Origin of the sequence: Paenibacillus aquistagni (genome assembly GCF_900177815.1) — a bacterium.
GTDB lineage: Bacteria > Bacillota > Bacilli > Paenibacillales > Paenibacillaceae > Paenibacillus_B > Paenibacillus_B aquistagni.
On record NZ_FXAZ01000006.1, the window covers coordinates 172,479 to 287,821 of the forward strand.

Sequence of the window (115,343 nt, forward strand, 5' to 3'; positions counted from 1 at the left end):
TGCAAGGGCTTTGGAGCGGGTCGCCCAAGGGGCCTTTTCGCCATTGCTCCAAGAGCTGTGTGAGAAGGCTTCGGAGCTGGAAGGAATGGAAGCGAAGATCCGCAGCATCTGCACACGCATTACGAATGAAAAAGGCTATTTTGCCCTCCATGCGGACGAGCTCTCGATGCTCATGTATGACATTCAATTTTGGCTGTATGAACACAAGGGTGGAAGCATAACAAGAGAACAGTATCTCGCGGATTATCCGAGCATGATCGCCTTCGGCGGCGAATTCAGCACTGGCGGCTATGCCCCATCCTTTATCACAGATTGGCTGGATCTTCGCATCAAGGAGGGCGTTGTGACTGTTAATGACCAGCAGATCCGGCTGACGGATGAGGCGCGGCAGCAGCTAATCAAGACACTGCTGGAGCATTAAACGAGCCTGCTTGCTTAACCTCATCTATGTTTATTTAGGGGAGGTTAGTGAAGAGGCTGATGTTAAGGTGACAACAGGGAACATGATGATGTCCCAAGAGGGCATTACTCCACGGGATATACCTGTGGATGGAAGTGACATTCGAAGCAAAAACACATTGAAAGAAGGGAATAGACTCGCATGAATGATATCATTGCCCAAATCATCGATCACCGCTCGGTGCGCTCATTTAAGGACCAAGAACTGACTAAGGAAGAGATTCATACGATTGTAAAGGCAGCGCAAGCCGCTTCAACGTCGAGCCTGCTGCAAGCCTACACCATCCTTGGCATCACGGACAAGGAGAAGAAGGCGAAGCTTGCAGAGCTTGCCGGCAATCAGAGCTATGTGGAGCATAATGGACATCTATTTGTCTTCTGTGCGGATGCGCATCGCCTAGAGATCGCTTCACAGATGGAGGGAGTCGATCTTGGAGACACGCTGTCCTCCACAGAGAACTTTATGATTACGGTAATCGATGCGGCTCTGGCAGCGCAGAATGCTTCCATTGCGGCTGAGTCGATGGGTCTTGGCATCTGTTATATCGGAGGCTTGCGCAACAATCTATATGAGGTCTCTAAGCTATTGAGCATTCCGAAGCATGTCATACCGCTCTTTGGATTGGTTGTTGGACACCCTGCCCAGATGGTGGACAAGAAGCCTAGACTGCCAATGGAGCTTGTCTATCATGAGAATGGCTACCAAACGAATGCGGTGGAGACTCGCAAGCAGTTGGAGCAGTATAACGCGATCATATCCGCTTACTATCAGGAACGTACGAATGGCAAGCGAGCAGACCGCTGGACGTCCCAGATTGCTCAGATGCTGACGCAGAAGAGCCGTGCTTATATGAAAGAATATGTCCAGAGCCAAGACATGGATACCCAATAAACGGCTCCTTGCGAGGTGCCGTTGTAACAGATGATACTACACAATGAATCGATAGATGGATATCACGATGAAGCCCCTTTTCTGATGAAGAGGGGCTTTTGATAGAAGCGAGCGCAGGGCTTCTTTAGAAACTCTACACGTTTATAGTAGAAGGAATTTGAATGAGGGGCAGCGAATACATGCAAATAGACAAACAACCGCAGAATCCTTCTACAGCTCTCTTGGCATGCAGTGTGATGAACAATCAGACGGGATAGACAAGGGAGCTTTGCTGTGTTAAGGGGCTGCGGACGACACTTTACGAGACGAAGGAGAGGGAATTGTGGCTCTTCTGCGCAAGCTAACCATTCGTTCACAGCTGACCCTCATTGCCCTTGCCCTGGCCTTGATTGTGCTTATTATTTTATCGGCAAGCTATCTTCAGATGGCGAAGATCATTCAATCAAACAACAACAAGGCGACGAGCGATCTTATTCTTCAAATGAAGCAAACGATCTATGCGAACAAGGATGTGCTGGAGCGGTTAATGACGAATATTGCGTTTAATGCGGATGTCCAGAGCTTTCTCCTTGAAGAGGACAAGGTTCAGCGCTTCCTGCTGAGCAAGCGCGTGGAGAGTCTGCTCGTTAATACAAGGACGCTGAAGGAAGGCATCCTCGATATTTTGCTGCTGGGCCATGAAGGGCGCTGGATGGATATCGGAGGCGGCAGGAGATTGACGACACCTTATCAAGGACGTCTCACTGATGAAGGGGCTTTTCAATATTACACGGTGCAGGATGCAGGAGATCAATACTCCACGACGAGTCTTTTCCTTATCGGGGTCAATATCAAGTACGCACAGCCTGGAGAGCGGTTCAATGCATCCATAGGCACGCTGTTTTTTGTCGTCTCTCCCAAGGCGCTGATGGGCGGGATCAGCAGCATCTCACAGGAGATGAACTCCCAAGCCTTCTTTATGGATCAGGAGGATCGGGTTATCGCTAGCGGTGACACAGCTGGCCTTGAGAAAGAGCTGGAGGAGTTGTACACACAGCGAGCCCTCACGAATCATGATGAGCAGGAGCTTCAATGGGATGGACGGACCTATATGGCGAAGGGGGAGTATCTCCCTGAGCTGAAAAGCTCGATTGTGAGCATCATTCCGAAGGATGTGCTGATGCGGGATCTGAACTTCATTCGCATTTTTTTTAGTATTATCTTCGTTCTTGGCGGCATTGTCATGCTGGTGCTGTTTGCCATTCTGACGAACAATATTTTGCTGCCGCTTAAGAAGCTGATGATGTATATGAATACGATCAAGCATGGCAATCTGGACAAGCTGAAGCATGGCATTGATCTCGATGGCTATGTAGAAATTACCGTGATGGCCAATGAATTCAATAAGATGATGAATCAGATCGATATGCTGACGAAGGAACTGCTTGATGCCAATACTGCGCTGCTTGGGGCAGAACTCGAAAGAAAGCAAGCCGAGCTGTCTTACTTGCGCAGCCAGATCAACCCGCACTTTTTATACAACACGCTGGAAATGATTAAAGGCATGGCAGCAGTGAAGGGGGCGCAGGAGATTCGCGCCTCTGCGGCAGCATTAGCAAGCATTTTTCGCTACAGCATCAAAGGAGATGGGATGGTCCCGCTGCAGACAGAGCTGTCGATTATCGAATCTTATCTTCATATCCAAAGGCTGCGCTTTGGCTCTAGATTCCATGTTGAGCTGGATGCAGAAGAGGCAGCGCTTGATTGTCTCGTACCGAAGATGATTCTCCAGCCTATTGTTGAAAATGCTGTGTATCATGGGTTGGAGCTGAAGGAGAAGCAAGGGCTGCTTCGCATTCAAGCTGTCAAGAGCACAGCAGATGATCTCATCCTCATCGTAGAGGATGATGGGGTTGGCATGGAGCCGGATCGACTGGAATGGCTGAAGTCCATGCTGCTCGAATCCCCGCAGGACCTGCTGTCAGGCAAAGGGAAGGGAAGCATCGGCTTTGCAAATGTGAATGCAAGAATCAAGCTGATGTATGGATCGAAATATGGACTTGCCGTACGCAGCGTGGCGGGCAAGGGCACTTGGGTACAGCTAACACTTTCAGCAAAAGCGGGGGTGCACCATGAAGATAAAAGTATTGCTGGTAGATGATGAGCCTTGGGTCGTTGAAAGTCTCAAGGCGAGCATTGATTGGGCAACACATGACTTCGAGGTCATCGGGACCGCGTGCAGCGGTACGGAGGCCCTGACTCTAATGGAGACGCTGCAGCCGGATGTTGTCTTCACAGATATACGCATGCCTGGCATGAGCGGGTTGGAGCTTATCAAGCGCGGCAAGGAACGATCGTTGCTTGTCGATTATGTAGTGGTTAGCGGCTATGCTGAGTTCGCTTATGCCCAGAAGGCGCTGGCCTACGGAGCGATGTCTTACTGCCTGAAGCCCTTTGACGAAGGCGAGATTGAATCGATATTAGGCAGAATTAAGATCAAGCGAGCGCCGGCGAGCTTGGCTGCTACCGATATCGAAACAAAGCTGCTTGCTTATATGGAGGACCCTAGTGACGAGCTCAAGCACGGACTGTTCCAGCAGCTTCAGGAGCTTTCTGTGATCAAGCAGGAGAGCGATGCTATTGGCATATTGGTGCTGTCTACCTCAGGTACGGCAAGACCAAGCCTTCCGGAGGCTTATCCTTATGCGAAGATTGGTAGGATGAAGCATCTTTTTTTGCTTCCTCTGGCTGACCTGGAGCCGATGCTTCATCAACTTGACCCCGACCGAGGTCCTCTGCTGCATTCGCTGATGGCGCAAGAGAATCAGCAGATCTATGGCATCGGCGTCAGCGAGCGTTCAACTGCACGCTTAGACCTGCGCAGAGCGATCAAGGAAGCCAATGAGCTTGCTGATCAGCACTTTATTCGCGGCGGATGTATGATTGCAAGAAGAGAGCCGAGCCTAACGGACACCTTCAAAGGGCTGTTGAAGCAGATGGATGAGGTCATGCGGGCAGGCGATATGGCAGGGGTGCACCGTTCCTTTGACGAGCTGTCTCAGCTCTTTGCAGGAGGGGCGTTAACGGCGCAGCACGCGCTGCAGCTGTATCATGTAGTCAATGCATTCTTGTATTGCTTCCGGTCAGACCACGAGGAGCAGCTTCTCGTGAATCGCGAACAGCTGCTGATGACCTATCCTTCGGTAACGGATATGCTGCAGGATCTTCGACAGCGTGTGGCCAGGTCGATCTTGGAGGCGCAGGACCATGACGTGATCCATACAAGCAATGAGACATTCCGCACCATCTTGATCTATGTAAATCAGCATTTTACCGAGGATATCTCTATTCAGTCGCTGTCTCAGCAGTTCTATACGAACCCGAGTTATATTAGCCAGCTGTTCAAGAAGGAGTTGGGTGAGACGTTCACAGCCTATACGGCAAGGCTTCGAATGACCTATGCCTGTGAGCTGCTGGGAAGCACGGACTTGATGGTTGGGGAGATCGCGGAGCGCTCGGGGTATATGGATTACTTTTATTTTACGAAGATGTTCAAGAAGTTGATGGGCAAGACACCCTCCCAGTTTAGAACGGAAATGCGATGAGCGGTATGTCTTATTATTAGTAACGATATGGACCATTTTTAGACGGAATGATAAACACTGGCGAATAGATCGAAGGCCCCGGCACAGGGGCTTTTTTTATGGAGAGAAATAACGATGATGGCTAAATATGCGAGAGTGGTCTTGATCTTCTACAATGAGAAGTGTTCAGTAGGAAATCGGTTACATTCGGTTGCATGATGAACGCAAATGGCAATGGGTAACGAATCAAAATGAATGATAGGGGGAACTGACATGAAGCAGAAGTGGCTTCTGAAGCTGCTGATGATCACGATGATTGTCCTGCTTGCAGCCTGTTCATCAGGAACGGCAAACGATGCAGCTAAGCCAGATGCGAAGCCAGCCGTCACGGAGAACAAGGAGACGGCAGAGGAGCCTAAGGATGAGGAGAAGAGCGATCCTAAGGCCGCGCCAGTAGACGAGAAGATTGATCTCAAGGGCAGAACGATCCGTATCGGGCAATGGTGGGGAATGGAGAACTACTTGTCTGAGGAGGAAAAGGAGCTTCAGCGCAAGGCAGAGGAGAAATTCAATGTCAAGATTGAATATGTGACCGTGCCCTTCAACGAGATTCAGTCCCGCATCATTACGACATCCGTAGCGGGTCAGCCTTTTGCCGATATCATTATGATCCCGCTTGAATGGTCGATCCCGAAGATGGTCAGCGAGGGATATATTCGCAACATCGAAGACTTGGTTGATCTGAACGATCCGAACTGGAACAATATAATGCTTACCTACGGTAAATACAACGGCAAGCAATACAGCTTCACCTATAACGACAACAACGGCAATGGATTCTACTACAACAAGACGCTGATTCAGAAGAACGGCTTGGAGGACCCCTATGAGCTGCAGGAGAAGGGGGAATGGACTTGGGATAAGTTCCTAGAACTATCCAAGGCGGTGACCAAGGATGGGGTATTCGGTGTGACGCCTTATGATACGCCGCTTTCGCTTACTCTGCCCTTTATTTATTCCAACAACGGCTATGTGACCAAGGATGACAAGATCACCTTTGACTCCCCGGAAACGATGGAAGCCATCCAATTCGTGTCAGACCTCTACAACGTGCATAAGGTCGTAGGGGGAGCCTTCTCGGAAGGAACATCGCTCTTCTATCCAGGCTATCGCTGGGCTGCTTATGATTTCAACGGCGGCATGGCCGATGATTGGGGTTATGTGTTCTACCCGAAAGGACCGAAGGGCGACAAATATGTGGTGCCGACCACGGTCAATATGTGGCACTTGATGAGCGATGTCGAGAATCCGAAGGAGGTCATGGCGGTATGGATGGAGCTCTATGAGCGCGATCAAGAGAAAGGCTTTGATCAGGTCATTCGCGGCGAGGAAGCCAACTTCAGGAATCAAGAAGGCTTGAATTCGCTTCGAAAAATGCTCGGCAACGGCACCGTGATGCAGTTCTATGCCTACGAGGGCTTTGAGAACTATTTTAGCGAGGCTGTCGACAATATTATGAATGGCAAAGGCACACCTGCCAGTGAGCTGGCTCGAATCAAGCCATTAGCGCAAGCGGCCATTGATGTGACCCTGAAGAAATAATTACAGAGCCATAGCGGGACACCCCAGCAGCGCCGATGTCGCATGGGGTGTCTCTCTTAGATGGGAGGAGGATGGCAGTGGCCTCTGTTCACAGCAGTTCGACCGTTAAAGGGCGTTGGATGAAGCTTGTGCTGGCGATGACGATAGCAGCGGGATGCATTGTTCCGGGTGTGTTCTACTCCTCGCGATCGACACAGGCAGATGCGGAGGAAGCTTCTGCGGCCGGCACCGTTGAAGCAATATCCGCTCCATATCAAGAGGGCAGCTACGATCAATACCTGTCCCTGCACGAGCAAGCGCCAAGACCTGATGCCGCGATCGTGATTGAAGGAGAGAGCTATTCGAGTGCGGAGGGGATGAGTCCTCGCATCGTTGAGGGCCTTCCTGGCTTAGCCGGGCAAGCCGTGGAGACGGATGAGGAAGGAAGCATCACATGGACTTTTGATGTTAAGCAGGAAGGCTTGTACCAGATGGCGATTCGCTATTATCAGCTAGAGGGCAAAGGAGCGGATATGGACCGCGAGCTGCGCATTGATGGAGAGCTTCCCTTTGCAGAGAGCAAAAATCTGATGTTTCGGCGGATATGGACCAGTGAAGGCGATATGCTGCGGGATACGCGCGGCAACGATCTGTATCAGAAGCAGGTGGAGAAGCCAATCTGGCAGGACATGTTTGTCCAAAGCGCAGACGGGCGCCATACAGAGCCGTATCAGTTCTATTTTTCAAAAGGTCAGCACACGCTTACGCTCGTCTCTGCCAAGGAGAAGATGCTGATCGATACCATTGTCTTGAAGCAGCCGGAAGAAGCACAGCCTTATGCGGAGATAGCTGCTGATTATGATAAGCAAGGATACACAGAAGCTTCGGATGTCTTCATTAAGATTCAAGGTGAAGCGGCAGCGCTGAAGTCGAGCCAAGTGCTGTATCCGATGATGGACCGCAGCAGCCCCGCGACCGAGCCGTATCATATCTCCCAGATTCGCCTGAACACGATTGGCGGCTACAATTGGTCCAATGCCGGGCAATGGATGACTTGGGAAATCGAGGTCCCGAAGGACGGGCTCTATCATATCGGCATCAAGGCGCAGCAAAGCTTCCAGCGAGGCATGACCTCTTATCGCAAGCTGTACATCGATGGGAAGCTTCCTTTTGCAGAAATGGGCAGTGTTAGCTTTCCTTTCTCTACGGGATGGGAGATGAAGAAGCTGGGTCAAGCACAGGGCTCCTCGACTAAGACTGAGCCGTACTTGTTCTACCTTAGCGAAGGCAAGCATGAGATCAAGCTGGAGGTTACCTTAGGCGAGATGGCGATGCTGCTTCGCACGGTGGAATCAAGCGTGCTTGAGCTCAATCGCATCTATCGGCGCATCATTATGATTACGGGGGCGGTTCCAGATGAGTACCGGGATTATCAGCTGGAGAAAAAGATTCCTGAGCTGGTTGCGGTGATGGCTGAACAGGCCGATGTGCTGGAAGCGGTGGTTAAGCAGGCCGAGCGCCTCTCTGGAGGCGGAGATCGAACGGCTGCGCTGACTCGGCTTATGGTGCAGCTCCGTGATATGGCCGAGCATCCAGAGACGATTGCAAGGCGGCTCGAAACGTTCAAGTCCAATACGAGCTCGCTTGGAGACTGGATCTATTCGATAAACTATATGCCGCTGTCGATTGACTATCTGGTCATTGCTTCGCCGGATCAAGGACTGCCATCCGCCTCAGCCGGCTTCTGGAGCAAGGTTAAGCACAGCACCGGCACCTTCATGCTGTCGTTCTTTACGGACTTCAATGTGCTCGGCGCGGCTGATGGAAGCGATAAGAAGATTACGCTGTGGATGACTCAAGGGATGGACCAAGCAAAGATCGCGAAGCGTCTCATTGACGAATCCTTCACGAGCGAGACGGGCATCGCCGTCGACATTCAAGTCGTAAGCGAAGGCGTGCTGCTGCAAGCCATGCTTGCCGGGCGCGGACCGGATGTTGCGTTCTCGCTGCCGGATGACAAGCCGGTCAACTATGCGCTTCGCCATGCGGTGGAGGATTTGTCCAAATATCCTGGCTTTGATGAGGTGAAGCAGCAGTTCCATGAGAGTGCGATGGTGCCTTATCGGTTCAATGGAGGCATCTATGGCCTGCCTATTGATCAATCGTTCTCTGTGCTCTATTACCGCAAGGATATTTTACAGGAAATGAACATGGAAGTGCCTGACACCTGGGAGGACGTATTTGCCATGATCCCAGAACTGCAAAAGCACAATCTGCTGTTTGGCTTCCCGATTCAGGTGCTCGTGCGCTTGGGTTCGAATGTGCAGGACAGCTCTTCCTTGCCGGTCAATGCCACCTTCGGCACGATGCTGTACCAGAATGGCGGCGAGCTGTACAAGAATGACGGCAAAGAAAGTGCGCTTGATACTGAGCTTGCGATTAAGACGTTCATGGATTGGACGGATCTCTATACGACGTATAAGCTGCCGCTCACGACAGACTTTGTTAATCGCTTCCGCAGCGGGGAGATGCCGATCGCGATAGCCGATTATACCCGGTTCAATGTGATCAGCGCCACGGCTCCAGAGCTGAAGGGACTGTGGGACTTTACCGTAGTGCCGGGGACGAAGCAGCCGGATGGCACGATTCGCCGCGATGTGCCGACAAGCGGCACGGCAGCCGTGATGCTGGCCGAAAGCGAGCACAAGGATGAAGCGTGGAGCTTCTTGAAGTGGTGGACCAGCACGGAGACACAAGCCAAATACAGCCTGGAGCTTGAAGGCGTCTTTGGGCCTTCCGGCCGCAATGCGACTGCCAATCTGGAGGCAGTGGCCCGCATACCTTGGCAGGTGCAGCATTATAAGACGCTGATGGAGCAGTGGAAGTGGGCAAAGGGCATTCCAGAGGTGGCAGGCGGATATTTCACGGGACGTCATCTCGACAATGCGTTCCGCAGCGTCGTGATCTCTAACGAGGACCCGCGGGAGGCAATCGACCTCTATACACGCTACATCAATGATGAGATTAAGAAAAAGCGCAAAGAGTTCGGATTGCCATATTAGAGAAAGGAGGCGAGTTCTCATATGTCCCTATCCAATCAAGGCGTGCAGGAGCACAAGGCGGATTCGGGTGTGTATCTAGGCGGGCCCGAGAAGGGGAGAGTGGCTCAGGTGCTGCGGGAAATAAAGCTGAAGCGGCATGGATACATGCTGCTTGCGCCTTACTTCGTTCTCTTCTTTGTCTTCACAGCCTTTCCCGTGCTGATGGCCTTTGGACTCAGCTTCACGAATTTCAACATTCTGGAGCCTCCAAGCTTTGTCGGCTGGGAAAATTACGCGAACTTATTTATTAAGGATGAAGTGTTTTTAATTGCGCTCAAAAATACGCTTCTGTTCGCTGCAGTGACAGGACCACTCAGCTATATTGCCTGCTTCTTTCTAGCGTGGCTCATTAATGAGCTGTCGCCGGGCATACGCTCGGTCATAACCTTATTGTTCTATGCTCCTTCCATATCAGGCAACGTCTATTTGATCTGGCAGGTGGCATTCTCGGGCGATTCCTTTGGATACATTAATGCGTTCTTGATGAAATGGGGCTTTATTCTGGAGCCGATTCAGTGGCTGCAGGACCCGAAGTATATGCTGATCATTATTATGCTGGTTCAGCTGTGGCTTAGCTTGGGCACCGCGTTCTTGGCCTTCATCGCAGGCCTGCAAGGAATGGATATGTCCCTTATTGAAGCGGGAGCGATCGATGGCATACGCAATCGCTGGCAGGAGCTGTGGTTTATTACGCTGCCATCGCTGCGTCCGATGCTTATGTTCGGTGCGGTCATGCAGATTACGTCCTCCTTTGCCGTCGCTGATGTCGCCACGAATATGGTCGGCTTCCCGAGTCCGCAATACGCGGGACATACAATTGTGACGCATCTGAACGACTATGGCTCCATTCGCTTTGAGATGGGATACGCAAGCGCCATTGCCGCGGTGCTGTTCATCATGATGCTTGGCTCGAACCTTATCGTTCAGAAGCTCTTGAAGAAGGTAGGTGACTAGATCAGATGAAGTGGACGATTCAATGGCGCTGGCGCAGGCAGAAGAAGCTGAACCGCTCCTTCTCGATGGATCTTGTGCTGTTCTTCATCTTAGCTGGAGCAGGGCTCTTTATGGCCGTGCCCTTTGTCTTCATGATCAGCACCGCCCTGAAGCCGCTTGACGAGCTGTTTTTATTTCCACCGACCTTTTTTGTCCGTTCTCCTACCTTAGACAACTTCTATGATCTTGGACTCATCTTCTCCAACACCTGGGTGCCGCTATCACGATATATGTTCAATACGATCTTTGTTGCGCTGACAGGAACGGTCGGACACGTCATCTTAGCTTCGATGGCCGCCTATCCGCTTGCCAAGCTGAGGCTGCCGGGCGGCAATGTGCTGTTCATGATCGTGGTGCTCTCGCTGATGTTTGCACCGCAAGTAACGGCCATTCCCAACTATTTGACAGTGTCGTGGCTTGGGCTGCTGGACTCCTATTGGGCTTTGATCTTCCCAGCCATCGCGACATCCCTAGGCTTGTTTTTGATGAAGCAATTCATGGAGCAGATTCCAGATGCCTTGATTGAAGCGGCGAAGATTGATGGCGCGAGCGAATTCCGCATCTTCTGGAGCATTGTGATGCCGATGGTAAAGCCAGCGTGGCTGACCTTAATTATATTTTCGTTCAAGGGACTGTGGGGAACCGGCAGCGGCGGCCAAGGCGCGTCATTTGTTTACAGCGAGCAGCTGAAGACGATGGACTATGCGTTCAGCCAGATCCTGGCGGGCGGATTCTATCGCTCAGGGCCGATGGCTGCGGCAGCGCTTATTATGATGCTTGTTCCGGTGCTGATCTTTATTTTGACACAGAGCAGCGTCATTCAGACGATGTCGACCTCAGGACTCAAAGACTAATGCAGAAAGGAGGAGCTTATATTGGCTTTGATCCGAAGCTTGACCTCCGTTCTTATTCTGATCAGCCTGGTGCTTGGCCTTGCGCCTTCTGCCTATGCACTGCCTGATTACGGCTACAATTATTCCTATTGGGGCGAAGCGGAGCCTGCACCCTACCCGTATCTTGCGGAAAAGCATATTTACGGAACCGATCTCGGCATTGGGGAGATGAATGCGCCACAGGATGTATTTGTAGCCGATGATCATCGCATGTACATCGTGGATACCGGCAACAACCGGATTGTGGTGCTGGATGAGCAAGGAAAGCTCATTCGAACGGTGGAAGCCTTTATGCGCGACGGAAGAGAGGATGGCTTCAACAAGCCTTATGGCTTGTATGTCGATCATCAACGGAATCTCTATGTCGCAGATACCCACAATCAGCGAATCGTGAAGCTCAATGAGCAGGGGAAGCTGCTTCAAATCATCGAATCGCCAGAGTCGAGTGTTCTGCCAGAAGGCTTTCAATTTTTCCCGAACAAGATCTATGTGGATCAGGCGAACCGCATTTATGTTATTGCGCAGGGAGCTTATGAAGGAATGATGGAATTCGATGCTGCTGGGGGCTTCAAGGGCTACGTTGGAACGAACAAAGTTAGATTCAGTCCCGTGGACCTGCTCTGGAAGCGGCTGTCTACGAAGGAGCAGTCCAAGCAGATGGAGCTGTTTTTACCTGTAGAGTTCAGCAATCTTGATGTTGATGAGCGGGGATTCATCTATGCGGTATCCTCAGAAATTAACTCGAAGACGCCGATCAAGCGCTTTAATCCAAGCGGGGAGGATATTCTGCGGCGCGAAGGCTACTTCAATCCGATGGGCGACATCTCTGTCATCCAGATTGAGGCTTCAGAAAGCGCCACTGCGAATCTGCAGAATGCCGGCAGCTCTAGATTCATCGATGTCGTCTCTGATGTCAGCGGGATGTACAGCGGACTCGATTCTGCGCGCAACCGCATCTTCACTTACGACCGAGACGGCAACCTGTTGTATCAGTTTGGCGGCATCGGCACGCGCTGGGATAACTTCCAGAAGCCGATTGCCTTAGCGCTGCTCGGAGAGAAGATGGTCGTGCTTGATCAGGAGATGAATCGCTTGAGCATCTTCGCTCCGACGCGATACGGCGCCCTTATTCGCGAAGCGGTCAAGGCGCACTATGATGGGAGAGCGGATGAAGCGGCTGAGGCGTGGAAGGAAGTGCTTCAGCTGAATGCGAACTTCGACATCGCTTATATTGGCATCGGCAAAGCATTGATGAAGAAGGATCAGAATCAGCTCGCCATGGAGTACTTCAAGAACGGCAACAATCGCAAATATTATTCGGAAGCGTTCAAGCGGTATCGCAAGGAAGTGCTGTGGAACCATTTTGGAACCATTATGACAAGCCTGCTTGCGGCTGCAGCTTTGGCAGTAGCCGGCCGTGTGCTGTGGGTTCGACATCGGGCCAAGGCCTATTATGTGGATACGGGCGTCATTACCGCGCCTTTCTATACGATTTTTCTTCCCTTCAACGGATTCTGGGAGATGAAGTATGAGCAGAAGGGGCGAATGCAGATTGCCATGCTCATCTTGCTGATGCTGATGCTGACGATGATCATGAAGCGCCAGTATGCCGGCTTTATCGTCAACTTCAACAAGCTGTCAGAGCTGAACAGCATCGATGAGCTGAGCTACATTGTACTGCCATTTCTGCTGTTCTGTATTGCGAATTGGTCTTTGACGACGCTAATGGATGGTGAAGGCAAGTTCCGCGATATTGTCATGGCTGTTGGCTATGCCTTGCTTCCGCTCGTTATCGTCTATCTTCCGCAGATTGCGTTCAGCAATATGATGACCCAGGAAGAGGCTCCTTTTTATTATCTGATGGAGACGATTGCTGTCATTTGGTTCTTATGGCTGCTCTTTGTCGGCATGATGACAGTCCATCAATACAGCATTGGCAAGACGCTGATCACGCTGTTTCTGACCGTGGTTGTCATGCTCTTCATTGTGTTTTTGGGCATTCTTTGCTTCAGCATGCTGCAGCAAATGATTGCATTTGTCCAGTCGATCTTTACCGAAATCAGAGCAAGGGTGTAAGGAGGGGCGAGATATGCGTAAGAGAACAAAATACATGATTCTGCTCGCTACGAGCCTAATCCTTGCAGCAGGGATCGGCGGCGGATGGGCAGGAGGACTCATGATGGGGGGGACAGCTCCGCTCTTGGATTCTTCCGGTGGCGAAGAGGGCGTAGCAGGGAATAGGTCCACGATGTCCACGCTTGCCAAGGAAGCTGCTCCTTCGGATGAATGGCCAGCGGAGGGAGTGCTCCCAGATGCTGCTTCTGCTGACGAGGGAAGCGAAAGGAAAGCGGCTTTGCCTAGTGGCAAGAAGGCTTCAGCGGTCACGACAGCTGCTGCTGCAGAAGTACCCATGGGCACCGCTCTTATCACGGAAAATGCTTATTTGCAGCTCTATTTGAATAAAAAAACGACCGAGGTTGTTGTTCGGGATAAGCGTACAGCCGAGCTGTGGAGCACGAACCCAGCAGATCGTGATCAGGATAAGATTGCCAAGGCAATGAATCGCAGCGATCTCGATTCCCAGCTGATTCTGTCCTATTTTAATGATAAAGGCTATGAATCGCTGATCAACAATGCCTCGGAAAGCATTGAAAAAGGGCAATTTGAGATCGAGGAGCTGGCGCATGGCGTCAAGATCATCTATGAGATCGGAAGCTCAGAGAAAGGGCTTGGCGCTATCCCGCAGGTGATCAGCAAGGAACGCTTTGAGGAGCGGATCTTGAATCAGATCGAAGATGAGCAGGCGCGTTCTCGGCTTCGCAATCGTTTTTTCTTCAATGAGGCGAAGCAGCAGTATGAGCGCAAGGAGATGCAGGATTACATTGTAAAGGATGTCGTCGCGATTCTGGAATCGATCGGCTATACAGCAGATGAGGCGAAGCAGGACAGTGCGTCGGCGGATGAAGAGTCTTCGATCAAGGAGAGCGCTGCGCCCCGCTTTATCATTCCGATTGTGTATGAGCTCAATGAGGATCAGCTGCTTGCACGCATCGATACCGCAGGGGTGCAGGATACAGAAGCATTCCCGCTGCATAAGATTACGCTGCTGCCTTTCTTTGGCGCAGCGGGCCTTGATGATGAAGGCTATATGTTCGTTCCAGATGGATCGGGCGCCTTGATTGACCTGAATCAGAATCATGCGGGGGCACGAGCATACGAGCTTCCGCTCTATGGTGAGGATGCAACACTGAAGAGCAATGAATCGCTTCAGCCGCAGTATGCCGAGCGTTCACGCTTGCCGGTATTCGGCATGAAGCGCGGGAATCAAGCGATGCTGGCCATCATTGAAGAGGGAGATGCCCAGGCTTCCATCTTCGCAGAGCCAAGCGGCCGCTTGAACAGCTACAACCGGATCAGCGCGAGCTTTGGGATGAGGAATATGGAGTCGGTTCAATTCCGTGCAGGTTCGGTAGCGCGGCAGATTCCGAAGTATTCTTCAATGTATAGTCAAGGCATCGCGGTTCGGTACAGCTTCTTAAGCGGAGAGCAGGCGGATTACGTGGGAATGGCGGAGCAGTACCGCCAATATCTGATTGAGCGCCACGGCATGAAGCGCATCCAAGAAAACGGCGAGCTTCCTTTTGTGCTGGAGCTAGTTGGCGGTATTCCGGTTCGCAAGACGTTCTTAGGGATTCCCTATGAATCGGTTGAGCCCGTCACGACCTTCGATGAAGCGATTGACATCTTAAAGCAGCTTCAGCAAAAAGGAATCAAGCGCATTCAGCTCAAGTATTCAGGCTGGTTTAATGAAGGCTATTATCATACGCTTCCGTCTCGGATCAAGCCAGATCGCGTCCTGGGGGGGACAGAGGGGCTCCAGAAGCTGATTCAATATGCGAAGGAGCATCAGATCGAATGGTTCATGGATACAGCTTTCCAGCGTGTATATGAGAAGGGTAAGGGATTCAAGGCAGATCGAGACGGGGCAAGATTCTTAAACCGCAAGGCCGCATCGAAGAAAAATGTCGACCTTGTCACCACCAATCAAGGCGAGCGGCTCTACTATGTACTGGCTCCTGATAAGCTGCTTAGCGTCGTTGATCACTTTATTCAGAGCGTTATGCCTTATCAAGTCCGCTCGATCTCGCTTCGTGATCTGGGTGAGGATCTGAACAGCAGTGTCAGCGATAAAAAGACAACGACAAGACAGGAGACCCTGTCGATCGTAACAGACAGCCTGCAGAGATTGAAGGAGCAGATGGACCATCTCATGATTAGCGGCGGCAATGCCTACAGCATTCCGTATGCAAGCACGATCGTCGATGCGCCATTAACGAGCAGCCGCTTCAATATCGAGAGCGAGGAGATTCCTTTTTACTCGATCGTGGTGCACGGTTACGTCGATCATGCGGGCAAGCCGCTCAATCTAGAGCGCGATCAGGACCCTCGCACCTCGATGCTGCGCATGCTGGAGACAGGTTCTCTTCCAGCCTATCAATGGTTCTACGAGGACCCTTCGGTTATTCGCGATACGAAGCTCAATGATCTGTATTCCGCCTCCTATGTGAACTGGATGGATGAGGCTTCCGCAATCTATCAGGAAGTGAGCGCAGTGCTTCAAGCGGTGCAAAACGAGCCGATCATTCACCATCGCAAGTTGCAGGAGCAGGTATATGAAACGACATTTGCAAACGAGCTTCGCATCCTTGTTAACTATAATCGTGAAGCGGTAACGATTGACGGAATAACCATTGAGGCACTCGGATATCGTACCGATGGAGGTGGAGCATGAACAAAATAGTTGCTTGGAGAAGGCGGGATAAGGAAAGTGGGGCACACTCGGGCAAGCGCTCGAAGTTTACCTTGCAGGAGAAAAAGGCTGGACTTGGCCTGTTGTTTGTCACGCCATGGCTGCTAGGCTTTATCTTCTTGTTCCTTGTGCCGCTGTACCAATCGTTTGTCTACAGTCTCAACAAGCTAACCCTTGGCAAAGGCGGCTTTGACACCCGCTATGTCGGCTTTCAATTCTATCAAGAGCTGTTTACGAGCCATCCCACCTTTAACCGCACGCTGGTTGAGGCGATCATGGACATTGTCATCAGCGTTCCTTCGATTACGATTTTCAGCCTGTTTGTCGCTACGCTGATCAATCAGAAGTTCAAGGGCAGGGTGTTTGCGAGAGCGATATTTTTCCTTCCCGTATTGCTCGCCGCACCGGTGCTGTCCTTGGAGAACAGCTCGCAGATGACGTCAATTGCAGCCTCGGTAACAGGTGGAGCTGAGGATGGCGGCTTCGCCTTCACGAGCTTTGAGCTTAAGCGCATGCTGCTTGAGTCTGGCGTAGGAAGCGGCATCGTGTCCTATATTACAGGATCGGTGGATCGCATCTATGAAGTGATCAGCTCCTCCGGAGTGCAGATTCTTATCTTTCTAGCGGCGCTGCAGTCGATCTCGCCATCGCTGTATGAGGCGGCAAAGATTGAAGGAACAACAGGGTATGAGGCCTTCTGGAAGATAACCTTTCCGATGATCAGTCCGATTATGCTGACGAACGTCGTCTATACGGTCATTGATTCCTACAGTCGCAATCAGCTGAGCCAGATGATCAAGGATACAGCCTTCCAATCGCTGAACTTCAGCTTGAGCGCAGCCATGGCGTGGGTATACTTCCTGATTGTATCGATCATTCTGCTTGCCACGACGACCCTCATCTCGCGCAAGGTGTTCTATTATGATTAACGAACGCAATGAACTAGAACAAGGAGGGATCTGGAATGAAGATACAGGCTGAGGCAAGAGCGGCAGCTTGGAGAGCGAAGCGAGGCTTGCGAACCTTATCGCCGCTGCAGCGCGTCAAGCACTGGAGCTGGGTCATGGTCAGAACCGTGCTGATTGCAGGCTTCTGCTTTGTCATTTTGTATCCTCTCTTCTTTAAGCTGTCCGTGTCCTTTAAGGATCGCTTAGACGTGTATGATACTACCGTCTTATGGATACCGAAGCACTTTACGCTGGATACGATTCGGATCGCCTTCGAAGCGCTCAATTATCCAAAGACCGCGCTCAACTCTTTGCTGATTGCAAGCGTGTCTACGATTCTGCAGGTCATCTCTTGTGCGCTTGCGGCCTTTGCCTTTGCAAGGCTTCGCTTCAAGGGCAGCGGCGTGCTGTTTGCTGGCGTGATCTTTACCATTATCGTGCCGGTTCAGACCTTGATGGTAACGACCTATTTGAATTATCGCTATTTTGATATTTTTGGCTTAATTGAATGGATAACTGGTGAAAAAGGCGTCAATTTGCTGGATAGCTACTGGCCCTTTATTCTTCAGTCGATTACGGGCATGGGGATCAAGAGCGGGCTATTCATCTTCATCTTCCGCCAGTTCTTTCGCGGCATTCCGGTCGAGCTTGAGGAGGCGTCTTACATTGACGGCTGCTCCGTGCTTCAATCCTTCACCAGGATCATGCTGCCCAATGCGATTCCCGCCATCGTGACGGTGGTGCTGTTCTCCTTCGTGTGGCAGTGGAATGACAACTATTATGTATCCTTGTTCCTCACCTCGACCGACGTCTTGTCAACGAAGCTGCCCGTCATGTGGGCGTCATTCTCGTTGAACGATCCGCTGTATGCTTATCTGGTGAAAAATGCTGGGGAATTGCTGTTCATCGCACCCATCATCATTCTATACATCTTCGCTCAGCGATACTTCGTGGAGAGTGTGGAGCGAAGCGGATTAATCGGTTAATCCGCTCAGCTTGCGCCATTCTAGCGAACAGATGCAGCCCTTAGCCGCGAGCGGGATTCATGCGTGCTGTCGCAATAAAGCCTCGTTCTTCTACGCTCAGCTCTTACACGCTGAGCTGGAAAGGACGAGGCTTGTTGTCGATTCACAAGAAAGGGTGTGTTCTGGGCTAGGCGGCTATCGCTGCTGCAGCCTTTCATTAACCTCCTGTATGGCCTTATTGAGACCGAGCGCCTCATAGCGCTCAACCGTCCGATGCCACATGGCTACAGGGTCCTCATTGCTTATGGTGACCTTTATTAGATCCTCCAGCGGATTAATGAGTGTGCCGAGCTTGTCTTTGGCTGGAGTGGACAGCGAATTAATCTTGTGATAGGTCGGGGTTGCTGTCGCATGATTCAGCTGCCATTCCATCTCATCCAAGCTTTTTTGAATGTTGTGATCACCGTAATTAATGCGGTTTGTCTGGTCGAAGCGAAAGTTGCGATCCTTCCCCCAGGATGCAAGTGAACGAAAGATGGATATTGAAGGATAGGTTCGCTCCAGATCAACAAGCCTTCTTTTCTGTTCATCGTAGGGTCTTGTGATGATAATGCGATCATTTTCTTTATAATAATCGACGCCTTCAAGTCCATAGCTGGTGAGCATCTGCCCTTCTGGGGACAAGAGATAATCGTATAAGCGAAGAATCCGTTCCATCTTCTCATCGCTGACCTTGGCGTTGAAGAAGGTTTCCGACCAATAGGTCTGAGCCGCATAAAAATAGCGATGTCCATCCTCTGTTGGCCACAGATGGAGAATATCGACAGCATCGTAGAAGCTCACATCAGGGTGAAGCTCATTCCAGCGCTCCTCAAGCTTGCTTAGGCTGTCTGGCGTTGCTTTATAGACGAGTGCGCCGGCTTCTTCATTTACAAACTTGTGAATCGCATCTTCTTCCTTCATATAATAAAAATCCTGATCCAGCGTGCCGTTTGCGTAGAGCTCTCGAAGCTGGACGACCACCTCATCCATCTTCTTTGATGCGTAAAAGGGAATCCACCTTGTATTCTCGAACACCCACTGCTCTGTGGCGAATTGCGGGAAGGTGGAACTGAATGCCCATGACAGCATGTTCATGCCTGAAGCGGTAATCCCTACGATCGATCGGGGCTCGTCCTTCGGTGATCGGTTGGAAAAGGCAGTCAGCATGTTGGAGAACTGCTCGAAGCTTGAGATATCCTTCAGCAGGAGATCGTTCATCCAATCCTGGCGCACAAACAGGACACGCTCAAGCATCCATAATCGGTTCGTCGGATAACCGATACGCGGGAGCATATAGAGCTTGTTATCTTTCTTGAGCAGCTGAATGTCCGGAATCTGTGCGATCTGATCCACATAAGGGTAGGGGGTCAGATCCTCGGGCAGGGGCTTGATTAATTGATGAGTAATCCACTCGTTATAGATTCCTGGTGAATCGCTCGCAATGGAATGAGCGAATACATCAGGGAGCTTGTCTGTTGTCGCCCACATTTGCAGCTTCTGCATGTAGTCTGAAGCGGTGATGTTCACAGGCTGAATGGATAGATTGAACTTTTGCTCGATCATCTGAAGAATTGGATCTTTGCGCTCAAAGGCGGTATCGATATCCCAGAAAGCCATCGAGATGACAAGATGGTCTTGAACAATGGAATGCTCTTTATACGCAGAAGCAGCGTCTGTTGGTTCATTGTGATTCATGGGAGCAGCTGTGTACTCCTGGGAGACAAGCACGATCGGCATAAGCAGCAAGGCAGCGAGAGTTAGTACAACAGATCGAAATGATCGAAAGGATCGAAAGGATCGAAAGGATCGAAATGATCGAAATGAAGACATGGAAAGTCCTCCTGACCAACGCAAATAGGGCTGCGCGGAGTGGCAATAGTGATGTATTTCCATTATAGAAGGAGGTGGCATGATTTGTCAGTATGATTTGGTGATGTGAGCGATTACGCTGCCAGCAAGAATCTCAAGATCAATGTAATAGGAAATGGCCAATTAAGCACCAGCCAGCTAAGCTTATGCCGTAAGCCAAGGTACATCACAGCGCAATTAGAGCTTGTTATGTACAATGGGAGGCATGTGCACGTTATAATTTTTACTAGCTAGCATGCTATAAAGGGGATATTATGCAACTACAAATCACTACAGATTATGCGGTTCGTATTATGCGTTATTTGCTGCAGCACAAGCATCAGCTGTCGACGGCAAAGGATATGTCCGTGGAGCTTGGCATTACCTATCAGTATTTTATGAAGGTGATCAGGCGCTTGCGAAAAGCGAAGCTGGTTCAATCGGTGCAGGGCTGTGATGGCGGCTATCGAGCGCATCCGGATGCCGCCCACGTGACGCTTTACCAGATCGTTGAAGTGATGGAGGGGCCGCTTCGGATCAACCGCTGTCTCGAAGATGATTGCTTCTGCAATCTGAACGCAACCGCCACCTGTGATGTTCGCCGCATCTTTGCGGGGCTGCAGAAGGATCTAATTGCGAAGCTTGATGCGATTCGAATCGCTGACATAGGCAGCTGAAGGCTAAAGCAAGTAAAAATGGGCATGGGATACAGACGATAAGGTACTAGACCTTATTGATGTGTGGTTCATTCTAGAGGAAGAATGATCAGACCCATGTATGCTGTGTATCATATCATGACCTCACCTTTACTCATACGTAAAGGTGAGGTTTTTATTTTTTATATGTAACCGGGAAGACCTCATCATACAGCCTTTAAACGCGTCATTGCGGGATGTTTGATTCAAGCTATTGAAGAAAAGCCACATATGCTATATTATGATATTGATAATCATTATCAGTTAATTCGAATCAGAACCTCTCATTTCGAACATATAATAGGGAGAAAGGCAGAATTATGATGTCTAATAAAATACTAGCGGTTATTGATAGCACGTCCTTGAGTCAGCAGGCCATCGAAATCGCGTTTCAAGTTGCTCAGAAGAAGCGGACCGCGCTGGATATTGTCTTTTGTGAGCATCATCATCGGTCTATCTTTAACTTTGGCTTTACCATGATAGCCTCGCTCTCATATTCCGGCTATGTGCCGATTGATCAATATGCAGCAGAGGATCTGCTGGTCATTCAAGCGGAGGATCAGGATAAGTTGAATCAGCTTCAGCGCGATGCTGTGCTTGCAGGCATCGATGCTTCTATATTCCGGGTGGAGGGGAGCCCATCTCCGGTCATTGCCGAGCTGACAGAACAATACAGCTATAAGCTGATTGTGATAGGAGATCGAAGGGTGCAGAGGAATCGCAAGCGATTATTCAAGCATGTCAGACGCAAAATGGAGCAATCACCGCGCTGCCCCATCCTCATTATGCAATAGTCCTCAGTGGCAGCTCAGCATGGCCCAGGACTTTAGCTTGGGTGTGAATCCGGAGACCTTCGAGATTGAGAAGGCTTTGTAGAAGCCGATGACCGATTACAAGGTGCTGTCAGCGGATCGGCTGGTGCAAGCCGCAACCTTCGGCAGCGATCCCAAGGTCATGGCCAACTTCTCCGATTACGACTTTTGCTTATGGAGTAGAGACGATTAAGGCCGGCAGCGCGCTGATCATTGATGGGGATCATAAGACCGTGGTGGCACCCGCAGACCAATAATCGCATAAGGCAAGCAAAGGCATGGACATGGGTTCCATGTCTTTTTTTTGTGTAGGAAAGGGTTGAGGTTAGATTTGTGAATTGATCAGCGATAGCGAGCACGAGAATAGGCAAGAATGCTAATGTTCATGACGGTCGGAAGCAGAGAGCAGAATCATGGCAGCGAACGGGTCTCGTGATACGCAAGACGCCGTCTTGGTTACTTATATATATAAGTGTTTACAAACTCGTATATATAAGTTATATTGTTGTTGTAAGCGGTACCACCCCTTTTATAAAAAGTTAAGTCGATCGCTTTCATGTATAAAGTCAGAGTGAGGAGATGACCACGATGAGTAAAAATTATTCAGAAGCCGCCAAGCAGATTATTGCGTATATAGGCGGCAAGGACAATATTGAGCAGGCCGCGCACTGCGTAACCCGCTTGCGGCTTGCCCTCAAGGATGAGTCAAAGATTGAGCAGGAGAAGCTGCAGGGCATTGATCTTGTCAAAGGCGCATTCATGAACGCAGGCGTGTACCAGATCGTCATCGGTCCTGTTGATGTAGAGCGCGTCTATGCCGAGATGATCGGACAGACGAAGATGCAGTCGGCTACTATAGCAGATGTGAAGGAAATGGGCTCGACGAAGCTGAATCCGATGCAGAAGCTCGTCAAGATCTTCTCCGACGTCTTCATGCCGATCCTGCCAGCGATTATAACGGCAGGTCTTCTGATGGGGATTAACAACCTAATCGGCGCTAAGGATTTGTTTTTTGAAGGCAAGAATTTGCTTGAGGTCTACCCGAATCTTGGGGGCTTGTGGGATTTAATCAATATGATGGCGAACACCGCCTTTGTCTTCTTGCCGGCGCTTGTGGGCTGGTCTGCAACGAAGCGATTTGGCGGAAGTGAGATTCTTGGTATCGTACTCGGACTATTACTTGTTCATCCTGATCTTCTGAACGCATGGAACTATGGTCAAGCCGCTGCTGGAATCGATGGCGCGAAGATCCCGTACTTTGATATTTTCGGCGTGTTTTCGATTGAAAAAGTGGGCTATCAGGGGCAAATCCTCCCGATTCTCGTTGCAGCCTATGTATTAAGCAAGGTTGAGCTTTGGTTGAAAAAAAGAGTGCCTAGCGCGATTCAATTGCTTGTTGTGCCGATTACCTCTATCGTCGTAACAGGATTCTTGGCGCTAGCCGTGATCGGTCCTGTCACTCGTCACATTGGTAACTTGCTTGCAGACGGTATCGTCTATGTGTTTGACTTTGCGCCTGTTGTCGGTGCGCTGTTGTTCGGCGCTTTGTATGCGCCGCTTGTCATCACAGGCATGCATCATATGTTTATCGCGATTGATCTGCAGCTAATCGCACAGAACGGCGGCACTTTTATCTGGCCGATGATTGCGCTATCCAACATTGCACAAGGCAGCGCAGCGCTTGCGATGTTCTGGATCGCGAAGAAGCAAAACGATAAGAGCATGGCTTCGACATCCGCGGTATCCGCGTACTTCGGCATTACCGAGCCAGCCTTGTTCGGTGTAAACCTAGCGAACAAATTCCCGTTCTACGCTGCTCTTATTGGATCAGCAACGGCGGCGATCTTTATCACACTGAATCACGTGCTGGCGCCAGCTATTGGGATCGGAGGTTTGCCTGCCTTTATCTCGATCATGCCGAATTCAATGATCAGCTTCTTCATCGGCATGGCGATTGCGGTCGTCGTTCCGGTCATCTTGACCATACTGATGTCGCGCTCGAAGCGCTTGAACAGCAAGGCCTAAGCCAAAGAGAGAAACATTTGGATAGGAGCAAGTAGAGGAGAGATTTTCATGAAGCAAGAAAGCATGCACAACCAACTGGAGCTTTTAAATAGAGAGATTACAACAAAGCAGCATTCACAGCAAGTCGAGCCTGCCAATCAACCGGAGAGAGCCGCAGCTGGCGAACAAGCTGCCAAGCAGGATTGGAGACGATCTGTCGTGTATCAGATCTATCCGAAGAGCTTTAAGAACAGCGGCAGCGGGGCAACGGGGGATCTGAAGGGCATTACGATGAAGCTCGACTATCTGCAGAAGCTCGGGGTGGACTATATCTGGATTACGCCCATCTATAAGTCGCCTCAGCACGATAACGGCTATGATGTGAGTGATTATTATGCCATTGATGAGAGCTACGGCACGATGGAGGACTTTGAACGCTTAGTGATGGAGGCAAAAGCGCGCGGGATCGGCATTATGCTGGATATCGTCGTCAATCACAGCTCGACTGAGCACGAGTGGTTCCAAGCCGCGATCAATGATCCTAAGAGTCCTTACCGCGGTTATTATATATGGCGCGACGAGCCGAATCACTGGGAATCCAAATTCGGCGGCTCCGCTTGGGAGAAGGATGAAGCCTCAGGGCAATATTACTTGCATCTTTTTGACAAGACGCAGGCGGACTTGAACTGGGAGAATGAGGAGCTTCGCCAGGAGATTTACACCATGATGCGCTTTTGGGTAGAAAAAGGGGTCAGCGGCTTCCGTTTGGATGTGATTAACCTCATCTCTAAGGATCAGCGCTTCCCGGATGAGATCCGTGAGGATGGCAGCTATGGGGATGGCCGCAAATGCTATACAGACGGTCCTCGCATTCATGACATGCTGCAGGAGATGAACCGCGAGGTGTTCCAGGGCACTGATCTGCTGACGGTAGGAGAGATGTCCTCCACCTCCATTGATTACTGTGTGAAATATTCGAATCCGGATCGTCAGGAGCTGTCGATGACGTTCAGCTTCCATCACCTGAAGGTGGATTATCCGAATGGAGAGAAGTGGGTCAAGGCGGACTTTGATTTCGAACAGCTGAAGCGCATTATGTCAGATTGGCAGATTGGCATGCATGCGGGTGGAGGCTGGAATGCTTTGTTCTGGTGCAATCATGACCAGCCGCGCATCGTGAGCCGCTTTGGCGATGATGGAGAATATCGCGAGCGCTCTGCGAAGATGCTGGCCACGTCGCTGCATATGCTGCAGGGGACGCCTTACATTTATCAGGGTGAGGAGATTGGCATGACGAACCCTCATTTTAACGAGATAGATCAGTATCGTGATGTCGAGACGCTCAATATGTACCGTTTGTATCGTGAAGAAGGGCGTACGCATGAAGAGCTGATGGATGCCATCAAGCAGAAATCGCGCGACAATTCACGAACGCTCATGCAATGGGATGATTCTATTCATGCCGGCTTCACGGAGGGAGAGCCTTGGATTGAGGTCGCTCCGAACTATAAGCATATTCATGTGAAAGAGGCGCTTAGCCGCGAGGACTCGGTGTTTTATTATTATCAGTTGCTCATTCAGCTTCGCCATGAGCTTGGCGTGGTGACTGAAGGCCGTTATGAGCGAATTGATCAGGCCGATCCGCAGGTATGGGCTTATGCACGAACAACGGAGCAGGACGCGCTGCTTGTGCTGTGCAATTATTACGGGACAGAAGCAAGCTTTGACATGCCGGAGGAGCTGAAGGCCAGATTCAAAGGCTGGAGAAGTCGCATTTTGATTCATAATTGCCAAGGAGCGAGCGAATCGTGGACCTCACGAATTCCGCTGCGGCCGTACGAATCCATCGTGTATTATTTGGAGCGATAGAGATGAATCAACGTGCTCGAATGTGATACGATAGTTCTATCGAGAACGATGGTAGGGACGAGGGATTGCATGATGAGCAAGTATGAGCAGATCATGGAAGAGATCATTGAGCATATAGAAAGAGGGAAGTGGAAGGACGGGGCGAAGATCCCGTCTGAGACGGAACTCATGGGCATGTATGAGGCAAGCCGCGGAACCGTGCGCAAGGCTGTCGATCTGCTGCAGGAGCGCGGTTATATCCAGAAGATTCACGGCAAGGGAGCCTTTGTGATTCACAAGAAAAATATCGAGCTCAGCTTTGGCGGCATCGTCAGCTTTAAGGAAGCGAACGAGCGGTTTAAACGCGGCTATACGACCTCGGTCAAGGAAATTCACAAGCTTAAAGCCGATCGAGACACAGCCAAGCTGCTTGGGGTAAAAGCGAAGACGGAGCTTGATCTGATCAAGCGTGTAAGGCGAGTGGATGGCGAGAACGTGATATTGGATGTAAATATGTTCGTATCCGATCTTGTGCCAGGACTGACGAGAGAGATTGCCGAGAACTCAATCTATGCGTACATCGAGCATACGCTGAACCTTCAGATCAGCTACGCCCGCCGTGTCATCGAGGTGCAGCCGTGCAGCGAGGATGATCGCCAGTATCTGGATTTGAACGGGACGGAATATGTGGTCGTTGTCAAAAACTTTACGTATTTGTACGATGGAACGCAGTTCGAATATACGGAATCGAGAATGCGGCTCGACAAATTCTATTTTTCCGATATCGCGCGGAGATCTTAATGTGAACTGCAAGTTGAGCAGCTTTGCTTATCAAGAAGGACTTGTTATCGCTGGTGCGAATGTATAGCTCACAGGATTTCCCCGGGACATTCGCACCAATTATTTTACAAATAATTCTAGAGTGATTACAGATTTGTAATATTTGTCGTTTGAAAATATCTGTATAAAGGCATGTATGGATTTTTATGTTATAATTAAAGGTGATTTTTCTACTTTTTAACCAAAATTCGCAGTCGCACCTTACGTAGGTGCGTGGATTGAAATGACCAACGTTGGCCGCGCCATCGGCACCATGATCTTCGTCGCACCTTACGTAGGTGCGTGGATTGAAATAACTTGATTAAAATCATGTATACCGATATTCCCCAAAGTCGCACCTTACGTAGGTGCGTGGATTGAAATCGTCCCTACTTTGGCAGTGTGGATGAATACCATTTGTCGCACCTTACGTAGGTGCGTGGATTGAAATAGTTGAACATATGCTTACTCGTATCAAAGAGAGCGTCGCACCTTACGTAGGTGCGTGGATTGAAATAGGATCTCGCTAGTACGATGGGGAATATGGCAGACCGTGTCGCACCTTACGTAGGTGCGTGGATTGAAATACTGAGCACGGTAGGACCGTTGTAGTCGATGTCAGTCGCACCTTACGTAGGTGCGTGGATTGAAATGAAAGAACGACCGCAACTTTGCTGTTGGTGACATAGTCGCACCTTACGTAGGTGCGTGGATTGAAATTCCGGATTAACTGGCGGAGGATTGCCGTCCTCTAGTCGCACCTTACGTAGGTGCGTGGATTGAAATTTTATCAAATAGCTGCTATCGTCTACCTTAATGAATAGTCGCACCTTACGTAGGTGCGTGGATTGAAATTACCTATTAGGCTTTGTTATCCGCGCCGTTTGTCTTGTCGCACCTTACGTAGGTGCGTGGATTGAAATATACGCAAATTAATGTCAAGATCCAGATACTTAAGTCGCACTTTACACAGGTGTGTGGATTGAAATCGATCATATCTAGTTGTGTCTTTACTTAGCAGCTCGTCGCACCTTACACAGGTGCATAAGCCAGCTCACAGCCTTCAACTGCAACTCAACACATAAAAAGGTGCACTCTCCGCGCAAAGGAAGAGTGCACCTTTTTACTATCACTTCTTATTCTCTATCGCTTACACGTTGCGCTACAGCGATTTTACTTCAAACAACTCCTGCGATACGCCTTGCATAAAGGCGGTCGGTTCACCCGCATGGAAGATGGTCAGCTCGTGCATGGCACGTGTGCAAGCAGTGTAGAATAGATTGCGCTCGCCTTCGTCGTTGAATTGCTCAGCGGAGGCGTTGTAGATGACTACCGCATCGAACTCAATGCCCTTCGCCAAGTAGGTTGGAATAATGACAAGCCCTTTGCTGTAGGAACTGCTTTCCTTCTCGACCAAGCGGAAGGGCAGACGATCACCAATTCGCTCCGCTGCTGCGCGCGCCTCCTGAACCGTTTTACAGATGATCGCGATGGTTTGATGTCCATCTGCCTCAAATGCCTTCACCTGCTCCACGATGGCCCCGGTAAGTGCTTCTTCGCTCTCAACCGATACCACGAGCGGCTTGCTGCCGTCACGGTTAAAGGCCTCGATCGCTTCGCCATCCGGCAGCAGCTGCTTGGTGTATTCTACGATTGGGCGAGTAGAGCGATAGCTTCGATAGAGGCGAATCGTCTCTTGCGTATCGTCTGGGAACAGCGTCGAGATATCCGTGAGCCCGCCTTCGTGAGGGAAGATGGTTTGATTGCCATCCCCAAGCATGGTCCAGCGTGCACGCGGGAACAGCTGCTTGATAAAAGCAATTTGGAACGGCGAGTAATCCTGTGCCTCATCGATAAAGACATATCTGACGAGCTTGTTGGACTTAAAGCCCTCCAGCAGCTCTTTAAAGTACAGATATGGCGTTGCATCCTCGTAAGCCATCTGCTTCTCATCCATGCGCGCCAACGCTTGCTCGCAGATCGATGGCCAGTTCTGCGGCACATCGCCTTGTGTCGCCGCCCAAGCGAGCAGCTCTTTATACATGCTCGCCACATGAATGTAGGCAAGGGATCTGACCCGGCGGAACAGCGGCTTGAAGTGCTGGCGAACGACATACTGAGCGAGCAGCTTCTGCTCACGGTCAAAGTCGTCAAACGTATCTTCACTGAACTGCTTATTGCTCATCAGCTTTTTATAAAATTTATCGTATTCCTCTTTATCGAGGAATTGAATCTCCTGCTCGACCCAGTCCTCTTGAAGCTCGCGCTTCTCAAGCTTCTTCAGCTCGCGTATGAGCCAGCTTGTGACGTCCTGCAGCCGATTCGGAATCGACTGTTTGGGACTCAAGCTATAGAAATAAGAAGAGATCGCTTCTGCATCGATCAAGACACGTCCCTTGAACTTCAAGCTGCGGAATATCATGCCTTCATATCTAAGCCGTTCTACAAATTGATCAATCGTCTGCATAAAACGCAAAGAGGATTTGTACATAATGCCGTCCATCCGTATGCGAAAAGCCTCATCCTGCCCAGCGGTCAGCAAATACTCCAACTGATCAAATGGATTCTCAAGCTTATATTTCTTGCCGATCATATGCTCGATATATTGCTGGAAGGTTGTTTGCTGCATATTCTCCTCGCCAAGCTCCGGCAGTACGTTGGCTACGTAGCTGTTGAACATTTGGTTAGGGGAGAAGAGAATAATTTGGTCAGCAGTCAACGTCTCCCGGTTCTGGTATAGCAAAAAGGCGACTCGCTGCAGGGCGGCAGAGGTCTTGCCGCTGCCTGCGGTTCCTTGCACAAGCAAGAGCTTGCTCTTCTCATTACGAATAATGAGATTCTGCTCCCGCTGAATCGTGGCCACGATGCTCTTCATCTGATCGCTGGCGTTGCGCCCAAGCACCTGCTGAAGCAGCTCGTCACCAATGGTGATGCCGGTATCGAACATGCTGCGAATCTGTCCGCTGCGTATCACAAATTGCCGCTTAAGCGCAAGCTCACCGGTGATGGTGCTGGTTGGCGCCTGATACTGAGCAGGGCCGATGGAATAGTCGTAATACAGGCTTGAGATCGGCGCGCGCCAATCATAGATCAGGAATTGCTCGCTTTCCTTGTCATAGAAGGAACCGATGCCTAGATAGACCTGCTCGGCAGCCTGATCGCCTTGCTCGACAAAGTCGATGCGGCCGAAGTAAGGATTCTCCTTCAGCTTCATCAACAGCTTGTGCTGATTGTAAGCCTGACGATGCGTCCGCTCACGCTCGGAGAGAACCTCGGCCTGCTGTCGCATGCTTGCAGCGGTCTCTATGGCTTCATCCTCGTTGTCTAAGTTCACCGTGACATCATCCCAGAAGTCCTTGCGGATCGAGACAATTTCCGTTCTGACCGATCCGACCTGCTCGCCTAGCTTCTGCTGTTCAGCTTCTACTTTCTCAATGACGGTATCCACGCGTTCTTGTTCGTTCTGAAGCTCAAGCTCCCAGTTGCTCATCCCGATCTCTCCTTTGCATGGTTGGAATAAAAAAAGCATTGACAATTATCTGAATCACAAGTACAATATAATTAAAGGAACAAAAATAATGGAATACTTGTGTTCAAAATCATAAAAATGAGCGTCCTGCTCACTTTATCATAACGTTACAGCTTCGTCAAGAATGCGATCTTTATAAGACCACCGTGGGTGGTCTTTTTCTGTTATACGGACAGTTCAGAATGTGCTTTAGCTGCCTCCAGTAATGCAGAGGTAGGCGTAATACTTTACATCAGCAGGCAATCAACGCAAGCTAGTCAACCAGCGCAAACTAACGATCAGCGCAAGCCAGCCAGCGAACTATGTTCACGAGTTGGGGCGCATCTAATAAACAGGCGGCCACAACAAAAGGCGACGATACGGATCGCCGCCAGTCTGCTGTACCAATAAACATTTGCTTCGTTTATTCGATTCTATTCATACGCGAAGCCGATTTATTTATGATAATGAAGGGCTCCAATGCCTAGTTCAAGTGCTGCTTCGTGAATGGATTCACCTGTTGTGGGATGCGCAAAAATCGTATGGATGACCTCTTCCTCTGTGATCCCGTTTTGGATGATGAGGGTAAGGGTGCTGATGAGGGCGGACGCCTCAGGACCGATGATGGACGCGCCAATGATGGTGCCAAGATCGTTATGCTTGATTAATTTAACGAAACCTTTGTCCTCTCTCATCGTCAACGCCTTCCCATTCGCTTGAAACGGAAACTTGCTGATCGTGATCGGCAGGTTCTGCTGCAGCGCCTGCTGCTCTGTTAGGCCGACCGAAGCAATCTCGGGCGAGGTGAAAATAACATTTGGCACCATATCGTAGTGGATAGCAGCTGCCTTGCCTAAGATATGATCGATGGCGCTTGTGCCTTCATGAGAAGCCACGTGAGCGAGCTGGATCCGATTTGTGACATCGCCGATGGCATAGATATGTGCGGCAGATGTCTGCAAATGCTCATTCACAGCTATGCCTTTTCCATTATCGTTAATAAGAATGCCTGCTTTGTCGATATCCAATCCTTTGAGGTTAGGCTCTCTTCCAATCGCGACCAGAACCTTTTCACTCGTCATGAACCGTTCTTGGTTCCCTTGCTCAAACACGATGACGGCATGGCCATCTTGATCTTGTTCGATTCGGGTTACCTTGGCGCCGGTATGAACATGGATGCCTCGTTCCTTCGCAATGGTGTTGATTTCCTCGGATACGTCTTCATCCACCATGGTCAGCAGTCGATCGCAATACTCGATGAGGTTGACCTTGATTCCAAAATTAGCGTATATAAAAGCAAATTCCATCCCGATGACGCCGCCGCCAATAATGGTGATGGAGGAGAAATTCTCCTTCTGCTGCAGGGCTGTCGTACTGTTCAGGACGAAATCATGCTCGATCCCCGGCAGATTCAAATTGGAAATGGTGGAGCCTGTTGCAATCAGCGTATGGCTCGCCTGGATGGTGTATTCGTCCTTCCCTTGCTTGACGAGCACCTGCTTGTCGTCGATGAAGGAGGCGCTGCCACGGATCAAGCGCACTCCGTTTTTATCGAGAAGATAGTCGATCCCTGATACAAGCGTATCTTTGATCTTATCCTTTTGCTCCGTAACTTTAGCCATATCCATCTGAATGTTCTCAATGGTAATGCCGAAGTCTGCTGCCTTTGTCGCGTTATGAAACACTTCTGATGAGCGAATCAGCGCTTTGGTGGGGATGCAGCCTACGTTGAGACAGGTACCGCCAAGCTGATCTTTTTCCACGATCACCGTCTTTAGGCCCTGCTTTGCCGCATAGATCGCGGCCACATAACCGCCAGGTCCTGCGCCAATGACGAGGACATCAGCCTCGACCTGCTCCTTTTTACCTTGAAGCAGCCCTGCAAAATAGTCCAATTTCGGTTTGACAGGTGCTGTCTCGTCGGTGTCCATGTTAAGCAATACCTGATTGATGATGACCTCATCGCCTTCTTCAACCATCAACTCCTTGATGATGCCGGCATATTTTGACTCGAAGGGGGTATTTCCCTTATTGGTTTCGAGTTGCAATAATTCTTGTCCGATCTCCACTTGATCTCCAGCAGTTACGTTAATTTTGCCGACTTTTGCCGTCTTCGCATGACCGGAGAGCTGTTCGAGCTTAATATCCAACGGAGCTGCCTCCTTTGCTCACTCAAGATGTCAATAGAGAGAACTGCTGGATCAAGCAGCTCTCTCTCGTTTTCTATGAAGCTGCTCAAGCAGCGGTTTACTTGAAGTCTTGTTCAAATTCGTCAATGGAATCCTTCAGCAGGGTGACGGAGTAGGCCATGCTTGGACCACCGCCGAACGCTACCGCTACCATCGCGGATTCGTTAATCTCCGCTCTTGTGGCTCCAGCTTCGAGCGCCTTGTATACATGGAAGACGATGCAGTATTCGCAGCGATTGTAGATGGCGACAGCAACGCTAATCAGCTCTTTCGTCTTGGTGTCGACCGCTCCCTCCGCATAGTTCGTTCCCAGCAAATTCATAAATGCGTTTACGTGCTCGCCATTGGTCTGGGATAGGGCAGACAATCCATTTGTGAAATCCTGCAGCATTTGTCTAACATCTTTTTTCATGTTTATCGCTCCTCAATAAGTAGTGAAAATAATCACAAAATAAGGGAAAGAAAAACTTTACACTGCAATAGTTGCTATGTAAAGTATTTGAGTTTAAGGTATCATATCGAATGAACGATGTCAAATTCAGTCGTTCTTTTTGGCCACGTTTTGAACCATGCTTTGGAGGACTTCTTTGAAGATAGACAGCTTTTCTTGTGAAATCTGTTGAATCGCTTCATGATGGAAGGCTTGGCCGAGGGGAAGCAATTCTTCGCGCAGCGCTTCACCTTGCGGCGTCAGGCGGACGCGAATGATTCGTCTGTCTTTTGCATCTCTTGTTCTTATGCATAGATTTTCTTTTTCCATCCGATCCATGAGTCTTGCAATAGAGGATTCTTGAACATTCATTTTGAGAGAGAGATCCTTCTGAATCATCCCATCTTCGGCGCCGATGAAGTAAAGGGCCATCCACTGCACGCGTGTCGTCCCGCTCTTCTCTAATCGATTGTTGAACGCATCGACTATTTTCTTGGAGGCCGTATTGGTGATGAAGCAGATGCAGTCGTTCAGATCAAACATAAAATTCTCCTTTCGCCGTACAGTTGGTGTCAAACATGAATTATACCATAGGAATCCCGGAAAGCATTCATGGATGATGAAGCTTGGAAGAGGAGCGGATGCTACGAGCTCCATGTTCGACAGGTTAAAGGCTCAGCTCATATGAAGAAAATGCCTGCTTTTTCCTCCAGGAATAAATTCACCTGAATCAGTTCATATCCTGCGGTATAATGAGAAGCAGATCTCCTACTCGTATCGGATATGCTTTCGCTGAGACTGACCATGGGACCGTCTCGCTGCTTGAAGCGGCCATGGCATATGCAGGAGCCACAACGGTGTATTGCCAGCTGGTCGAAGCGCTGGGGCTGAAGGTCGCATGGGATGCGGATGCGAAGCAGCGTGTAATTGCGATTCAAGGAGATTGAGCGATGGCTTTTTTTAGAACCAAGGAGATGACAGCATGTTAGACAAAAGCATACCTTATTATCGCATTCTGCTAAAGCGCAAGCCGGGAACGGACATTCCTTATGCAGCGCTGCCGGAAGGCTATACATTCGTTCGTTATGAACCGGGAGATGAAGAAGCGTGGGCAGGCATTGAGACGTCCGTGCAGGAGTTCGAGCAAGAAGAAGATGCGCTGGCTTATATAAAAGAGCATTATGCACCATTTACTGAGGAGCTTAAGCGCCGCATGCTCTTTGTGCAGGATGAATCGGGGAGCAAGGTCGCGACCTTCACGGCTTGGTGGAATTATACGGGGGAACGCAGATATCCGTTTATGCATTGGGTGGCGGTAAAGCCTGAGGCGCAGGGAAAAGGAATCGGCAAAGCGCTTATTGCGCATGGCGTACAGCATATGATCCATGTCGAAGGGGATGTGGCGATGTATATCCCCACGCAGACGTGGAGCCATAAAGCGATTCGCCTGTACCGCTGGGCTGGCTTCGACTTTGTCGTCGATGAGCCGAAGCCCGGAGGCTTTGAGAATCAGACGGAGCAAGGAATTGAGATTATACGAGGACTGCTTTAATCGTGCGGGCGGCCACATATTCAGCACAGATACGATGGTCTGTTTTGTTACATATCATATAGGCAATGTTGAACCTAAGGCTGCATATGAAGTGATCCGTATGCAGCCTTTTTCCTATAATAAAAATCGAGATATTTTTGCTATGTCGGATGAAGATTTATAGCGGTTGATCATATTCGAAGTCAACGTGATGGCTGTCAAAATAAATCAGGTCTCTATCGCTGAATTGCCAAATGGCCTGAAGATGAGTAGGCTGCTTGATGCCATTGGTTTGCTCATAATCGTCGAATCTAACCAGCCAAGGAACCTGTTGGTACTCCCCGTCTGTAGAGATGAGTGCACGATCCTCTGTTGTGAAGGAGAGCAGCTTGCCGACGGCATCAAATGCAAATACGCCACTAGCAGAGCATCCATCGTGAGTTATCGTTGCCTTTGCATGGGTATCATCGATCGACTCCCATACGATATACGGCTGCAAAGCCGCGCTCGGGATCATCAAGGACTCGGCTAGGAATGTAACCAGGGCAGCCTGATCCATCTCATCACCAGTTTGATGAAAGAGGGTAAACCCCTTTGCCAATACGCCTTTCATGCTCCCGCTGCCATGAATGTAAGTGTCTAAGCCTTGAAAAGGAATTCCGTACATGGCGGTGTCGATGAAGGCGAGTCTCACAGGCTCTTGTACGAAGTTGAATTGGGTGTAATCAATGGAGATGGCGGGTTTGTCTGGCGACAGGATAAAATCCACCTTTTTAAAGGCGGCTTTCATGTAAGACATCTTAGGCTGTCCTAAGTAGCCGCTGTAATGAAAAAAGCGACGAACAGGAGCTGGGAGCGCTTCAATATCCTCTGCCGCGAATTGGTCTTGTGAGATGGAGCTGCGATCCATCTGCGCTTGGACCGTTCGTTCGAATTCATGGCGGGTTTTAGAGTAAGGAAGCTGAAAAAAGACAGCAGCCCCCAAGACGATAACGGCAATAATGCCAAGTGTAGTCCACAATATAAGCTTACTCCTTCTCTGTTTCATGTTGTCGTGACTCCATGAGGTTGATGTTCTCCGCTAACTGCATGATTCCCTTGTATAAAGCGTCAGTACGCTCCTCGCTGAAGCCTTCGAATAAATGCTTCATAAATTGTCCCTCTTTTTCTGCTCTCGTTTGGAAGTAGACCGCGCATTTGGGAGTTAGATGAATTCGAAATATTCTTGCGTCATGCTCATCTTTCATCAACGACACAAATCCTCGTTTTTCAAGCGCGACGGCCATCTTCTTTACATTCTGGCGGGAGTAGCCAATCAATTCCGCCACCTCGCTAATGGTCGGTGATGCGTGCTCTGATTTGAATATGACAGCAATAAACAACCACTGCTTCAAGGTTATATGCTCGTCGAGCTTGTCGCCAAGAGCCTGCAATCGATTGGCCAAGGCAAGAACTCCGCCAAAGATATAAGCTTGCTTGTCCATCTGATTCAATCTTGTACACCTCCTTTGAAAAGAAAAAAGGTAACTGGTTACTTTTAATGATAGGCAACCAGTTACCTGTTGTCAATGCTCGTAAATGTTTAGTTGGATCGCAGCTATTAATACACTTCGACAACGAATTCCGCCCAGCTCGTGCTGGAAGGACCATGCTCTGTCGTAGGGATGTAATGAGGACTGTATACCGTAATTAAATAATAGCCTTTGTCTTGAATGTTTAATGTCCCTTTGAAGGCTTGGTCTTTAATTGGCACCTTCACTTGATTGATTTCATCGAAAAAGTCAAAGGAATTTGCTGCTTTTTCATTGTACTGCTGGATCGAGAATGTAAGCTGATCAAACTTATCGTTTTTGGCAAGAATTCGACCGCTTGCTTCGATTGCCTTTCCTTGAGGGATGCGAACATAACCAGTCGCAGGCTTATCGAAGGCAATATAGTTTTTGCCCTCTTCGAAGATTCGGACAGGGGTCGTGCTGTCGTCTGCGACCTTCCGGAATGCCGTTAGATACTGATCTCCAACGGAGACCGCGGTTAGCATCAGAGGGTTTGGCCCAGGGCGAAGATCAAGGGTAAACTGCATTCGATTGTAGATCCGACCATCAAGGGAAATGTCTTTTTGCACGATGCTGGCACCGTCATTGCCGCCGCTCCACGCACCGCCATCCAGAGGAGTCATAATCTGTGGCGTATACAGATCCTTTTGATAAAGCACGGTGAAGGTTGTGTTTTCTTTCTCGGTGTCCCACTTCGGCTGCAGCACCTCAATGACTTTATTGCTCCACTTCAGGCTAACCTGCTGATTGGCCGTCTCAGGTGAGATGCCGAGGTACGTCAGCGCACGGATAGGAACATAGGTTACTCCGCTAGTAATGAAAGGCTGTGGGATCTTAACATCTTGGATCGCATGGCCGTCTGCGCTGTACACCTTATCAGAGCCTACTTGAAAGATTAGCTCTTGAAAGGGAGGACGAAGTTCGCTGTCCATGACCATCTTGACCTGCTTGGAAGCGGGAATCCATGTAACAGACTTTGCAGCGCCCGTAGCCCGCAGCGTACGAAGCGGAACATAGACACGGCCTTCTTTTAGAATAGGCTTATCCAAGGACTTGGCTTGCCCATCAAGCTTGGCCTGTCCATTGTTCAAATTAACGGTAAGCTCATGGGGAACCCGATACATCTTGGCGATATCCTGATTCGTTGATGGTGTATGGGCTTCAGGAGCTGCTTGCGCAGCAAAAGCACTGGTTCCGATGCCAAAGGCCAGCAAAGACGCCATCAGCATTGCCATACTTTTCTTCATGTAATCGTCTCCTTAAAATCTAATATTTACCTACATGATAGTTAGACGTCCATTTTTTTAAATGGTTGCAGGATAGGATTTACAATTGGCTGCACTTCGTGTATGATCTATTTTAACAAATATCTAATTAGATGATTATCAAATTTATTAGGGGACAGGGTGTGAATGGGATGCAGCTGGATAAGGTCGTACTGTATCATAAGGCGCTGGCAGACCCGACTCGGATTCGACTGCTGATTCTGCTGGCAGGCGGAGAATTGCATGGGCAGGCGCTGGCAGAGAAGCTGGGCGTGACACCTGCTACGGTAACCCATCATGCGGCTAAGCTTCGAGAAGCGAGTCTGATTGCAGAGCGCAGGGATAAGAATACCGTGTATTTTTCGTTGAATGATTATTTTCTGAAGAACAATGCGCAAGCCGCGCTGAACTTAATCTATCGCCACGGACGCGAAGAAGGAGGGAACGAAGAGATGTCAGAAGAGAACAAGAAGTTCAAGGATTCGGTGATCCACAATTTCTTTACGGCAGACGGGAAGCTTAAGAGCATTCCGGCTCAGCTCAAGAAGAAGCTGGTTGTGCTGGAGCATATGGTGTCACAGCTCGCCTATGGAGAGCAATATCCAGAGAAGGAGCTTAATGCCTTTATTAAGCAGTATCACGAGGACTTTGCGACGATCAGGCGGGAATTTATTATGCACCAGTTTATGTTCCGCGAAAAAAATGTGTATGAGCTTAATCCACAGGAGATGTGGGCGAAGTGGGAAGCACTAAAGTAAGGCTGAAGCGCTGCATCAAGGCAAGCGGTGCACAGTATCGATTCAGATGAACCATCCTCCGACTGTTCTTGACTTGGGTTATCATGCGCGCAACTTGGAATAAAGGTCATGAACATGATGCATCATCAGGTGGAGAAAGTTGACATGCCAAGATTAGCTATGTTATATAAAAGGTAGTGTTAGCACTCTTGTTGATAGAGTGCTAATTGTGAAAGGCATAAGAAATGCATGTTGTTGTCGTGCAACCACGTGTTATGCGGCAGCTTAAGACCATTGATGGATTGGAAAGGGGAACAAAGCATGGCTAAGAAGCAGTTTCAAGCAGAGTCGAAGCGACTACTCGAGATGATGATCAACTCGATCTACACACAACGCGAGATCTTCTTAAGAGAACTGATCTCCAATGCAAGCGATGCGATTGACAAGCTGTACTACAAGGTGCTTGCGGATGAGCAGCAGGAGTTCCATAAAGAAAACTATTTCATTAAGATCACGGTTGATAAAGACAACCGTACGCTTACGATCTCGGATACAGGGATCGGGATGACGAAGGAAGACCTTGAGAACCATCTCGGCGTGATCGCGAAGAGCGGCTCCCTTGCCTTCAAGCAGGAGAACGAGATGAAGGAAGACCATACGATTATTGGTCAATTCGGGGTAGGGTTCTATTCCTCCTTTATGGTCGCTGATTCCGTAACGGTCATTAGTAAGGCTTATGGCAGCGATGAAGCATTCAAGTGGGAGTCCGAAGGCGCGGATGGCTACACGATCGAGCCTGCAGCGAAGGATACGGTCGGTACTGACATTATCCTGAAGATCAAAGATAACACTGAAGAGGACCAATACGACGAGTATTTGGAGCAGTACCGCTTGAAAGCGATCATTAAGAAATACTCTGACTTCATCCGCTACCCGATCAAGATGGATGTGACTGTAGAGCGTCCGAAGGAAGAAGGAAGCGAAGAGCTGGAGTCTCATATCGAAGAAGAGACTGTGAACAGCATGATCCCGATCTGGCGCAAAAATAAAAGCGAGCTGACCGATGAAGACTATACCAACTTCTACAACGAGAAGCGTTATGGCTTCGATAAGCCGCTGAAGCATATTCATATTAGCGCGGACGGCGCGGTGGTGTATCGCGCCATTCTATTTATTCCAGAGAATACGCCATTCGATTACTATACGAAGGAATACGAGAAGGGCCTTGAGCTGTATTCCAACGGCGTGCTCATTATGAATAAATGCGGCGATCTGCTGCCTGACTACTTCAGCTTTGTAAAAGGGATGGTCGACTCCGAGGACTTGTCCTTGAACATCTCCCGCGAGATGCTGCAGCATGACCGTCAGCTGAGCTTGATTGCCAAAAATATTAAGAACAAGATCAAGAGCGCCTTGCAAGGCATGCTGAAGGACGAGCGCGAGAACTATGAGAAGTTCTACCAAGCCTTTGGCAGACAGCTGAAGTTTGGGGTGTACAACGACTACGGCATGAACAAAGAGGATTTGCAGGACCTGATTCTGTTTACATCCTCGAAGGAGAAGAAGCTGGTCAGCTTGGACGAGTACGTATCCCGCATGCCAGAGGACCAAAAATACATCTATTACGCTGTCGGCGATTCCGTTGATCGCATCGAGAAGCTGCCGCAAACGGAGATGGTCTTGGATAAAGGCTACGAGATCCTCTACTTCACCGACGATGTTGATGAATTCGCGATCAAGATGCTGATGCAGTACAAGGATAAAGAGTTCAAGTCCGTATCGAGTGGAGACCTTGGCCTTGATAACGAAGAGGACAAGGAGCAAAGCGAGAAGGAAGCGGAGAACTACAAAGCAATGTTTGACTATATGCAGGAGCGTCTGCAAGGCAAGGTCAAGGCGGTTAAAGCCTCGAAGCGCCTGAAGAGCCATCCGGTCTGCTTGTCCACAGAAGGCGAGCTTTCCATCGAGATGGAGAAGATTCTGAAGGCGATGCCGAACAGCCAGGATATTCAAGCGGACAAGGTACTGGAGATCAATGTGAACCACGAGGTGTTCAAGGCGCTTGAGCAAGCGATGGAGCAGGACAAAGCGAAGCTTGACCTGTACACAAGCCTGCTGTACAACCAAGCCCTCCTAATTGAAGGCCTGCCGATTCAAGATCCGGTTGAGTTCACGAACGAGATCTGCAAGATCATGGTGTAATTCGATATTCAAAAGGCTAATAAGAAGGCTCTCCATCGTACATGGATACATGACGATGGAGAGCCTTTTTGCATTGATGCACAAGTGAAAGATTATTCTGCAAACAACGATACTTTCTCGAAGCCTGCATCAGAGATGCGGATCAAGCCCGTATCGGAAATATGCAGCGTTGGAATGACGACCAACGCGAGCAGGGACAGCGTCATGAACGCATAGTTCATCGTGCAGCCGGCATCAACAAGCGCTTGGCTGATCGCTTCGGATTGCTCGACAACGCTCTCGTATGGAGCCGTTGACATCAGCCCTGCAAGTCGAAGCGGAAGCTCGGTCAGCTCGCCGTTCGAGGCAATGGCGATCCCGCCTTGCATGCGGATGACCGCGTTGGCGGCTTCCGCCATCAAGGCATCGTCATTGCCGATGACGAGCAGATTGTGGCTGTCATGCGCAACGGTCATCGCGAGCGCTGCCGGGCGATGGAAGCCGACGTTGCCGACAAGTCCGTAGGCCTTGTTGCCGTTGCGGCCGTGGCGCTCGAAGATCGCCATTTTACAAAGCGTCGTCTCCGGTGTAATGCTGAGCTTGCCGCCCTCGACTGGCACCTCCGTGAACACTTCCTCTGTCTCGACGTGATTCTCGCGCACCTCAGCGACACGTACCTTCACGTTGCCGCTAGCGACAGGTGCTTCGATCTCAAAGTCTGCAGGTGTCAGCTCACGATTCAGCTTCACGGAGTTCACCGCGAATTCCGGATAGTCGAAAGGCTGAAGCTCGACAACCATGCGTCCATGCTCAGCAACCACATCGCCGCGTGCGATTGTCATCACCACATTCACATCTGCCAGGTTGCCGTCGAGCAGGATGATGTCAGCAATCGTACCCGGCGTTACCGAGCCGACATCACGAGCTACTCCGAAGCGTTCTGCCGTGTTCAATGTCGCCATTTGGAAGGCGGTAACCGGCTTTACGCCCTGCTGGATTGCGTGGCGAACGATGAAGTTCATATGGCCTTCCTCCATCAAGGAGTCGCAGATACGGTCGTCCGAGACGAGAATCATGCGGCGGGAATCAACGCCCATTTCGGTGTGCGCCTTGATCGTTGCCTCCACGTCATGCCAGGCCGAACCGCGGCGCATCTTCGCATAGATGCCAAGGCGCACGCGCTCCACGACATCCTCAGGCTTCACGCTCTCGTGGCAGCCGGATACGCCTGCCGCCGCATAGGCGGACAATCTCGGATCATGGACGGGCCATGTATAGTGGCCATCGACCACGCGGCCGGCCCGAAGCGTCGCTTGGATCTCACCGATCATTTTTGGATCGCCGTACACGACCCCAGGGAAGTTCATGACTTCGCCAAGCGCGATCATATCGGGTCCCCAGCTTAGCGCTTCCGCTACTTCCTCAGGGCCAAACTCAGCGCCAGACGTTTCAAACTCTGGATTGGTCGCAGGCACGCAGGATGCAACCTGCATATAGGCTGCCATTGGCGTTTGTCTCGCTTCATCGAGCATGATGCGAAGGCCGGGCAATCCGAGTACATTAGAGATCTCATGCGGATCGAAGAATCCTCCGGTAGTCCCGAGCGGCAGCACCGCATTGGCAAAGGAGGTCACGGACAGGAGGCTGCTCTCGATATGGCAGTGTCCGTCGAGCAGCCCTGGTGCGATATATTTGCCTGCCGCATCTATGACGCGAGTCGAGTCATCAATCATGCTCTCGACATGTGGTCCTACATAAGCGATGCGCGTGCCGACGACAGCGACACATGTATTCGGGATAATTTCGCCTGAGGTCACGCTGACCAGCTTCCCATTGCGAATGTAAAGCGTTGCTTTCTTCTCCCCGCGCGCAAATGCAACCATATCCGGAATGCAGTCGGCTAGGTGTGGTCTTCCATAAGCAGCTTGTTGTTGTTCAGTCATCATGCTTGTCCACCTTTCAATCTCGTTATATGTCTTATCTTACATGTGAAATCACGAACATTCCAGTAGATTTCTTCCAATATCGTTCACTTTTTGAACAAGTGTTGTTGTGGAGAGGTTATCGGTAGCCTCATTTAGACAGACAAGCGGAATAAAGGTATAGTTAGTATAGTCTTAAATTAATCATAACTTAGTGATAACAGGCTGAAGGTGTGTCCTCCGCCGCTTTAAAATGTTTCAAATTTGAAGTAGAACATTGGCTTGGATTATGCCATGATGAGAGATAGCATGCATGGACCATCACGATGAAGAGGAGTTGTTCTCAATATGCAATCATCCTACTGGTTAACTCGCGTTCGTTTGGAAAGCGGCTTTCAGCTTGAAGAGGGTCAGGTGATGGGTACAACAACGGAGCTGGCTCATATTCATATTGAACAAGGTGTCATTACAGAGATTGTGAGAGGCGGCAAGCTGCCTGAAACGATAGAACCGATGTGGGATGCAGAGGAGCTGCTGCTTTTGCCATCGCTAACGGAAAAGCATGTTCATTTGGACAAGACGCTCATGGGAACACGATGGCAAGCGGTTCGACCGGCGGCAGGAGTGCCTGGTCGCTGTGAGGTGGAGAAGCAGGTGCTGCCCTCCTTGCCGCTATCGGTAGAAGAACGAGCAGAGAAGCTGCTTCGAACGCTGCTCGGCTATGGCTCCACGAATGTGAGAACTCATGTGGATATTTATCCGGAGGCAGGGCTTAGCAATCTTGAGGGAGTAGAGCAGGTGCTGCTGGCGCACCGGAACCAGCTGTCCTATGAGATCGTCGCCTTCCCGCAGCATGGGTTGTTGAGAAGCGGAGCGGCAGGCTTGGTTAAGGATGCGATGCGCCAAGGTGCGAACCTTGTCGGCGGCGTTGATCCTGCGACCGTGGACGGCGATATGGAGCGTTCGCTTCAGGCGATGGTGGAGATTGCGGTCATGTTTGAAGCAGGCATTGACCTTCATTTGCATGATGCGGGAGAAGTTGGGGCAGGAACGATCCAGCGCCTCGCGGAATTGACGCTAGAAGCAGGATTAGTGGGCAAGGTGGCTGTGAGCCATGCCTTTAGCCTTGGTGATATAGAGCCTGCAAGGCTCAAGGAACTGTCGGCTCTGCTTCAAGAGGCGGGCATCACGATTATTACGAGTGTCCCGCTGAGGCGGGCGATGCCGCCGGTTCCAGAACTGCGCCAATACGGCGTTGATGTGGCGGTTGGCTGCGACAATATCTATGACACCTGGCAGCCCTTCGGTAATGGAGATGTGCTGGAGCGGGCAGGTCGGCTTGCCGAGCGATTCGGCTGGAGCAGCGAATTCAAGCTGTCACGTGCGCTTCAATATGTGACAGACGGCAGGCTGCCGCTTGATGATGACGGGCATCCGATATGGCCTAAGGCAGGCGATCGCGCGGATATGATGCTGGTGCAGGCAGGCTGCTCTGCTGAAGCCGTCGCGAGGCGTTCGGCGAGAAAGGCAGTGTTCTACAACGGCAAGCTCGTTGCAGGTCAGGTTCATCGCTCGTCCCAGCTATCGAGTCTTTAATATAGATAGAATGGAGAACATAGATTGAAGACGTTTAAGAAAGTATATATTGAGATTACGAGCGTATGTAATCTGGCGTGCAGCTTCTGCCCGCCTACAGAGCGCAAAGCGAAGTTTATTGCGGTCGAGGATTTCGCTCATACGCTCGATCAGATTAAGCCGCATACGAATCATATTTATTTGCATGTCAAGGGAGAGCCGCTCTTGCATCCGCGCATTCATGAGCTGCTCGATATTGCGCATGAGAAGGGCTTTCGCGTGAACATTACGACGAACGGCACCTTGATTGTGAAGAACAGCCACAAGCTGCTTGGCAAGCCGGCCCTTCGTCAGATGAATTTCTCTCTTCACAGCTTCGACGGGCATGAAGGCTCAGAGAATCGTGAGAAATATTTGATGGATATTATCCATTTTGTCCGTCAAGCGGCTGCGGAAGGCGTTATGATCTCCTTTCGATTATGGAACCTGCAGCGCGAGGATGCGACAGAGCTTGATCAGCGGCTGAATCGCGAGACACTTGCGATTTTAGAGCAGGAATTTGGGCTTGATTTCAACATTGAGGAAAGAGTAACGCCGGGCAGCGGCGTACGCATTGCAGAACGCATTTTCTTGAATCAGGATTATGAATTTGCATGGCCAAGCCTAGCCGCGCCTTGTGACGATGGAAGAGGCTTCTGTCACGCGTTGCGCAGTCACGCGGCTGTACTTGTAGACGGCACGGTCGTTCCATGCTGCTTGGACGGAGAAGGAGTCATCAATCTAGGCAATGTGCATCAGATCCCATTCTCTGAGATCGTAGATGGAGAGCGGGCAAATCGCTTGTATGAGGGATTCTCGAATCGCCAGGCGGTAGAAGAGCTGTGCAAGCGCTGCGGCTACCGTCAGCGCTTTGGCGCATCATAAGCGCCATATTCGGTGAGAGAGTAGAGAGATAGAGCTGCATAGATGGAATAGAGAAGCGGTTCCGAAAGGGCCGCTTTTCTTATACACAGAAAGTGTATAAGTCCGTATTGAAGAAAGGGACAAAGTTCTAGATGGTTCATTTTTCAATGAATCGAGAAGAAGAAGTTTAAATTTTTAATTTTAACAGATGAAACTTCATGAAAAACGATAAAATCTTGACGAAATGAAGAACAACGCAAAAAATCCCAAAAATAATGATCGAAAATATTGATAATTAAAAAACAATGTGATAGTATTCACTTGCACAAGTTAATTATTTCACAATTACTTAGGGGGCTTCACACATGAAAAAAATGCTGTCCGTTCTATTGGCTACAACATTGGCGATGTCCATGCTGGCTGCATGCGGCGACAAGGACACCAATGATGCTGCAACCACAGATAACACAGCGACAGAGCAGCAAGACAACAACAGCACATCTTCTAATGATACTCAGACAGAAGTTGCGGCTGGCGAGATCGCGAAGATCGGTCTTGGAACGATTACAAGCATCGGCAAGTCCAAGGATGCAGAAGGCGACAAAGGACCTGTGGGTCAAGTAGACACGGTTATCGTTGCAGCTGCATTCGACAAAGACGGCAAAGTTGTAAGCGTTGATATTGACAATGCACAAACAAAAATTGAATTCGATAAAGCGCTTCAAGTGACGACGGACCTTACTGGCGAATTCAAGACGAAGCAAGAGCTTGGCGACGAGTACGGCATGAAGAAGGCTTCTTCGATCGGCAAAGACTGGTATGAGCAAGCTAATGCGCTCGCGGATTGGATGAAGGGCAAGACGGTTGACGAGATCAAAGCCATGAAGACAACACAGCGCGATGAGTCTCATCCGAATGTACCAGACGAAGCAGACTTGACTTCTTCTGTAACGATCACGGTTCAAGACTATATTGCAGGTATTGAGAAAGCATACAACAATGCGGTTGATGTAAAAGCAGCTGGCGGCCAAAAGCTTGGCGTAGGCCAATCCATCTCCACTAGCAAGTCCAAAGGCTTGGAAGGCGACAAGACGCCTTCTGCACAAGTGGACACAACGATCGTTGTGGGTGCATTCGACAAGGATGGTAAAGTTGTAGGGTCCATCATCGATACGGCTCAAACGAAAGTGGACTTCGATAAAGACGGCAAGCTGACGACAGATAAAGCAGCAGAATTTAAAACGAAAAATGAGCTTGGCGACGAGTATGGCATGAAGAAAGCTTCCTCCATCGGCAAAGAGTGGAATGAGCAAGCTCAAGCTCTTGCAGATTGGATGGCTGGCAAGACCGTTGATGAGATCAAAGCGATGAAGACAGTTGACCAAGAAGGTCACCCAGGCGTGCCAGACGAAGCAGACTTGACTTCTTCGGTAACCGTTTCTGCTAAAGGCTTCATCGAAGGTATCGAAGAAGCGTTCACAAAAGCGAAATAATGAAATCATACGTTCATTGATTGATAAAATAACTCCCCCATAGCTATGGGGGAGTTTTGTCTAACTAGGGAAGGATTGGCGGCTGTCATAGGTGACAGGCTAGGAATGGTCAGACTGCTCTCCTGCCAGGCTATAATGGCAGAAGCAGTGGAAAGAGGGTGACATGCATGTATAGATGGGGAAAAGTCATACTTGTGCTGCTCTTCGCTGTTCAGCTCTTCGGCTGCTCAGCCAGCAAAGAGACGGATTACAGCGAGTATCGCAAATACAGTGATACGTTCTTTGACAGCTTCGATACGGTCACACAGGTGATGGCCTACACAAAGAGCGAGGATGAATTCAAGCGGTATTTCAATCATATTCATGATCGCTTTTTGGAGCTTCACCGTCTGTATGATATTTTCAACAGCTATGAGGGATTGAATAATCTGAAGACCATCAATGATCAAGCGGGCATGCAGCCGGTGAAGGTGGATCAGGAGATTATCGACCTTATTCAGTTCTCGAAGAAATGGTATAAGGAAGCAGGCCCCGAGACGAATATTGCAATGGGGAGCGTGCTTGATATTTGGCAGGAGTATCGGGATGAGGCGTCGGCGAATCCTGCTCTTGCGAAGCTGCCGCCAATGGCGGAGCTTCAGGCAGCAGCCAAGCATATGGATATGGACAAGGTTGTGGTGGACGAGGAAAAGGGCACCGTATTTCTAACAGATCCCGATATGAGCCTCAATGTCGGCGCCGTGGCAAAGGGCTATGCGACAGAGCTTGTGGCGCAAGAGGTGAAGGCTCTAGGACTGGAATCCGCCATTATTAGTGCCGGGGGCAATGTTCGCGCCATCGGCCATCCATATGATGGGGTGCGTCACCGCTGGGGGGTAGGCATCCAGAATCCAGATCGAATCGTGGTGACAGAGCAGGATAATCTGCTTGATACCGCCTTTATCCATGAAGCTTCTGTGGTTAGCAGCGGAGATTATCAGCGCTACTATGAGGTGAATGGCAAGCGAATTCATCATCTGATCGATCCAAAGACGCTGATGCCAGGCGATTATTATCGGGCCGCTACCGTGGTAACCGAGGATTCCGGACTTGCTGACTTCTTGTCGACCATTGTGTTCTTGACGCCTTATGAACAGAGCAGAGCTTTTGTAGACAAGCTGGAGGGCGTCGAGGCGCTGTGGGTGCTTAAAGATGGAACAATAAAGGCGACAGCAGGCATGGAGAAGATGCTAAAAAGCCATGGCGCGTCTGGGACGGACAAATAGGTCCTATAGAGGTGTGCTGGAGTTGGAAAAAAGAAAAGCTGGCATATCAGAGAGCGGGTCTATTCGATCCGCAGTCTGCCTGCCAGCTTTTGTACATCTATAGTCGGACATATCGGACATTTCACCTAACAGCGCTGTTCCTTAGCCTAGTGTAGAGAACTTAATGCACACCGGCTTCGATACGCTGAGCTCGCTTCCAGTTGCCGTCAGCTTGCCTGTTGCCTCGTCTCTTGCGAATGTGACGATGTTGTTGCCATCGCGGTTGGCAACCAGCACGAAGCGGTTGTCTGGAGAGAGACCGAAGTTGCGCGGATGTCCGCCCAAGGTAGACGCATACTCGACAACCTGCAGCTTGCCCGTTGCTTCATCAATTGCATAGACGACAATGCTGTCGTGCCCGCGATTGGAGCCATATAGGAATCGGCCGTCATTGGAAATATGGATGTCGGCTGTTCCATTCTCCCCTTCGAAGCCTTCAGGAAGCGTGGATATCGTTTGGAAATGCTCAAGCGTGCCTTGCTCTGCAGCATAATGGAAGGCCATTACGGTAGAGCCCAGCTCATTGATGACGTAGCCGTAAGGCTTGCTCGGGTGGAATGCGAAGTGGCGCGGTCCAGAGCCTGGAGCGACTTCGGTTGTCCCATGCGGAATCAAGCGATGATTCTCGGCGTCGAGCTTGTAGATGACGAGCTTGTCTGCGCCAAGATCGCATGCTGCCGCATAACGGTTGTAGGCGTCAATGAAGACAGAGTGAGCTCTTGGCTGGCTCTGAACGGGAAGCACACTGCTGCCTTCATGCTGCTTGATATCGGCAGTAGCCCCGATTCTCCCATCCTCAAGAATGGGCGATACACCCACCATGCCGCCATGATAGCTCGCCACGATGGCATTCGCATAGGTATGATCCAGCGCGATATGGCATGTCGTTGCAGGCAGGGTGATTTCCTTGTTTATGAGGCTCATTTCGCCCGTAGAAGGATTTATAGCAAAGGCTGCTGCTGCACCGCATTTGTGGCCTTCTTCGTTTACGCTTTCTGTAATGGCATACAGTCTTGCCTGCTCGCCATGCACCTCCAGGAAGGTTGGATTTTTTAGCCCCTCCACCTGATGCAGCAGCTGGAGGCTGCCTGTCTTCTCATCATAAGCACAGGAATAGATGCTTGGAGTATTTGCTTCCGCGTAGGAGCCGATGAAGGCGAACATTGGCTTTTGTTGTTCCATGTTAGTGCACCTCAGTTTCTGTTCATTGTTATGCTAGATTATCTCAAATTGCCGGCCAACTCGCAAATGAGTTTTAAGAGAACATCGCGAATCTGTCGGAATAATCTTGAGGATCTTTCTCGTAATTCAGCAAGGTATTACCAGCCTTTCGCATTCTCTTTTATCCATTGGCATATGGTATGATAGAAGCGATATCGAAGAGAGGAAGCTCTTACATGAGATATATTCGTACTGTGATTTGGTTTGTTTACTTTTGGGTTTATTTGCTCGTATTGTATCCTGAGATGAAGAAGGTAGAGCGGCTCGAACGCGAAGGAAAGACTGCTGAGCATGATGCGCTCGCGTCTAAACATGTGACGAAGTGGGCTCGGTCGTTACTGCGCCTTGCAGGTGCTAAGATTACGATTCGGGGCGAGGAACATATCCCTGAGGGAGCTGCAGTCTATATGGCTAACCATCAGGGAAACTTTGATGTGCCGATCGTCCTTGGCTATTTGGATAAGCCGAAGGCGATGATGTCGAAGATCGAGGTGAAGAAGCTCCCGTTGATTCGCTCATGGATGAAGCATCTCAACTGCATTTTTGTCGACCGCAATAATGTTCGCCAGTCCATGAACAGCTTGAATGATGCTGCTGATCTTGTGAAAAAAGGATATTCGGTCTGCATATTCCCTGAAGGCACGCGCAGCAAAGGCGGCCCGATCGGCGAATTCAAAAGTGGAGGCTTTCGGATCGCAACCAAGACAGGTGCGCCGATTGTGCCCATTCGCATCGAAGGCTCCTATAAGCTGATGGAGTCGAATGGCTATTGGATCAAGCCTGCGGAAGTGACCGTTACGATTCTCCCTCCTGTGGAGGTAAGCCACCTGTCGAAGGAAGAGACGGCACTACTGCCCGAACGTATACGCACGATGATCGAGCAGGTCATATAGCACCGCAGCCGAAGGACGACGCCACTTGGAGCGGCTCTTCTGAATAGATGATCAATATTTAGATGAAAGCAAGACAAGCATGCTGGATCGAAACGCTCCTCCCCATTGGGAAGGGGCGATTTTTATATAACGAGCTGTTCCTCACATTCCATTGCAGTCGCTTATTGCCGCTCCAATCCGGGAACGATTCGGATGAGAAATATAACAAAAACTATATATGAATAACGAATCATATATTATAGTGAAGACATGGCTGTCCATGATGGCCTTAGAGAGCCGAAAGATCGGCATAGACAGATCAAGGGGGACATAAGAAGAATGATGAGCAAGAGAGCATGGACATGCATGTTGAGCGGCCTGCTGCTTAGCGGTGCGATACTATCCGCACCTTCGACAGCGGCTGCAGCACCGAGCTATGGGTATATGGATATGAAGGAGAGTCGTACCTATGTGCCGATCCGCTATCTGAGCGAGCAGCTGAAGTACAGCGTGAATTGGGATGCCAAGCATGCACGCATTCAGATCACACAAGGCCAAACCCGTGTGGAATTGACCGTAGGCAGCTCTGTGGCCAAGGTGAACGGAGAACAGCGCACTTTGGATGCTGCTCCTTTTGCCAAGGGCGGAGTAACCTACGTCCCGATACGATTCGTGGCAGAGGCCATGAAGCTTGAGCTTACGTGGGATTCCAAGCGCTCCGCCTTGCTATTCCAAGGAGAGCAAGGTCCGCTTACGCTGCCAGTCGTTTCCACGGCAAGACAGGTGGCCTCGAATCCGATCCAATCGAGCTCACGTACGATAAAAGCCCAACAGAGAAGCTATTCGATTCAACTGGTAGAGGTGGATCTTCTGCACCCGAAGGTTAGTCTTGGAGTTGGGGTGGCGAACGGGAAGATTGGTTCCGTAGCAAGCCTGAAGCATATGGCCGAGCAGAATGGTGCCGCTGTTGCGATGAATGGAACTTTTTTTGACGCCTATACCTCGTCGGATGTGAAGGTTCCTTATGGTTATATTGTTCAAGGCGGGAAGATTGTACATAAGAGCTCTGGCGATAAGCGAAGCATGGTTGTATTTACGAAAAACAACCAAATCGAGCTGATTGACGGCAAGGACTTCCAAGCTCGCTTTGATGCGGGAGATGTGGACGGGGCGCTGCAGGCAGGACCTAGGCTTGTGCGGGATGGACAAGTTGCTGTCGATCCAGTGAGCGAAGGCTTCAAAGACCCTAAGATCTTGACGAATGGCGGAGCACGCAGCGCCATCGGCATTACGAAGGATCAAAAATTGCTGCTGGTGACGGTGCCTAGTGCCACGATTCCGCAGCTCGCACATATAATGAAGCAGGCGGGAGCGTATCAGGCGATGAACCTGGATGGAGGAGCCTCCAGCGGACTATACGTCAAGGGACGTTATGCGACGTCACCAGGGAGAGCATTGAGCAATTCGCTGCTGGTATTTCTGCAAAAATAACAGGTTCTATCGGAAGAGTCTCAGGAAATCTTGGATGACAGCACGATGGTCGACGCCGCTGCTTTTTTAGAGCCAGTCCTGCACCCTGCGCCGCACCCATCCTTGCAACCCAAGCTCGAAGGTTGTCTCAACTGCTTGCCTATCTCTACAATGGTGTAATAAAGGATAGTGGCAAGGAATATGAAAGACGGCAGGTGACCAGATGAATGAGCAAACCGTGACAAGCCCATTGGGCTTAAGCAAGACCGCTTTAGTTGTTGAGGGCGGGGGGATGCGGGGCATATTCTCCACAGGCGTGCTGGATGCTTTCATGAAGCAGTCCTTTAATCCCTTTGATTTATGTATCGGCGTATCTGCAGGGGCTAACAATACAGACGCTTATTTGGGACAGATGTATCAGCGCAATTATAAAGTGTTTACGGATTATTCCGTGCGGCCGGACTTCATCAGCTGGAAGAAGTTTGTCCGAGGCGGTCATCTTATGGATCTGGATTGGTTGTGGGAAACCACGATTCGAGAGCTTCAGATTGATCGGGCAACGCTGTTTCAAAGCCCTTCACAGTTTGTGATTGGCGTGACGGAGGTGGAGACGGGACGCTCGGTATATCTTGAACCGAATGATCATAATCTGGAGCAGCTGCTGAAGGCATCAAGCGCCATCCCGGTTATCTATCGCAGCTTCGTTGAAGTGGACGGCGTCAAGTATGTGGATGGTGGAATCACGGACTCCATTCCAGTCCTAGAGGCGTATCGGCGCGGAGCGAACAAGATCATGGTGCTTCGTTCAAGGCCACAATCCTATACCATGCATAAGAGTAAAAACAACCTGCTTACTCGCTGGGCGCTGCATGGCTATCCTCGTCTGCTGCGAGCACTTGAGAACCGTGCGCACACGTATCAAGAGGCGATTGCTTTTATGAGAAGGCCGCCAGCAGGCGTTCAGATTATCGAGGTTAATCCTCCGGAAGGATTTCGGACAGAGCGCATGACGAAGGAGTTGGAGATTCTTGCGGCTGACTATAAGCTTGGCTATGACATTGGCGAGCAATTGGTCCGGGAATGGAAGGCATAGCTGCAGCAGCGCGGTTTATTGTCTGGCAGACGGAACTGCAAATCGTGCCAGCGGCATGAAGGGGCATATGTCAGGGGAGAGGCCAAGTGGACTCTTTTAGTCTAGGAAACGTTTTTAATGCAGATGTCTTAGCAGCATCGAGAACTCGAATAGGAGCGCTAATGGAGCCGCATTCGTCATGAATGCGGCTTTTTGGTTTGCTCCATTTACTCCGCAACGCTTGATTCTTTCAATAGCGTGTAATGCTATAATAGGAATCATTATGGCAAGGGTAAGGAGTTAACACAATGACACGTGATCGATTGGATGCTCACTTTGCACAATATGATCTGGGCGGCGATGAGAAGGAGATTGCAATACCTGAGCGGAGCTCTCATCCTACGCACAATCAGAAGCTAGAGGATGCTGCTCATGTTCAGCAGATGCGACACGACAGGAATGACGCAGGGAATGAAGCTCAGTCGATCTCCTCATCGCTGAGCACTGAGCCGCAAAGCAGCAAACAGCATGGCATTGTCGTCAAGCATGACCTTTTTGATATAAATGAAGTGTTTCAAGAAACACCTGAACCTGATCGCAAGCTGAGCCTTGAGCAGCGCTTTGTCGCCTATGGACGCGAGCGGGAGTGGGATATCGGAGAGGAAGCTTCATTTGTCCCGTTTAAGAGCTATTGGCCCACCTATGAATCCATGACCCCCTCTCAACTGCGCTGGTACTTTTATTGGCGTGGCGAGGTTAGGGAGGAGCGATATCCGGATACGGATTTGTCGTATATCTTTTTATATATTTATGAACTCATTAACGGGATTGGCTGGATTCAAGCGATGGATGGATATCGTCTGCTGCTGCGGATCTGGGAGGCTTATCAGAAGCGGTATCAGAAGCTGAATGCTTATCTTCCAGAGTGGGTTACGGACTTTAAGGTCGTGCACCGCCTGGACGTCCCGTTTCAGGATATTGTAGATCGCACGCCGCGAGGGCTTGGCGGTCTATTATTGGAGATGGAGCTGATGAGCGCCTTTCGGAAGGAACCGCTAGAGGTGTCATGGCGATCACTGCGCAAGCTGTCCGATTATGATGCTGAGAAGAGCAAATTCTATCAGCAGGAGGGCAAGGCGGCCCTAGAATCCTATGCACCAAGAGCGTTAGCTTTGGTTGATCGTTATTTCTCGAAGACGCAAGGGATGCGCCTCATTGACAAGTACCGGCCGGTTACAAGGAATCGCAAGAAATTTCTGTTTCGCAGCACCGTTTACGATGAATCGATGTATGGGGACCTTACCGATATTGACGTGATGGAGATCACGAGCTGCACGAAGCTGCGCAAGTTTGTAACAGAGCTCATTCGCGGTGTGGAAAATGAGCTTCGGGAGCAGATGGGCTTCCGCGGCAGGCTGCGCAACATCAAGCTGGAACAAGAAATCGCGAGGCTTGTCCATAAGTTTGTCGAGCGCGAATATGCGGCCCAGGAAGCAGAGAACAATCGCATTGTGGTAGAGATTGATTCAACGAAGCTGAAGCAGCTTCAGCAGGATTCAGATCAGGTTCGAGAGCTGCTGACGATAGAGGAGGAGATGAATCTAGCAGAGTCCACCCCTCAGCTATCCTTTTCAATACCACACGCTAGGGTGGATACGGAGCAATTGGAACTTCGGTTTGATGAGCACGGAAGAGAAGAGCTAATGGTAGTTAGCGCAAGCTTCTCGGATACAGCTAGAGAAAGTCATTCTATCACGCAAGCAGTGGAAGAGGAGCATCCTGTGAGTGAGCTTAACGTTGCGAATACAAGGGAGCCTGTAGACCTCTTTTCGTATAAGCCAGAATCCATAGAAGAGCCGCAGCACAAGGATAAGCTTTCATCAGAATGGGAAGAACTGCTGAGCTTGCTGCAGCCAATGCATACAGAAGCTTTGCAACTGCTTGTCCAAGGGGAGAGCGTATCTGCACTCGTCCCCGTAGCGATGAAATATGGGTCAATGGCCGATTTACTTGTGGATGACCTGAACAGCCTAGCCATGGAATGCATCGGTGATTTGCTGGTAGATGGTGATCAGCTCTTAGCGGAGTATGTGGCAGATTGTCGCAAAATGTTAGGAAATTGACAGAATACAAGGGTTTATGGAAAACAATGTCTATCTATATATTCCCTGATTTGATACATTTATTGAATGTGTGTAAGTTCAATCTAGGGAGAGATAGAGATGAAGAAACGATTCATTCTTGTGTTATCGATGCTTCTCATGAGCCTCACAATTGCTGGATTTGGCACAGCATCAGAGGCATCCGCAAAGGCTGCTTCCGAGAAGCCTAAGATCGTAAATGTCCTTGACGAAAATCATTTCTTGTTGGATGACGGGACATTCTGGGGAGAATCCAGCCGTGTTCCTTGGAAGGTCTCCACTTCGTTTGTTGACATCCAAGGGCCAGCAAAAAGTAGTTTCGGAATAACAGCAGATGGTAAAGTCTACAGCTATAGATTAGGAAAAATGAATGAATTGCCTTACATGAAAAACGTGGCTCAAATTGGAAACAACGGATTCTGGTTAAAGAATGATGGAACGTTATGGCAAGATGATGAACAGTTTGATGATATTGCGAATATCAAGATGTTTGATTATCAGGATGGTTCCTTCGCTGTATTGTCTACATTTGGAGATCTAGAGGCGATTTCTAGTGCATGGAATGAAGTATCTTCGTTAGGGAAGGTATCAAATGTTCGTTCAATAGCTGTTGCGGACAGTGGAGTGGTTGTCGTTCAGGAGAATGGTCAAGCCACACACTATTCTATTGGCTACAAGGCTAACGAGCAGAAGTTGATTGCGTCAGATGTTGTGCAGGCAATGTGGCAGGATGGTCGGGTATTGTTGCTCGTCAAGTCTGATGGAACGGTCTGGAGAGGAGAACGATCCAGTAGATTTGATATGAAGCCATTTTCAGGTCTGACGAATGTGAAGAAGATCGTTGATGGATCAGGATACAGTAATTTTCTAGCACAGCTCGAAGATGGTTCTTGGGTTCATTATAGAAGTGACGGGAGAATTCAGCCTCTTGAAGTCCCGACCTTGAAAAATATGGAACTGCTTGTCTCCAAGTCGCAAGCCAAGGCTGGCGACCACTTCACCATCGAGGTTGAAGAGGAATACACGAACGGCTATAAGGCTAAGCGAGTGCCGACTCAAGAGGAGCTTAAGATTGATCAGCCGCAGCTGATTGAACGGATGGCGAACAACCAGTTCAAGATCAAGGCTGTCGGGGAAGCGATCATTACCGTTACAGTGGACGGCATATCTGAACAGGCAAAGATCTATGCAAGCGCCGATAAGCAGCTGCAATTTGCAAGCAATATCAAGGGCTTGGTGTATTTGCCGATTAAGCCAGTATTCGAAACGATCGGCGGCAAAGTTGCATATGACGCTAAGACGAAGAGCTTCACGATTCAACTGGGCGAACAGACAATAGCCATGAAGAAGGACAGCAAGATTGCTACTGTGAATGGCAAACAGATCACGATGGGCGGTGTCGTTCAAGAGCGCGGCGGGCAGATGATCTTCTCTGCTGATCTGCTGAAGAACATGCTTGGGGCCAAGATCACATGGGATGACAAGCTGAAGACTGCAACGGTCAACTTAGGCAGCGCCAAGCTGGTCGTCATTTCACAGGAGACAGAGAAGGCCATCAAGAAGCAGCAGGTAGGTAATTTGAGCAAATATGTTGGCAAGACCTACTGGGTGAATGACTTCCAGAACTGGGAACGCTTCTTGAAGATTACGGTGACCGATATTATTCCAAAGACCGATCCGTACGGGGATGTCCTGTACATCATCCAGTTTAAAAATGCTAAGGGAGCAACGCTGAAGACCTCTCAAATGGGGGCTTCATCGGTGGAGGCTCATCTGACGGCAGGGGATACGCTCCTGAATTACAATCCGTATACGCGCTATAATTGGTCCAACAAGACTTGGGATCTGATTAAGAAGCGCAAGGTGGCACTAGGCATGACGAAGGAACAGGTTCTTATGTCCTGGGGTTCGCCTGACCATAAATCTTCGATCAAAAGCAACGGTATTGTCGTAGAGTCTTGGGGATACGGCACGTATAGCTTATCAATCATTACGTTTACTAATGGAAAAGTATCAAATCTTTATCAATAGCGGACATGTTCATATTTTGGCAAGAAAAATGGAGCTGCCTGCTCATCGAAAGATGAGCAGGCAGCTCCTTGTTATAGGTACTGTAGAAGGGCATGTTCGATGACCATGCCATTGCATAAGCTTATCGGCGCAGGATGACAGCACTCATTCCTTCAATCGGTACAGGCATCTTGATGCCTGAAGCTTGATGCATTTCACCTGTAAGCACGTTGTGCCACTCTCCTGCAGCCATCGGCAGTCGAACGGAGCGGCGGCGTGTGCCATTGTTCACCACAATGACGAATTGCTCCTCTTCATCCGCGCGCTCATAAGCGATGACCTGATCCTGCTCCTTCGCATATAAGAAGCGGAAGCTGCCGGTGCGAAGCGCCGCATGCTCATGTCTTAGCTTGATCATGCGCTTGTAATAGTCGAGCAGCTCCTGATCCTGCTTCTCCTTGTCCCATTCCATGCATTTGCGGCAGCCCGGATCATTCTCACCATCCAGACCGACTTCATCGCCATAATAGATGCAAGGCGTTCCAAGGAAGGTGAGCTGGAACAGCGCCGCAAGCTTCATTCTGCGCTTGTCATTGCCGCACAGCGTCAGGAGACGCGCCGTATCGTGGCTGTCGAGCAGATTGAACATGACCTCATTTGCTTGCTGAGGGTAGCTGGCCAGCTGATGCTCGATCGCTTGTGCGAACTGTACGCCATCTATGCAGCGCTCAGCAAAGAAATCATGCATGGCATAGGTGAAGGGGTAGTTCATCACCGCATCGAACTGGTCCCCTTGCAGCCACATCATGCCTTCATGGAACATCTCGCCCAGAATATAGGCGTCCGGATTGACCGCCTTCACCGTCTGCCGGAATTCTCTCCAGAACTGGTGATCCACCTCATTCGCGACATCAAGGCGCCAGCCATCAATGCCAACCTCTTCTATCCAGTAGCGGGCGACATCCAACAAATATTGCTTTACCTCAGGGTTCTCCGTGTTCAGCTTCGGCATCATCGGTGTAAAGGCAAACGTATCGAAGGTTGGAATGCCTTCCACGACGCGAAGAGGGAATTCTCGCACATGGAACCAATCCTTATAGACCGACTGCTCGCCCTTTTCCAGCACATCCACATAAGGAGGAAACGAGTATCCGCAGTGATTGAACACGGCGTCCAGCAGCACACGAATCCCGCGCTTGTGGCAAGCTTCCACAAGTTCCTTCAGCTTCTCGTTAGTGCCAAAGTGAGGGTCCACCTTCATATAGTCCTTCGTGTCATACTTATGATTGGTTGTCGCCTCGAAGATCGGGGTGAAGTAAATCGCGTTAATTCCGAGCTCTTCCAGATGATCCGCACGGTCAATCACGCCCTGCAGATCTCCGCCGAAGTAATTGTCCGGCGCGGGCTCGCCGCCCCATGGGAGCACCTCTTCGGGATCGTTGCTCTTGTCTCCATTCGCAAAGCGCTCCGGGAAGATCTGATAGAATACCGCATCTTTAACCCAAGCAGGCGGAGTAAAGATATCCGCAGGGTTCAAGAACGGATACTCGAACCAGCTCTTCGTCGGCGTGGGCTCTTCCTTCTGGAAGCCGCGCTCGGTCATCCAGATCGTCTCCGTGCCCGATTCGAGCTTGAATACATAAGCAAGTCGACGATAAGGAGGCACTGTCTCTGCCTGCCAATAGTCAAACAGCTCATCTTGATACAAGCGAGTCATAGGCGCGGCCTCTGTCTTCTCAAGACCTTGCCAGCAATCGAATTTGTCACCGTAATACACGGTAATGCGATTGACATCATGTTTCTTGGTGCGAATGCGAACATGAATCGTGTTGCGGTCGTAGGCGTAAGCCCAGTTTTGCTTCGGACGATGGTAGATGGCTTCAAGCAGCATATGATGTCCTCTCCTTTATGTTGAAGGTGTGAGCATAACGCAATGAGATGGCAAGGCTAGACAAGCAGGCATGTCGCTACGGTGACAGCACAATCGTGCTGTATGGAGGGAGTTGGACCACACCATTGCTGATAGCGGCGCCATCTGCGGTGGCGAAGCTCAGTGTGTGCAACGAGTGGGCAGCCGCATCCTCAAGCTTCACCTGCTGTGGATGGCTGGACAGATTGTGAAGCACAAGCCTTGCTTCATCGGCTGTTGCACGGATAAATGCGGCGACTTCAGGAGCGCCAGTCACATACGACTGGATGCCGCCTTGCTGCAGTATCGCATCCGACTGCCGATACTGCAGGAGCTTCTTATAATGAGTCCATAACGAATTCGGGTCTTTCATCTGTGCTTCTACCGATATGGTGTCTGGATTGGACAGCGCCTCAACGGAGAAGGTCATCCCTTGCGAGCGGCGCTCGGTGGTCCAGATCATAGGCTCGCGTATTCGTTCGTCAGGCTTCATGCCCTGCATGCCGATTTCTTCTCCGTAGTAAATAAAAGGATTGCCAGGCAGCGTCAGCAAGAGGGAAGCTGCCATTTTTGCATGCTCGATATGGCCCTCAAGCTCGCTCATGACGCGATTCTCATCATGGTTCGTCAGGAAGGGAGCATCGACAAATTGACCATTCGACTGCTTGCTGTAGAAGCTATAGATACGGCTTATCATAGCCCCGATATCCGCATCCCGCTCATCCTTAGCCATTGAGATCAGTCGTTTGGACATGTCAAAGTTGAAGGCGGAATCCAGGCCCTGATTCAAGAAAGGTCCGATTACAGCAGGAGAGTCCCATACCTCGCCGATCAGATAAGCGCTCGCATTCCCCTCATGTACGGCGGTACGGAACTCCTGCCACCATGCTTGATTGCTGCTTACGACCTTCGGATCTTGGCTCGTATTCTGGAAGTCTTCATATACATGCTTGGCGGCATCGAGGCGGAAGCCGTCTACCCCAAGCTTCAGCCAGAATTCAGCAATTTGCTTGATCTCAGCACGCACCTCAGGCTGATCCATATGAAGATCGGGCATGCCCTCCCAGAAGATGCCGAGATAATGACGGCCTTGCAGCTCATGCCAAGCCTGCTGGCCCCATGCGCCGCGTGTCCCAGAGTCAAGGCCAAGCTCTTCTGCCCACATGTACCAATCCCGCTTCGGACTGTTCTCATCAGACATGGCCTCCTTGAACCAAGGGTGCTCGATGCTGGTATGATTGACAACCAAGTCCATGATGATCTTCATATCCCGCTTATGTGCTTCCGCAAGCAGAAGCTTGAAGTCTTCAAGTGTTCCATAGTCGGGATGGATATCATAATAATCGGTGACATCATAGCCGTGGTAGGAAGGAGAAGGGTTAATCGGCATAAGCCAAATATGCTGTATCCCAAGCTCCTCTAGATAATCAAGCTTGGCGGTGACTCCATTCAGGTCTCCGATGCCGTCGCCATTCGTATCATAGAAGGAACGGACAAAGATCTCATAGAATACACCGTCACTCTCTCCCATAGGAATGAGGGCATCTTTCAGCTTAAGAGTGGAGGCATCCGCCTCCATGGAGCTCGAATGATCGGTACTCGCATTCGCGCTCAGCGCCTGCTCCTCTGTCGGCTTTTGTGCTGGAGCAGCGGACTCACAGCCTGACGCTAGAAGCATAACCAATAATGTAAGCGTGAACATTTGAAAAAGCGATACAAGCCATCTTCTGGAGGTGAGCAATGTTTATCGCCCCTTTGCAGATTGGTTAATAAATGGATCAAACCCATGCTGTATCTCATTTTGATGCTAGCTCTGTTCTGGCGGCCTCACCGAATCTCTCCATATCAGCTGATGCGCAATAATGATGCGAGCCTGCTCGAACCCATCGCCCTTGATGTGCTGGATCAAAGCCTGCACGGTGGACTGGCCCATTTGATAGGTGCCGATATCAACAGTCGAGATCTGGGGCAGACACATTTCTGCAAGAGAGGTATTGTTGAAGCCTACGACGCTGCAATCCTCAGGCACACGGAGACCATTGTTCCATAAGGACCGAATGATGCCGAAGGCAAGGACATCGTCAATCGTGATGACAGCTGTCGGCCGATCCTCAAGCTTTACCAGCTGATCCGCGATATGGGCGGCAGATTCAGGCGTGAATGTCCCTTCAAATACATAATGATCTTGAATAGCAATGCCGGCCTCAAGCAAAGCCTTGGTATAGCCATCAAAGCGGTCCTTTGATACCGTCAGCTCCATAGGTCCGCTCACAAAGCCGATGCGGCGATGGCCAAGCTGGATCAGATGGCGGGTAATGCTGTAAGCAGCCGCAATATTGTCATTGTCGACAGAGGTAATATCGCTGTAATCCTCGCTGCGCCCAACCAGTACGAATGGGAATTTCTTCTCGCGCAGAAAAGAGATGTTTGTATCATCTTTATGCGAGGACAGCAGCACGATGCCATCCACATTGCGGCCCTGCACAAGGCGTTCTACCGCTTTTACTTCCTCCATAGGGCTTGCGCCAGTCGTCATGAGAACGTCGTAGCCGCAAGAAGCGGCCTTCGTTACAATGCCTCGAATAATCTCCGAGAAAAATTGATTCTGGAACAATTCATCAGCGGGGCGGGGAAGAACGATGCCAATATTATTCGTCGTCTTCGTCACTAAGCTCTTCGCCAAAGTATTCGGATGGTAACCAAGCTCCTCCATAACCTTGCGTACTTTGCGGCTTGTCTTCTGGCTGATCCGCGAATCATTGGAGATGACGCGCGATACGGTAGAAGGGGACACACCAGCCTTTGCGGCGACGTGTACAATGGTTACTGCCATAATCATAACCTCGCTTACTTGTTCCTATTTCTATGTTGATGAGTCAAAGTATAGAGTAAAAAAAAGTTTTATGCAAACGGTTTACAAAATATTGGGCCGTATGTATAATTCGTGTTAGACGTAATCGCTTACAAAACCTTTATTCAAGCAGTTATATTTTTTTAACCTGTTATGCAAAGGTTTGCACAAATATTGCACAATATTGCGCAGATCACGTCGAATGGCACTCCAATATGCAGCATAATGTTCCACACATCATCAACCAGAACCGAAAGGGGCAAATAAGGACATGAAGAAATGGGTAGGTCTGCTATTGTCGATTATGATGGTATTTACGTTAACCGCTTGTGGTGGAGGGAACAGCGCGGCACCTGCGGATACAGGCTCAACGACAACTAATGAGCAAGCGACAGATCATGAAGCGGCAAGTGATGAGCTTGTTCCTGAGGATGGCGCAAGCCTCGTCGTTTGGGAGAGTAAAGAAGCGCGTCCGTTCGTAGAGGCGATCGCTAAGGAATTTACTGCGAAGTACAACGTTCCTGTCAAATATGAAGAAGTGGCTGCGCCAGATCAAGTCAACAAGCTGGTGAATGACGGCCCTGCAGGAATTGCGGCTGACATAGTCGTGTTCCCTCACGATAACTTGGGCAAGGCTGTAACAGCAGGCTTGATCTTGCCTAATGACTATTTCGAAGAAAAGTCACGCGCGGAGAACTCGGAGCTCGCAGTCAATGCATCCTCCTATGAAGATGTGCTGTATGGCTATCCACGCTCGGTTGAGACGCTGATTATGTTCTATAACAAGGATCTGGTTCCTGAAGCACCTAAGACAATGGAAGAAGTTATGGAATTGTCGAAGACGATGAATGATGTGAAGAACAAAAAATATACGTACATGTGGGAAATGGGCAACTTCTATTATGACTACATGTTCTTGGCAACAACAGGCGGCTATATCTTTGGCGGCGAAGGCAGCGATAAGAACGATATCGGCCTGAATAATGAAGGCGCAATCAAGGGTGCCACATTCCTGCAGCAATTTGCGAAGCAAGTGCTCCCATTGACGACTTCTGATGCTACAGGCGACGTGAAAAAGGCGCTCTTTACAAGCGGCAAGCTTGCATTGAATATCGATGGCCCTTGGGCAATTCCTGACTTGAAGGCATCTGGCATCAACCTTGGAGCAGCGCCAATCCCTAGCATTGAAGGCCAGCCTTCCAAGACGTTCTCGGGCGTGAAGTCCTGGTACGTGAACTCTTATACGAAGTACCCGAATGCAGCGAAGCTGTTTGCAGAATTCGCATCCACGAAGGAAGCGCAGTTGAAAAACTATGAGCTGACTGGCGTTGTACCTGCGAACAAAGAAGCAGCGGCTGATTCCAAGGTGGCAAGCGATCCATTTACTGTCGCAGTGCTTGAGCAGTTCAAGAACTCCTATCCAATGCCAGCCATCCCTGAGATGGGCAGCGTATGGAGTCCGATGGCAGCTGGACTTGCTGATGTATTGAACAAAGGCAAAGATCCAAAAGCAGCGCTTGATAACGCCGTTCAACAAATCAAAGACGCGAATAAGTAATGTGCAAAAAGGGCCCGGGGGAGTGAGATCGCTCGTCCGGGCCATTCCAATCCGATCGTTCAGCCCGTAGAACGATATGGGGATCGGGTAAGGAGGAAGGGGAGAACGCTATGAGCACTCGACAACAGGCTTCATTGGATGGCAGTGCCCAACATCGCTCGCCAGAGACGGCGCCGCATAAAGAAAAAGAGAATACAGGTGTAATAGCCGCTATACTGTCAGGTGTGTTTTGGGGTTTAGGCCAATGCTTTAACCGACAATATGTCAAAGGCATATTGTTCATGCTGCTAGAAGCAATGGGATTGTTTTACTTGATTAATTATTTGCCTCGTGCCGTATGGGGGCTTTATACCCTCGGAGAGACGCCTTCTCAGATGATGAAGGTCGGCAAGCTCTACAAGATGGTCCCTGGGGATCATTCCATTCATTTGCTGATTAAAGGTCTTATTACGCTGCTTGTCCTATTCGTATTTATCTGGATTTATGTCCTGATCGTTAGAGATGCCCTGAACGTGGGACGCCAGCGTGCTAAAGGTGACAAACCGAACAATTTCGTGCAGAGCTTGGTTTTTGTGCAAGAGCATAAATTTGCTTATCTATTCTTGGCATTGCCTACAGCAGCCGTATTGTTCTTTACGATAATGCCGATTATCTTCATGATTCTGCTTGCCTTCACGAACTACTCGGCACCTGATCATATTCCACCTGCGAAGCTTGTGAATTGGGTTGGCTTCCAGAACTTCGCCGATCTCCTCCAGCTTGGCACATGGAGCGGTACCTTCTATGGCGTCCTTGCTTGGACAATCATTTGGGCGATTCTTGCAACCGTGACCTGTTATTTCGGAGGCATTCTAGTCGCTTTGCTGGTACAGCAGGCTGGAATTAAGTTCAAGACGATGTGGCGGACGATCTTCATTATTCCATATGCGATTCCGCAAATGCTGTCTTTCTTGATCATGCGCAATATGTTTAACGGCGAGTTCGGACCCATCAACCAGTATTTAAGCTACTTTGGCTTAGGCAAGCTGCCATGGCTGTCTGATCCTTTCTGGGCAAAGGTTACCGTACTCCTCGTGAATATGTGGGTCGGCATTCCTGTTACAATGGTGCTTGTTATCGGGATCTTGACGACGATCCCCCGCGATATGTATGAAGCGGCAGAGGTTGATGGAGCAACTGCATGGCACAAATTCAAGGCTATCACGATGCCGATGATCCTGTATTCAACAGCACCGATTCTAATCGGACAATTTGCAGGCAACATCAACAACTTTAACGTCATCTTCCTGATGACCAACGGCAATCCGCCTAATGGCGAATATCAATATGCGGGCAGCACGGACTTGCTCGTGACTTGGCTCTACAAGCTGACGCTTGATAACAACAAGTTCAACATTGCGGCAGCCATTGGCATCATCATCTTTATTATCGTAGCTTCCTTATCCATCTGGAGCTACCGCCGTACACGTTCGTTCCGAGAGGAGGATATGATCCAATGAGTGTAGGTGCGAAGAAAAACTCACGGGTACGTCTGATTCTAAGCTATGGGCTGCTTATTCTTATTGCGCTCAGCGTATTCTATCCAACATTTTGGATTCTGATGTCGTCCATTCGTCCAGGCACATCGATTTATAGTGAGACGCTTATTCCGACAAATCCGACGATCGAGCACTATATCAGTCTCTTTACATCGGAGCAGTATCAATATGGGCAGTGGTATCTCAACACGTTGAAGATTGCCACCTTCAATATGATTTTCGGCGTGATTCTGGTTGTGATGACGGCTTATGCCCTGTCGCGTTTCCGCTTCTATGGCAGGAAGAACCTGATGTCCGGGATGCTCGTTCTAGGCATGTTCCCAGGCTTTATGAGCATGATTGCAATTTATATCCTGCTTATGCAATTGAATCTTCTCGATACTCATCTCGCGTTGATTCTCGTCTATTCCGCAGGTGCTCCGCTTGGCGCGTTTGTGGTCAAAGGATTTTTTGATACGATTCCAAAAAGCTTGGAGGAATCCGCCCGCATCGATGGCGCGACACACTGGACCGTATTTATCCGAATCATGCTGCCGCTCTCGAAGCCAATGATTACGTATGTCGGGCTGATGACCTTTGCAGGCGCTTGGGGAGACTTTATCTTCGCCCGCCTTGTGCTGCGCACAAAGGAAAAATGGACGCTTGCGATCGGCTTGTGGGATATGGTCAACAATGCATCGACCAACTTCACGATGTTTGCCGCTGGCGCGGTGCTGATTGCAATTCCGATTGCGCTTCTGTACTTGTTCTTGCAGCGCTTCCTCGTTGAAGGGCTGACCGCAGGTGCAAGCAAAGGCTAAGGTTGTATAAAAAGCAAGGAAAAACAGAATGACGCCAATGATTAGATCAAAACAAGAGATGTTGTTTGGATATAGAGAGCAGGAGGGGTAATCATGCAAGATACAAGTGCAGCTATACATCCAGAGAATTCGAGCCAGCATGAGCAGGGCCATACTGGAGTAACGATCGGAGCGATCACGCAGATCACGGAGCAAGATCAGGCTCTGCTGCTGATCGGAACATCCTTTAATCTTGGCATCACCTCGGTAAGCGACGGGGTGGTGCGCATCAAGACCTTCCGTGGGCAGCCGAACTGGAATACGACGCCAGCGATCATATCGTCTGCATCGCGTATGGCGAAGGCGCTCGTGTGGACGGCAACTGACGAGGAAGTAGCCGTTGTCATCGACAAGACCACCATCAAGGTGAACCGCGAGTCTGGTGCGCTCAGCATCGGGAGCGCAGGACAGCCGCAAGTAGATGTGATCAGTCTGCAGCGCAATCACGAAGCTGTCGGGGACTATACGGCCTTTGTTGCCTTGAAGCAGGAGGATCATATCTACGGCCTTGGGGAGAAGACAGGCTTCCTTGATAAGCGCGGGGAGCGCTACACGATGTGGAACTCGGACGTCTATGCGCCGCATGTGCCGGAGATGGAAGCCCTGTATCAATCGATACCATTCCTGACGGTGCTGAACGAGGGGGCAAGCTACGGCTTGTTCCTGGATAATCCGGGCAAGACCGTATTCGATATGCGCACCTATGAAGACCATATGATGCTTCAATCGTGGACAGGCGAATTCGACTTGTATTGGATCGAAGGACCGTCAATGAAGGAAGTGCTCGTTCGCTATGGCGATCTGACTGGACGCATGCCGCTGCCGCCGAAGTGGGCGCTTGGCTATCATCAGTCACGCTACAGCTATATGAATGAGCAGGAAGTATTGGAGCTCGCGCATAACTTCCGGGACAAAGAGATTCCTTGTGATGTGATTCATCTGGATATTCACTATATGAATGGCTACCGCGTCTTTACCTTTGATGAGAATCGTTTCCCGAATCCGGAGAAGATGATGGAAGAGCTTCGCGGGCTTGGCTTCCATATCGTGCCGATCGTCGATCCAGGCGTGAAGAAGGACCCTATGTATGCGGTATATATGGAAGGCGTCGATGGCGACTTCTTCTGCAAGACGGCAGAGGGAGACATCTATACGGGACCCGTATGGCCGGGAGAGAGCGCCTTCCCAGACTTTACGGAATCCCGGGTTAGAGATTGGTGGCAGGAGCAGCAGCGCTTCTATACGGACTTAGGCATTGACGGCATCTGGAACGATATGAATGAGCCGGCTATCTTCAATGAAACGAAGACGATGGATGTTCATGTGATGCATGGCAATGAGGGAGAGCGCAAGACACACGGTGAAGTGCATAACCTGTACGGCATGTGCATGTCGCAAGCAAGCTACGAGGGGCTTAAGGCACTGCTCGAAGGCAAGCGCCCATTCGTGCTGACACGCGCAGGCTACAGCGGCATTCAGCGCTATGCGGCGGTGTGGACAGGCGACAACCGCAGCTTCTGGGAGCATATGTCGATGGCGATGCCAATGGTGCTGAACCTAGGAATGTCCGGCGTGCCGTTTGCAGGTCCGGATATTGGCGGCTTCGCTCACCATACGAGTGGAGAACTGCTGGCGCGCTGGACACAGATGGGCGTATTTTTCCCATATGTGCGCAATCATAGTGCGCTGGATACGCTTCGTCAGGAGCCATGGTCGTTTGGCAAGGAGATTGAAGCGATATGCCAGCAGTATATCTCGCTGCGCTATCAATGGATGCCTTACTTGTATCATTGGTTCCATGAAGCGTCGAAGACAGGATTGCCGATCATGCGTCCAATGGTGCTTGAATATCCAGCGGACCCTGAGGTGTATAACCTGTGCGACCAATTCATGATTGGCGATTCCGTGATCGTAGCACCTATCTATCGTCCGAATACGGAATGGCGTTCTGTCTACTTGCCAGAAGGCGAGTGGGTAGATTATTGGAGCGGGGAGTCCTTCACAGGCCAGCAGCATATTCATGTGCATGCGCCGCTTGCGAAGCTGCCAATCTATGTGCGCCGCGGCGCGATTCTGCTGGAAGGCCCAATTCGTCAGTATGCGGATGAGCCAATCGCTTCGGATTATGTGACAGCCTCCGTTTACCTGCAAGATAGCGGTGCAGCGGAGCTTGAATGGTATGAGGATGACGGCCTTACATTTGCTTATGAGGAAGGCCAGTGGAACAAGATGAGGATTGAAGTTGCGGAGAATGAGCAAGGGCTGAAGGTATCAGCGAAGTACGTGCAGCATGGCTATCAGCCGAAAAGAGACAGCCTGCAGTTCTGCTTGATCGGACTGCGTGCTGTGCCATCTGCCGTAAGTGGCTTAGGCGAGCGCTTAATGCGTGAAGCATGGGATCAAGCTTCAGCGGGATGGACGTATGATGAAGAGCGCCGCGAGCTGTGGGTGAAGCTTCCAGAACGCGCGGAAGGGCATGCGTTCGAGGTATCCTATCGCTGAGCAATTGCTGAGCTATCATGAAATAGTCTCTGCATCAGCACAGGCCTCTAGAGCCTGCCATGCAAGGTGTTCGTATCGGCATGTGAAAAGCAATCCGGCAGCAGGTCAAGCGTGTTACGCATTGTCGATAGATGAGAATTGGGGCATAACCATTCCTTCTAGCTGAAGATGACACGCTGCTCCGATTATTAAAGGTAAATGAATAAAAGCGATAGGGTGATGGTGGAATAGCCAGTGCCCTATCGCTTCTTGTTTTGATGAAGCAAGCTCCCCTATATCGGAATGTACCTTCCCATTAACTAGCCTTAGCTATGCGCCCCTGCAGATTCGCGCCATATGAGCTGATGCGGGATAATGATGCGCGCTTGCTCGAACCCATCTCCTTTGATGCGCTGAATCAGCGCTTGGGCGGCAGAGGTGCCCATTTGATAGATGCCGATATCCACGCTTGCAATTGGCGGCAGGCACATTTCCGAGATAAGCGTATTATTGAAGCCTGCAATGCTGCAGTCATCCGGTATGCGAAGGCCCTGGCGCCAGAAAGAGCGGATGAGGCCAAAGGCAACGAGATCGTCGATGGCAACGATGGCCGTAGGACGATCCTTGAGCTTCAGGATATCTTGTACAACCTCCTCCGAGGATTCCATCGTGAAGCTTCCCTCGAATTGATATTGGGCTTGAACCGCTATTCCGGCCTCGTAGAGGGCCTTCGTGTAGCCGTCAAGGCGGTCTTTGGATACGGTTAGATTCAGGGGGCCGCTTACAAAGGCAATCTTGCGATGGCCAGCTTGAATCAATCTTCGGGTGACATCATAAGCGGCCTGAACGTTATCATTATCCACCGAGATAAGGTCCGAATACTGCTCGCTTCTTCCTACAAGCACGAAAGGAAACTTCTTTTCACGCAAAAACGAGATGGTCCGATCCTCTTTCTTGGAAGAAAGCAAGATGATGCCATCCACGTTGCGCCCTCTTACTAGGCGTTCCACCGCCTGCTCTTCCTCAATCTCGTTCGTTCCGGTCGTCAGCAGCACATCGTAACGGCCCGAAGCCGCCTTCGTCACAATGCCGCGAATGATCTCAGAGAAGAATTGGTTTTGAAACAGCTCGTCCGCCGGTCGCGGCAGCACGATGCCGATATTGTTTGTTGTCTTGGTAACGAGACTCTTGGCAAGCATGTTGGGATGATAGCCAAGCTCCTCCATAATCTTGCGAACCTTGCGGCTTGTCTTCTGACTGATGCGTGAGTCATTCGAGATGACTCTGGATACAGTCGAAGGCGATACCCCCGCTTTGTGGGCGACATCCACGATCGTTACAGCCATAGGTTTGTCCTCGCTTTGTCAAAGATACCCCGAGTATAAGCGAAAGGGGCGCTTATGTAAACGATGACCTCTATCAACAATAAGTTCATGTTAAAAAGGCCGCTTCAACACTGTCCACTCTATCTGGCTCTACTCCCGTTCCTCTATGATTAGGCATAAGGACATTTATGTTTATAAAAGAATGGAAAGAATGCGTACTGACGTTCTTATTCTCGTGTTAGAATAGATGGATAGATACTCGTACAAAAAAGAGGAGGTCACCTCTGTGACAGATCGGACAAGACCGACAATACCGAAGCGCATGACAACAGCGCTCATACATTCATTGACGGCAGGTGTAGTGCCGCGAATTGGGCTTGAGCATATAGCCGTAGGCAGGAAGCCTGAGGTAGAGGCAATCCTTAAGGATCTTGCGAATATTGGAGAAGGAGGGGCGGCGTTTCGCATCATCACAGGACGCTATGGCAGCGGGAAGAGCTTTCTTCTGCAGATGATTCGCAATTATGCGATGGATCGCGGCTTCGTGGTGGCAGATGCGGACCTCTCACCGGAGCGCAGGCTTGTAGGGACGAAGGGACAAGGCCTCGCTACATATCGTGAGCTGATGACCCATCTGTCGATGCGCACGAAGCCCGATGGAGGGGCGCTGGAGACGATCTTGCAGCGCTGGATTGCTTCGCTTCAACAGGGAGCGATGACCGAACTTGGGCTAGCCCTTCAGGACCCGATGCTAGAGCTTGAGGTGGAGCGAAGAATCGTATCCGTAACGAATACAATGCAGAATATGGTGCATGGCTTCGACTTTGCCCGCGTCCTCTCCGTCTATTGGAGAGGGTACAAGCTAGGGGAAGAGGACATGAAGCAAGCCGCTCTGCGTTGGCTGCGCGGGGAGTACGCTACCAAGACAGAAGCGAAGCAGGCACTGTCGGTCGGCGTCATCATTGATGACGACAACTGGTATGACTACATGAAGCTGTGGGCGGAATTTGTCTCCATGATTGGCTATCAGGGCCTGCTGCTGTTCATTGATGAAGGCGTGAATTTATACAAAATAACGAATCGGATCTCGCGGACAAGCAATTATGAGAAGCTGCTGACGATGTTCAATGACACGATGCAGGGCAAGGCTTGGCATCTTGGAATATATATGGGCGGGACGCCGCAATTTGTAGAAGACGAGCGCCGCGGCTTATTCAGTTATGAAGCGCTTCGCTCCAGGCTCGTTCAGGGACGGTACGCGGTTGAAGGCTATCGGAACTATACGGGGCCAATCCTGAAGCTCGCGATGCTGTCGCATGAAGAGATTCTGATCCTGCTGCAGCGGCTTCGGGATATACATGCGATGCATGAAGGGTATGAAGCAAGTCTTACAGACGAGCAGCTCGTTGCATTCATGCAGAATGCGGTCGGCATGCTTGGCGCCGATGAATGGCTGACGCCGCGGGAAGTCATTCGCGACTTTATGGACCTGCTGCATACGCTAAGAGAACATCCAGAGACCACCTTCGAGCAGCTGCTCTCAAGCCAACCGTCTGCCCAGCGGATGGTTGAAGATGACCTCTTTACGCGGACGGATGCTCTTGATGTAGCGACCGGAGAGACAAGAGAGACAAGAGAGACAAGAGAGACAAGAGAGACAAGAGAGACAAGAGAGACAGGAGAGGCAGGAGAGGTACCAACAGCAGAGAATCTTTATGGGAACGAATCAGGAGCGAAGGGAATAGGAGAGCGTAGAACTCGGCATGAGGGAGAGAAGGAGCATTCCGAGCGCGATGATGTGGATGACTTTCTTGCGGAGTTCGAGCTATGAGCACCCATCCCTTTTATCGCTTAGCTCCGTTTATCCAAGAGTTCATCTACAAGAGAAGATGGAACTCTTTGCGCGAGGCGCAGGTGGAGGCCTGTCGGGTTCTTTTTGATACCGACCATCATTTGCTGATTGCTTCCGGAACGGCCTCGGGCAAGACAGAGGCTGCCTTCTTTCCTGCATTGACTGTGCTTGACAAGGAGCCTTCGCGATCGGTCGGCATTCTATATATTGGGCCGCTCAAGGCACTGATCAACGATCAGTTCGAGCGCTTGAAGGATCTGCTCAAGGAAGGGGGCATCCCAGTCTGGCACTGGCATGGCGATGTTCCGCAATCCGAGAAGACGAAGCTCCTGCAGAAGCCTTCTGGCGTTCTGCAGATAACACCAGAGTCGCTGGAAGGGCTGCTGATGAATAAGCCTAATGCCATTCCAGCGTTGTTTCAGGAGCTTCGTTATGTCATCGTCGATGAAGTCCATGCCTTCATGGGAGCGGACCGGGGCAGCCAGGTACTGAGCTTGCTTGCTCGAATCGAGCGCATGGCCGGCTGCAGGCCAAGAAGAATCGGCTTATCCGCCACCTTGAGCGATTATGAGACAGCATCTGGCTGGCTTGGCGCGGGAACGTCGCAGGCGGTAGAGGTTGTGGCGCCTCAAGGCAACCGCAAGCTGCGGCTCAGCATCGAACACTTCGCTATGCCAGATGCAAGAGATGAGGAGCAGGCAGAAGCGCTTGCGCTGGCGAAAGGCGCCTACACGGATTATATATACGACCATACGAACCGCAAGAAGGCGATTATCTTCACGAACAGCCGAACAGATGCGGAGCTTACGACCTTGGAGCTGCGCCGAACGGCAGCGAAGCGGCACGATCCGGATGTGTTCCATGTTCATCACGGAAGCATCTCGGCCATGCTTAGAGAAGAGACGGAAGCCGCGCTTCGCACAGGCAGCGGAGCGGCCGTCGCCTGTGCGACGGTTACACTGGAGCTTGGCATTGACCTCGGGGAGCTGGAGCGGGTGCTGCAGCTTGGTGCGCCGTACAGCTGCTCCAGCTTCGTGCAGCGGCTTGGCCGTTCTGGACGACGAGGCGATGCCGCGTCTGAGATGATGTTTGCCATCGCGGAGGAAGAAGACGAAGAGGCTCAGCTGCCAGCTCGGATGCCATGGACGCTGCTTCGCGCGATAGCTATTATCGAGCTCTATGTCAAGGAGCGCTGGGTGGAACCGCTGCAGCTTCGGAAGAAGCCGGTGGGACTCCTGTATCACCAGACGATGAGCATCCTTCATGCCATGGGCGAGCAGACGCCGATTGATCTTGCCCGAGCGGTGCTTACCCTGCCGCCCTTCAATGAGGTAACGCCTGAGGAGTATAAGATGCTGCTGAATTATATGATCCATACCGATCATATTCAGCGAACAGAAGAAGGAACGCTTATTGTCGGGCTGACAGGAGAGAAGATTACGGGGCATTATCGTTTCCTTGCTGTGTTCAAGGATGACGAGGAGCATGTCGTCTATGATGGGACGGAAGAGATCGGTTCCATCACGACGGTTCCGCCGCCGGAGTACTGCTTCTCGTTGGCGGGCAAGCTGTGGAAGGTCGTTGAGATTGATACGAAGCATAAGGCTGTCTATGTAAAAGCAGCACGAGGCAAAGCTGACACCTTATGGCTTGGCGCCGGCGGTGACGTGCATACGCGAGTCATGCAGAAGATGAGGGAAGTGTTGTCTGCTTCGACGATCTACCCTTATCTTGCCCCACGGGCTGTGAACCGATTGGAGCGAGCCAGAAGATTGGCTCGCGAGAGCGGCTTGCTGTCGCAAACGGTCATTCCAGCGGGAGGGGATTCCTGCTTCATTCTGCCTTGGATCGGCACAAAAGCGTTTCGAACGCTGGAGAGGCTGTTGAAGGTGAAGCTGTCCGAGCCGCTTAAGCTGCGCTCAGTCGTGCCGATGGAGCCGTATTATTTGGTCGTGTCGGGACGAACCGACCCTGAGACATTGTTGGCACAGATACTGATGGAATCCTCTACCTTAACGGATCTCTCGGAGCTGCTGAAGCCGGAAGAAGCGCCGTATTTAGGCAAATATGATGAATTTGTTGATCCGAATCTAGTGAGAATCGCATTTGCCGAAGATGGGCTTGAACAGTTTACGCTGCTGTAGATGGTCTAACGATAATAGATGATGGCGAAGCTAGGATGAGAAATGAAGGTGATTCAAGCATGGTTATAGAGGTTGCGGCGGCGATTATTGACAATGAAGATGGCCGCATTCTGATCGCACGCAAGCGTGAGGGGACTTCTCATGCAGGCTTATGGGAGTTTCCTGGAGGCAAGCTGGAGCCAGATGAAGCGCCAGAGGAGACGCTTAAGCGAGAACTGATGGAAGAGATGCAGATCGCAATCGAGCCCTATGCTTACTTTGGAACAACCGATCACATGCAAGGAAGCCGAATGATTCGGCTGATTGCTTGGAGAGCCACGTTTATAGAGGGCTCATGGGTGCTGACCGATCATGATGAGGTCCGATGGGTGAAGCCGCAGGAGCTTCGGCATTATGCCTTTGCGCCAGCTGATGCTGCTTTTGTGAAGCAGCTGTCCGTATGAGGGAGTCTTACACGGGTAGATGGAGATGAGGTTCAGCATGGATGCTATCTGACAACAAGCGATGAAGAATGCTCGTATTGTCATCACTCCCTTTGGCAAGTAAGAAACAATTCAACAATTGTCAGGTGGCGTTGGCGCGACGGTTGAAGAAGAAGATGAGGTGAAAAAAAGGTTCTCCCGCACAGTTGACTGGGGAGAACCTTTTTGTCTTGCTCATATTTAAGAGGCGGATGCAGAGCTTCCCGGCTTCGAGGCACGCTGTGTCCAGAAGCCGAGGCACATGGTAGCGAGCAGGAGGATACCGGTAACCCCGAATACGGTATGGATGCCCCACACACCGCTGATGGCGCCGCCCACCAAAGGGCCAAGCATCCCGCCTACTTGATTCGCCGTCTGATTCAAGCTGAAAGCGCGGCCGCGGAAGTCTGGTTCTGTGCTGCGAACAACGAGCCCGTTCAAGGCTGGGAATACGGCGCAGAAGAAGCAGCCATATAAGAAGCGAATGCCTGAGAACCAATAAATATTTTGGAATGGAATTTGCAGCAGGGTTCCGATTCCTCCGGCAAACAAGCCGATCAGCAGAATTTTTTGAAACCCAACCTTATCTGCATATTTCCCCCACCGCGGTGCAAAGAGAATGCTTGCAACCCCGACCAGCGAGAAGGCAAAGCCTGCAACCAAGGATGCATTCTTAGCATCGAAGCCAAGCTCAACGACATACAGCGAAAGCACAGGCTCGATGGTCATAACAGAAAACTGGGTAAACATCGTGAGCAGCAGCACGGCCAGCAGTGTGCGATTATGAATGGCGATGCCGAACGTCTTGATGATGGAGGTAGAGTCCTTGGAAGGGACGAATTTATCTTCCTTTACCCAGAAAATAATAAGGATCGTCGCGATGAGACACAATACGCCTGCGCTGGCAAAGGCAATCCGATTATCGAAGATCCTAGATAATACGCCTCCGAGCATCGGCCCCATAATGCCGCCTGTAGCCGTTGCCGTCGACATCATCGACAGGGCGTAGCCGACCTTCTTCTCAGGCGTATTGGTGCCGACAAGTGCAATAGCACCGGGTATAAAGCCCGAGAGCAAGCCTTGCAGAATACGAAGCACAAGCAGCTGATACTCATTCGTAACGAAGGCCATCAAGATATAAATCACAAATAGGACGATGCCCGCCCGGATGATCATCGGCTTACGGCCATACTTATCGCTGACCGCTCCCCAGAATGGAGAAGAGATCGCTCCTGCCAAGAAGGCGCTGCTGAACAGAATCCCACTCCACAGCTCAAGATGAGAGTTTACACCGAGCTGAATCAAGAAGAGAGACAGAAAGGGAATAACCATTGAGAAGCTTGAAGACACGATAAAACATCCAAACCAAAGAATCCATAAATTCTTTTTCCATGTTTCCATTGCAATCACTCCTGTCTGCATTCCATATTGAGTGATCCTCTGGTTTTTATTTCATCGAGAATCTCAAACCCATTTATAGATAAATATTTTAATGCTAAAGTATATACGTATATTAACCCATTTTACATCAAGTGACAGCAGCTGAAGCGCAACTTTATTTTCCAAAAGTAAAGGATACCATACTTTGTCCATCACTACTGTGATATAAGTGAAATGGTGAGGAAAACGGAGGAATAGAGATGAAAACCTACTGGAGCGAACCGATTGAATTGCATTCCGATCATTGTGATTCGTTAAAAAGATGCCGTCTAGCGAGTATGCTTGGCTGGATGCAGCGTGCTGCTGATGCGGATATCGCGCGGCTTGGCATTCCGATGGAGGAATTAATGGATAAAGGGATGAGGGGACTGTGCATTTCGAAGCGGAGCTGACGTTTCGGCCATGAGCGAGTGTTCTTCGCTGCAGAAGACTTAGCCTGAAGCGAACGCAGACGAAGTAACACTCAGATGAGACAATAGGAACAAACATCATATAAGTACAGGTATAAAAAAGGGAAGACAAGCTGCATGCCTGCTAAATGTACACGGACACGCCGATTCTAGCGTGTCCGTGTTGCGTTATCAATCATTTTTATGATCAAAAAAATCAATGAACGTGTACAGGGCAGCAGGGGAAGCGATGTTGATGTGGAAGTCAAAGGGGAATGTCTTCATTGCTTTATCAGAAGACATCTATGTTGTGGAATGAACGATGACCATCGGAGGTTCTTAAGAATGGTGATGCGAAACAATCAATTATGGTATGAGCAGCCGGCACAGCGCTGGGTGGAGGCGCTGCCGCTTGGCAATGGCCGCATGGGCGGCATGGTATTTGGCGGCACGAAAGAGGAGCGGATTCAGCTGAACGAGGATTCGCTGTGGGCAGGATATCCCACTCACGAGACGAATGATGAAGCGGTGAAGCATCTGGACGAGGCTCGCAGGCTGCTGGCTGAGGGACGACCAGAAGACGCACAGCAGCTTATCGAGCGGAAGATGCTAGGGGTTGCTGGCAACGGCGTTCAGCCTTATCAGCCGCTTGGCAATCTTAGGTTGACCTGTCTTGGGGAAGCTGATGAAATGGATGTGCCCGATGAAGTCGATGTACCTGATGAACCGCAATATGAACGCAGCCTGAATCTGGATACGGCGATTGCTCACAGTGCATTTGGCGCTAGGGGACAGCGCCAAGAACGCTCGGTGTTTATATCGGCGGCTGATCAGGTGATGGCTGTGCATTGGAAGACGGATAACCGAGCAGGATTCAAGGTTGTTGTAGAGATGGATTCCGAGCTTCGGCATCAGGTGCTGGCAAGCGAGCAAGGGGAACTCCTGCTAACGGGAAGGTGTCCCATTCATGTTCGGAATCACAACAATGCAATCGCGCCAGACATCATCTATGATCAAGAACTGCCGGGGAAGGGCATGAGATTTGCGGCAGCCGTTCGTGTGCTGTATGAGGACGGTGAAGTCCAGCGTCTAGGGGATGATAAGCTGCTGATCGAAGGAGCATCCTCTTTTACACTGCTGTACACCTCTGCGACAAGCTATGCGGGCTATGACCAGATACCAGGAACAAGCCCGGTTGATCCGACAGCGCAATGCCGTACTGTACTGCAGCAGACGCTGAATAAGAGCTATCAGGAACTTGTGGATGCGCACCTCACGGAATATCAATCCTGGTTCCGCCGAGTACACCTGCAGTTAGGCAGCGTGGAGGAGGATCGCACGCACCTTCCTACCGATCAGCGGTTAAGAGACATCGTGAGCGGCATCCAAGATCCGCAGATGATGAGCTTGATCTTTCAATATGGCCGGTACTTATTGATTGCGAGTTCACGTCCAGGAACCTTGGCCGCTAATCTGCAAGGCATCTGGAATGATCAGACGATGCCGCCATGGAATTGCGACTATCATTTGAATATTAACTTGGAAATGAACTATTGGCTTGCAGAGATCTGCAATTTGTCTGAGCTGCATGATCCATTGTTTCGATTAATCGAAGAGCAGGCGGTGACAGGGGCGGAGACGGCAAGAAGACATTATGGATGCCGCGGCTGGACGGCGCATACGATGTCCGACATCTGGCGCACGAATAACGTAGGCCCATCCGGACAGGCAGAGTGGGCCTTCTGGCCAATGGGCGGCGCATGGCTGTGCAGTCATCTGTGGGAGCATTATCTCTTCACGCAAGATCAGGCGTTCCTGGAGCAACGTGCTCTGCCTCTTATTCGCGGGGCTGCACAATTCCTGCTGGATTGGATGATTGAGACGGAGGATGGGGTGCTGATCACAAGTCCTTCCACGTCTCCTGAGAACAATTATTATACTGAAGCAGAGAAGGCATGCTCGGTGTCGCGAGCATCAGCCATGGATCTGCTGCTGATTCGAGAATGCCTCACAAGCGTGATTCAAGCACATGAAGTGTTAGGGATAACACACGCCGACACGCTCGTAGAAGCGTGCAAGCATGCCCTTGAGAAGCTTAAGCCGATTAGGATTGGGGCTAAAGGGCAGATCGTGGAATGGGAACAGGATGTTCCGGAGTGGGACCCGCATCACCGCCATGTCTCGCATCTATACGGCATGTATCCGGGAACACAATTCACAAGGGAGGATCAAGAGGCCTATCGTCAAGCTGCAAGGCGGTCTCTGGAGCTGCGCGGCAATGAGGGGACGGGCTGGAGCATGGGCTGGAAGGTCGCGCTATGGGCGCGATTGTATGATGGGGACCAGGCACTTTCGGTGCTGAACCATTTTCTTCATATTATTGAAGAAAGTGACCGCTTCGATTATCATCGGGGCGGCATTTATCCGAACTTGTTCTGTGCGCATCCTCCCTTCCAGATTGACGGCAACTTCGGTTCTGCTGCGGGGATCGCAGAGATGCTGCTTCAGAGCCATCAAGGAGTCATTCATCTGCTCCCTGCTTTGCCTTCCGCTTGGAGCCAAGGCGAGGTCACAGGCTTAAGGGCAAGAGGAGGCTTTACGGTCGATATGACATGGAGAGACGGCTCTCTGAAGCAGGCGGTCATAACTGCAGATCGTGCACAGAAGGTGAGGGTGCAGTACGGGGACCGTATCTTAGATATTCATTGTGAGGCGAACCAGCCTGCGCTGCTGTTCGAGGGCTCTAAGGCATAAACAAGCAGGTTATTTTGAAATGAAAAAGACCCGCATCGATGCGCAGGATCAACTCATCAGTTTGATCTCGGTTCTCGTGCGGGTCTGCTTTGCCTGTTAGCGTGATGGGCTTATAGTCAGTACGATGATCTATGCCACGCTTACATGTTGATAACCGCTATAGCTCTGAAGCGTCGTACAGCCGCTTCATATCGAATGAAGGGACGAGTCCTTCCTTGGCTGCTCGGCCAAGCAAAGCTTCAATGGCGGCGTAACCGTCCTTGCCTAGATTGCCTGTAAAGGTGTTCACGTACAGCTCGATATGAGAAGCGACCACATCAGGGTCCATCTCCTGTGCATGCTCCAGCACATAAGCCTGAGATGCCTCGGGATGTGCCCAGGCATACTGGACAGAGGCGCGCGTCCATCGTGCCAGACTCGCGATATCCATATCACGCCTTGCGATGATGGCGCCAAGGGGGATCGGAAGCCCGGTGTCGGCTTCCCACCAGCTGCCCATGTCGGCAACAAGGGCTAGCCCGTAAGAAGGATATGTGAAGCGAGCCTCATGGATCACTAATCCGGCATCAATCTTGCCGTCTCTTACGGCAGGCATAATCTCGTCAAAGGACATCACCACAATCTCGCCTACACCGCCTGGAATATGCTGAGCCGCCCAGAGTCGGAACAGGAGATAGGCGGTTGAGCGTTCGCTAGGGACCGCGATGCGCTTGCCTGACAATACAGCAGGATTTATCGCCCCAGCAGCTTCTGTGTCTTGGCTTGCCTGATCAGGCTGCATAAGCACCAGCGGACCGCAGCCCCGACCCAATGCTCCGCCGCAAGGGAGCAAGGCATAACGCTCAAGCAGCCACGGCAGTGCCGCGAAGGAAATCTTCATAACCTCAGGGCCCTGATTGTGAATCGCCCAGCCATTGGTCTTGTCGATATCAGCATAGGTTACTTCAAGCTCAGGCGCATCTGGAATGAGACCGTGCACCCATGCATGGAAGACGAAAGTGTCATTTGGACATGGTGAGAATGCAATATTCATGCGTATACCTCCTTTAATACAACGCAGGCTGCTTCAAGAGCGCGAAGCGCATCGCCAATGCGCCATGCTGAGCGATCGCGCGGTCCGATCGGATTGGAGATCGCACGGAGTTCAATAACCGGGACGTTAGCCGCTTCAGCAGCGGCAGCTACGCCAAAGCCCTCCATTGCCTCAGCAGCCGCTTCAGGAAAGCGTGCGAGCAGCTCTTCGGCAGATTCGCGTGTTCCTGTTACGGTGGACAGCGTAAGAATCGAGGCATGCACAGCGCTTAGTTGCGCCTCGCCTAGGGCCTTGGCTAAGTGTGCAGAATAAGGCTTGGCTGCAGCCGCATAAGCAGACCCGAAGCCAAGCTTGTCTATGCTAATAAAGCCTTCTTCGCTCTCTGCTCCTAGATCCGCACAGATGATCTCACTTGCCACGACAAGGGTCCCAATCTCCGCTCGACCCTTGAAGCCGCCAGCAATTCCAGCATTGATGACCAAATCATATGGCATCGGGCTTGCAAGCAAAGCCCGAGTCGTGTGGACAGCCGCCGCTGCTGAGCCTACACCAGCCAGCACAACATCGAAGTGAAGCTGCGGCAGGCTGACAGTATGGTTTGTCTCTGTGCATTCCGGCTGCGATGACACACTCTCCGCCTGCGGCTCCAGCTTAGTAGCGGCCGCATTGGTGGATGATTGGCGCAATCCGCGAAGAACCGCTTCTCGTTCACCCTCGACCGAAGTCATAATCAGCACTCGCATTGGCTGCATGGCAGTGTCTGATGAGATGGATCTTTGTACAGCTAAAGCTTCGTTGGTATCTATATGAGTCATAAGCAATGCTCCTTTTTCATGGTTGGACGGATAGCCGTTCATGACTAGCTTGTTCTAGCCGGTGTTTTTCAAGGATGAGATATGTAAAGATTGTAACATTATACGAAAAACAGCGCCATCGTCATGCCTCTTCTTACGGCACATCGATCGGCGCTGCTCTGCCTTCTTATTCGGGACAGCTTGGGTAAATGGCTTGCGCTGCCATACATTCCTGCGCATTTCAGGGTTGCGTGCATGCTCTCGCTCCAGCTTGCGGCGATCCCGCTTCGCTTTATGACTCATAAGGCCACCTCCTACTATATTATTCTCATCATAGAACAACTTTTTAGACCACACAAGGGCGATTGCCAGTCCTCCTTAAGGATAAAATGATTATATTATTTGAAATTTTAAATTTTATCCCTAAAAAAGGATATAGAGGATTATAAATGGAAACAAATCCCTTGGAAATAGCGTACTATTAATAAGACACGATTCAACTAGAGGGATGCAGCCATATTGGTCCAAGTAGTCTACATTATCGCAATACGTGTGAAGGGGAGATAGAGATGGGAGATGCAATGAAGGTGGTGCTTGCTGGGGGCACGGGCTTTCTTGGTCAAGCACTGGCCTCTTATTTGACTCAGTGCGGGTATGAGGTTTGTATCTTGACTCGGGGTCATGCACGTATACGGGATTCAATCCGTTATGTCCATTGGAACGGCCGGAGCCTTACGGGATGGGAAGACGAGCTTGAGGGCGCGTATGCAATCGTGAATTTTGCAGGGAAGAGCGTAAATTGCCTTTATACGAAGAAGAACAAGCGGGAAATTATCACTTCCCGCATTGATTCCGTACAGGTGATTGATCGCGCGGTTCTGCAGCTTAGCGTGAAGCCGAAGGTTATCGTACAAGCGGGATCTCTCGCGATATTCGGGAACACAGCTCAGGTGTGTGATGAGCATGCGGCGCATGGAGAAGGATTCTCCGTGCAGGTATGCGAGATGTGGGAGGAGGCTTTTTTCTTTAAGCCGATTCCTGAGGTTCGCAAGGTTATGCTGAGAATTGGCTTTGCGCTAGGAAGAGATGGCGGAGCGTTAGAGCCGCTTATGAAGCTGGTTCGTTACGGTGCCGGAGGCACGATCGGCTCGGGGCAGCAATACATCAGTTGGCTGCACATGGATGATCTGAACGGGATGTTTCGATACGCCATTGAAAACGACAATGCAGAAGGCATTTATAACGCTACAGGGGTGGCGCCTGTGACGAACAAGCACTTTATGGCGACACTTCGCAGCGTGATGGGACGCGGCTGGCAGCTGCCTGCGCCGTCTCCATTGGTGAGAATAGGAGCTTATGTGATTATGAGGGCGGATCCGGAGCTTGCCTTGTCAGGACGCAATTGCCTTCCCGCGCGCTTTGTGAAGGAAGGGTTCCCATTCAAGCATACAGAACTTGATCGGGCGCTGACGGATATCGTCAAGGAAAGTCGATAAGCCTATAATCTTCATATCCTTTTATGCAAAATGTACACGCACGATGCTTCTTGAGATTCTCGACCACGATTTAAGCAATCCGTCTTTCGCACATGCAATTGCTTCATTATCTCGGACTTTTCTTGAGCCTTCCTTAAGCCTTCCTTAAGCCTTCCTTGAGCTTTCCTTGTAATACTAAGCTTAGCGAATTATCGAGCTTCTCATCGATCATCGATTGAAGCTGATATAGAATAGAGGTAGGACTGCTAGAATGGGAGGCTTATAAGCAATGAAGCTCTTTATCGGAATTGATATCGGCACAACGAGCACAAAGGCAGTTGCCTTTAATCGCCATGGACAAGTCATCGAACAGACGCAAGCAGGCTACACGACACGAATTCCCTGGCCGGGAAGAGCGGAACAGGACCCGGAGGAAGTGTATCAAGCCGTGATGGAAGCGACGAAGGAACTGTTTAATAAGACAGGTGCTTCGGGCATTCAAGCCATTGGTTTTAGCTCTGCGATGCACAGCATGCTGGCTGTGGATGAGAAGGGGACACCGCTTACACCACTTATGCTGTGGAGTGACAATCGAAGCAGGGAATATGCGAAGAAGCTGAAGCAATCCTCTGGAGCACAAGCGCTGTATGAGCGCACTGGAACGCCGATGCATCCGATGACGCCTCTAACGAAGCTAATGTGGTTGCAAGAGCACGAGGCGGATTGCTTTGTCAAGGCCAGCAAGTTCTTGGGGATTAAGGATTATGTGCTATTTAAATGGACCGGTCAGTATCTTACGGACTACTCTATGGCTTCTGGAACAGGCATGTTCAATATTCATACCTTTGCTTGGGACGAAGAAGCAGTACGGCTGGCAGGAATTACGACCGAACAGCTGCCGGACGCTGTATCTCCGCTTATGCTGCTAACGAATATGAAGCAGGAAGTGCTTGCAGAGCTTGGATTGGATCAGCTGATACCGATTGCTGTAGGGGCAAGCGACGGTCCGCTCGCCAACATAGGAAGTGGTGCGGTCGAGCCGAAGCAGCTGGCGGTTACGATAGGGACAAGCGGCGCTGTAAGGAAGATAACAGAGCGGCCAGAGCTTGATGAGCGAGGACGAACATTCTGTTACGCCATAATGGAGGGCATGTGGATAGTAGGCGGGCCGACGAACAACGGTGCAGTATGTCTCCAATGGTTCAAGGAGAACGTGGAGCACTTTCAGCATGATTCACTGGAATCAAGCGCATCGGCAGATTCCCAAAGAGCCCCTCAAGGAAGTTCAGAGGCAGTTCCTTCCTCGGAAGCCATATCTCCTTATGAACAGATGTTCAACGTAATCGCGAGCGTGCCTGCAGGTGCCGAGGGACTCTTATTCCTTCCCTTTCTGTCAGGAGAACGGGCCCCGCATTGGGATGCAGATGCTCAGGGGCTATTCTTCGGCTTAGGCTTGGAACACAATCGTGGACACATGATGAGAGCGGTAGCGGAGGGCATGCTGTACGCCATATACAGTATCGCCAAGCTTCTTGGTGAACCTCCGGCTGCATATGAAGGAGTAATTGCTTCGGGAGGCTTCGCGCAATCCTCAATCGGAGTGGCGATGATGGCTGATTTGTTCGGCGTGCCGGTTCAGCTGCCTGACAGCAACGAGGCATCTGCCTTTGGTGCCGCAGTGCTGGCCATGACGGCAACAGGTGAGCTTAGCAGCATGATGGAAGGTGCAAGTCTTGTCAAGATGAGTCGAGTATTTGTGCCTGATGTGAGAATTACGGAAATCTATCGACGGATGTCGCATCTGTATGATCGGATCTATATCCATCTTGCGGAAGCAGGAGATTTTGCATATGCAGCACAGCTGAAGCATGAATTGGCGACCGCTCGTGTGTAACAATGCGCGCAAGGTACGATTCCTTGCTGCAGCGCAAATGTAAACGCAACCAATATCTGGTCTTCTTGATGATACAACCGCAAAAACTTTGCGGTAATTACGGGTATAGTAGTCGGTGAAAAATGGTTCAGAATTCGATAAGATGAAGTTGAAAAAAGGTAACAGTAACGTAAGTCTCTTCTCCAAATTTTGCAGCTCGGATCGTGCAACCTCTCCTCTTGCACGCACAGCTTAGTCGCTGTATATCCGCTGCTACGTACTGATGCTGTAAGCAGCCTCCCCCTTGCGCTTACAGCATCTTTCATTTATCTACATAGATTGGGTAGAATGCTGCTGAAGGAAGCACCTCAACAGCTTAGAGGATGATCAGATGCACAACCACAGCGGGTACCTTCTTCAGGAACAGGGGCACTTTCACACAGGAAGCACTCTGGAAGAGGGCTATGTGGGTTGTTACGGAGGTGGCTTGAAGCGATGTGGAAAAGTATTGGCGTCTATCAGTATGATGAGAAGCACGAGGCTTTGCTGCTAGACGGCATCCGTCCCGTTATTCATTCCTTGCAAGCTGAAGGAAGATTACATCGGGCTTATGTGCTGCGATCCTTTATATATGGTCCTCATCTCGCGATCTATGCGGAACTTGACCGTGAGTCTGAGTACCCAGCCTTACAGAAGACGATACAGGATCGGTTGTCCCCGTATTTAGAAGAGCACCCCTCCTTGTCAAAGCCAACTTTGCAAGAATATACAGAACGATGCAGCCAGTGGCTGGAGCCAGAAGCGATGGCGCTGCTCTCTCATGAGCTTATGGATGACCAGAGGGTCATACTGCAAGCTTCAGCAGCATGCGCGCTTACTCGCTTCAATCGCGTGCTTCAAGAATTGCTGCACAGCTTCCATGCCTTTAATTATGAGATGATCATGAAGGAGCTGGAAGCGACACGATGCGATCGCAGGCAGCGTTACATGCGAATGCTTCGACTGATGGCTTCCAATCATGCCTTTGATGCGAAGCAGAATGTATGGCAGGGTGCCAACATGCCTCGGCTGCGGATGGAGCGTTATCTGATGAGCCTTAAGGAAGGCGATCAGGTAAGATCCCATTATCGTGAGGCCGATGGACGATGGTGCAAGGCAGTAGATGATACCCTTGTAGAGTTATTGCAGCATACGCGGGAGGATGGCGTATACGTTGGACCAGATCGTATGCTGCGCAGGTGGTCTGCGTCACGCCGTGAGTTGTATAAGGCCGTACACACATTGACTGAAGAAGGACTGATCATCTCGGAGCAAGGGGAACCGTCTCGTTCATCCGATGACCGATCTCTAGCGTATTTGATGCTTCATGAGACCTCTAACGCCTTATTGCCACTGTTCCAGATCGACCGTTATCAGCGATATATGCTGGAATATATGCTGCTCCAATCGATAGATCGCAAGAATGCCAAGACTCCTTCTGTCCATATGAGCCACAGGCAGCAGAACTTTGCGGCCTATTCATCCTTCTAATTGATACGTCCGGATAGGAGGGACAACATGAAGCATCCAGATGAGAAACCCCGAGAGATGAGGCGCTCCGCAGAAGAAATCATTCAACTTCGCATGCGAACGTTATCCTCAATCTTTGAGACGATGAATAAGCAGCATTTGCCGTCTTCCACTCATAATCACCTTAAGTTCTATAATGGAAAAAGCAAACAATCTTCAAATTAATAGGAAGTGCGCTATAATAGGCAATGTCCTTGAATTTATGGTTATATGTTAATGTAATCATAAGTTTGACGGCTGTTGTCTATTTTTTCTATATTGAAGGTAGATTGAAGAGGAGGGACAGGTTTGAAGCAGATCAAAGAGGAGATCGAGCTTCATATGAGAAGCTTGAGTGATCTGTACTTCAGTTCTAAGCCAATGCGCGAGTATGCCCATCTGTTCATAGCAGAGAAACTGAAGGAGCCTATGGTGTTTGGGGCGTTAATAGTATGGCACTATCGATTGTTTGGCGGTATGGGAGATGAGATTCAACGTGTTGCAGCAGGTATTGAGCTTCTTATCCTAAGCTCGGACATTCTGGATGATCTTCAGGATCAGGATGCGCCTGCAAAGCCATGGATGCAGATTCCTGAGCCAGAGGCCATGAATGTCGTGATGGGGCTGCTGCTTATTGGACAGCAGGCTATCATTCATGGAGCGGCAGAGGCTGATATTCGACTTCAGGCGTCGGAACTTGTGCAGGAGAAGCTATTATGCTCCCTAAATGGTCAGATGACCGATATTCGAAATGAGATGCAGGACATTGAGCATTATGTGGAGATGACAAAAGAAAAATCAGCTTCGCTCTTCGTAATGTCATGCGGATTGGGAGCGCTTTATGCAAGAGGAAGAAGGCATCCAGCAGTAGAGGAATACGCGGAGTATATGGGATTATCCGCTCAGTTAAGCAATGACTGCAAGGACCTCTTCAATTGGGAAGAGAAAAATGACTTTACCGCTCGCAAACGAACGCTGCCAATGCTCTATCTGCTGGACAGTGTCGAAGGACCGGATCTATGGGTGAAAGACTATATAGAGAAGGGGACAATTCCAGCGGAAATGGAGATCAATGAGTCTTTATTCAAGGACCTATGCGATCGCTACGGAGTAGTACTATATTCACAGGTTCAGATACAGGTCTATTTTTATGAATTTATGGAACGCTTTGCTGCGGTGCCAGAAACCGCAGGGAAAAAAGAGGAGTTCTTACGTGAATTTGCGGTGCGCGTGGAGCCGGATCATGCATAATACAATCATATTTATGTAGAATAAAAACCAAACCGCAAAAGTTGTTGTGGTTATACACAATAGAGTTTGCGTTCTTATTAGCCCCCTGACTTTGGTAGTATAACAAGTAATAGGAGTTCTATTTTTCTACATACTACTTTAATTTCTGGAGGCGCTATCATGAAAGAGATGATTCAAACTTTATTAAAGGACCGCATCTTGATGGATCAATTCATGCGCAATGGTGTACAGTTTGAAGGAGTTTCAAAAGTTCAACAGCGAGCACTTCGTGCCGTTCTGTCCAATCCAAGACAACCTAAAGATAATTATTTTTTTGGTGGCTGGATTTAATATAAACTTTCGCGTTATTTAGGAGGCCTTAATGAATACTCATCTGTTAAGGAGGATAAGTAGTGCCTCCTTCTTTGTCTTTATTTTAGGAATAGTTCTTTATTTGGGCTATGTTACAGTAACCTATACGCCAGTAGGTCCTTCAGTAAGAATTGATAATAATGGTGAATATAGGATCGTAAATCTGGATTATGTGGGTTACGTAAAAAAGTTTGATGTTGTAGTCGGGGATGTTGTTGTTGAAGTAAATGGTTATCCAACGGGTGAGCATAGGAGTGTGTATAAGTACGGAACGGTAGAGAATGCCGACAATCTACTTATAAGAAAACAAAACGGTACATTATTACCTATTGATATCCCTAATAACTGGAGAAGTAATCTAGCTAGTGAAAAAGTTATTTTTGATATTTTAATACCGACTGTGTTTCTTATTATTTTTTCATTGGTTGGATTATTCCTTTACATTAAGTGTAGGCATGACCAAGCGGCTAGAATATTGAATTATTTTTTTCTAGCTATTGGTATTAGCTATTTTAGTGCACCTGCTTCTTATCGATGTGATCCAGTTGGACGCACAACGTTGTTCTTATTACTTCCAAGCATACCGTATATTTTTATGTATTTCATGCAGGTGTATTTAAAAAGATTTCAAGTCAAATTTATGAATAGTAAACTACTTCTAGTAGCATTTAGTATAAATATGTTGATACTCACTGTTCATTTCTCATATAGTACAACAGATTTAATTTCTGGAGAATATTTCAGAATATTACAAGTAACGTTTTACATTTTGTTAACTGCAGGATATGGGTTATGTGTCCATAGATTAGTTTCAGTCTATTTGCATTATCGCAATACACCTCTTCGCCCTTTATTTAAAACAATTCTTGCAGCTCAAGTTATAGCATTTACACCGTTTGTTACAATGAATCTCATTCCATTGATTCTTCTACATGTTGAATTAATATCACCAACTATTACAACGCTGTTTTTGTTAATATTACCATTTAGCTATATGTACCTCTTTACTTCAAATCGATTATTCGACATAGATTTTATTTTCACACGATTTAAGTACTACACACTATTATCAGTGATCCCGGCAATCACAATATTACTGTTCTTATATGTTGTACTTTATGTTGGTCATGAGTTTGCTAGTGTTAAATGGTTCCAAATTTTTTTAGTGATATATATTGGTTTGATTTCATTCCTTTATATGAAAGAACAAATCGACCATCGATTCCGTCCTAAGCTGTTTAAGCAAATGTACAGCTATCAGGATAGTATTGACCGCTATTCAAAGCAAATGGCAAAGGTAATGAAACGAGATGATTTAGAGAAAGTTTTGCACCAAGAAATATCTATGATGCTGCCGATGTGCCGCTATCAATTCGTAATTATTAATTCCACTAACAAGACTGCTAAGATGGAGGTCGAAACATCATCACAGGAGCAAGAAGTTGTTAATGAATTACTCGATCGTTTAGAGGTTATGCAGGTTGCAGAAGTTATAGAAATATCAAATGGCGTAGCATTGATTGTTGGAAAGCGTAAAAATGAATTTCATATATTATGGATCAGCAATAAAAGCAATCATACGCAATTTAATGTTGATGAAATGCGTTGGTTGAAGACGATATCGAATTATACCAGCATTGTATTTGAGAACTTATATCTAATCGATAGCTTAATTGACGATCTTGAGGCTGAGATGAAGAAGCAGCAGTCGACATCACCTTGGTTGCTGCGCTTGTTATTCTGTTTGTCGGAGAATGAGCGAAGACGGCTGGCGGCTGATCTCCATGATTCGGCGCTTCAGGATCAACTGCATTGGTTCCGCAAGCTGGAGTCTGTGCTGCTGGATCGTCAGATGGATAAAGCGCTGGCAGAAGATCTGGAGCAGATCAAGGAAGGCCTGCTTGATGTTATTCACCAGATCCGAGAGACATGCAATGAACTGCGGCCGCCTCTCCTGAAAGAGCTTGGTGTTGTAGAAGCAATCGAGAATCTAATCGACCATGCTAGATTGCAGATGAACTTTTCCATTCATTTTGATGCGGGCTTTCTCAGTGCGAAACTTAATGAAGAGCAGATTACAGCGATGTATCGGATTGTGCAGGAATTGCTTCGCAATACGGAGAAGCATGCGCGGGCGACGGAAGTCAACATTACTTTATCTCAACTGGAGTCTCATATTTATTTCCATTATCGAGATGATGGGCTAGGGATGGAAATTGAGCAGTTGCAGTCTTCATTTCATCATATGGGATTGTCAGGCATTCGCGAGCGTGTCATTAGCTTCGAAGGAACGATAGAGTTCAGATCGCAGCCGGGAGAGGGCTTCGAAGTAGAAATCATGATGCCGATTACGTTATCGAAGGAAGTAGAGGAAAGAGGGGCTTATATTGATTCGTATCTTATTAGTTGATGACCATCCATCAGTTGGCGAGGGGACCAAGACGATGCTGGAGCAGGACCCGCAGATTCGGGTCAATGTTGTATTGTCTGCAGTTGAGGCGCTTGATGAGGTGAAGAAGGATCAGTATGACATTATTCTCTGTGATCTGAATATGCCTACAATCAGCGGTTTGGAATTGACCAAGCGCCTAATTCAGGAGAAGCCGGATCGCAAGGTTCTAATCTATACGGGCTACGAGATTAACTCCCACTTCAATCTATTAATAGAGTCGGGCGTGTCAGGGTTTGTCTCGAAGACGGTATCCCGTGAACAGTTGTTGAATGCGATCTACTGCTGCATGAGGGATGAGGCCATTATTCCCTTGTCCTTGCTAAGGCAGCTTCGCCGCAGCGAGATCAAATTCAAGCGCGGTGATAAGACCTTTGAGGAGGCTTCAATCAATGAGCGTGAGCAGGAGATTCTTCAGGAAGTAGCAGAAGGAAGAAGCAACAAGGATATCGCTGCGAAGCTGCATATGAGTCAGCGTACGGTTGAATATAACTTAACTCGTATTTTCGAGAAGCTAGGTGTTCGTTCCCGTTCAGAGGCGATCGTGGAGGCTGCTCGTTTGGGTCTAGTGCGCAAGGAAATGTTCTAGTTCTTGAGTCTTAATTGTCTTGCTGTAAATGAGTCGAAACGGTGTAAAATTATGTTGTAAAAAGTAATTTATACCTATATAATTGAGAATGTAATCCATATATTAACAAATCGAATGGTTCGATTGAGAGGAGGAACATGATGAGTAGGAATATGGAATTAAGTTTGGCAAGACAATTAAGCTTGGTGTTTGAGGAACTTGAGTCGGAATTGCTAGGAATAACAGGCGGGACCTTGATTGTGTGTATACGCAACGATATGATTGGTAAGTTTGGTGTGAAGCATGACGCGCTGGAGAGCAAGGATGATGTTCTTGTCCCGATTCGACAAGGGCTTCAGAAGAATCATCTTACATCCTTTCGTTTAATGGCGATGGAAGCGTTGAAGCGTAAGAAGCATTGGACGCATGGAGAGATTGTATTTGACTTTACCCTGAGACAGGACACGCTTCTTGTAAGCACTTGGTTCGAATCGAATTACAACATGTCCAATTTGCTTGAGAAGTTCCAATATTCGGACTCTCCTAAGGGATTGCGCCGCTAAGCTAGGCCTTTACATAATGAATAGACAACATGGATGGAAGTATGAATAAGTTGGACCTATCTTACAATAAGCTTGATTTGATTCAAATAACTAAGCTATACCTAGAATAAGCGCTGCATTCCTTAGTCGAGCTAAGAGGGAATGGGGAAAGTACAGACTTGACGAGGATCTGACTTCCTGATATATGTATGTCGACTAACATTTAGGAGTGTAGAGAATGAAGACAATATGTGTGTATGCAGGTTCCAATCTTGGCAATCGTCCAGAGTATGCAGAGGAAGCTCGCAAGCTCGGCAGGCTTTTGGCGGAACAAGGGATTGAGCTTGTGTATGGCGGCTCTAAGGTTGGACTTATGGGTGAGGTTGCAAACAGTGCGCTCGAACATGGCGGGAGAGTCGTCGGAGTGATGCCAAAAGGGCTGTTCCGTGGCGAGGTTGTTCATGCAGGATTGACGGAATTCATCGAAGTGAAGGATATGCATGAGCGCAAGGCACTCATGGCACAACGTTCGGATGGATTTATTGCGCTTCCTGGTGGTTTCGGCACGTTCGAAGAATGGTTTGAAGCGATTAGCTGGACACAGATTGGCATACATAATAAGCCGGTTGCGCTTTTGAATGTCCTCGATTATTATACCCCTCTTCTCCGCATGGTCGATCACAGCATTGAAGCTGAATTTGCCCAAGTGTCTCATCGTCAGTTGGTCGTAGAAGCCAACACCGCAGAGGAGCTCCTAGCGAAGATGGAGCAGTACCAGCGCCCTGAGATGACGAACAAGTGGAAGCAGCTTGAGGATTAATGATTAACTTGCATGTAAGAAGTAGGATGTTCCTAAAGGGCTCGCCATTGATTTGGCGGGCTTTTTTAATTGTATGAATACGATTGTATTATCGTGGCAGAGAGAACTGCAGCGGATGCAAAATGTGAGAATACTCCTAGCACAACGATACCCATCGCCGTATGCTTGCTAGAGATTGAGATAGACTTCATCGCATGATCAGCGATCACCGAAGAGACAGGTAATGGGAGTGAGCAGAATGAACACATGTACGACGATGATAACTCGAGAAGTGCCTAGAAGTATAATGTGGAAAACCGTTTCCGAGGACTGCAATCTTGCATGCGATTACTGCTATTATAGTACGTGTGCCGGCAAGCCGGGCAAGACAATTCGAACGATTGAGGATGATTTGCTCGATCGTGTGGTCAAGCAGATGATGCAGGGGTCCAAGGGGGCAGTATCCTTCGCTTGGCAGGGAGGGGAACCGCTGCTTGCTGGGAAGGAATTCTTTCACAAGGTTGTGTCGCTTCAGGCGCATTATGCGCAGCCAAGAACCACGATCAGCAACAGCGTTCAGACGAACGGAACGCTGATTGATGCTGAATGGGCGGCATTTTTCAAAACCTATTCATTTTTGGTAGGGGTCAGTGTGGATGGTCCTGAATCGATTCATGACAAGCGCAGAAAGACAGGCTCAGGCGCAGGTTCCTATAAGCAGGTGATGCGGGGAATAGATGCTTTGCGCAAGGAGCAGGTCTCCTTCAATATTCTGATGGTTATTCATGAAGACAACGTAAGAGAAGCAAGCGCTCTGATGCAGTGGCTGAAGGATCAGCAGATCACGTTCGCTCAATTTATCCCGTGTATGGATTTCCGATCCCAGGATGTTGAGGCATCGGGGACCTATCGGATATCTCCAGAGGAATATGGACATTTTTTATGCAAGATGTTTGATCTGTGGTTAGAGGATGGCGAGCCGCAGATGTCCATCCGCATATTTGATAATTGGCTGCAGACGCTTATCGGTGATGAACCGGAGATGTGCACCTTCCGGCAGAGCTGTCCGAAGATGCTTATCTTGGAGCAGAATGGTGATGCTTATCCATGCGACTTCTATATTCATGATCAATATAAGCTGGGAAGTGCTAAAGAGGCGTCCTTGCAGCAGCTTATGGAGGCACCGCAATGGGAGCTGTTCGAAGAGCAGCAAGAGCAGGGCACAGACTCATGCAAGACTTGCTCGTATTGGCAGTATTGTCATGGCGGCTGCCCGCGCAATCGAATGACGAGAACAGGCCCGCAAGAGTCTTTGCAGGAGACTGATTATTTTTGCCAAAGTTACCGAATGCTATATGCATATGGAGAGGACCGCATGAGACAGCTCGCCAAGCGTGTCATGCAGCGCATAGGCCGCAGCTACCCAGGGCGCAATGAGCGCTGTATCTGTGGAAGCGGCAAGAAGACGAAGCAATGCTGTGGAAGCTGAGCTATTTTCCGGGAAATAAGGTACAAAGCCCTTGAAAGGAGTGCAGATCATGCAAGAGCAGTGGAGAGTATTCCTTGCTGTTCCTTTGCCGGCTGAATTGAAGTTAAAGCTCCATCACGAGCTGCAGTTGATACCATCCGTATTGGAATCCTTTAAGAAGCAAACGGATTATCGAGATTATCATATTACCGTTCAGTTTCTGGGTGACGTGGCTTCAGAGCGAATTCAAGAGATTCACAAGGCCATGAACCGAGCAGCAGCCTTGATGTCACGCTTCACCGTTGGACTTAGCGGCTGGGGGACATTTGGCCGGATGGAGACTCCACGAGTTCTTTGGTGTGATATCCAAGGGCAGTTGAATGCCCTTCATCAGTTATACGCTAAGCTTACTGCTGAGACGCGCTTGCTTGGATTCCAGCCAGAAGAACGGCCCTATCGTCCACATATCACGGTTGCGCGTCAATATCAAGGAACGGAGTCATTCTCTTTGGCGGAGCTGTCAGAGCTTGGACAAGCTTCTGATGTGAGCTATGCGTGGGAGGTTGACCGGATCGTATTGTACCGAACCCATATGGGGAAGAAGCCGATGTATGAAGCTATTGCAGAGAGCACCATTAATGGATGAATGATGCAGCAGGTCGATGGTTGGTCTTGGGTAAATCTCTTGTAACTTGTTCAATCTCCTTTGGAAGTTATACAATAGTCTTTAGGGCGGTCATCCATGGATCGCTTATATAGCAGCATTACAAAGGAGAAAGAACTCGAATGAAAAGACATCCTTGGGTATGGGCAAAACGATTTTTGCTCGCTTTGGTGGTCCTCATTATTCTAGGTTCCATCGGGCTTGCCATCTATGTGAAGCCAGAGGCTTCGATTGGATGGGCCCCTCCTGTTCATGTTTCGCTTCGCGAGCGTGTTGAGGCCATGATTGATCAGCGGGCATTTGAGATCAAGCTGACAGAAGATGAGATCAACGGGTATGCATCAGAGTGGATGCTGACAGAAGGTTTCCAGAAGCCAGAGATCAAGCGTTGGAACCTCCAAGGGCTGCAGATTGAATCACAAGATGAGGTGCTTCATCTGCGTGTAGCTGCGAAGCCGTGGCTCGGGTTAGATGTGGGCGTTAATCTGGATATGAAGCAGGAGTTTGAGGCATCAAGTGGAATTATTAAGCTGATTCCTATGAAACTATATGTCAAAGACATAGAGCTCCCATTAGGTTGGTTTGATCTGAAAACAATCGAAGTGAATCCAGCTGATTATATGTCGGAGTGGGTAAAAGTAAAATCTGTTCAGTTCGGAGATCATTATTGGAATATTCGCCTTGGTCTGAGGCTCTAACTGAGTGCAACAAGCAGGGGGAAGTTAGAAATGGAGTGGATCGATTGCCGACTAAAAATGAATTATACCAGCTGCAAATCAAATTCCGGACGATTGTGCGGCGCATCAATAAGCTGTGGATGGAGGAAATGGATCACGATGTGAATCCAACACAGTTCAGTGTTCTTGAGCAGCTAAGCCAGCAAGGCTCCTTGAAGGTAACGGAAGTTGCCAAGTCGCTTCGTCTTACGGCTGGAGCTGTAACAGGAATCACCGACAAGCTGATCGAGCTTGGGATGGTTGTTCGCCGACGTGATGATGCAGATCGACGTACGGTATATCTGGATATTACCGATGCGGGACACAAGCTAGTCGAAGAGACACAGGTTCACCGTCAAGAGTTGTTTGCCCGCTTTTTTACGAATGTATCGGAAGAGGACTTTAAAGTGTATGTAGCGGTGAGCGGACAGATTATGAATAATATCGAACAACTGATGATACCAGAAGAAGAGTAGCATAGCATTGATACTCAACATTAGAGCCTTATTCCCTTTTTATTAATCGGAGAGCGTTTCTTTACAATTAGACGACCGTCCTTGAACATGCCGAGGACGGTCGTCTTGTTATGTCTTGCTTTCTTCGTTAGGTGGTTAGGTGAAGGTGAAGAGAGCACATCGTTTAGAAACGCTCATCTAGCGTGATGATCCGCGTCTTCCTGTTATCAAGGACACGATAAAGAGAATGAGGAAGACAAAAAATAAAATTTTTGCGATAGAAGCCGCAGCCTCTACAATGCCCAAGAAGCCAAATATTCCAGCAACGATAGCAATGATTAGAAAAATAGCAGCCCATCTTAACATCATGTATCCCTCCTTTTCCAACTACTAACATTTAAGGATTCGTTGTGTCATGTCATTAACCAGAGCGTGCATGGATTAATCAGGAAAAATAATTTTGGGGAATTTTGTTTGAATATGACCGGGAAAGGGTATAGAGTTGATGAATATCTGCTTCATGTCAATGTGATCATACATCGCAGCGAGCGTATACATACCGAAAGGAGCTCCCTTATGATTATTGAAATTAGTGCCCTTATTGCAGCTATCGCTTTTGTTGTGCTTGTCATTTATTTGATTAAAACACTGGTGTCTGCAAAAACCTCATTGGATCAAGCCACGCAAACCTTAGCTGATATTCAGCAAACCATTGATGCGGTATCCACTGATGTAAAAGAAGTCGTGTCCACAGCCAATGAAATGACCTCCAACATCCACGTGCAGGTAAAGAAGCTTGAGCCTGTTGTGGATTCCGTAGAGAATGTCGGAGAGGCCTTGGAAGAGATCACTTCGGTGCTGAAGTCCGTATCCGTTGGCTTTAGCAAAGGCATTCGCAAGGCAGCGAAGCGCTTCGATGAAGCCCCTAAGAAGGAAGCGCCAGCGAAGCCTGCTGCACAAGTATCGAATACGGTTCCGTTCCCTGTTCCTGCAGCAACTCAAGAGGTGGTCCCGGCGGATGGGTCACCTGAATGGGAAGCAGGCATGGCTGAGGCGGCAGCAGCTTATGAAGCCCCTGCAGCACCTGTAGCTCCTGCGAAGAAGACGGTTAATCCCGAGCAATGGAAAGCATGGGTGGATCTCGGCGTTCAAGCCTGGCAGCTGTTCCGTAAATCATAGAATATAATATGGAAGCCCGTCTATCTATGATAGACGGGCTTTTTTGAGAGCAAATACAAAAAAGAGAAGGTCGTTCCTGAAATTACACATGATAACTTTTTCACAAAAGAGGTGCTCACGTCTTCGGATTTCGGTATAGTAGAGATAAGCTAACGAGAGGAGAATCGTATGGTGAACGTTCTGGTTGTTGATGATAATCCGACGAATATAATGTTGATTCGAGAAATATTGCGTAAAGCAGGTTATACAGGCATTCATACGGTATCATCCGCTCGCGAGATGTATGAACAGCTTGGATTGAACCGGGATGGGACGTATACCGATAAACGAGTTGAGCCTGATATGGATCTGATCCTATTGGATATGATGATGCCTGAGATTGATGGCTTGGAGGCGTGCAGGCATATTCAGCATATTCCGGAGCTGAGGGATATCCCTATTATTATGGTGACGGCGATCGGGGATTCCAAGACTTTGGCGGAAGCCTTGGATGCAGGCGCTGTCGACTATGTGACGAAGCCTGTTAATCGAATTGAGCTGCTTGCTCGCATTCGATTGGCTTTGCGACTGAAGCAGGAGAAGGACTGGCACAAGGAACGTGACCGCCATATCCGCGAGGAGCTGCGCCTTGCCGCTCGTGTACAGGCCTCGGTGCTGACGGAGCCTTATGAGGATGAGCATGTGCACATTCATGCCATTTACAAGCCTTCGGAAGAACTGGCAGGTGATTTGTATGCCTGGTTTCCTATTGGAGAAGGCAAATATGGCGTCATGATCCTGGATATGATGGGGCACGGGGTATCCTCTGCGCTATTAAGCATGTTTATCGCTTCAGAGCTCCGCAACAATGTCATGAGCGGCCGAGCTCCGCATGAAGTCCTGCAGCAGCTGAATGCTAAGTTCCAGCAGGTGCATATGAGCGGCAACTTGATGTTGTATTACATGACCGTGATCTATGCGATTATCGATGTAGAGGCCAACACGATTCAATATGCAAATGCAGGGCACCCGCCAGGCGTGATCGTGATGGAGGACGGCCGCATTGAGAACTTGGTAACGACAGGCTACCCTGTCGGCATGTTCCCAACCCTCGATATTGAGACGAAAGTTATCGAATGTACAGGCGAGTACCGGATGCTGCTCTATACCGATGGTTTAACGGAAGCCGTAGGTGAAGATCCGGACACGTCAGCTGCGCAATTAGCCTACCTGATACAACAATACCCATCATCAGATGCTAGTCCGTGGAAGGAACTGTTCGACACGCCTTATGGCAGAGAAGATGATAAATGTATGGTATGGGTTCATGTGAAGGGAACAGGAGGAGTCACAGCATGAAATTAAGGACCAAATTGGTTCTCGGTTTCGCTTCCTTTATGGTCGTCTTGGTATCGCTAGGCGTTATGTCTTATGCTCAGATGACTCAAATGCAGCAAGATATGCGAGTGTTCTATAATGACCGCTTCGTGAAGGTCAAGGCGGTATCCAACATTATGAACGATGCCAATAATATATCGGCGGAGCTGGTGAATGAGCTGTTGAATGTAGAGACAGATCGTTCCCAGTCCGTCATGGAGATTCAGCGTTATAAGAGAAGAATTGAGCAAGCCATCCAGCTGCTGCAGAATACAGCTGACAAGGTTCAAGAGAAGGGTGGGCTTGCTCAGCTTGAGCAGTCGTGGGCGAACTATATTCAGTTCGTGGAACGAGCGGGAAGTCTTGGAGAAGCAAATGAGATCGAGAAGGCCAATCAGCTTCGCAATGAAGTGGGTGTGACCTTCCAGCGGAAGCTTCTCGAAGATCTTCGCTCCCTCATCCAATATTATGAGATTCTAATGGACAACCAGCTCCAAGCCTCCCAGAGTTCTTATGAAGAGGCAATTGACTGGACGGCAAGCTTTATGATGCTTGGCTTTGCTGTCAGTATTGCTGTCTCGCTATGGGTGATTCCAGGCGTGACTAAGAACTTGAATACGATGTCGATGATGATGCGAAGCCTTGCGGCTGGCAGACTCAGGATCATACGTAAAATGAAGGTGCACACCCATGATGAGATCGGTGAGGTCATCGAGGTGTTCAAACAGATGGTCGAAGATCTGGAGGTGCGCAAGCAGACGGAAGGCAAGCTTCGCAAGCAGCAAAATGATCAGGCATGGCTGGATAACAGAGTAGCGAAGATCAGTGAGCAGCTTAATGGAGCAACGAATCTGCATCAAGTCGGTCAAACATTTGTAAATGAATTTACTCCTGTGATGAATGCGCAGTATGCGGCAATCTATATTCGAGATGAGCAGGATTCTCCAGATACTCTGCGATTGTATGGCACCTATGCATCACAGCATGCAGTCGAAGCTGTGCCATCCTTTGAGGTTGGTGTTGGTCTTGTAGGACAATGCGCGGCTGACAAGCATCCAATCGTGCTGTCAAATATGGATCATTGTACGATATCCATGCGTACAGGCTTAAGTGAAATTCGGGCGCAGCAGATTGTACTCTATCCTATTAAGTTTGAACATCGTGTTATTGGGGTAATGGAGCTTGCTTCTAAGAGTTCGTTCACAGAGCTTGAACATAAGCTGCTGGAGCAGCTTGCAGTAAGTCTAGGCATCGTGATTCATACGGTGATGGGCCGTCTGCGCGTAGAAGGGCTGCTTAGAGATTCTCAAGCGTTGACAGAGGAACTTCAATGTCAATCAGAGGAGCTAATGTCTCAACAGGAAGAGCTGAGACGCTCCAATGAGCATCTTGAGTCACAAACCGATGCGTTGAAGCGCTCTGAGGAGCTGCTGCAGCGACAGCAGGAAGAGTTGGAACATTACAATAGACAGCTTGTGTCCAAAACGAAAATGCTGGAAGATACGATGAAGACGACGCAGGAGAAGAATGAGGAACTGGAGATTGCGCGGACAGCGCTTGAGCGCCAGACGCTCCAGCTTGCGCTCGCATCAAAGTACAAGTCGGAATTTCTGGCCAATATGTCTCATGAGCTTCGCACGCCGCTTAACAGCTTGCTTGTTCTGTCCCAGTTGCTGGCAGAGAATCGAGACGGCAATCTCGTTGAGAAGCAGGTAGAGTATGCTCGAACGATTCATATGTCAGGTACCGACCTGTTGAAAATGATAGATGAGATCTTGGATTTATCCAAGATTGATGCAGGAAAGTTGAATATTAATTATGAAGTCGTGGATCTTAAGGAGCTTGCGCTGTTTATGAGAGACAGCTTTGATCCGATTGCTTCCCAGAAAAATCTGGATTTCAAGCTTGAACTGGGTGATGATTTGCCGGATACGATCATTACAGACAGTTATCGCTTGAAGCAAATTATTCGCAATTTGCTGTCCAACGCGTTCAAGTTCACGGATGAAGGATCTGTAAGTCTTAAAATAGGTATGGATGATGAGACCACATTGCTTGCTCATACGCCATTTATGGCCATTCGCGTGACGGACACGGGTATTGGCATCCCTGAGGACAAGCAGAAGCTCGTCTTTGAAGCCTTTCAGCAGCTTGATGGCAAGACGAGCCGCAAGTATGGCGGCGCGGGGCTTGGATTAAGCATCAGCCGCGAGCTGGCAGGCCTGCTTGGAGGCAACCTTCAGGTGAAGAGCACACCGGGTGAGGGAAGTGCCTTTACCTTGCTTATTCCACTTTATACGGAAGAAGATGAAGTGCTTAAGCTGGAGCAGCTAACGAAGACGCGTGCAGTGTCTCCTCTTGATGAGATCCTTGAACGGCTAACTGAACCAGGGCAGATCCGAGGAGAAGACGCAAATAAGACGGCATCATCTGAAGAAGAGCCATTAGAGAAGAAGCGTGAAAGCGGAGTTGATGTGGTGAAGCAGGCTCATGCCGAGGCAGCGCCAGCGCTGGCGTTCTCACCTTCCATGGGCGATTGCGGATGTGGTGGCATGAAGGCGGAGCCGATCTCTAGTGAGCTGGAGGAAAAGGTGAAGTGGATCTTTTGTCAGAAGCGTCTCCTGCTGGTTGGCTTAGAGGAGCAGGAGTCGCAGGAATTGATCTCAGGCTTAACCCATACGAGCATTGGAATCACCATCGTAAGCACAGGACAAGACGCGCTTGAGATAATTAGCCGTGAGCAGATTGACGGTATCGTGATGGATCTGAATATATCCGATATGCAAGCTGCCGATCTTGTCATGCGTGTCAAGGATACGCCAGAGATGAGTGAGGTTCCGATTATTATTTATACAGCTGCGCTGCAGCATGCAGATGAAGGTAAGCTGCGCACGTATGCGCATCGATGGATATGGAAGAGTGAGGCTTCGAGAGATGTGCTGCAAAATGACATTATGGGCATGCTGAAATGCGAAGAAACATCTGTTCCATCCTCTAACGTGATTGTGAACGAGCGCTTCGAATATATCAAGGATCAGAACTTGTCAGGCAAGCGGATTCTGCTCGTTGATGATGATGTGAGAAATGTGTTTGCTTTGTCGAGTGTATTTGATCAATACGACATGGTCATTGAATATGCAGAGAATGGACTTGAGGCGCTTGAACTGCTGACCGCCAAGGAGGCGCCGATCGATCTTGTGCTGATGGATATGATGATGCCGGAGATGGATGGCTATGAAGCCATGCGGCGTATTCGTCAAATGCCTGAATATGAGCAGCTGCCGATCATCGCTCTTACAGCCAAAGCGATGAAGGAAGATCGCAATAAATGTATTGAGGCAGGAGCTTCGGATTATGTCAGCAAGCCGTTCCAGACCGATCAGCTGCTGTCATTAATGAGAGTGTGGCTGCATCAATGATCGTGCGGCGATTAAGGAAGTACAGAGAAGGGGGTTGTCATGTTTGAAGAGGGGTTCGGCTTCAACCAGACTCTGGACCGAGGCCAAGATCACGAATATCGAGAGCAAGTCGAGATTGAGCTGTTGCTAGAAGGAATGTTTCGAGTATACGGCTTTGATTTTCGCGATTACGCTTTCCCTTCTCTTCGACGCCGTATATGGCACCAAGTATATAAGGAACAGCTCGGCAGCATCTCAGCACTGCAGGGGCGTCTATTATATGATCGGGAGGCAGCAGAACGGCTGGTTGAGACGCTGTCGATCCCTGTGACGGAGATGTTCCGCGACCCTACCGTGTTCAAAGCGATTAGAGAGAAGGTGCTGCCAGCTATTAGAGAGCTGCCGGCCATACGTATCTGGCATGCTGGATGCTCCACAGGCGAGGAAGTCTATTCCATGGCAATCCTGCTTGAGGAGGAGGGCTTGCTGGATCGCTCCAGACTCTATGCGACGGATATGAATCTCGCCTCGTTGAAGCAGGCGCGAGAAGGCTTGTCCTCTTTGGAGAAGATGAAGCAATATACGACGAACTATTTGCAGGCAGGGGGCAAGCGCTCCTTTTCTGAATACTATAAGGTCACGCAAGAGGGCAAGGTGGAATTCGATCCAAGGCTGCGCAGATATATGCTCTTCTCGGATCATCATCTGGCCACAGACAAGTCCTTTAATGAATTTCACGTGATCCTATGCCGCAATGTCATGATTTATTTTAATGACGTGCTTCGAGATCGTGTTCATCAATTGATCTATGACAGTCTGGCGCAAGATGGCATCCTAGTGCTTGGCTCCAAGGAGTCGATTCACTATACGGCTGTTCGCTCTCGATACGAAGAGGTGGATGCTCAGGAGAGAATTTATCGCAAGGTTCGATGAGTGATGAAGAAAGGAGAAGGTTACGGTGGAACTAATCAACATATTGCTCGTGGATGATCGTCCTGAGAATCTGCTCGCCTTGGAGGCTGTGCTGTCTGAGGAGAATTATCGATTAGTCAAAGCAACATCAGGCGAAGAAGCGCTGCGCCATCTCATGAAAGAAGAGTTCGCCGTAATATTGCTTGATGTGCAGATGCCGGGCATGGACGGCATTGAGACTGCAAAATGGATTAAAGCGCGGGAGAAAACGATGAATATCCCGATTATATTCATTTCTGCAAATTATAAAGAGACCGAGCATTTATTTGCCGGCTATTCCGCTGGCGGCATTGATTATATGGTTAAGCCATTTGTCCCCCATATCTTGAAGTCTAAGATACACAGCTTTGTCGGCATGTTTCTTGCACAGAAGCGGCTTGTGGCACAGAAGATGCTGCTAAGACAGAAGACAGAGGAGCTGGAGCGCATCAATCGCGAGCTTGCTGCTGCGAAGGAAGATGCGGAGCGGGCTGCGTTGGCGCGCACCCATTTTTTAGCGGTAATGAGTCATGAGATTCGCACCCCGATGAATGGGGTGCTGGGGATGATTGATTTGCTTCAGGACACAGAGCTGACTCCTGAACAGCGCACGTATACGGATATGATATACAACAGTGCAGATGCATTGATCAAGACCATTAGCAATGTGCTGGACTTTACAAAAATGGAATCGGGAAGGGTAGAGCTTGAGGAATATCCCTTTGAGATTCGTTCTTTGATCCAAGGTGTATTTGAATTATTTACGCCAGAGATCAGCAAGCGTCCGCTCACCTTGACAAGCCATGTGGATGAACAAGTCCCAATGTGCTTGCGCGGCGATATGATTCGTCTTCGTCAGGTATTCGTCAACTTGATTGGCAATGCGGTAAAGTTTACGGAAGAAGGCACCGTTGCAGTGCGCGTGCAGATGGAAGAATTAGATGAGGCGGGCGCCCAGTGCACGCTTCACATTGAGATAGAAGATACGGGCATTGGGATACCGGCAGAGAAGCTCAATGAGATGTTCAAACCCTTTTCACAGCTTGATTCATCCATGAATCGCAAATTTGGCGGGAGCGGGCTTGGGCTTGCAATTAGCAAGTCCATTATTCAGATGATGGAGGGCGACATCCAGGCAGTATCCTTGGATTCAGGAGCGCTCATGGAGTTTACGGTGAAGCTCCAGTTGACGCAATAGGATAATATTGCGGGTTCGAAATTGTCATCTATTGTGTTTCAATGAATAGAGATCCGGTTATAGTTTAAGGAAAGTGTGCAAATGTAACGGCTGGAAACAGGCGTTAAAATTGTTTTTCTCACGGGGAGAGGAAATGTTATGAATGGAAAGAAGTTCAATGTGGAGACAACACAAGAAGGCAATCAGCTAACGGTATTTTTGCAAGGAGAGCTTGATCTTGCTGCAGCTAGTGAGTTCAGAAGCTTTATGGAGCCTCTGGCAAACGATGGAGAGGTGTCGTTAATCCTTGATTTGTCCAAGCTTACGTACATTGACAGCACTGGCATCGGTATTCTGATTTCTATTTTGAAGGCTCGCAGCGAGATGAATGCTCCGTTGCAGGTCGTTCATATACCAGCTCAAGTGCAGAAGCTGTTTGATATGATCGGCATTTCGAAGTTTTTGGCCTCTAATTAAGAAAATGATATTTGAAAGGAATTGAATCATGGCTGATGTTAATTTACAGCAGCAGGTAAGATTGTCTATACCGGCACAAGCTGAATATGTTGATTTGGTTCGTTTAACCTTATACGGTATTGCTCATCAGATGGGTTTTTCTTTTGAGGATATCGAAGATATGAAGGTAGCTGTATCTGAGGCATGCAACAATGCAGTACTGTATGCCTACAAGCGTGATGGCGGAATAGTTGATATCGTATTCAATGTTGGCGATCAAGAGTTGGAGCTTGTCATTCGCGATGAAGGCGAGAGCTTTGATGCAGAAGAGAAGACACAAGAACCGGGTGCTTGGCATGACACTCCACTTGAGGATGTCGAGACAGGGGGCTTGGGTTTCTATCTCATGCAGGCTCTTATGGATGACCTCGAGGTTAACAGTATGGAGGGTCGCGGTACAGAAGTACGGATGAAGAAATCCATCACTTTTAGTGAGGAACACCAATGAGTCTACTCCCCAGACATCAGCCTAATGATGCGATTGATTTGATTCGCCAATACCAAGAAACCAAAGATAACGATATCGCCACGATACTGATTCAACGATTTGAACCGATGGTAAAGATGGCTGCGGGGAAAATTTCACGCAATCGTCCGGATCTCTATGAGGATTTGATGCAGGTCGGCAATATGGCATTGCTTCGTCTGCTTCAGCAGTTCGACGCTTCCTTGGGTGTTCCCTTTGAAGCCTATGCCATGAAGAGCATGATCGGCCATATGAAGAACTTCCTTCGGGACAAGTCCTGGTACATCCAGGTCCCAAGACGAATTAAGGAGAAGGGTGCACTTGTTCAGCAGACGATCGACAGGCTTACCGTTCAGCTTGAGCGCAGCCCCTCTGTTGAAGAGATTGCGAAGGAGCTTGATCTGTCGGTAGAAGAGACTGTAGAGGTCTTAGCAGGCAGGGAGTGCTATCATTATGTATCGCTTGACACTCCTCTTTCACAGGAAGAAAGCGCAGCGACGCTTGGCGAGCTTATCAGTTCGGATGCAGATGACTTTGAGGCGGTTGAACGCAAGATGGATCTGCTCGAGGCGATGAAGCAGCTTAAAGAAGAGGAAAGACGAGTGCTTGTGCTTGTCTTTGAGCAGGGCTTGTCTCAACGGGCAGCAGCCGAGAAGCTTGGAGTCTCGCAGATGAGCGTCTCCCGGATTCAGCGGCGTGCAACCGACAAGCTGAAGCAGATTATGTCATCGCAAGGGACGACATAATGGAGCAATTGTTAACATTCATCCCATACATCAAACAAGCGTGAGCTTCTTATGAAGACTCACGCTTATTTGGTATGCCTGAGCAAGCTGCGTTATTCGGTCAGATTAGGCGTGCGCCATGTGGCGGTTCAAGGCTTCCAATGCGGGCAGATAGGTGTACCCAAGATCGCGCGCGACTGCCTCGTACGTAACCTGATGACATGCGACGTTAAGACCTGCAAGCAGAGCCGTGTTGTTGCGGAGTGCGCTAAGCACGCCTTTATTCGCTAACTGAAGAGCATAAGGAATGGTTACGTTGGTTAGTGCCAGCGTCGAGGTGCGAGGAACGGCACCAGGCATGTTCGCCACTGCATAATGGACAACACCGTGCTTGACGTAGGTAGGTTGGTCATGGGTTGTGATATGATCCACTGTCTCAATAATGCCGCCTTGGTCAATGGCTACATCAACGACTACAGATCCAGGCTGCATCGACTGAATCATATCTTCTGTAACGAGCTTTGGAGCTTTTGCGCCCGGGATGAGTACTGCGCCAATAACGAGGTCCGATTCTTTTACAGCGTCTTTGAGGTTGAAGGGGTTGGAGATTAGGGTTTGGATTTGACCACGGAACATATCGTCCAGTTCGCGCAAACGATCAGGGCTTAAGTCAACAATGGTCACTTCAGCGCCTAGCCCAAGTGCAATTTTAGCAGCATTGGTTCCGACAACACCGCCGCCGATAACTGTGACTTTGCCTTTGCGCACGCCTGGTACGCCGCTTAGCAGAATGCCTTTTCCGCCATGCACCTTCTCTAGGAACTGAGCTCCGATCTGGGATGCCATGCGGCCAGCTACTTCGCTCATTGGCGTAAGGAGCGGCAGCGTGCGCCCAACTTGTACCGTTTCATAAGCAATCGCGATCACGCCTTTGTCGACAAGCGCGCGCGTCAGTTGAGGTTCATTTGCTAAATGCAGATACGTAAACAAAATGAGGCCTTCTCGGAAGTAAGGATATTCAGCTGGAAGAGGCTCTTTTACCTTTAGAATCATATCAGCTTGAGACCAGACAGAAGCTGCTTCATGGATCATGACAGCTCCCACAGAGGTATAATCTTCATTTGTGAATCCGCTGCCTGCTCCCGCCTGTGTCTCAATAAGCACGCGGTGCCCGGCCTTGACCAGCGCATCCACTCCAGCAGGTGTAATTGCTACGCGGTTCTCATTGTTTTTGATTTCTTTCGGTACCCCAATAATCATGTTCAATCCCCCTGATATGTTTCATTACTTCTTGTCATTTAGTATAGCAATGTAAGCGATATATCACTTCGTTCAGATTCATGAATGTCAATTTATTTTATTGTTGCTTATCACCAAGGGAAATAAACAAAAAACCCAGATCTATCAGCAAGGATAGATCTGGGTTAATTCATGAATGAAGGATTCGCTGTCTTGTAGTATTGATGATCAATCAATGAAAAACACTGCCTAAGCAGCAGCCAAGCCTGACGCTTCATACGAAAGGTAACCTTCGTCTTTCCTGCAAATGACACCTGTGCTGCATCGATGCGAAATTGCCCGTTTGGAAGCAACTCAGCTGGCACATGGAGCATGACGGAAGGCCGATCTTGGTCTTCCTGCTCATGCTGCCAGCTAAGGACAAACAGCTCGTGGTCTTTGCTTCGAATTCCTGTGAAACCATAGCAGCGGAATACGCCTCGCACCGCTTCAGCAGGGGCCAGAACAATACGATGCAGATTCATGGTTCAAAGCCTCTTAGTCTTCTTTTTTCAGTTCTTCTACTACACCCTCAGCAATATCGCTGGAAGCGGATTTAACTGATTGAACCGCCTGAATGGTCGCTTCTTTTACCTGATGGGCTGCACCTGTTGTAGCATCTTTGACGGAAGTCGCAATCGCGGTGGAAGCTTCTTTAACGCCTGATACAACAGTTTCCGCCTTTTCTCCAGCATTTTTAACAGCCGTAGCCGCTTTAGAGCTAAGATCAAGCGCAACCTCTTTTGTTTTGCCGGTTACATTCTGAGCGCCTTCCGCAAGATCGCAGCGCAGCTCGCGGCCTGATTTTGGTGCAAGCAATAGAGCAGCAGCAGCGCCGACCAAGCCGCCAATAATCGCTCCTTTGATGAAAGTTGAGCAGTTGCGCTCGCAAGTCGTTTCTTGTACCGCTGTTTCTTGATTCGTACTCATGTCACATCTCTCCTCTTTAGAATTACATCATTGACGTTTACAATGGAATTACACCATTTGGATGTTTTCGAAACAAGCCATTTCATTTATTTTCCGATAATGTGCTGCGATTGCACATTGTCGTCTACTGTATACACCGACATAATTGATGGAAAAGTAGCGAACGCTAATAGGAATGAGCATGAAGAGGCAGAAGGAGATAAGCACATGAGCGAACGATTAATTGAAGAAACGCGCAACGGCTGGCTGGAATGCGAGCACCTTGGCTCGATCTGTGGAGTTGATGGAAGCGGCAGGATCGTATATGCTGTGGGTGATATGGAACGACCACGATTTTTACGATCTGCAGGGAAGCCGTTGCAGGCTATTCCGGTTGTAAGGAGCGGAGCACTCGAACATTATGGACTGCATGCACGTGATCTTGCCATTATGCTTGCCTCGCATCGAGGTGAGCCTGTTCATATGGATACGCTAGCCCATATTATGCAGTCAACGGGCATTGAGCAGCAAGAGTTGATCTGTCAGGCCTCATACCCTCTTCACGATCAATCGAAGGAGGAGTGGATTCGGCACGGAGGTTATAAGGAGAAGCGCTTCCATAACTGCTCAGGCAAGCATCTTGGAGTCCTTGCCTGGTGCCAGCACGCTGGTTACGACAAAGCGCGTTACGCGGATGCGGAGCACCCGGCACAACAAGAGATTGCCGCATGCATTGCCGAGATGTCGATGACTAGGCCTGAGGAGCTTGGCACTGGGGTGGATGGCTGCGGGTTCCCCGTGTTGGCCCTGCCGCTTCCTGCCATCGCGCGAGCATACTTACATATTGCCTGTCCTGAGAAGCTTGCTGATGCCTCCATGAGAACAGCAGTTGAACGCGTTCGTGAAGCCATGATCCAATACCCGCTTCTTGTTGGCGGAACAGGCAGATTGGATTCTGTATTGATGGAAGACGATAATATTACGGCTAAGGGCGGGTTCAAAGGAATCTTTGGCTTCTCGCTCAGGGAGGAGCAGCTTGGCTTTGCTGTGAAGATCGATGACGGCAATGATGAGGAATGCGCCTATGTCGTGACCGAGATCTTGCAGCAGATCGGCTATCGCCGCAACGAAACGATTAAGCGATTAAAGGAAACGTTCCCTATCGATATTCATAATGATCAAGGCGTTGCAGTCGGGTCTCGTCGTCCCGTCTTTCGCCTGGAAAGAGGATGATATGATGCAGCAGGTAAGAAGACAGCTAGACCGTGTTCATTTGGAGGTCATCGGTACAACATTAAGTGATGTGAGAAGCGCGGAAGCAGCTGGTGCTGATCGCATTGAGCTGATCACGGCAATCCAAGAAGGCGGCCTGACACCTAGTCTTGCTCTGGTAGAACAGGCAGTAGAGACCGCAAGCATTCCAGTGCGTGTTATGGTTAGACCTCATGCACGTTCATTTGTGTATGATCAAGATGATATGAAGACGATTGTTAGAGATGTAGAGTTGATTGCGTCTGTTGGTGCTGAAGCGATCGTATTCGGCGCATTAACGGAAGATGGAAAGGTGGATGAGCGAGCTTTGGAGCAGGTGTTCAAAGCGGCTCGCAGCATGAAGATGACCTTCCATCGCGCCATAGATGAGAGCCGGAATTTGCTTGAGGCATTCAAGACGGTGCAGCAGTATGAGGGGATTACGGATATATTAACTTCTGGAGGAGCAGATCGCGCTCCAGAGGCAGTAGAACAATTCAAGGCTCTTCTTCAAGAGTCAGGTCCTCAGGGGATTCATATCATGGCTGGAGCTGGCTTGAATCTTCAGAATATTACGGACTTTGTGCGTGAGTCAGGAGTAAGCTATGTTCACTTAGGATCTGGCGTGAGACGAAGTGGGGATGCCATGCAGCCGATTGATGCAGCACGTGTGCAAGAGCTCCGCCAACTGCTTGATCAGGCCGTCTTGGTATAATACAGCCTAGGATTGGCGAACAGGTGTTAAGGAAGCAATCATGTATTACCTTATAGGGTTATATCAATCAGGAGCAATCTCCGATTATTTGACTGGAGATTGCCCCTATTCATGCAGGTAGATGTAAATTGCTGATGGCAGGTGCTCTGTTCTCAGATTAACAGGGAAGTCATAGGTGCGCTTTTACGCCATGTACATGTGCATGAAGCCAGATCCAGCTTATGCATCAATTGGCCAGCTTTATATATTCATCGGGCTTGATACCTTCGTAGCGCGCGAAGGCTCGCTTAAAGGAATATACATTTTCGTAGCCTACGCGATGAGCGATATCATCGATTTTGCAGCGGTTGGCCCGCAGCAGCTCTTTGGCCATCTCCATGCGCAAGCGGCACAGATAATCATAAAAATTAATTCCCGTGTTCTCCTTGAATATCTTCGAAACACCAGAGACAGACAGCTGGAATCTTTCGGCCAGCTGCTTCAGCGAGATGTCCATGCTGGTGTAATTCTCGTTGACATATTGAAGCAGCATGCTGCCCACTTCCATATTAGAGCCGGAGTTCGAATACTGCGTTCTTTCACAAATCAACGTGCCGACCTCGAACACATAGCTCCACATCTCACAAGAATCGGCTGCCGCTGCACGATTATCGAATTGCTTTACATAGATGCCAGTGTCGATATTAAGCTCTTGCAGCACTCTCAATAATGTTTCCATCAGCAGGGAGATCAATTTGGCGGAGCTTCCCTCAGACAGCGCTCGTTTCTCGTTTTCAAGCTTGATTTCCTGCAGAATTTGAAGAGAAGTATCCAGATTGCCGATCTTCAGGTTGTTGATCAGCTGAACTTCCCAATCGGTAGGGTAGTAGTATTGTACGGCATGCAGCACCGTTTCCTCAGAGTGCTGGGCTCTATGCTCACTAGAGAACATCACGACCTGCAAGCGCTCTTGAGCGACATAATAGGATTTGCTGATGCCTACAATGCCTCTTTCAATAGTGCCATGCAGCACATCTGGCTGATAGCCGCAGGTGATCCCAATCGTCGCTGCGAGCTCTGCCGCGATCTGCTCTAATCTCCCTTCAGTCAATTGCTCTATGCGGCTGGAGAGGATAATGGCGTAATCCGCGTTCGTAGCCTCGAACAACTCATACTCCAAATGAAGCGAGCGCATGATTTCCTCCACTCTCATCATGGTCGCCATCTCAATATTGCGCATGCGGTCAAGGTCAGAGAGCTCCTGAACGGCATGAAAGCTGACTAGGAAGGTGCAAAACACCATATTATCCGTATAAGGGATGCCAAAGTTATGAAGCCGATTCAGATGCTGCTCATCCGGAAAGTATCCCTTTAGCAAGCGAAGCAGCATATTGGATCTGGCGGCGTTCTCAAAATCCTTGATGGATTGCTGAAGCTGCTGGTTTTCATGCAGCAGGCGGTCAAAGGATTTTTCAATATAGCTGTATTCAGAGCCCGAGACAGGGGCTGACTTGTATTCTGCATCCTTCAGCATTCCCGACAGCTTCTGCAGCAGCACACGCAGAGGATGGTAGGTGACCTTCGTCAATATGAACGCGCTGCAGATGCCCAAGATAAAGAGCAGCGCAAAGACCAGCAGCGGGCCGAGCAAATGATGAACCCATTTCCAGCTCGGATCAATATAAGACAGCTCATATTGCCATTTGCTTGCTTCTGATGACAAGACGATCGAATAAGTTTTCTCCTCTAAGTTCTTTGTGATGCTTTGTGTTTGGGATTGCTCATAAATGACCGACTTCTCAAGAAAAATCTTGAAATTCGTATATTCAGAGCCGCTGAAGCGATTCAGATAGTCAGTAAAGTAAGCGCTGTCAATAAATAGTGCGAGCACAGCTCTTGGATGATTGACCATCTCAAGGCTTTGGATGACTGGAATAACAGATTTGTCTTGCCCCCAAAGATTGGCCTTGGCCGGATGCAAAATGCGAAAGTAATCTGCGGTAGCCAACGAATCAGCTAGCTCTTCTTTTGCAGCAGGGTCAAACTGTGCGATGCGCTCAAAGAAATTGTTCGCGGGATAAGTCCCCCACGAGGTCAGAATCTGCTCTTGCTCAGGAAACACCAGCATCCCAAAGGAAAGGATGCCGAGCGAGTTGAAGTCTTGATTCAAGCTTTTTCGTATTTCTAGCATCTTGAGAAAGTCAAACTCTGTCTCGTACACATTTGTGTTTTGCATCAGCTTAATGACCCAAGCCTCGCTGCTTAAAGCTTTGCCGAGATGTTTGAGCTCATTCAGCTTATTATCAAGGACATCGGCTACTCGCTTTGCATCCAAAGCATGTCGTTGAAATTCCTCACGCTGATCTTCCCGGATGCTCTGATAAATGCTTAAAGCGCTGAAGATGATGATGGGAATCATAATAATCGCGATATACGACATTAATATTTTACGATAGGCGGCATTTCCAAAACATCTCTGATGCACCACAGTCCCCCCTCAGCACCAAACGTGAAAATGGCAGACCCGTGATGGGATGTGGAATCTGCCATTTTCCCCAGTTTATTAGCCGACCTGTTAATTGATGCTATTGTATCGGTCGAGAAGCTGCTGATCGATCTCCATCAATTCATCAAGACCGAGCTTCTTCAGTTCCGTCATATATTGATCCCAGTCATCAAGTGATTTCTGGCCAAGCGCAAGCTTTGTAGCAAGCTCCGTAGAGTAGGTTGTCAGGTTGGTTAGAATCTTTGTTTTTCTTTCAAGCTGCTGATCGTTGGGAATGGCTAAGAAGTTGTTGTTCATGTTGACAAAATACGGTGTGTATTTCAAAATCTCAAGCTCATTATCCGCTTTGTATGCTGGGACGCTGGTAAGCTCGAATTCAAGGTTGGCGAATTGTATGCGCGGGAATACGGTGTCTCCGAACAGCTGCCGGCCTGCGACGAGGCCAGATTTGGCTTGCTCTTCTTCGGAACCCGTATTTATGAATATTTTCGCGCCGTTGCTATCCAGCTCATAGGTTTTGCCTTCAATTCCCCAATAGAGGAGGTTCGCATACTCTTCTGAATAGATCACATCGAAAAATTTAATGGCGGCTTCTACATCCTTGCAATCTTTCGTAATGGCATATTTCTGCCAAACGAGAAAAGGCGGTTCCAGCTGTGCAGCAGGTGTTATGTTGTCTACAGCCTTCAGCGGCATCAGTGGAAGGAATTCACCGCCACCCTTAATAAGGGGTTCATTATATGTTGCGAGATTATAGTCGGATAGAGAACCGACCTGATTCTCGGTCATTTTCTGCGTTCGCTGTTCGCCTTGGGCTCCGATCAGGCTCGTATCCAGCACACCCTCCTTAACTAATTGCTGCATATAGCGGAAGTAGTCCTTAATGCCTTCCTGATACCATGGCGACACAACCTTCTTATTCTCCACATCGACAGCAGTAATATCAGTGCCTAAGCCGAACCACTGAGCGATGGCTCCTGAGAAGATGCCGGGATCATAAGCAAGCACTTCATCCTTCTGGCCATTGCCGTTGGCATCCCCTTCTCTAAATTTCTTCAGCGTATCCAAATATTCCTGCGCTGTGGTGGGGACAGGCAGATTCAATTTTTCAAGCCAATCCTTGCGGATCAGCATCGTTAAAGAGACAGGAGCGGGATCTTTGCCCTGATAGGTTTTTTTATGAAGATTGCTAAACCAATACATTTTTCCGTCAGGGGAGGTGGTGGTCTTTTTGGCATAAGGGAATTCCTGATCGTACATCTTCTTAATGTTGCCGTTGCTGTACTTCTCGATGAGTGGGGTAAGATCTTGGATGACGCCTTGCTTGGCAAGATTCAGTACGGTCGTATTATCAAGCTTTGAGATATTAACGATGTCAGGCAGATCAGAGCCGGAAGCCATTCTTGTCTTGATCACGACATCGTACTGCTCGCTTGGCACTAATTCATATTCGAGATCTAGACCTGCGTTATCCAGCAGCTTGTCAACTTCCTTCCATACCGGATATTTCTCCCTATCGTCAAATCGAATATGCTTGTTGGATGAGCTTGGGCCAAGCAGCCTCAGCTTGCCTGATGCTTCTGTGGTATTGCTGCCTTCGCCGGCATTCTCCTTGCTGCCGCTGCTGCAGGCTGTGATGGTTCCCATCACGAGTACGGCAGCCATAAAGGATAACAGTGCTTTTCTCCAAATCTTCATGAACATTTCCCCCTAGATCATGATTGATAACATCTATTCCTTCAAAGAGCCAAGCAGGGCCCCTTTGATGAAATACTTTTGAAAGAACGGATACGTAAAAATAACAGGCAGGGTAGTGAAGACGATAATCGCATACTTCAATTGAATGCTGGACAGCATGTTTGCAACGGCATGACGGGTATCTTCAAGTGAAAGCGTCTTCAAATCTACCGATTGCTGGACAACGACGCGATACAAATACATCTGCAGCGGGTGCAGCTTCTCATTGGGCAAGTAAACCAAAGCATCGAACCAGCTGTTCCAAATGCCGACCACTGAATAAATGGCGATTACGGCAATGATAGGCTTGGATATGGGCAGTATCACTTTAAACAGCAGCTGCAAATGGGACGCGCCATCGATAAATGCAGATTCTTTCAGCCCTTCTGGGATGGTGGTAAAGAAGGTGCGGACCAAAATAATATTCCAGATGCTTACCATTCCCGGTATAATGACCGCAAACATGGTATTGTACATGCCAAGCTTGTTGATGAGCAGGTAAGTCGGGATTAATCCGCCTCCGAAATACATTGGAATGAGCAGGAAGACAACAATCCATTTTCGCCCCTTAAGATTCTTGACGGTTAGCGGATAAGCGCCAAGCACCGCCATCAAGCAGTTCAGCACGGCCCCTGCGGTTACATATATGAGTGTATTGGAGTATGCCCACCACATCTTGGCATCCTTGAGAATGAGCTCATAGGAGCCCAAGAAGAACCCTTTTGGAATCAAAAAGACGTTCATGGCCGCAACCTCTTGTGGAGAGCTAATGGACATGATGATGACATAATAGAACGGATAGAGCGTAATCAGGCAAATGACAATAGCCATCGTGTACAGGATTATATCAACGATTATGGAGCCCTGCCTGATCTTATTCGGATTTCGCTTTAGCGCAGTGATCATGGAACTCCCCCTACCATAAGGCATAATCAGAGTACTTTCGGCTAAGTGCGTTTGCAGTATACAGCAGCGTGAAATTAATAAGCGATACGAGCAAGCCTACGGCTGTTCCTGAGCTGAAATTCCCTCCTAACAGCCCTTCACGGAACAAATAAGTGCCAATAACGTCGGCTGTTTCGTAGACCATTGGGTTGTAGATCAGCAGGATAAACTCACTGTTTGCAGACAATAAGCTGCCGATTGCAAAGATAAGCAGAATAAAGATGGTCGGTCGTATGGAAGGCAAAGTGATATTTAGCATTTGCTTGAAGCGGTTAGCGCCATCTATTTTTGCCGCTTCATACAGATGAGGGTCAACGGACGACATAGCCGCCAGATATAAGATGCTGCCCCAGCCAAATGCCTTCCATATGCTGGTGATGGTATAAATGGCCGGAAAGTAACCGGGCTCCGTATTCAGTGCTACCGGACTGCCGCCAAACAGCTTTACGAATGCGTTAATAATTCCATCAACGTTAATAAAAGACAATACCATGCCCGCCACGACAACGTTGGAGATAAAGTGGGGCAGATAGCTTGCAGTCTGGACAAACTTTTTAAAGGCGCCGGTTCTCAGCTCGTTAAGCAGCAGGGCGAACAGAATAGGGACCCAGAAGCCGAAGATGAGAAAGTAAAAGCTGAGCAAAAAGGTGTTTCTCATTAAACGAACAAAGTAGGGGCCGTTGAAGAAGTCAATGAAATGCTGAAAGCCGACCCAATCAATCTCCCCGCCAAAAGACAGAAATGGCTTTCCCGGGTAATAATTTTGAAAGGCAATCACAATCCCATACATGGGAATATAGCTGAAAATGAAAATGTGAGCCAAGACGGGAAGCATAATTAGATACAGCTGAAGATGATCGCGCCAATGGAACCCTCTTCGCTTGCTTACAGGACTGGCTGCTTTCATAACCTTCCCCTTTCATGAGAGCCCTCTATGGAGGCCGACAAACAAGAACGGCCGTACGCAGAGGCAGGTAGTATGCCAATCGGATATGTTCATTCGTCTAGAGCGAATAGGTCCATATCCAAGAGCGCAGGAAAGCGGTTTCGGTAATTCGCGGGCCCGTTCTTCCGCTTGGGTTCATCATAAAAGGGCGGCTTCAATCAAGCAAGCAACATATTTTGAAGGGCGTCACAATTTTTTCTTACATTATATAGCCGGATTCATGAAGCCTAGCAAGCTGTACCTTTTCAGCATGTGATGGATGGATGGACAGGCACAAATGATTGTAGATGCTGGGATCAGCATACCGCGCCATGGTATGGCTTCGAAAGACAATTGCGAAAGGGGAAAACGAAAAACGGCCGCCCAGGATGTCTTCCCTGAACGACCGTTCATGTTGCATAGCTTTGTTATGGACGAATGGACAAGCTGCTGGCAAGAAGCATCTTATTGACGTCTCAGCTTGCCAAGCTCCGATACCAAAGCTTCCATCTCGCTAATGCTGAAGCTTGGCTTGTTCATGACCACGTCATAAATGTCCTTGATGTCCTCGTATTGTTCAACCGAGAACGCAGAGGCCTGCATGGCTTGCGCCGTAGCCATCTTCAATCGATCCTTAATTGCTTCAATCATGGTTACAATCTCAGCTTGAGTTGCTTGTTCAGCCATTGTCGTTCCCCCCGGTATTGTTGAATACGTTCAGCTCGTATTGTAACATGCAGGGCGCGAAAACTAAACGCCATTGTTGGACTTGGTTTTCCTTTCATTCTACAGTACAATGGGCACATAAAACACGGTATATTGCTTCAGGCAGATAAATACGCATGATGAGGCATAACGATAAAGGAGACTTGCATGTATAGAAGAGAGGCGCTGCATGTGGATTCTTCGCCCACAGCAGAAGCAAGACGATGCGATGAGAAGAAGCTGCGTGTGTTCTGCCAACAGCTTGCCGAGACGTATCGACTGGATCAGATCGTCTTTGTCTGCATTGGAACAGATCGTTCGACAGGGGATGCATTGGGGCCGCTTGTAGGCTCGATGTTGGAGGACAAGGGGTGTCCGCATGTTATTGGCACGATGCCTGCACCATGTGATGCAACCAATCTTAAGCTGAGAGTGCAGGATATCCCTGAAGATAAGGCTGTGGTCGCGATAGACGCTTGTCTCGGCCAGCTTGTGAATGTAGGCTGCTATCTTATCGCAGAAGGTCCCTTGCAGCCCGCGGAGTCCGTTGGAGTTGAACTTCCAGCTATTGGCGATTACAGTATTGCAGCCGTCGTCAATGAACCTGGCGTTAAGCCTTATTGGAGCTTGCAGACGACTTCGCTCCATCGGGTCATGTGTATGTCCAAGGCAATAGCGAATGCGATTATAGATGCTTTTGAAAAAACACAGTGCAATCCAAAGTCATAAATTAAGTCGTCCTTCCATAGTATGAAGTTGTGGGCATTCAACAGCCGCACAAGAAGAGCCGGATGTGGGGCATCCGACTCCTCGACACCATATTAGGCAAGGTTTCTTTTCAATCCGTTCCTTGAAGGGGCGGATTACTTTTTATTCCGATCGGATAGAGTAATAATAAGCTGTACGAGCCCTAACATAAACATGCATGTTCCCAAGAAGAGTTCGAGCTCTGTCATTCCATTCACCTCCTTTCATGTCAAGCTGGCAGGATGGAGAATGTTCACGAATTGGATAAAGTTTCAAGTGATGAGTGGAAGTGTAATATAGTATATATTTATGGACGGAGGGCGGTTGATAGAAGCTTTTGTCAAGAATTATTCTAATGTTTCTTTACATTCGTACAAAGAAATGTAATGGACAGGCAGGTTAGAACGAAGATACGCTTATTAGGCAGCAAGATGGCAAGAATGAGATTCCAGAAATGAGGTGTTTGATATGACTAACGTTCAATTAAATCACGGTTTTCATATACATGTGACGGAGCAGGGAGCGGGTGTCCCCGTTATACTGCTTCATGGATTTTGTGGCAGCGGGGGGTACTTTGCTTCAATTAAGGAATCCTTGAGCAAGCATTGCCGAGTGATTCTCCCCGATCTGCGTGGTCATGGGAAGAGTGCTGCACCAAATGGACCCTATACCATTGAGGAGATGGCAGATGATATCATTCAA

General features: G+C 49.3%; 92 protein-coding genes and 1 CRISPR repeat array (2 of these 93 cut by a window edge). Of the genes, 65 read left to right on the plus strand and 27 right to left on the minus strand.

Annotated elements, in window-relative coordinates; all coding sequences use genetic code 11:
- The 12 genes from B9Y93_RS19255 to B9Y93_RS19310 form a co-directional block, all read left to right on the plus strand.
- Positions 1-421: the 3' portion of an SMI1/KNR4 family protein gene (locus B9Y93_RS19255; protein WP_085497167.1), read on the plus strand. It extends 545 nt beyond the left edge of the window; 421 of the gene's 966 nt are visible here — the last part of the coding sequence; its start codon lies beyond the left edge, outside the window; the stop codon is at positions 419-421.
- 180 nt (positions 422-601) lie between these two features.
- Entirely contained in the window at positions 602-1,351 is a 750-nt protein-coding gene (gene nfsA / locus B9Y93_RS19260) for an oxygen-insensitive NADPH nitroreductase (RefSeq protein WP_085497169.1), read from the plus strand.
- 322 nt (positions 1,352-1,673) lie between these two features.
- The gene (locus B9Y93_RS19265; protein ID WP_085497172.1) at positions 1,674-3,491 is read left to right on the plus strand and encodes a cache domain-containing sensor histidine kinase; all 1,818 of its coding nucleotides are present in this window, start codon (positions 1,674-1,676) and stop codon (positions 3,489-3,491) included.
- Entirely contained in the window at positions 3,463-4,935 is a 1,473-nt protein-coding gene (locus tag B9Y93_RS19270; RefSeq protein ID WP_085497174.1) for a response regulator, read from the plus strand. The genes B9Y93_RS19265 and B9Y93_RS19270 overlap by 29 nt, the downstream gene beginning before the upstream one ends.
- A 252-nt stretch (positions 4,936-5,187) precedes the next feature.
- The gene (locus B9Y93_RS19275; RefSeq protein ID WP_170936588.1) at positions 5,188-6,516 is read left to right on the plus strand and encodes an ABC transporter substrate-binding protein; all 1,329 of its coding nucleotides are present in this window, start codon (positions 5,188-5,190) and stop codon (positions 6,514-6,516) included.
- 77 nt (positions 6,517-6,593) lie between these two features.
- The gene (locus B9Y93_RS19280; RefSeq protein WP_244903484.1) at positions 6,594-9,557 is read left to right on the plus strand and encodes an extracellular solute-binding protein; all 2,964 of its coding nucleotides are present in this window, start codon (positions 6,594-6,596) and stop codon (positions 9,555-9,557) included.
- Positions 9,558-9,578: 21 nt separating this feature from the next.
- Positions 9,579-10,550, plus strand: a complete 972-nt coding sequence (locus B9Y93_RS19285; RefSeq protein ID WP_085497179.1) for a carbohydrate ABC transporter permease — start codon at positions 9,579-9,581, stop codon at positions 10,548-10,550.
- A gap of 5 nt (positions 10,551-10,555) precedes the next feature.
- Entirely contained in the window at positions 10,556-11,443 is an 888-nt protein-coding gene (locus B9Y93_RS19290; RefSeq protein ID WP_085497181.1) for a carbohydrate ABC transporter permease, read from the plus strand.
- A 21-nt stretch (positions 11,444-11,464) separates the two neighbouring features.
- Positions 11,465-13,558 carry a YIP1 family protein gene (locus B9Y93_RS19295; RefSeq protein WP_244903485.1) on the plus strand — a complete coding sequence of 698 codons (2,094 nt, stop codon included), beginning with the start codon at positions 11,465-11,467 and terminating at the stop codon, positions 13,556-13,558.
- Positions 13,559-13,571: 13 nt separating this feature from the next.
- Positions 13,572-16,274, plus strand: coding sequence for a DUF5696 domain-containing protein (locus B9Y93_RS19300; protein WP_085497183.1), 2,703 nt, complete (start codon positions 13,572-13,574; stop codon positions 16,272-16,274).
- Entirely contained in the window at positions 16,271-17,221 is a 951-nt protein-coding gene (locus B9Y93_RS19305) for a carbohydrate ABC transporter permease (protein ID WP_244903486.1), read from the plus strand. Before B9Y93_RS19300 ends, B9Y93_RS19305 begins: the two co-directional genes overlap by 4 nt.
- A gap of 35 nt (positions 17,222-17,256) precedes the next feature.
- Positions 17,257-18,225 carry a carbohydrate ABC transporter permease gene (locus B9Y93_RS19310; protein WP_085497185.1) on the plus strand — a complete coding sequence of 323 codons (969 nt, stop codon included), beginning with the start codon at positions 17,257-17,259 and terminating at the stop codon, positions 18,223-18,225.
- A 174-nt stretch (positions 18,226-18,399) separates the two neighbouring features.
- On the opposite strand, the gene B9Y93_RS19315 is transcribed toward B9Y93_RS19310, so the two are convergent.
- Positions 18,400-20,076, minus strand: coding sequence for an extracellular solute-binding protein (locus B9Y93_RS19315; protein WP_176228984.1), 1,677 nt, complete (start codon positions 20,074-20,076; stop codon positions 18,400-18,402).
- A 293-nt stretch (positions 20,077-20,369) separates the two neighbouring features.
- Here B9Y93_RS19315 and B9Y93_RS19320 point away from each other — a divergent pair, with 293 nt between their 5' ends.
- The 5 genes from B9Y93_RS19320 (at position 20,370) to treR (ending at position 26,254) form a co-directional block, all read left to right on the plus strand.
- A complete protein-coding gene (locus tag B9Y93_RS19320; RefSeq protein WP_085497189.1) occupies positions 20,370-20,771 on the plus strand; it encodes an RrF2 family transcriptional regulator in 402 nt (133 codons plus the stop codon).
- Between the two features lie 338 nt (positions 20,772-21,109).
- The gene (locus tag B9Y93_RS19325) at positions 21,110-21,583 is read left to right on the plus strand and encodes a universal stress protein (RefSeq protein ID WP_085497191.1); all 474 of its coding nucleotides are present in this window, start codon (positions 21,110-21,112) and stop codon (positions 21,581-21,583) included.
- A 606-nt stretch (positions 21,584-22,189) separates the two neighbouring features.
- Positions 22,190-23,626 carry a PTS system trehalose-specific EIIBC component gene (gene treP, locus B9Y93_RS19330; RefSeq protein WP_085497193.1) on the plus strand — a complete coding sequence of 479 codons (1,437 nt, stop codon included), beginning with the start codon at positions 22,190-22,192 and terminating at the stop codon, positions 23,624-23,626.
- Positions 23,627-23,674: 48 nt separating this feature from the next.
- Complete coding sequence (treC, locus tag B9Y93_RS19335) at positions 23,675-25,474, plus strand: alpha,alpha-phosphotrehalase (RefSeq protein ID WP_244903487.1); 1,800 nt, start codon at positions 23,675-23,677, stop codon at positions 25,472-25,474.
- Positions 25,475-25,543: 69 nt separating this feature from the next.
- On the plus strand, positions 25,544-26,254 hold the full coding sequence (gene treR, locus B9Y93_RS19340; protein WP_085497195.1) for a trehalose operon repressor: 711 nt from the start codon (positions 25,544-25,546) through the stop codon (positions 26,252-26,254).
- A 232-nt stretch (positions 26,255-26,486) separates the two neighbouring features.
- Positions 26,487-27,261: direct repeats of the CRISPR family, unit length 32 nt; unit sequence GTCGCACCTTACGTAGGTGCGTGGATTGAAAT.
- Between the two features lie 173 nt (positions 27,262-27,434).
- Here the strand turns inward: treR and helD are convergent.
- The 4 genes from helD to B9Y93_RS19360 form a co-directional block, all read right to left on the minus strand.
- Positions 27,435-29,762: an RNA polymerase recycling motor HelD gene (helD, locus tag B9Y93_RS19345; RefSeq protein ID WP_085497197.1), complete on the minus strand. Its 2,328-nt coding sequence runs from the start codon at positions 29,760-29,762 to the stop codon at positions 27,435-27,437.
- Between the two features lie 473 nt (positions 29,763-30,235).
- The gene (lpdA, locus tag B9Y93_RS19350; RefSeq protein ID WP_085497199.1) at positions 30,236-31,930 is read right to left on the minus strand and encodes a dihydrolipoyl dehydrogenase; all 1,695 of its coding nucleotides are present in this window, start codon (positions 31,928-31,930) and stop codon (positions 30,236-30,238) included.
- A gap of 97 nt (positions 31,931-32,027) precedes the next feature.
- Positions 32,028-32,381 (minus strand): carboxymuconolactone decarboxylase family protein, encoded by a 354-nt coding sequence (locus tag B9Y93_RS19355; RefSeq protein WP_085497202.1) that lies wholly within the window; start codon positions 32,379-32,381, stop codon positions 32,028-32,030.
- A 126-nt stretch (positions 32,382-32,507) separates the two neighbouring features.
- Positions 32,508-32,942 carry a MarR family winged helix-turn-helix transcriptional regulator gene (locus B9Y93_RS19360; protein ID WP_085497205.1) on the minus strand — a complete coding sequence of 145 codons (435 nt, stop codon included), beginning with the start codon at positions 32,940-32,942 and terminating at the stop codon, positions 32,508-32,510.
- A gap of 209 nt (positions 32,943-33,151) precedes the next feature.
- Between B9Y93_RS19360 and B9Y93_RS24390 the strand changes: the two genes are divergently transcribed.
- Together B9Y93_RS24390 and B9Y93_RS19365 are read left to right on the plus strand one after the other, a co-directional pair.
- A complete protein-coding gene (locus B9Y93_RS24390; RefSeq protein ID WP_139829196.1) occupies positions 33,152-33,346 on the plus strand; it encodes a hypothetical protein in 195 nt (64 codons plus the stop codon).
- A 35-nt stretch (positions 33,347-33,381) separates the two neighbouring features.
- Positions 33,382-33,951, plus strand: coding sequence for a GNAT family N-acetyltransferase (locus B9Y93_RS19365; RefSeq protein WP_085497207.1), 570 nt, complete (start codon positions 33,382-33,384; stop codon positions 33,949-33,951).
- Positions 33,952-34,108: 157 nt separating this feature from the next.
- Here B9Y93_RS19365 and B9Y93_RS19370 read toward each other — a convergent pair whose 3' ends face one another.
- From B9Y93_RS19370 to B9Y93_RS19380, 3 genes are all read right to left on the minus strand, one after another.
- Entirely contained in the window at positions 34,109-34,951 is an 843-nt protein-coding gene (locus B9Y93_RS19370; protein WP_244903488.1) for a DUF6544 family protein, read from the minus strand.
- 7 nt (positions 34,952-34,958) lie between these two features.
- The gene (locus B9Y93_RS19375; protein ID WP_244903503.1) at positions 34,959-35,414 is read right to left on the minus strand and encodes a MarR family winged helix-turn-helix transcriptional regulator; all 456 of its coding nucleotides are present in this window, start codon (positions 35,412-35,414) and stop codon (positions 34,959-34,961) included.
- Between the two features lie 116 nt (positions 35,415-35,530).
- Positions 35,531-36,730, minus strand: a complete 1,200-nt coding sequence (locus tag B9Y93_RS19380) for a stalk domain-containing protein (RefSeq protein ID WP_085497214.1) — start codon at positions 36,728-36,730, stop codon at positions 35,531-35,533.
- A 170-nt stretch (positions 36,731-36,900) separates the two neighbouring features.
- On the opposite strand from B9Y93_RS19380, the gene B9Y93_RS19385 reads away from it, so the two are divergent.
- Positions 36,901-37,506, plus strand: a complete 606-nt coding sequence (locus tag B9Y93_RS19385) for a DUF2087 domain-containing protein (RefSeq protein ID WP_085497433.1) — start codon at positions 36,901-36,903, stop codon at positions 37,504-37,506.
- Positions 37,507-37,806: 300 nt separating this feature from the next.
- A complete protein-coding gene (gene htpG / locus B9Y93_RS19390) occupies positions 37,807-39,687 on the plus strand; it encodes a molecular chaperone HtpG (protein WP_085497216.1) in 1,881 nt (626 codons plus the stop codon).
- A 92-nt stretch (positions 39,688-39,779) separates the two neighbouring features.
- Here htpG and B9Y93_RS19395 read toward each other — a convergent pair whose 3' ends face one another.
- On the minus strand, positions 39,780-41,612 hold the full coding sequence (locus tag B9Y93_RS19395; RefSeq protein WP_425320361.1) for an adenine deaminase: 1,833 nt from the start codon (positions 41,610-41,612) through the stop codon (positions 39,780-39,782).
- A gap of 324 nt (positions 41,613-41,936) precedes the next feature.
- Here B9Y93_RS19395 and B9Y93_RS19400 point away from each other — a divergent pair, with 324 nt between their 5' ends.
- The 4 genes from B9Y93_RS19400 (at position 41,937) to B9Y93_RS19415 (ending at position 46,824) form a co-directional block, all read left to right on the plus strand.
- Positions 41,937-43,184: an amidohydrolase gene (locus B9Y93_RS19400; protein WP_085497218.1), complete on the plus strand. Its 1,248-nt coding sequence runs from the start codon at positions 41,937-41,939 to the stop codon at positions 43,182-43,184.
- A gap of 24 nt (positions 43,185-43,208) precedes the next feature.
- On the plus strand, positions 43,209-44,087 hold the full coding sequence (locus B9Y93_RS19405) for a radical SAM/SPASM domain-containing protein (protein WP_085497221.1): 879 nt from the start codon (positions 43,209-43,211) through the stop codon (positions 44,085-44,087).
- A gap of 344 nt (positions 44,088-44,431) precedes the next feature.
- Positions 44,432-45,559 (plus strand): hypothetical protein, encoded by a 1,128-nt coding sequence (locus tag B9Y93_RS19410; RefSeq protein ID WP_085497223.1) that lies wholly within the window; start codon positions 44,432-44,434, stop codon positions 45,557-45,559.
- 167 nt (positions 45,560-45,726) lie between these two features.
- The gene (locus tag B9Y93_RS19415) at positions 45,727-46,824 is read left to right on the plus strand and encodes an FAD:protein FMN transferase (protein ID WP_085497225.1); all 1,098 of its coding nucleotides are present in this window, start codon (positions 45,727-45,729) and stop codon (positions 46,822-46,824) included.
- A gap of 141 nt (positions 46,825-46,965) precedes the next feature.
- Here B9Y93_RS19415 and B9Y93_RS19420 read toward each other — a convergent pair whose 3' ends face one another.
- Complete coding sequence (locus tag B9Y93_RS19420; protein ID WP_085497227.1) at positions 46,966-48,045, minus strand: lactonase family protein; 1,080 nt, start codon at positions 48,043-48,045, stop codon at positions 46,966-46,968.
- 215 nt (positions 48,046-48,260) lie between these two features.
- On the opposite strand from B9Y93_RS19420, the gene B9Y93_RS19425 reads away from it, so the two are divergent.
- The 5 genes from B9Y93_RS19425 to B9Y93_RS19445 all read left to right on the plus strand — a co-directional run bounded on the left by B9Y93_RS19425 (position 48,261) and on the right by B9Y93_RS19445 (position 55,670).
- Positions 48,261-48,977 (plus strand): lysophospholipid acyltransferase family protein, encoded by a 717-nt coding sequence (locus tag B9Y93_RS19425; RefSeq protein ID WP_085497229.1) that lies wholly within the window; start codon positions 48,261-48,263, stop codon positions 48,975-48,977.
- A gap of 318 nt (positions 48,978-49,295) precedes the next feature.
- The gene (locus B9Y93_RS19430) at positions 49,296-50,447 is read left to right on the plus strand and encodes a phosphodiester glycosidase family protein (RefSeq protein ID WP_244903489.1); all 1,152 of its coding nucleotides are present in this window, start codon (positions 49,296-49,298) and stop codon (positions 50,445-50,447) included.
- Positions 50,448-50,649: 202 nt separating this feature from the next.
- A complete protein-coding gene (locus B9Y93_RS19435; protein WP_085497231.1) occupies positions 50,650-51,519 on the plus strand; it encodes a patatin-like phospholipase family protein in 870 nt (289 codons plus the stop codon).
- Positions 51,520-51,806: 287 nt separating this feature from the next.
- Entirely contained in the window at positions 51,807-53,621 is a 1,815-nt protein-coding gene (locus B9Y93_RS19440) for a TerB N-terminal domain-containing protein (RefSeq protein ID WP_085497233.1), read from the plus strand.
- 99 nt (positions 53,622-53,720) lie between these two features.
- A complete protein-coding gene (locus B9Y93_RS19445; protein ID WP_085497235.1) occupies positions 53,721-55,670 on the plus strand; it encodes a copper amine oxidase N-terminal domain-containing protein in 1,950 nt (649 codons plus the stop codon).
- Positions 55,671-55,791: 121 nt separating this feature from the next.
- Here the strand turns inward: B9Y93_RS19445 and B9Y93_RS19450 are convergent, their stop codons facing one another.
- From B9Y93_RS19450 to B9Y93_RS19460, 3 genes are all read right to left on the minus strand, one after another.
- Positions 55,792-57,540 (minus strand): alpha-glycosidase, encoded by a 1,749-nt coding sequence (locus tag B9Y93_RS19450; RefSeq protein WP_085497237.1) that lies wholly within the window; start codon positions 57,538-57,540, stop codon positions 55,792-55,794.
- A 76-nt stretch (positions 57,541-57,616) separates the two neighbouring features.
- Complete coding sequence (locus B9Y93_RS19455) at positions 57,617-59,299, minus strand: alpha-amylase family glycosyl hydrolase (protein ID WP_244903490.1); 1,683 nt, start codon at positions 59,297-59,299, stop codon at positions 57,617-57,619.
- Positions 59,300-59,365: 66 nt separating this feature from the next.
- A complete protein-coding gene (locus tag B9Y93_RS19460) occupies positions 59,366-60,391 on the minus strand; it encodes a LacI family DNA-binding transcriptional regulator (RefSeq protein ID WP_085497239.1) in 1,026 nt (341 codons plus the stop codon).
- Between the two features lie 289 nt (positions 60,392-60,680).
- On the opposite strand from B9Y93_RS19460, the gene B9Y93_RS19465 reads away from it, so the two are divergent.
- The 4 genes from B9Y93_RS19465 (at position 60,681) to B9Y93_RS19480 (ending at position 66,846) form a co-directional block, all read left to right on the plus strand.
- Complete coding sequence (locus B9Y93_RS19465; protein ID WP_085497242.1) at positions 60,681-61,967, plus strand: sugar ABC transporter substrate-binding protein; 1,287 nt, start codon at positions 60,681-60,683, stop codon at positions 61,965-61,967.
- Between the two features lie 110 nt (positions 61,968-62,077).
- Positions 62,078-63,466 carry a carbohydrate ABC transporter permease gene (locus B9Y93_RS19470; protein WP_244903491.1) on the plus strand — a complete coding sequence of 463 codons (1,389 nt, stop codon included), beginning with the start codon at positions 62,078-62,080 and terminating at the stop codon, positions 63,464-63,466.
- Complete coding sequence (locus B9Y93_RS19475) at positions 63,463-64,305, plus strand: sugar ABC transporter permease (RefSeq protein WP_085497244.1); 843 nt, start codon at positions 63,463-63,465, stop codon at positions 64,303-64,305. Before B9Y93_RS19470 ends, B9Y93_RS19475 begins: the two co-directional genes overlap by 4 nt.
- 93 nt (positions 64,306-64,398) lie before the next feature.
- Positions 64,399-66,846 carry a glycoside hydrolase family 31 protein gene (locus B9Y93_RS19480; RefSeq protein WP_085497247.1) on the plus strand — a complete coding sequence of 816 codons (2,448 nt, stop codon included), beginning with the start codon at positions 64,399-64,401 and terminating at the stop codon, positions 66,844-66,846.
- Positions 66,847-67,151: 305 nt separating this feature from the next.
- On the opposite strand, the gene B9Y93_RS19485 is transcribed toward B9Y93_RS19480, so the two are convergent.
- Positions 67,152-68,171: a LacI family DNA-binding transcriptional regulator gene (locus tag B9Y93_RS19485; protein WP_085497249.1), complete on the minus strand. Its 1,020-nt coding sequence runs from the start codon at positions 68,169-68,171 to the stop codon at positions 67,152-67,154.
- A 301-nt stretch (positions 68,172-68,472) separates the two neighbouring features.
- Here B9Y93_RS19485 and B9Y93_RS19490 point away from each other — a divergent pair, with 301 nt between their 5' ends.
- From B9Y93_RS19490 to B9Y93_RS19500, 3 genes are read left to right on the plus strand one after another with little or no spacing between them, the layout of a single operon-like run.
- Positions 68,473-69,981, plus strand: coding sequence for an ATP-binding protein (locus B9Y93_RS19490; RefSeq protein WP_244903504.1), 1,509 nt, complete (start codon positions 68,473-68,475; stop codon positions 69,979-69,981).
- On the plus strand, positions 69,978-72,146 hold the full coding sequence (locus B9Y93_RS19495; RefSeq protein WP_085497251.1) for a DEAD/DEAH box helicase: 2,169 nt from the start codon (positions 69,978-69,980) through the stop codon (positions 72,144-72,146). Before B9Y93_RS19490 ends, B9Y93_RS19495 begins: the two co-directional genes overlap by 4 nt.
- A gap of 59 nt (positions 72,147-72,205) precedes the next feature.
- On the plus strand, positions 72,206-72,589 hold the full coding sequence (locus B9Y93_RS19500) for a (deoxy)nucleoside triphosphate pyrophosphohydrolase (protein ID WP_085497254.1): 384 nt from the start codon (positions 72,206-72,208) through the stop codon (positions 72,587-72,589).
- Between the two features lie 219 nt (positions 72,590-72,808).
- Here B9Y93_RS19500 and B9Y93_RS19505 read toward each other — a convergent pair whose 3' ends face one another.
- The gene (locus tag B9Y93_RS19505; protein ID WP_085497257.1) at positions 72,809-74,008 is read right to left on the minus strand and encodes an MFS transporter; all 1,200 of its coding nucleotides are present in this window, start codon (positions 74,006-74,008) and stop codon (positions 72,809-72,811) included.
- Positions 74,009-74,247: 239 nt separating this feature from the next.
- Here B9Y93_RS19505 and B9Y93_RS19510 point away from each other — a divergent pair, with 239 nt between their 5' ends.
- Both B9Y93_RS19510 and B9Y93_RS19515 read left to right on the plus strand, forming a co-directional pair.
- The gene (locus B9Y93_RS19510; RefSeq protein ID WP_085497259.1) at positions 74,248-74,439 is read left to right on the plus strand and encodes a hypothetical protein; all 192 of its coding nucleotides are present in this window, start codon (positions 74,248-74,250) and stop codon (positions 74,437-74,439) included.
- A 342-nt stretch (positions 74,440-74,781) separates the two neighbouring features.
- Positions 74,782-77,190 (plus strand): glycoside hydrolase family 95 protein, encoded by a 2,409-nt coding sequence (locus B9Y93_RS19515; protein WP_085497261.1) that lies wholly within the window; start codon positions 74,782-74,784, stop codon positions 77,188-77,190.
- Positions 77,191-77,347: 157 nt separating this feature from the next.
- Here the strand turns inward: B9Y93_RS19515 and B9Y93_RS19520 are convergent, their stop codons facing one another.
- Genes B9Y93_RS19520 through B9Y93_RS19530 form a run of 3 tightly spaced genes read right to left on the minus strand, consistent with a single transcriptional unit; the run spans position 77,348 to position 79,320 of the window.
- The gene (locus B9Y93_RS19520) at positions 77,348-78,223 is read right to left on the minus strand and encodes a 1,4-dihydroxy-6-naphtoate synthase (RefSeq protein ID WP_085497263.1); all 876 of its coding nucleotides are present in this window, start codon (positions 78,221-78,223) and stop codon (positions 77,348-77,350) included.
- On the minus strand, positions 78,220-79,038 hold the full coding sequence (locus B9Y93_RS19525; protein ID WP_244903492.1) for a futalosine hydrolase: 819 nt from the start codon (positions 79,036-79,038) through the stop codon (positions 78,220-78,222). Before B9Y93_RS19525 ends, B9Y93_RS19520 begins: the two co-directional genes overlap by 4 nt.
- A 54-nt stretch (positions 79,039-79,092) precedes the next feature.
- Entirely contained in the window at positions 79,093-79,320 is a 228-nt protein-coding gene (locus tag B9Y93_RS19530) for a hypothetical protein (RefSeq protein ID WP_085497265.1), read from the minus strand.
- Between the two features lie 266 nt (positions 79,321-79,586).
- On the opposite strand from B9Y93_RS19530, the gene B9Y93_RS19535 reads away from it, so the two are divergent.
- The 14 genes from B9Y93_RS19535 to B9Y93_RS19590 all read left to right on the plus strand — a co-directional run bounded on the left by B9Y93_RS19535 (position 79,587) and on the right by B9Y93_RS19590 (position 93,197).
- On the plus strand, positions 79,587-80,513 hold the full coding sequence (locus tag B9Y93_RS19535) for a TIGR01777 family oxidoreductase (protein ID WP_097676295.1): 927 nt from the start codon (positions 79,587-79,589) through the stop codon (positions 80,511-80,513).
- A gap of 268 nt (positions 80,514-80,781) precedes the next feature.
- Positions 80,782-82,386, plus strand: a complete 1,605-nt coding sequence (locus tag B9Y93_RS19540; RefSeq protein WP_085497267.1) for a gluconokinase — start codon at positions 80,782-80,784, stop codon at positions 82,384-82,386.
- Between the two features lie 474 nt (positions 82,387-82,860).
- The gene (locus tag B9Y93_RS19545; RefSeq protein WP_085497269.1) at positions 82,861-83,895 is read left to right on the plus strand and encodes a lantibiotic dehydratase C-terminal domain-containing protein; all 1,035 of its coding nucleotides are present in this window, start codon (positions 82,861-82,863) and stop codon (positions 83,893-83,895) included.
- Positions 83,896-83,922: 27 nt separating this feature from the next.
- Positions 83,923-84,099, plus strand: a complete 177-nt coding sequence (locus tag B9Y93_RS24680; RefSeq protein WP_169027294.1) for a hypothetical protein — start codon at positions 83,923-83,925, stop codon at positions 84,097-84,099.
- A 123-nt stretch (positions 84,100-84,222) separates the two neighbouring features.
- Complete coding sequence (locus tag B9Y93_RS19550) at positions 84,223-85,164, plus strand: polyprenyl synthetase family protein (protein WP_085497271.1); 942 nt, start codon at positions 84,223-84,225, stop codon at positions 85,162-85,164.
- A gap of 159 nt (positions 85,165-85,323) precedes the next feature.
- Positions 85,324-85,494 carry a hypothetical protein gene (locus tag B9Y93_RS24685; RefSeq protein WP_169027292.1) on the plus strand — a complete coding sequence of 57 codons (171 nt, stop codon included), beginning with the start codon at positions 85,324-85,326 and terminating at the stop codon, positions 85,492-85,494.
- Positions 85,495-85,525: 31 nt separating this feature from the next.
- Positions 85,526-87,925 carry a sensor histidine kinase gene (locus B9Y93_RS19555; protein ID WP_085497274.1) on the plus strand — a complete coding sequence of 800 codons (2,400 nt, stop codon included), beginning with the start codon at positions 85,526-85,528 and terminating at the stop codon, positions 87,923-87,925.
- Positions 87,903-88,553, plus strand: a complete 651-nt coding sequence (locus tag B9Y93_RS19560; protein ID WP_085497277.1) for a response regulator transcription factor — start codon at positions 87,903-87,905, stop codon at positions 88,551-88,553. Before B9Y93_RS19555 ends, B9Y93_RS19560 begins: the two co-directional genes overlap by 23 nt.
- 140 nt (positions 88,554-88,693) lie before the next feature.
- Positions 88,694-89,095: an O-methyltransferase gene (locus B9Y93_RS19565; RefSeq protein WP_085497280.1), complete on the plus strand. Its 402-nt coding sequence runs from the start codon at positions 88,694-88,696 to the stop codon at positions 89,093-89,095.
- A 217-nt stretch (positions 89,096-89,312) separates the two neighbouring features.
- Complete coding sequence (locus tag B9Y93_RS19570) at positions 89,313-89,894, plus strand: LOG family protein (protein WP_085497282.1); 582 nt, start codon at positions 89,313-89,315, stop codon at positions 89,892-89,894.
- Between the two features lie 238 nt (positions 89,895-90,132).
- A complete protein-coding gene (locus tag B9Y93_RS19575) occupies positions 90,133-91,362 on the plus strand; it encodes an anaerobic sulfatase maturase (RefSeq protein ID WP_244903493.1) in 1,230 nt (409 codons plus the stop codon).
- 49 nt (positions 91,363-91,411) lie between these two features.
- Positions 91,412-91,987, plus strand: a complete 576-nt coding sequence (thpR, locus tag B9Y93_RS19580; protein WP_085497285.1) for an RNA 2',3'-cyclic phosphodiesterase — start codon at positions 91,412-91,414, stop codon at positions 91,985-91,987.
- A gap of 140 nt (positions 91,988-92,127) precedes the next feature.
- Entirely contained in the window at positions 92,128-92,703 is a 576-nt protein-coding gene (locus tag B9Y93_RS19585) for a hypothetical protein (RefSeq protein WP_085497287.1), read from the plus strand.
- A gap of 44 nt (positions 92,704-92,747) precedes the next feature.
- A complete protein-coding gene (locus tag B9Y93_RS19590) occupies positions 92,748-93,197 on the plus strand; it encodes a MarR family winged helix-turn-helix transcriptional regulator (RefSeq protein ID WP_139829197.1) in 450 nt (149 codons plus the stop codon).
- Between the two features lie 177 nt (positions 93,198-93,374).
- On the opposite strand, the gene B9Y93_RS19595 is transcribed toward B9Y93_RS19590, so the two are convergent.
- Positions 93,375-93,542, minus strand: a complete 168-nt coding sequence (locus tag B9Y93_RS19595) for a DUF1328 domain-containing protein (RefSeq protein ID WP_085497291.1) — start codon at positions 93,540-93,542, stop codon at positions 93,375-93,377.
- Between the two features lie 210 nt (positions 93,543-93,752).
- On the opposite strand from B9Y93_RS19595, the gene B9Y93_RS19600 reads away from it, so the two are divergent.
- From B9Y93_RS19600 to B9Y93_RS19635, 8 genes are all read left to right on the plus strand, one after another.
- Positions 93,753-94,355 (plus strand): DUF948 domain-containing protein, encoded by a 603-nt coding sequence (locus B9Y93_RS19600; protein ID WP_085497292.1) that lies wholly within the window; start codon positions 93,753-93,755, stop codon positions 94,353-94,355.
- Positions 94,356-94,526: 171 nt separating this feature from the next.
- Positions 94,527-95,693, plus strand: a complete 1,167-nt coding sequence (locus B9Y93_RS19605; protein ID WP_085497445.1) for a SpoIIE family protein phosphatase — start codon at positions 94,527-94,529, stop codon at positions 95,691-95,693.
- A complete protein-coding gene (locus B9Y93_RS19610) occupies positions 95,690-99,130 on the plus strand; it encodes a response regulator (RefSeq protein WP_085497295.1) in 3,441 nt (1,146 codons plus the stop codon). The genes B9Y93_RS19605 and B9Y93_RS19610 overlap by 4 nt, the downstream gene beginning before the upstream one ends.
- 39 nt (positions 99,131-99,169) lie before the next feature.
- Positions 99,170-100,042: a CheR family methyltransferase gene (locus B9Y93_RS19615; protein WP_085497298.1), complete on the plus strand. Its 873-nt coding sequence runs from the start codon at positions 99,170-99,172 to the stop codon at positions 100,040-100,042.
- Positions 100,043-100,067: 25 nt separating this feature from the next.
- Positions 100,068-101,258: an ATP-binding protein gene (locus B9Y93_RS19620; RefSeq protein WP_085497299.1), complete on the plus strand. Its 1,191-nt coding sequence runs from the start codon at positions 100,068-100,070 to the stop codon at positions 101,256-101,258.
- Positions 101,259-101,396: 138 nt separating this feature from the next.
- Positions 101,397-101,714, plus strand: a complete 318-nt coding sequence (locus B9Y93_RS19625) for an STAS domain-containing protein (RefSeq protein WP_085497301.1) — start codon at positions 101,397-101,399, stop codon at positions 101,712-101,714.
- Between the two features lie 28 nt (positions 101,715-101,742).
- Positions 101,743-102,201, plus strand: coding sequence for an anti-sigma B factor RsbW (gene rsbW / locus B9Y93_RS19630; protein ID WP_085497302.1), 459 nt, complete (start codon positions 101,743-101,745; stop codon positions 102,199-102,201).
- Positions 102,198-102,965: a sigma-70 family RNA polymerase sigma factor gene (locus tag B9Y93_RS19635; RefSeq protein ID WP_085497304.1), complete on the plus strand. Its 768-nt coding sequence runs from the start codon at positions 102,198-102,200 to the stop codon at positions 102,963-102,965. The genes rsbW and B9Y93_RS19635 overlap by 4 nt, the downstream gene beginning before the upstream one ends.
- A 105-nt stretch (positions 102,966-103,070) precedes the next feature.
- On the opposite strand, the gene ald is transcribed toward B9Y93_RS19635, so the two are convergent.
- The 3 genes from ald to B9Y93_RS19650 form a co-directional block, all read right to left on the minus strand.
- Positions 103,071-104,204, minus strand: coding sequence for an alanine dehydrogenase (gene ald / locus B9Y93_RS19640; protein WP_085497305.1), 1,134 nt, complete (start codon positions 104,202-104,204; stop codon positions 103,071-103,073).
- Positions 104,205-104,368: 164 nt separating this feature from the next.
- Positions 104,369-104,707: a hypothetical protein gene (locus tag B9Y93_RS19645; RefSeq protein ID WP_085497307.1), complete on the minus strand. Its 339-nt coding sequence runs from the start codon at positions 104,705-104,707 to the stop codon at positions 104,369-104,371.
- A 13-nt stretch (positions 104,708-104,720) separates the two neighbouring features.
- Positions 104,721-105,152, minus strand: a complete 432-nt coding sequence (locus B9Y93_RS19650) for a YtxH domain-containing protein (protein WP_085497309.1) — start codon at positions 105,150-105,152, stop codon at positions 104,721-104,723.
- Positions 105,153-105,359: 207 nt separating this feature from the next.
- Between B9Y93_RS19650 and B9Y93_RS19655 the strand changes: the two genes are divergently transcribed.
- A complete protein-coding gene (locus B9Y93_RS19655; protein WP_085497311.1) occupies positions 105,360-106,364 on the plus strand; it encodes an asparaginase in 1,005 nt (334 codons plus the stop codon).
- Between the two features lies 1 nt (position 106,365).
- Positions 106,366-107,097 carry a copper homeostasis protein CutC gene (locus tag B9Y93_RS19660; protein WP_244903494.1) on the plus strand — a complete coding sequence of 244 codons (732 nt, stop codon included), beginning with the start codon at positions 106,366-106,368 and terminating at the stop codon, positions 107,095-107,097.
- 226 nt (positions 107,098-107,323) lie between these two features.
- Here the strand turns inward: B9Y93_RS19660 and B9Y93_RS19665 are convergent, their stop codons facing one another.
- From B9Y93_RS19665 to B9Y93_RS19690, 5 genes are all read right to left on the minus strand, one after another.
- Positions 107,324-109,561, minus strand: coding sequence for a helix-turn-helix transcriptional regulator (locus tag B9Y93_RS19665; protein ID WP_085497313.1), 2,238 nt, complete (start codon positions 109,559-109,561; stop codon positions 107,324-107,326).
- Positions 109,562-109,651: 90 nt separating this feature from the next.
- Positions 109,652-111,280 carry an extracellular solute-binding protein gene (locus B9Y93_RS19670; protein WP_085497315.1) on the minus strand — a complete coding sequence of 543 codons (1,629 nt, stop codon included), beginning with the start codon at positions 111,278-111,280 and terminating at the stop codon, positions 109,652-109,654.
- Positions 111,281-111,313: 33 nt separating this feature from the next.
- Positions 111,314-112,225 carry a carbohydrate ABC transporter permease gene (locus tag B9Y93_RS19675; RefSeq protein WP_085497317.1) on the minus strand — a complete coding sequence of 304 codons (912 nt, stop codon included), beginning with the start codon at positions 112,223-112,225 and terminating at the stop codon, positions 111,314-111,316.
- Positions 112,226-112,235: 10 nt separating this feature from the next.
- The gene (locus B9Y93_RS19680; RefSeq protein WP_085497319.1) at positions 112,236-113,171 is read right to left on the minus strand and encodes an ABC transporter permease; all 936 of its coding nucleotides are present in this window, start codon (positions 113,169-113,171) and stop codon (positions 112,236-112,238) included.
- A 483-nt stretch (positions 113,172-113,654) separates the two neighbouring features.
- Positions 113,655-113,876: a DUF1128 domain-containing protein gene (locus B9Y93_RS19690; RefSeq protein ID WP_085497323.1), complete on the minus strand. Its 222-nt coding sequence runs from the start codon at positions 113,874-113,876 to the stop codon at positions 113,655-113,657.
- 186 nt (positions 113,877-114,062) lie between these two features.
- On the opposite strand from B9Y93_RS19690, the gene yyaC reads away from it, so the two are divergent.
- Positions 114,063-114,623 carry a spore protease YyaC gene (gene yyaC, locus B9Y93_RS19695; RefSeq protein ID WP_085497325.1) on the plus strand — a complete coding sequence of 187 codons (561 nt, stop codon included), beginning with the start codon at positions 114,063-114,065 and terminating at the stop codon, positions 114,621-114,623.
- A 486-nt stretch (positions 114,624-115,109) separates the two neighbouring features.
- Positions 115,110-115,343 carry the 5' portion of an alpha/beta fold hydrolase gene (locus B9Y93_RS19700; protein ID WP_085497327.1) on the plus strand. Its footprint extends 567 nt past the window's final position, so only the first 234 of its 801 coding nucleotides appear in the window; the start codon lies at positions 115,110-115,112; its stop codon lies off the right edge, out of view.

What these genes read in the sequence shown, in the direction of transcription:
- nfsA (WP_085497169.1), top strand. Translation starts at nt 602, where the DNA reads ATGAATGATATCATTGCCCAAATCATCGATCACCGCTCGGTGCGCTCA.
- B9Y93_RS19270 (WP_085497174.1), top strand. Translation starts at nt 3,463, where the DNA reads ATGAAGATAAAAGTATTGCTGGTAGATGATGAGCCTTGGGTCGTTGAA.
- B9Y93_RS19275 (WP_170936588.1), top strand. Translation starts at nt 5,188, where the DNA reads ATGAAGCAGAAGTGGCTTCTGAAGCTGCTGATGATCACGATGATTGTC.
- B9Y93_RS19285 (WP_085497179.1), top strand. Translation starts at nt 9,579, where the DNA reads ATGTCCCTATCCAATCAAGGCGTGCAGGAGCACAAGGCGGATTCGGGT.
- B9Y93_RS19290 (WP_085497181.1), top strand. Translation starts at nt 10,556, where the DNA reads ATGAAGTGGACGATTCAATGGCGCTGGCGCAGGCAGAAGAAGCTGAAC.
- B9Y93_RS19300 (WP_085497183.1), top strand. Translation starts at nt 13,572, where the DNA reads ATGCGTAAGAGAACAAAATACATGATTCTGCTCGCTACGAGCCTAATC.
- B9Y93_RS19305 (WP_244903486.1), top strand. Translation starts at nt 16,271, where the DNA reads ATGAACAAAATAGTTGCTTGGAGAAGGCGGGATAAGGAAAGTGGGGCA.
- B9Y93_RS19310 (WP_085497185.1), top strand. Translation starts at nt 17,257, where the DNA reads ATGAAGATACAGGCTGAGGCAAGAGCGGCAGCTTGGAGAGCGAAGCGA.
- B9Y93_RS19315 (WP_176228984.1), bottom strand. Translation starts at nt 20,076, where the DNA reads ATGTCTTCATTTCGATCATTTCGATCCTTTCGATCCTTTCGATCCTTT.
- B9Y93_RS19320 (WP_085497189.1), top strand. Translation starts at nt 20,370, where the DNA reads ATGCAACTACAAATCACTACAGATTATGCGGTTCGTATTATGCGTTAT.
- B9Y93_RS19325 (WP_085497191.1), top strand. Translation starts at nt 21,110, where the DNA reads ATGATGTCTAATAAAATACTAGCGGTTATTGATAGCACGTCCTTGAGT.
- treP (WP_085497193.1), top strand. Translation starts at nt 22,190, where the DNA reads ATGAGTAAAAATTATTCAGAAGCCGCCAAGCAGATTATTGCGTATATA.
- treC (WP_244903487.1), top strand. Translation starts at nt 23,675, where the DNA reads ATGAAGCAAGAAAGCATGCACAACCAACTGGAGCTTTTAAATAGAGAG.
- treR (WP_085497195.1), top strand. Translation starts at nt 25,544, where the DNA reads ATGATGAGCAAGTATGAGCAGATCATGGAAGAGATCATTGAGCATATA.
- helD (WP_085497197.1), bottom strand. Translation starts at nt 29,762, where the DNA reads ATGAGCAACTGGGAGCTTGAGCTTCAGAACGAACAAGAACGCGTGGAT.
- B9Y93_RS19355 (WP_085497202.1), bottom strand. Translation starts at nt 32,381, where the DNA reads ATGAAAAAAGATGTTAGACAAATGCTGCAGGATTTCACAAATGGATTG.
- B9Y93_RS19360 (WP_085497205.1), bottom strand. Translation starts at nt 32,942, where the DNA reads ATGTTTGATCTGAACGACTGCATCTGCTTCATCACCAATACGGCCTCC.
- B9Y93_RS24390 (WP_139829196.1), top strand. Translation starts at nt 33,152, where the DNA reads ATGAGAAGCAGATCTCCTACTCGTATCGGATATGCTTTCGCTGAGACT.
- B9Y93_RS19365 (WP_085497207.1), top strand. Translation starts at nt 33,382, where the DNA reads ATGTTAGACAAAAGCATACCTTATTATCGCATTCTGCTAAAGCGCAAG.
- B9Y93_RS19375 (WP_244903503.1), bottom strand. Translation starts at nt 35,414, where the DNA reads ATGGACAAGCAAGCTTATATCTTTGGCGGAGTTCTTGCCTTGGCCAAT.
- B9Y93_RS19380 (WP_085497214.1), bottom strand. Translation starts at nt 36,730, where the DNA reads ATGAAGAAAAGTATGGCAATGCTGATGGCGTCTTTGCTGGCCTTTGGC.
- B9Y93_RS19385 (WP_085497433.1), top strand. Translation starts at nt 36,901, where the DNA reads ATGCAGCTGGATAAGGTCGTACTGTATCATAAGGCGCTGGCAGACCCG.
- htpG (WP_085497216.1), top strand. Translation starts at nt 37,807, where the DNA reads ATGGCTAAGAAGCAGTTTCAAGCAGAGTCGAAGCGACTACTCGAGATG.
- B9Y93_RS19395 (WP_425320361.1), bottom strand. Translation starts at nt 41,612, where the DNA reads ATGATGACTGAACAACAACAAGCTGCTTATGGAAGACCACACCTAGCC.
- B9Y93_RS19400 (WP_085497218.1), top strand. Translation starts at nt 41,937, where the DNA reads ATGCAATCATCCTACTGGTTAACTCGCGTTCGTTTGGAAAGCGGCTTT.
- B9Y93_RS19410 (WP_085497223.1), top strand. Translation starts at nt 44,432, where the DNA reads ATGAAAAAAATGCTGTCCGTTCTATTGGCTACAACATTGGCGATGTCC.
- B9Y93_RS19415 (WP_085497225.1), top strand. Translation starts at nt 45,727, where the DNA reads ATGTATAGATGGGGAAAAGTCATACTTGTGCTGCTCTTCGCTGTTCAG.
- B9Y93_RS19420 (WP_085497227.1), bottom strand. Translation starts at nt 48,045, where the DNA reads ATGGAACAACAAAAGCCAATGTTCGCCTTCATCGGCTCCTACGCGGAA.
- B9Y93_RS19425 (WP_085497229.1), top strand. Translation starts at nt 48,261, where the DNA reads ATGAGATATATTCGTACTGTGATTTGGTTTGTTTACTTTTGGGTTTAT.
- B9Y93_RS19430 (WP_244903489.1), top strand. Translation starts at nt 49,296, where the DNA reads ATGATGAGCAAGAGAGCATGGACATGCATGTTGAGCGGCCTGCTGCTT.
- B9Y93_RS19435 (WP_085497231.1), top strand. Translation starts at nt 50,650, where the DNA reads ATGAATGAGCAAACCGTGACAAGCCCATTGGGCTTAAGCAAGACCGCT.
- B9Y93_RS19440 (WP_085497233.1), top strand. Translation starts at nt 51,807, where the DNA reads ATGACACGTGATCGATTGGATGCTCACTTTGCACAATATGATCTGGGC.
- B9Y93_RS19445 (WP_085497235.1), top strand. Translation starts at nt 53,721, where the DNA reads ATGAAGAAACGATTCATTCTTGTGTTATCGATGCTTCTCATGAGCCTC.
- B9Y93_RS19450 (WP_085497237.1), bottom strand. Translation starts at nt 57,540, where the DNA reads ATGCTGCTTGAAGCCATCTACCATCGTCCGAAGCAAAACTGGGCTTAC.
- B9Y93_RS19460 (WP_085497239.1), bottom strand. Translation starts at nt 60,391, where the DNA reads ATGGCAGTAACCATTGTACACGTCGCCGCAAAGGCTGGTGTGTCCCCT.
- B9Y93_RS19465 (WP_085497242.1), top strand. Translation starts at nt 60,681, where the DNA reads ATGAAGAAATGGGTAGGTCTGCTATTGTCGATTATGATGGTATTTACG.
- B9Y93_RS19470 (WP_244903491.1), top strand. Translation starts at nt 62,078, where the DNA reads ATGAGCACTCGACAACAGGCTTCATTGGATGGCAGTGCCCAACATCGC.
- B9Y93_RS19475 (WP_085497244.1), top strand. Translation starts at nt 63,463, where the DNA reads ATGAGTGTAGGTGCGAAGAAAAACTCACGGGTACGTCTGATTCTAAGC.
- B9Y93_RS19480 (WP_085497247.1), top strand. Translation starts at nt 64,399, where the DNA reads ATGCAAGATACAAGTGCAGCTATACATCCAGAGAATTCGAGCCAGCAT.
- B9Y93_RS19485 (WP_085497249.1), bottom strand. Translation starts at nt 68,171, where the DNA reads ATGGCTGTAACGATCGTGGATGTCGCCCACAAAGCGGGGGTATCGCCT.
- B9Y93_RS19490 (WP_244903504.1), top strand. Translation starts at nt 68,473, where the DNA reads ATGACAACAGCGCTCATACATTCATTGACGGCAGGTGTAGTGCCGCGA.
- B9Y93_RS19495 (WP_085497251.1), top strand. Translation starts at nt 69,978, where the DNA reads ATGAGCACCCATCCCTTTTATCGCTTAGCTCCGTTTATCCAAGAGTTC.
- B9Y93_RS19500 (WP_085497254.1), top strand. Translation starts at nt 72,206, where the DNA reads ATGGTTATAGAGGTTGCGGCGGCGATTATTGACAATGAAGATGGCCGC.
- B9Y93_RS19505 (WP_085497257.1), bottom strand. Translation starts at nt 74,008, where the DNA reads ATGGAAACATGGAAAAAGAATTTATGGATTCTTTGGTTTGGATGTTTT.
- B9Y93_RS19510 (WP_085497259.1), top strand. Translation starts at nt 74,248, where the DNA reads ATGAAAACCTACTGGAGCGAACCGATTGAATTGCATTCCGATCATTGT.
- B9Y93_RS19515 (WP_085497261.1), top strand. Translation starts at nt 74,782, where the DNA reads ATGGTGATGCGAAACAATCAATTATGGTATGAGCAGCCGGCACAGCGC.
- B9Y93_RS19520 (WP_085497263.1), bottom strand. Translation starts at nt 78,223, where the DNA reads ATGAATATTGCATTCTCACCATGTCCAAATGACACTTTCGTCTTCCAT.
- B9Y93_RS19525 (WP_244903492.1), bottom strand. Translation starts at nt 79,038, where the DNA reads ATGACTCATATAGATACCAACGAAGCTTTAGCTGTACAAAGATCCATC.
- B9Y93_RS19530 (WP_085497265.1), bottom strand. Translation starts at nt 79,320, where the DNA reads ATGAGTCATAAAGCGAAGCGGGATCGCCGCAAGCTGGAGCGAGAGCAT.
- B9Y93_RS19535 (WP_097676295.1), top strand. Translation starts at nt 79,587, where the DNA reads ATGGGAGATGCAATGAAGGTGGTGCTTGCTGGGGGCACGGGCTTTCTT.
- B9Y93_RS19540 (WP_085497267.1), top strand. Translation starts at nt 80,782, where the DNA reads ATGAAGCTCTTTATCGGAATTGATATCGGCACAACGAGCACAAAGGCA.
- B9Y93_RS19545 (WP_085497269.1), top strand. Translation starts at nt 82,861, where the DNA reads ATGTGGAAAAGTATTGGCGTCTATCAGTATGATGAGAAGCACGAGGCT.
- B9Y93_RS24680 (WP_169027294.1), top strand. Translation starts at nt 83,923, where the DNA reads ATGAAGCATCCAGATGAGAAACCCCGAGAGATGAGGCGCTCCGCAGAA.
- B9Y93_RS24685 (WP_169027292.1), top strand. Translation starts at nt 85,324, where the DNA reads ATGAAAGAGATGATTCAAACTTTATTAAAGGACCGCATCTTGATGGAT.
- B9Y93_RS19555 (WP_085497274.1), top strand. Translation starts at nt 85,526, where the DNA reads ATGAATACTCATCTGTTAAGGAGGATAAGTAGTGCCTCCTTCTTTGTC.
- B9Y93_RS19565 (WP_085497280.1), top strand. Translation starts at nt 88,694, where the DNA reads ATGAGTAGGAATATGGAATTAAGTTTGGCAAGACAATTAAGCTTGGTG.
- B9Y93_RS19570 (WP_085497282.1), top strand. Translation starts at nt 89,313, where the DNA reads ATGAAGACAATATGTGTGTATGCAGGTTCCAATCTTGGCAATCGTCCA.
- B9Y93_RS19575 (WP_244903493.1), top strand. Translation starts at nt 90,133, where the DNA reads ATGAACACATGTACGACGATGATAACTCGAGAAGTGCCTAGAAGTATA.
- thpR (WP_085497285.1), top strand. Translation starts at nt 91,412, where the DNA reads ATGCAAGAGCAGTGGAGAGTATTCCTTGCTGTTCCTTTGCCGGCTGAA.
- B9Y93_RS19585 (WP_085497287.1), top strand. Translation starts at nt 92,128, where the DNA reads ATGAAAAGACATCCTTGGGTATGGGCAAAACGATTTTTGCTCGCTTTG.
- B9Y93_RS19595 (WP_085497291.1), bottom strand. Translation starts at nt 93,542, where the DNA reads ATGTTAAGATGGGCTGCTATTTTTCTAATCATTGCTATCGTTGCTGGA.
- B9Y93_RS19600 (WP_085497292.1), top strand. Translation starts at nt 93,753, where the DNA reads ATGATTATTGAAATTAGTGCCCTTATTGCAGCTATCGCTTTTGTTGTG.
- B9Y93_RS19610 (WP_085497295.1), top strand. Translation starts at nt 95,690, where the DNA reads ATGAAATTAAGGACCAAATTGGTTCTCGGTTTCGCTTCCTTTATGGTC.
- B9Y93_RS19615 (WP_085497298.1), top strand. Translation starts at nt 99,170, where the DNA reads ATGTTTGAAGAGGGGTTCGGCTTCAACCAGACTCTGGACCGAGGCCAA.
- B9Y93_RS19625 (WP_085497301.1), top strand. Translation starts at nt 101,397, where the DNA reads ATGAATGGAAAGAAGTTCAATGTGGAGACAACACAAGAAGGCAATCAG.
- rsbW (WP_085497302.1), top strand. Translation starts at nt 101,743, where the DNA reads ATGGCTGATGTTAATTTACAGCAGCAGGTAAGATTGTCTATACCGGCA.
- B9Y93_RS19635 (WP_085497304.1), top strand. Translation starts at nt 102,198, where the DNA reads ATGAGTCTACTCCCCAGACATCAGCCTAATGATGCGATTGATTTGATT.
- ald (WP_085497305.1), bottom strand. Translation starts at nt 104,204, where the DNA reads ATGATTATTGGGGTACCGAAAGAAATCAAAAACAATGAGAACCGCGTA.
- B9Y93_RS19645 (WP_085497307.1), bottom strand. Translation starts at nt 104,707, where the DNA reads ATGAATCTGCATCGTATTGTTCTGGCCCCTGCTGAAGCGGTGCGAGGC.
- B9Y93_RS19650 (WP_085497309.1), bottom strand. Translation starts at nt 105,152, where the DNA reads ATGAGTACGAATCAAGAAACAGCGGTACAAGAAACGACTTGCGAGCGC.
- B9Y93_RS19655 (WP_085497311.1), top strand. Translation starts at nt 105,360, where the DNA reads ATGAGCGAACGATTAATTGAAGAAACGCGCAACGGCTGGCTGGAATGC.
- B9Y93_RS19660 (WP_244903494.1), top strand. Translation starts at nt 106,366, where the DNA reads ATGATGCAGCAGGTAAGAAGACAGCTAGACCGTGTTCATTTGGAGGTC.
- B9Y93_RS19670 (WP_085497315.1), bottom strand. Translation starts at nt 111,280, where the DNA reads ATGAAGATTTGGAGAAAAGCACTGTTATCCTTTATGGCTGCCGTACTC.
- B9Y93_RS19675 (WP_085497317.1), bottom strand. Translation starts at nt 112,225, where the DNA reads ATGATCACTGCGCTAAAGCGAAATCCGAATAAGATCAGGCAGGGCTCC.
- B9Y93_RS19680 (WP_085497319.1), bottom strand. Translation starts at nt 113,171, where the DNA reads ATGAAAGCAGCCAGTCCTGTAAGCAAGCGAAGAGGGTTCCATTGGCGC.
- B9Y93_RS19690 (WP_085497323.1), bottom strand. Translation starts at nt 113,876, where the DNA reads ATGGCTGAACAAGCAACTCAAGCTGAGATTGTAACCATGATTGAAGCA.
- yyaC (WP_085497325.1), top strand. Translation starts at nt 114,063, where the DNA reads ATGTATAGAAGAGAGGCGCTGCATGTGGATTCTTCGCCCACAGCAGAA.